General features: G+C 52.0%; 107 protein-coding genes, 1 tRNA gene and 1 other annotated feature (2 of these 109 only partly in view). Of the genes, 32 read left to right on the top strand and 76 right to left on the bottom strand.

Annotated elements, in window-relative coordinates:
- A protein-coding gene (nagZ, locus tag I2G61_RS01110) for a beta-N-acetylhexosaminidase (RefSeq protein WP_195547759.1) crosses the window boundary here: on the top strand, positions 1-14 show its 3' end. Its footprint begins 1,762 nt before the window's first position; only the last 14 of its 1,776 coding nucleotides appear in the window; its start codon lies off the left edge, out of view; its stop codon occupies positions 12-14.
- A 92-nt stretch (positions 15-106) separates the two neighbouring features.
- Here the strand turns inward: nagZ and I2G61_RS01105 are convergent, their stop codons facing one another.
- From I2G61_RS01105 to I2G61_RS01040, 14 genes are all read right to left on the bottom strand, one after another.
- Positions 107-337: a hypothetical protein gene (locus I2G61_RS01105; RefSeq protein WP_195396699.1), complete on the bottom strand. Its 231-nt coding sequence runs from the start codon at positions 335-337 to the stop codon at positions 107-109.
- A gap of 136 nt (positions 338-473) precedes the next feature.
- Positions 474-1,112, bottom strand: a complete 639-nt coding sequence (pyrE, locus tag I2G61_RS01100; RefSeq protein ID WP_195547758.1) for an orotate phosphoribosyltransferase — start codon at positions 1,110-1,112, stop codon at positions 474-476.
- A 2-nt stretch (positions 1,113-1,114) separates the two neighbouring features.
- Positions 1,115-1,822: an orotidine-5'-phosphate decarboxylase gene (gene pyrF / locus I2G61_RS01095; RefSeq protein WP_229056844.1), complete on the bottom strand. Its 708-nt coding sequence runs from the start codon at positions 1,820-1,822 to the stop codon at positions 1,115-1,117.
- Entirely contained in the window at positions 1,819-2,736 is a 918-nt protein-coding gene (locus I2G61_RS01090; RefSeq protein ID WP_072684106.1) for a dihydroorotate dehydrogenase, read from the bottom strand. Before I2G61_RS01090 ends, pyrF begins: the two co-directional genes overlap by 4 nt.
- Positions 2,721-3,476, bottom strand: coding sequence for a dihydroorotate dehydrogenase electron transfer subunit (locus I2G61_RS01085; protein ID WP_072684105.1), 756 nt, complete (start codon positions 3,474-3,476; stop codon positions 2,721-2,723). The genes I2G61_RS01090 and I2G61_RS01085 overlap by 16 nt, the downstream gene beginning before the upstream one ends.
- A gap of 9 nt (positions 3,477-3,485) precedes the next feature.
- Positions 3,486-6,665, bottom strand: coding sequence for a carbamoyl-phosphate synthase large subunit (gene carB, locus I2G61_RS01080; protein ID WP_072684104.1), 3,180 nt, complete (start codon positions 6,663-6,665; stop codon positions 3,486-3,488).
- A gap of 1 nt (position 6,666) precedes the next feature.
- A complete protein-coding gene (gene carA / locus I2G61_RS01075) occupies positions 6,667-7,752 on the bottom strand; it encodes a glutamine-hydrolyzing carbamoyl-phosphate synthase small subunit (protein ID WP_195547757.1) in 1,086 nt (361 codons plus the stop codon).
- Positions 7,753-7,755: 3 nt separating this feature from the next.
- Positions 7,756-9,042, bottom strand: coding sequence for a dihydroorotase (locus I2G61_RS01070; protein ID WP_195547756.1), 1,287 nt, complete (start codon positions 9,040-9,042; stop codon positions 7,756-7,758).
- The gene (locus I2G61_RS01065; protein ID WP_195547755.1) at positions 9,043-9,918 is read right to left on the bottom strand and encodes an aspartate carbamoyltransferase catalytic subunit; all 876 of its coding nucleotides are present in this window, start codon (positions 9,916-9,918) and stop codon (positions 9,043-9,045) included. It lies immediately after the preceding gene.
- Positions 9,919-10,305: 387 nt separating this feature from the next.
- A complete protein-coding gene (locus I2G61_RS01060; protein ID WP_195547754.1) occupies positions 10,306-11,691 on the bottom strand; it encodes a PTS transporter subunit EIIC in 1,386 nt (461 codons plus the stop codon).
- A 125-nt stretch (positions 11,692-11,816) separates the two neighbouring features.
- Complete coding sequence (locus I2G61_RS01055; protein WP_072684100.1) at positions 11,817-12,305, bottom strand: PTS glucose transporter subunit IIA; 489 nt, start codon at positions 12,303-12,305, stop codon at positions 11,817-11,819.
- Positions 12,306-12,309: 4 nt separating this feature from the next.
- Positions 12,310-13,197 carry a ferredoxin family protein gene (locus I2G61_RS01050; RefSeq protein WP_072684099.1) on the bottom strand — a complete coding sequence of 296 codons (888 nt, stop codon included), beginning with the start codon at positions 13,195-13,197 and terminating at the stop codon, positions 12,310-12,312.
- Positions 13,178-14,059 carry a PRD domain-containing protein gene (locus tag I2G61_RS01045; protein ID WP_195547753.1) on the bottom strand — a complete coding sequence of 294 codons (882 nt, stop codon included), beginning with the start codon at positions 14,057-14,059 and terminating at the stop codon, positions 13,178-13,180. The genes I2G61_RS01050 and I2G61_RS01045 overlap by 20 nt, the downstream gene beginning before the upstream one ends.
- Before the next feature lie 643 nt (positions 14,060-14,702).
- Positions 14,703-15,827 (bottom strand): helix-turn-helix domain-containing protein, encoded by a 1,125-nt coding sequence (locus I2G61_RS01040; RefSeq protein ID WP_195547752.1) that lies wholly within the window; start codon positions 15,825-15,827, stop codon positions 14,703-14,705.
- Positions 15,828-16,125: 298 nt separating this feature from the next.
- On the opposite strand from I2G61_RS01040, the gene I2G61_RS01035 reads away from it, so the two are divergent.
- Genes I2G61_RS01035 through I2G61_RS01010 form a run of 6 tightly spaced genes read left to right on the top strand, consistent with a single transcriptional unit; the run spans position 16,126 to position 29,282 of the window.
- Positions 16,126-23,406 (top strand): non-ribosomal peptide synthetase, encoded by a 7,281-nt coding sequence (locus I2G61_RS01035; RefSeq protein ID WP_195547751.1) that lies wholly within the window; start codon positions 16,126-16,128, stop codon positions 23,404-23,406.
- Positions 23,403-25,280: a histidine kinase N-terminal 7TM domain-containing protein gene (locus I2G61_RS01030; RefSeq protein ID WP_072684094.1), complete on the top strand. Its 1,878-nt coding sequence runs from the start codon at positions 23,403-23,405 to the stop codon at positions 25,278-25,280. The genes I2G61_RS01035 and I2G61_RS01030 overlap by 4 nt, the downstream gene beginning before the upstream one ends.
- Positions 25,280-26,815: an HD domain-containing response regulator gene (locus I2G61_RS01025; protein ID WP_072684093.1), complete on the top strand. Its 1,536-nt coding sequence runs from the start codon at positions 25,280-25,282 to the stop codon at positions 26,813-26,815. The genes I2G61_RS01030 and I2G61_RS01025 overlap by 1 nt, the downstream gene beginning before the upstream one ends.
- Positions 26,816-26,830: 15 nt before the next feature.
- On the top strand, positions 26,831-28,492 hold the full coding sequence (locus I2G61_RS01020) for an AMP-binding protein (RefSeq protein ID WP_195547750.1): 1,662 nt from the start codon (positions 26,831-26,833) through the stop codon (positions 28,490-28,492).
- A 9-nt stretch (positions 28,493-28,501) separates the two neighbouring features.
- Entirely contained in the window at positions 28,502-28,729 is a 228-nt protein-coding gene (locus tag I2G61_RS01015) for an acyl carrier protein (protein ID WP_072684091.1), read from the top strand.
- Positions 28,722-29,282 (top strand): 4'-phosphopantetheinyl transferase superfamily protein, encoded by a 561-nt coding sequence (locus I2G61_RS01010; protein WP_072684090.1) that lies wholly within the window; start codon positions 28,722-28,724, stop codon positions 29,280-29,282. The genes I2G61_RS01015 and I2G61_RS01010 overlap by 8 nt, the downstream gene beginning before the upstream one ends.
- Here the strand turns inward: I2G61_RS01010 and I2G61_RS01005 are convergent.
- The 5 genes from I2G61_RS01005 to I2G61_RS00985 form a co-directional block, all read right to left on the bottom strand.
- Complete coding sequence (locus I2G61_RS01005; RefSeq protein ID WP_195396727.1) at positions 29,267-29,929, bottom strand: amino acid ABC transporter ATP-binding protein; 663 nt, start codon at positions 29,927-29,929, stop codon at positions 29,267-29,269. The genes I2G61_RS01010 and I2G61_RS01005 overlap by 16 nt on opposite strands.
- Positions 29,930-29,940: 11 nt before the next feature.
- Entirely contained in the window at positions 29,941-30,573 is a 633-nt protein-coding gene (locus tag I2G61_RS01000) for an amino acid ABC transporter permease (RefSeq protein ID WP_072684088.1), read from the bottom strand.
- Between the two features lie 2 nt (positions 30,574-30,575).
- Positions 30,576-31,373, bottom strand: coding sequence for an amino acid ABC transporter substrate-binding protein (locus I2G61_RS00995; protein WP_195396729.1), 798 nt, complete (start codon positions 31,371-31,373; stop codon positions 30,576-30,578).
- A gap of 107 nt (positions 31,374-31,480) precedes the next feature.
- Positions 31,481-31,739, bottom strand: a binding site (T-box leader).
- An 80-nt stretch (positions 31,740-31,819) separates the two neighbouring features.
- Positions 31,820-32,707, bottom strand: a complete 888-nt coding sequence (locus I2G61_RS00990; protein WP_195396731.1) for an SDR family oxidoreductase — start codon at positions 32,705-32,707, stop codon at positions 31,820-31,822.
- A 186-nt stretch (positions 32,708-32,893) separates the two neighbouring features.
- Positions 32,894-33,994: a M20 family metallopeptidase gene (locus I2G61_RS00985; protein ID WP_195396733.1), complete on the bottom strand. Its 1,101-nt coding sequence runs from the start codon at positions 33,992-33,994 to the stop codon at positions 32,894-32,896.
- A gap of 119 nt (positions 33,995-34,113) precedes the next feature.
- On the opposite strand from I2G61_RS00985, the gene I2G61_RS00980 reads away from it, so the two are divergent.
- From I2G61_RS00980 to I2G61_RS00960, 5 genes are all read left to right on the top strand, one after another.
- The gene (locus tag I2G61_RS00980) at positions 34,114-35,706 is read left to right on the top strand and encodes an NAD(P)/FAD-dependent oxidoreductase (RefSeq protein ID WP_072684085.1); all 1,593 of its coding nucleotides are present in this window, start codon (positions 34,114-34,116) and stop codon (positions 35,704-35,706) included.
- Positions 35,703-36,473 carry a threonine/serine exporter family protein gene (locus tag I2G61_RS00975; protein ID WP_195396735.1) on the top strand — a complete coding sequence of 257 codons (771 nt, stop codon included), beginning with the start codon at positions 35,703-35,705 and terminating at the stop codon, positions 36,471-36,473. Before I2G61_RS00980 ends, I2G61_RS00975 begins: the two co-directional genes overlap by 4 nt.
- The gene (locus I2G61_RS00970) at positions 36,467-36,889 is read left to right on the top strand and encodes a threonine/serine exporter family protein (protein WP_072684083.1); all 423 of its coding nucleotides are present in this window, start codon (positions 36,467-36,469) and stop codon (positions 36,887-36,889) included. Before I2G61_RS00975 ends, I2G61_RS00970 begins: the two co-directional genes overlap by 7 nt.
- Before the next feature lie 267 nt (positions 36,890-37,156).
- Positions 37,157-38,419, top strand: a complete 1,263-nt coding sequence (locus I2G61_RS00965) for a glycosyltransferase family 2 protein (RefSeq protein ID WP_229056845.1) — start codon at positions 37,157-37,159, stop codon at positions 38,417-38,419.
- Between the two features lie 343 nt (positions 38,420-38,762).
- On the top strand, positions 38,763-39,908 hold the full coding sequence (locus I2G61_RS00960) for a S1C family serine protease (protein ID WP_195547749.1): 1,146 nt from the start codon (positions 38,763-38,765) through the stop codon (positions 39,906-39,908).
- Between the two features lie 167 nt (positions 39,909-40,075).
- On the opposite strand, the gene I2G61_RS00955 is transcribed toward I2G61_RS00960, so the two are convergent.
- Both I2G61_RS00955 and I2G61_RS00950 read right to left on the bottom strand, forming a co-directional pair.
- Positions 40,076-42,148 (bottom strand): elongation factor G, encoded by a 2,073-nt coding sequence (locus tag I2G61_RS00955; protein ID WP_072684080.1) that lies wholly within the window; start codon positions 42,146-42,148, stop codon positions 40,076-40,078.
- 11 nt (positions 42,149-42,159) lie between these two features.
- The gene (locus I2G61_RS00950) at positions 42,160-42,828 is read right to left on the bottom strand and encodes an ankyrin repeat domain-containing protein (RefSeq protein ID WP_072684079.1); all 669 of its coding nucleotides are present in this window, start codon (positions 42,826-42,828) and stop codon (positions 42,160-42,162) included.
- 597 nt (positions 42,829-43,425) lie between these two features.
- Here I2G61_RS00950 and I2G61_RS00945 point away from each other — a divergent pair.
- Positions 43,426-44,175 carry a sugar isomerase domain-containing protein gene (locus I2G61_RS00945; RefSeq protein ID WP_072684078.1) on the top strand — a complete coding sequence of 250 codons (750 nt, stop codon included), beginning with the start codon at positions 43,426-43,428 and terminating at the stop codon, positions 44,173-44,175.
- A gap of 85 nt (positions 44,176-44,260) precedes the next feature.
- Here the strand turns inward: I2G61_RS00945 and I2G61_RS00940 are convergent, their stop codons facing one another.
- The gene (locus tag I2G61_RS00940) at positions 44,261-45,409 is read right to left on the bottom strand and encodes a MalY/PatB family protein (RefSeq protein ID WP_072684077.1); all 1,149 of its coding nucleotides are present in this window, start codon (positions 45,407-45,409) and stop codon (positions 44,261-44,263) included.
- 108 nt (positions 45,410-45,517) lie between these two features.
- Positions 45,518-46,198 (bottom strand): peptidoglycan-binding protein, encoded by a 681-nt coding sequence (locus I2G61_RS00935; RefSeq protein ID WP_072684076.1) that lies wholly within the window; start codon positions 46,196-46,198, stop codon positions 45,518-45,520.
- 138 nt (positions 46,199-46,336) lie between these two features.
- Between I2G61_RS00935 and I2G61_RS00930 the strand changes: the two genes are divergently transcribed.
- Entirely contained in the window at positions 46,337-46,831 is a 495-nt protein-coding gene (locus tag I2G61_RS00930) for a peptidoglycan-binding protein (protein WP_195547748.1), read from the top strand.
- A 73-nt stretch (positions 46,832-46,904) separates the two neighbouring features.
- Here the strand turns inward: I2G61_RS00930 and I2G61_RS00925 are convergent, their stop codons facing one another.
- The 6 genes from I2G61_RS00925 to I2G61_RS00900 all read right to left on the bottom strand — a co-directional run bounded on the left by I2G61_RS00925 (position 46,905) and on the right by I2G61_RS00900 (position 52,373).
- A complete protein-coding gene (locus I2G61_RS00925) occupies positions 46,905-47,408 on the bottom strand; it encodes a hypothetical protein (protein WP_072684074.1) in 504 nt (167 codons plus the stop codon).
- Positions 47,409-47,492: 84 nt separating this feature from the next.
- Positions 47,493-49,427 carry a sensor histidine kinase KdpD gene (locus I2G61_RS00920; protein ID WP_072684073.1) on the bottom strand — a complete coding sequence of 645 codons (1,935 nt, stop codon included), beginning with the start codon at positions 49,425-49,427 and terminating at the stop codon, positions 47,493-47,495.
- Positions 49,402-50,097, bottom strand: a complete 696-nt coding sequence (locus tag I2G61_RS00915) for a response regulator transcription factor (RefSeq protein ID WP_072684072.1) — start codon at positions 50,095-50,097, stop codon at positions 49,402-49,404. Before I2G61_RS00915 ends, I2G61_RS00920 begins: the two co-directional genes overlap by 26 nt.
- A gap of 82 nt (positions 50,098-50,179) precedes the next feature.
- Positions 50,180-50,869: a M48 family metallopeptidase gene (locus I2G61_RS00910; RefSeq protein ID WP_072684071.1), complete on the bottom strand. Its 690-nt coding sequence runs from the start codon at positions 50,867-50,869 to the stop codon at positions 50,180-50,182.
- A 164-nt stretch (positions 50,870-51,033) separates the two neighbouring features.
- The gene (locus tag I2G61_RS00905; protein ID WP_072684070.1) at positions 51,034-52,059 is read right to left on the bottom strand and encodes a DUF4097 family beta strand repeat-containing protein; all 1,026 of its coding nucleotides are present in this window, start codon (positions 52,057-52,059) and stop codon (positions 51,034-51,036) included.
- Entirely contained in the window at positions 52,056-52,373 is a 318-nt protein-coding gene (locus tag I2G61_RS00900) for a PadR family transcriptional regulator (protein WP_072684069.1), read from the bottom strand. The genes I2G61_RS00905 and I2G61_RS00900 overlap by 4 nt, the downstream gene beginning before the upstream one ends.
- 130 nt (positions 52,374-52,503) lie before the next feature.
- On the opposite strand from I2G61_RS00900, the gene I2G61_RS00895 reads away from it, so the two are divergent.
- The 3 genes from I2G61_RS00895 to I2G61_RS00885 all read left to right on the top strand — a co-directional run bounded on the left by I2G61_RS00895 (position 52,504) and on the right by I2G61_RS00885 (position 54,403).
- Positions 52,504-53,220, top strand: coding sequence for an RcpC/CpaB family pilus assembly protein (locus tag I2G61_RS00895; protein WP_072684068.1), 717 nt, complete (start codon positions 52,504-52,506; stop codon positions 53,218-53,220).
- Between the two features lie 83 nt (positions 53,221-53,303).
- Positions 53,304-53,380: transfer RNA gene (locus I2G61_RS00890), tRNA-His, on the top strand.
- A gap of 183 nt (positions 53,381-53,563) precedes the next feature.
- Positions 53,564-54,403, top strand: a complete 840-nt coding sequence (locus I2G61_RS00885; RefSeq protein ID WP_072684001.1) for a DegV family protein — start codon at positions 53,564-53,566, stop codon at positions 54,401-54,403.
- Positions 54,404-55,014: 611 nt separating this feature from the next.
- Here I2G61_RS00885 and I2G61_RS00880 read toward each other — a convergent pair.
- From I2G61_RS00880 to I2G61_RS00850, 7 genes are read right to left on the bottom strand one after another with little or no spacing between them, the layout of a single operon-like run.
- On the bottom strand, positions 55,015-55,323 hold the full coding sequence (locus I2G61_RS00880; protein WP_072684000.1) for an RnfABCDGE type electron transport complex subunit B: 309 nt from the start codon (positions 55,321-55,323) through the stop codon (positions 55,015-55,017).
- Positions 55,320-55,505, bottom strand: a complete 186-nt coding sequence (locus I2G61_RS00875; RefSeq protein ID WP_072683999.1) for a hypothetical protein — start codon at positions 55,503-55,505, stop codon at positions 55,320-55,322. The genes I2G61_RS00880 and I2G61_RS00875 overlap by 4 nt, the downstream gene beginning before the upstream one ends.
- Before the next feature lie 3 nt (positions 55,506-55,508).
- Positions 55,509-56,090, bottom strand: coding sequence for an electron transport complex protein RnfA (locus I2G61_RS00870; protein ID WP_139248583.1), 582 nt, complete (start codon positions 56,088-56,090; stop codon positions 55,509-55,511).
- Positions 56,087-56,737 (bottom strand): electron transport complex subunit RsxE, encoded by a 651-nt coding sequence (gene rsxE / locus I2G61_RS00865; protein ID WP_072683998.1) that lies wholly within the window; start codon positions 56,735-56,737, stop codon positions 56,087-56,089. Before rsxE ends, I2G61_RS00870 begins: the two co-directional genes overlap by 4 nt.
- A 12-nt stretch (positions 56,738-56,749) precedes the next feature.
- A complete protein-coding gene (locus I2G61_RS00860; RefSeq protein ID WP_072683997.1) occupies positions 56,750-57,997 on the bottom strand; it encodes an FMN-binding protein in 1,248 nt (415 codons plus the stop codon).
- Between the two features lie 11 nt (positions 57,998-58,008).
- Positions 58,009-59,388: an RnfABCDGE type electron transport complex subunit D gene (locus I2G61_RS00855; RefSeq protein ID WP_072683996.1), complete on the bottom strand. Its 1,380-nt coding sequence runs from the start codon at positions 59,386-59,388 to the stop codon at positions 58,009-58,011.
- A 14-nt stretch (positions 59,389-59,402) separates the two neighbouring features.
- On the bottom strand, positions 59,403-60,698 hold the full coding sequence (locus I2G61_RS00850) for an RnfABCDGE type electron transport complex subunit C (RefSeq protein WP_072683995.1): 1,296 nt from the start codon (positions 60,696-60,698) through the stop codon (positions 59,403-59,405).
- Between the two features lie 251 nt (positions 60,699-60,949).
- Here I2G61_RS00850 and I2G61_RS00845 point away from each other — a divergent pair, with 251 nt between their 5' ends.
- Both I2G61_RS00845 and I2G61_RS00840 read left to right on the top strand, forming a co-directional pair.
- Positions 60,950-62,068 carry an FAD:protein FMN transferase gene (locus I2G61_RS00845; RefSeq protein WP_229100625.1) on the top strand — a complete coding sequence of 373 codons (1,119 nt, stop codon included), beginning with the start codon at positions 60,950-60,952 and terminating at the stop codon, positions 62,066-62,068.
- A gap of 168 nt (positions 62,069-62,236) precedes the next feature.
- Positions 62,237-64,102, top strand: a complete 1,866-nt coding sequence (locus I2G61_RS00840) for an LTA synthase family protein (protein WP_072683993.1) — start codon at positions 62,237-62,239, stop codon at positions 64,100-64,102.
- 208 nt (positions 64,103-64,310) lie between these two features.
- Here the strand turns inward: I2G61_RS00840 and I2G61_RS00835 are convergent, their stop codons facing one another.
- Complete coding sequence (locus I2G61_RS00835) at positions 64,311-65,585, bottom strand: glucose-6-phosphate isomerase (protein WP_072683992.1); 1,275 nt, start codon at positions 65,583-65,585, stop codon at positions 64,311-64,313.
- Positions 65,582-65,947, bottom strand: coding sequence for a CvfD/Ygs/GSP13 family RNA-binding post-transcriptional regulator (locus I2G61_RS00830; protein ID WP_020223945.1), 366 nt, complete (start codon positions 65,945-65,947; stop codon positions 65,582-65,584). Before I2G61_RS00830 ends, I2G61_RS00835 begins: the two co-directional genes overlap by 4 nt.
- A 74-nt stretch (positions 65,948-66,021) precedes the next feature.
- Here I2G61_RS00830 and I2G61_RS00825 point away from each other — a divergent pair, with 74 nt between their 5' ends.
- Together I2G61_RS00825 and I2G61_RS00820 are read left to right on the top strand one after the other, a co-directional pair.
- Positions 66,022-66,477 (top strand): divergent PAP2 family protein, encoded by a 456-nt coding sequence (locus tag I2G61_RS00825; RefSeq protein ID WP_006058768.1) that lies wholly within the window; start codon positions 66,022-66,024, stop codon positions 66,475-66,477.
- A gap of 11 nt (positions 66,478-66,488) precedes the next feature.
- Entirely contained in the window at positions 66,489-66,737 is a 249-nt protein-coding gene (locus tag I2G61_RS00820; RefSeq protein WP_072683991.1) for a NifU family protein, read from the top strand.
- Positions 66,738-66,819: 82 nt separating this feature from the next.
- Here I2G61_RS00820 and yunB read toward each other — a convergent pair whose 3' ends face one another.
- The 5 genes from yunB to I2G61_RS00795 form a co-directional block, all read right to left on the bottom strand.
- Positions 66,820-67,497, bottom strand: a complete 678-nt coding sequence (gene yunB, locus I2G61_RS00815) for a sporulation protein YunB (protein WP_072683990.1) — start codon at positions 67,495-67,497, stop codon at positions 66,820-66,822.
- On the bottom strand, positions 67,475-67,783 hold the full coding sequence (locus I2G61_RS00810) for a DUF1805 domain-containing protein (RefSeq protein WP_072683989.1): 309 nt from the start codon (positions 67,781-67,783) through the stop codon (positions 67,475-67,477). Before I2G61_RS00810 ends, yunB begins: the two co-directional genes overlap by 23 nt.
- A gap of 452 nt (positions 67,784-68,235) precedes the next feature.
- The gene (locus tag I2G61_RS00805) at positions 68,236-68,532 is read right to left on the bottom strand and encodes a helix-turn-helix domain-containing protein (RefSeq protein WP_072683988.1); all 297 of its coding nucleotides are present in this window, start codon (positions 68,530-68,532) and stop codon (positions 68,236-68,238) included.
- A 264-nt stretch (positions 68,533-68,796) separates the two neighbouring features.
- On the bottom strand, positions 68,797-69,336 hold the full coding sequence (gene rbr / locus I2G61_RS00800) for a rubrerythrin (RefSeq protein ID WP_072683987.1): 540 nt from the start codon (positions 69,334-69,336) through the stop codon (positions 68,797-68,799).
- A gap of 1 nt (position 69,337) precedes the next feature.
- Positions 69,338-69,667, bottom strand: a complete 330-nt coding sequence (locus tag I2G61_RS00795; protein WP_072683986.1) for a rubredoxin-like domain-containing protein — start codon at positions 69,665-69,667, stop codon at positions 69,338-69,340.
- A gap of 244 nt (positions 69,668-69,911) precedes the next feature.
- Between I2G61_RS00795 and I2G61_RS00790 the strand changes: the two genes are divergently transcribed.
- On the top strand, positions 69,912-72,005 hold the full coding sequence (locus I2G61_RS00790) for a glutamine synthetase III (protein WP_195547747.1): 2,094 nt from the start codon (positions 69,912-69,914) through the stop codon (positions 72,003-72,005).
- Between the two features lie 108 nt (positions 72,006-72,113).
- Here I2G61_RS00790 and I2G61_RS00785 read toward each other — a convergent pair whose 3' ends face one another.
- Complete coding sequence (locus I2G61_RS00785; protein ID WP_072683984.1) at positions 72,114-73,262, bottom strand: AI-2E family transporter; 1,149 nt, start codon at positions 73,260-73,262, stop codon at positions 72,114-72,116.
- A 117-nt stretch (positions 73,263-73,379) separates the two neighbouring features.
- Between I2G61_RS00785 and I2G61_RS00780 the strand changes: the two genes are divergently transcribed.
- The gene (locus I2G61_RS00780; RefSeq protein ID WP_006058758.1) at positions 73,380-73,784 is read left to right on the top strand and encodes a PTS sugar transporter subunit IIA; all 405 of its coding nucleotides are present in this window, start codon (positions 73,380-73,382) and stop codon (positions 73,782-73,784) included.
- 86 nt (positions 73,785-73,870) lie between these two features.
- On the opposite strand, the gene I2G61_RS00775 is transcribed toward I2G61_RS00780, so the two are convergent.
- From I2G61_RS00775 to I2G61_RS00755, 5 genes are all read right to left on the bottom strand, one after another.
- A complete protein-coding gene (locus tag I2G61_RS00775) occupies positions 73,871-75,496 on the bottom strand; it encodes a Na/Pi cotransporter family protein (RefSeq protein WP_072683983.1) in 1,626 nt (541 codons plus the stop codon).
- 192 nt (positions 75,497-75,688) lie between these two features.
- On the bottom strand, positions 75,689-76,528 hold the full coding sequence (locus tag I2G61_RS00770) for a PTS system mannose/fructose/sorbose family transporter subunit IID (protein ID WP_072683982.1): 840 nt from the start codon (positions 76,526-76,528) through the stop codon (positions 75,689-75,691).
- Complete coding sequence (locus tag I2G61_RS00765; RefSeq protein ID WP_195395373.1) at positions 76,518-77,306, bottom strand: PTS sugar transporter subunit IIC; 789 nt, start codon at positions 77,304-77,306, stop codon at positions 76,518-76,520. Before I2G61_RS00765 ends, I2G61_RS00770 begins: the two co-directional genes overlap by 11 nt.
- Before the next feature lie 472 nt (positions 77,307-77,778).
- The gene (locus tag I2G61_RS00760; protein ID WP_195547746.1) at positions 77,779-78,747 is read right to left on the bottom strand and encodes a hypothetical protein; all 969 of its coding nucleotides are present in this window, start codon (positions 78,745-78,747) and stop codon (positions 77,779-77,781) included.
- A gap of 40 nt (positions 78,748-78,787) precedes the next feature.
- A complete protein-coding gene (locus I2G61_RS00755; RefSeq protein WP_072685042.1) occupies positions 78,788-79,294 on the bottom strand; it encodes a hypothetical protein in 507 nt (168 codons plus the stop codon).
- A 924-nt stretch (positions 79,295-80,218) separates the two neighbouring features.
- Between I2G61_RS00755 and I2G61_RS00750 the strand changes: the two genes are divergently transcribed.
- A complete protein-coding gene (locus I2G61_RS00750; protein WP_072685041.1) occupies positions 80,219-80,698 on the top strand; it encodes a hypothetical protein in 480 nt (159 codons plus the stop codon).
- An 89-nt stretch (positions 80,699-80,787) separates the two neighbouring features.
- Here the strand turns inward: I2G61_RS00750 and I2G61_RS00745 are convergent, their stop codons facing one another.
- Positions 80,788-81,549 carry an HAD hydrolase family protein gene (locus I2G61_RS00745; protein WP_072685040.1) on the bottom strand — a complete coding sequence of 254 codons (762 nt, stop codon included), beginning with the start codon at positions 81,547-81,549 and terminating at the stop codon, positions 80,788-80,790.
- Between the two features lie 206 nt (positions 81,550-81,755).
- The gene (locus I2G61_RS00740) at positions 81,756-82,238 is read right to left on the bottom strand and encodes a PTS sugar transporter subunit IIB (RefSeq protein ID WP_072685039.1); all 483 of its coding nucleotides are present in this window, start codon (positions 82,236-82,238) and stop codon (positions 81,756-81,758) included.
- Positions 82,239-82,571: 333 nt separating this feature from the next.
- On the opposite strand from I2G61_RS00740, the gene I2G61_RS00735 reads away from it, so the two are divergent.
- From I2G61_RS00735 to I2G61_RS00725, 3 genes are read left to right on the top strand one after another with little or no spacing between them, the layout of a single operon-like run.
- Positions 82,572-83,381, top strand: a complete 810-nt coding sequence (locus tag I2G61_RS00735; protein WP_072685066.1) for an endonuclease/exonuclease/phosphatase family protein — start codon at positions 82,572-82,574, stop codon at positions 83,379-83,381.
- On the top strand, positions 83,378-83,920 hold the full coding sequence (locus tag I2G61_RS00730) for a chromate transporter (RefSeq protein ID WP_195395375.1): 543 nt from the start codon (positions 83,378-83,380) through the stop codon (positions 83,918-83,920). Before I2G61_RS00735 ends, I2G61_RS00730 begins: the two co-directional genes overlap by 4 nt.
- Positions 83,917-84,483, top strand: a complete 567-nt coding sequence (locus I2G61_RS00725; RefSeq protein ID WP_072685037.1) for a chromate transporter — start codon at positions 83,917-83,919, stop codon at positions 84,481-84,483. Before I2G61_RS00730 ends, I2G61_RS00725 begins: the two co-directional genes overlap by 4 nt.
- Positions 84,484-84,619: 136 nt before the next feature.
- On the opposite strand, the gene I2G61_RS00720 is transcribed toward I2G61_RS00725, so the two are convergent.
- From I2G61_RS00720 to I2G61_RS00700, 5 genes are all read right to left on the bottom strand, one after another.
- Positions 84,620-86,242: an NAD(P)H-dependent oxidoreductase gene (locus I2G61_RS00720; protein WP_195395376.1), complete on the bottom strand. Its 1,623-nt coding sequence runs from the start codon at positions 86,240-86,242 to the stop codon at positions 84,620-84,622.
- Positions 86,223-86,792, bottom strand: a complete 570-nt coding sequence (locus tag I2G61_RS00715) for a PadR family transcriptional regulator (protein WP_072685035.1) — start codon at positions 86,790-86,792, stop codon at positions 86,223-86,225. Before I2G61_RS00715 ends, I2G61_RS00720 begins: the two co-directional genes overlap by 20 nt.
- A gap of 464 nt (positions 86,793-87,256) precedes the next feature.
- Positions 87,257-88,999 (bottom strand): aspartate--tRNA ligase, encoded by a 1,743-nt coding sequence (gene aspS / locus I2G61_RS00710; protein ID WP_072685034.1) that lies wholly within the window; start codon positions 88,997-88,999, stop codon positions 87,257-87,259.
- Positions 88,996-90,288: a histidine--tRNA ligase gene (gene hisS / locus I2G61_RS00705; protein ID WP_072685033.1), complete on the bottom strand. Its 1,293-nt coding sequence runs from the start codon at positions 90,286-90,288 to the stop codon at positions 88,996-88,998. The genes aspS and hisS overlap by 4 nt, the downstream gene beginning before the upstream one ends.
- Before the next feature lie 384 nt (positions 90,289-90,672).
- Positions 90,673-91,167, bottom strand: a complete 495-nt coding sequence (locus I2G61_RS00700) for a hypothetical protein (RefSeq protein ID WP_072685032.1) — start codon at positions 91,165-91,167, stop codon at positions 90,673-90,675.
- A 176-nt stretch (positions 91,168-91,343) separates the two neighbouring features.
- On the opposite strand from I2G61_RS00700, the gene I2G61_RS00695 reads away from it, so the two are divergent.
- On the top strand, positions 91,344-91,814 hold the full coding sequence (locus tag I2G61_RS00695) for an LURP-one-related/scramblase family protein (protein ID WP_072685031.1): 471 nt from the start codon (positions 91,344-91,346) through the stop codon (positions 91,812-91,814).
- A 304-nt stretch (positions 91,815-92,118) separates the two neighbouring features.
- Here I2G61_RS00695 and I2G61_RS00690 read toward each other — a convergent pair whose 3' ends face one another.
- From I2G61_RS00690 to I2G61_RS00675, 4 genes are all read right to left on the bottom strand, one after another.
- A complete protein-coding gene (locus tag I2G61_RS00690) occupies positions 92,119-94,317 on the bottom strand; it encodes a DUF2207 domain-containing protein (protein ID WP_195547744.1) in 2,199 nt (732 codons plus the stop codon).
- Entirely contained in the window at positions 94,314-95,006 is a 693-nt protein-coding gene (locus I2G61_RS00685) for an MBL fold metallo-hydrolase (protein ID WP_072685029.1), read from the bottom strand. The genes I2G61_RS00690 and I2G61_RS00685 overlap by 4 nt, the downstream gene beginning before the upstream one ends.
- 82 nt (positions 95,007-95,088) lie before the next feature.
- Positions 95,089-95,601, bottom strand: a complete 513-nt coding sequence (locus tag I2G61_RS00680) for a Gx transporter family protein (protein WP_072685028.1) — start codon at positions 95,599-95,601, stop codon at positions 95,089-95,091.
- A 1-nt stretch (position 95,602) separates the two neighbouring features.
- Positions 95,603-95,944 (bottom strand): NusG domain II-containing protein, encoded by a 342-nt coding sequence (locus tag I2G61_RS00675; RefSeq protein ID WP_072685027.1) that lies wholly within the window; start codon positions 95,942-95,944, stop codon positions 95,603-95,605.
- Positions 95,945-96,117: 173 nt separating this feature from the next.
- Here I2G61_RS00675 and I2G61_RS00670 point away from each other — a divergent pair, with 173 nt between their 5' ends.
- Positions 96,118-96,729, top strand: coding sequence for a nitroreductase family protein (locus I2G61_RS00670; RefSeq protein ID WP_072685026.1), 612 nt, complete (start codon positions 96,118-96,120; stop codon positions 96,727-96,729).
- 181 nt (positions 96,730-96,910) lie between these two features.
- Here the strand turns inward: I2G61_RS00670 and I2G61_RS00665 are convergent, their stop codons facing one another.
- From I2G61_RS00665 to I2G61_RS00620, 10 genes are all read right to left on the bottom strand, one after another.
- Positions 96,911-97,552: a GyrI-like domain-containing protein gene (locus tag I2G61_RS00665; RefSeq protein WP_072685025.1), complete on the bottom strand. Its 642-nt coding sequence runs from the start codon at positions 97,550-97,552 to the stop codon at positions 96,911-96,913.
- 284 nt (positions 97,553-97,836) lie between these two features.
- Positions 97,837-98,295, bottom strand: coding sequence for a VOC family protein (locus tag I2G61_RS00660; protein WP_195395383.1), 459 nt, complete (start codon positions 98,293-98,295; stop codon positions 97,837-97,839).
- Between the two features lie 20 nt (positions 98,296-98,315).
- Positions 98,316-98,747: a VOC family protein gene (locus I2G61_RS00655; RefSeq protein WP_195395384.1), complete on the bottom strand. Its 432-nt coding sequence runs from the start codon at positions 98,745-98,747 to the stop codon at positions 98,316-98,318.
- The gene (locus I2G61_RS00650) at positions 98,744-99,703 is read right to left on the bottom strand and encodes a hypothetical protein (RefSeq protein ID WP_195395385.1); all 960 of its coding nucleotides are present in this window, start codon (positions 99,701-99,703) and stop codon (positions 98,744-98,746) included. The genes I2G61_RS00655 and I2G61_RS00650 overlap by 4 nt, the downstream gene beginning before the upstream one ends.
- Positions 99,704-99,857: 154 nt before the next feature.
- Positions 99,858-101,537 (bottom strand): recombinase family protein, encoded by a 1,680-nt coding sequence (locus I2G61_RS00645; RefSeq protein ID WP_229100624.1) that lies wholly within the window; start codon positions 101,535-101,537, stop codon positions 99,858-99,860.
- A 103-nt stretch (positions 101,538-101,640) separates the two neighbouring features.
- Positions 101,641-101,910, bottom strand: a complete 270-nt coding sequence (locus I2G61_RS00640) for a transposon-encoded TnpW family protein (RefSeq protein ID WP_195547743.1) — start codon at positions 101,908-101,910, stop codon at positions 101,641-101,643.
- Positions 101,907-103,268, bottom strand: a complete 1,362-nt coding sequence (locus I2G61_RS00635) for a relaxase/mobilization nuclease domain-containing protein (protein WP_195547742.1) — start codon at positions 103,266-103,268, stop codon at positions 101,907-101,909. Before I2G61_RS00635 ends, I2G61_RS00640 begins: the two co-directional genes overlap by 4 nt.
- Before the next feature lies 1 nt (position 103,269).
- Positions 103,270-103,560 (bottom strand): hypothetical protein, encoded by a 291-nt coding sequence (locus tag I2G61_RS00630; RefSeq protein WP_229100623.1) that lies wholly within the window; start codon positions 103,558-103,560, stop codon positions 103,270-103,272.
- A 222-nt stretch (positions 103,561-103,782) separates the two neighbouring features.
- Entirely contained in the window at positions 103,783-104,103 is a 321-nt protein-coding gene (locus I2G61_RS00625) for a hypothetical protein (RefSeq protein ID WP_195547741.1), read from the bottom strand.
- 222 nt (positions 104,104-104,325) lie between these two features.
- A complete protein-coding gene (locus tag I2G61_RS00620) occupies positions 104,326-104,700 on the bottom strand; it encodes a hypothetical protein (protein ID WP_195547740.1) in 375 nt (124 codons plus the stop codon).
- A 222-nt stretch (positions 104,701-104,922) separates the two neighbouring features.
- Here I2G61_RS00620 and I2G61_RS00615 point away from each other — a divergent pair, with 222 nt between their 5' ends.
- The 3 genes from I2G61_RS00615 to I2G61_RS00605 are packed head-to-tail and all read left to right on the top strand — an operon-like array spanning position 104,923 to position 106,470.
- Positions 104,923-105,576, top strand: coding sequence for a hypothetical protein (locus I2G61_RS00615; RefSeq protein ID WP_195547739.1), 654 nt, complete (start codon positions 104,923-104,925; stop codon positions 105,574-105,576).
- Between the two features lie 15 nt (positions 105,577-105,591).
- The gene (locus I2G61_RS00610; protein ID WP_195547738.1) at positions 105,592-106,272 is read left to right on the top strand and encodes a zinc ribbon domain-containing protein; all 681 of its coding nucleotides are present in this window, start codon (positions 105,592-105,594) and stop codon (positions 106,270-106,272) included.
- An 18-nt stretch (positions 106,273-106,290) separates the two neighbouring features.
- The gene (locus I2G61_RS00605) at positions 106,291-106,470 is read left to right on the top strand and encodes a hypothetical protein (protein ID WP_195547737.1); all 180 of its coding nucleotides are present in this window, start codon (positions 106,291-106,293) and stop codon (positions 106,468-106,470) included.
- A 45-nt stretch (positions 106,471-106,515) separates the two neighbouring features.
- On the opposite strand, the gene I2G61_RS00600 is transcribed toward I2G61_RS00605, so the two are convergent.
- The 6 genes from I2G61_RS00600 to I2G61_RS00575 form a co-directional block, all read right to left on the bottom strand.
- The gene (locus I2G61_RS00600) at positions 106,516-106,893 is read right to left on the bottom strand and encodes a TnpV protein (protein ID WP_195547736.1); all 378 of its coding nucleotides are present in this window, start codon (positions 106,891-106,893) and stop codon (positions 106,516-106,518) included.
- A gap of 75 nt (positions 106,894-106,968) precedes the next feature.
- Complete coding sequence (locus I2G61_RS00595; RefSeq protein ID WP_195547735.1) at positions 106,969-107,760, bottom strand: AraC family transcriptional regulator; 792 nt, start codon at positions 107,758-107,760, stop codon at positions 106,969-106,971.
- A 357-nt stretch (positions 107,761-108,117) separates the two neighbouring features.
- On the bottom strand, positions 108,118-108,957 hold the full coding sequence (locus I2G61_RS00590; RefSeq protein ID WP_195395387.1) for a PRD domain-containing protein: 840 nt from the start codon (positions 108,955-108,957) through the stop codon (positions 108,118-108,120).
- 39 nt (positions 108,958-108,996) lie between these two features.
- Positions 108,997-110,469, bottom strand: coding sequence for a glycoside hydrolase family 1 protein (locus tag I2G61_RS00585; protein ID WP_195395388.1), 1,473 nt, complete (start codon positions 110,467-110,469; stop codon positions 108,997-108,999).
- A gap of 1 nt (position 110,470) precedes the next feature.
- Positions 110,471-112,324: a beta-glucoside-specific PTS transporter subunit IIABC gene (locus I2G61_RS00580; protein ID WP_195547734.1), complete on the bottom strand. Its 1,854-nt coding sequence runs from the start codon at positions 112,322-112,324 to the stop codon at positions 110,471-110,473.
- A gap of 222 nt (positions 112,325-112,546) precedes the next feature.
- Positions 112,547-114,097: the 3' portion of a HAMP domain-containing sensor histidine kinase gene (locus I2G61_RS00575; protein ID WP_072685016.1), read on the bottom strand. 699 nt of this gene lie beyond the right edge of the window; only the last 1,551 of its 2,250 coding nucleotides appear in the window; the start codon falls outside the window, past its right edge; it ends in the stop codon at positions 112,547-112,549.

Raw genomic sequence — 114,097 nt, 5'->3', positions numbered from 1 at the left:
TCCCTGAGAACTAAAATAAGAAAAGCTGATGATTCACTCCAGAAAAGAAGCTTCATTCCTGTGTGAATCATCAGCTTTTTTATGTCTGTTCTTTAAAATATAATTTTTAAAATTCACGGCTCAACAGAAAATCCGCAATGGACATCGCCTTAATTTTCTCTACATTACCGCCTGAGAAAATATCGGTTCGTAATACATCGTTCGGGATAATTATCCCGAATATCCAATAATTTTCCAGCTTCACATTTTCTGTTTCTGCGGATCCAATCTCCTGGGCGAACTGGATATACAGCTTATTCTCCTGCTTCAGGAGAATCTCATTCCATTCTCTTTTCACAGAAAATTCTCTTAGTTTTATGGTTATAATTGATGAATAACATAAATTGATATAAATATCCGGTTATAATTGTATTTTTTTAATAAAAAAGAGCTGGATTTTACAATTCAGCCCTTTCTTTTTTCTGAAATTCAGATTACAGACTCATCCAGCTGGAATCCGACGGATTCGCCCGGAACGCCTGGAGCTTCTTGACGTCATCAGCGCTGATATAGCCGATTTCCACAGCGACCTCAATCAGCGCGTTATAGTTGGACGCCGATACGTTCTTCACGTCTGCGGCCGCCAGCCGGTCGATCCCCTTCTGCAGGCCATAGGTGAAGATCGACGCAATGCCCAGCACTTCCGCGCCCGCTTCCCGCAGCACGTTGACGACGTCGATGCAGCTGCCGCCGGTGGAAATCAGATCTTCGACGACGACGACCTTCGTTCCCGGCTCGCAGCGCCCCTCAATCTGATTGGTGCGGCCATGATCCTTGGCGCTGGAACGGACATAGCCCATCGGCAGGTTCAGAATCTGAGCGACCAGCGCGGCATGCGCGATGCCGGCGGTGCTGGTGCCCATGACCGCCTCGCATTGCGGATAGTGCGTTTTGATGATCTCAGCAATCGCGTGCTCCACATCATCGCGGACTTCCGGATAGGATAAGGTCAGGCGGTTATCGCAGTAGATCGGCGCTTTGATCCCGCTGGCCCAGGTAAACGGATCGTTCGGCTTTAAGAAAACCGCTTTGATGTCCAGTAAATGCTTGGCAATATTTTTCTCTGTGCTCATGGTTATTTCCCCTCCACAAATTCTCTGATGCAGCGGCGGTAGCTGGCTACCGGATCCTTGCTGGCAGTAATCGAACGGCCGACGACGATGTAATCGGCGCCGATCTCGCGAGCCTTGGCCGGCGTGGTGACGCGGACCTGATCGCCCTTGGCGTCATCCGCAAAGCGAATGCCCGGCGTGACGGTAAGGAAGTTTTCACCGCAGACCTGATGTACCAGACCGGCTTCCAGCGGGCTGCAGACAACCCCGGCCAGGCCGGCAATTTCCGCATTGTGCGCGTAATGCTGGACGGTATCCGCAATCGGATGATCGATCCACAGCTCATTGCGCATCCGATCTTCGCTGGTGCTGGTCAGCTGGGTGACGGCGATCAGCTTCGTATGCGCGCCGACCTCGTCGATCGCTTCCTGCGCGGCTTTCATCATTTCGATTGTGCCGGCGACGTGAACGTTGGTCATATCGACGTCCAGCAGCGCGATGTTGCGCATCGCTTTCTTCACGGTATTGGGAATATCGTGCAGCTTCAGATCGAGGAAAATTTTATGGCCGCGCGCCTTGATCTCGCGGACCATGTCCGGTCCTTCGGCATACAACAGCTCCATGCCGATTTTCACATACGGCTTTTCCTCGGTAAACAGGTCCAGAAACGCCATCGTTTCCGCTTTGGTTGAAAAGTCGCAGGCGATCATTACATCTCGTTCTTTCATCATTGGTGAGCCCTCCCTATTACGTCACTCAATTTTTCAATGTTCAGTTCATCCATCAAGGATGGCAGCCGTTCGATAATTTCCTTGCAGACATACGGATTGCGCAGGTTTTCCGCGCCGATCTCGACCGCGGTGGCCCCGGCGTACATCATTTCGATGACGTCCTCGGCGCTGGCGATGCCGCCGATCCCGATGATCGGCAGTTTGACAGCTTCATAAACCTGATACACCATCCGTAAGGCGACCGGTTTGATCGCCGGGCCGGAGAAGCCGCCCATGACGTTGGCGATGATCGGCCTGCCCGTGCGCAGGTCGAAGCGCGCGCCCAATAACGTGTTGATCATCGAGATCCCGTCCGCCCCGGCGTCTTCACAAGCTTTGGCAATCGCAACGATGTCGGTGACGTTCGGCGACAGCTTGATGTAGACCGGCTTGGTGGTCACCGCCTTGACCGCGCGGGTGATCTCGGCCGCGGCGTCCGGACTGACGCCGAAGCTCATGCCCCCGCCATGCACGTTCGGGCAGCTGATGTTGACCTCCAGAATGCCGACGATGTCCTGCGCGTCCATCTTTTTCGCGCATTCGACATATTCCTCTTTGGAGAAGCCGGATACGTTAGCGACGACTTTTTTCTGGTAGACCTGCTTCAACTTCGGAAATTCCTCGCTGATGACCTTGTCAATGCCCGGGTTCTGTAACCCGACGGCATTGATCATGCCCCGTTCGCACTCCGCAATCCGCGGCGTCGGGTTGCCGAAGCGCGCCTCGCGGGTCGTGCCCTTGGTCGCGATCGAGCCGAGGATGTTGATGTCGTAGAAATCCGCAAACTCATAGCCGAACCCGAAAGTTCCGCTGGCCGGAATGACCGGGTTGTCCAGCTCCCAGCCGGACAGCGTGACCTTTAATCTTTCGTCCATAAGACCTCCTGACTGGAAAGCACCGGGCCTTCCTTGCAGATGCGTTTCGGGCCGGAAATCGTTTCGCAGCTGCAGCCCATGCACGCGCCGAAGCCGCAGCCCATGCGTTCCTCAAAGGACAGCTGACCCTGAGCGTTTGAGGTTCTCCAGACTGCCTTGAGCATTGGCATCGGGCCGCAGGCGAAGTACGGCAGATTGGTCAGACCTTCCTGAATCATGACGTCGCTGACAAAGCCCTTGACGCCCTGACTGCCGTCATTGGTGCTGAGCTTGACGTCGCAGCCCAGATCCGCAAACTTCTTGATGTAGAAGATATCCTTCTCCGCCGTAAAGCCGAGAATCACAACCGGCTGCTTCCCCTGCTTCAAACACGTTTTCGCCAGTCCGTAGAGCGGCGGCACGCCGACGCCCCCGCCGACCAGCAGCACCTTTTTTTCATCGAAGGCTTCCGGTGTGAAGCCGTTGCCCAGGCCGACCAGACATTCCAGCAGCTCGCCCGGCTGTTTTTGAGACATCTGCTTCGTACCGAAGCCAACGACCTTGTAGATGATCGTCAGGCCGTTCTCATTCCAGTCGCAGATACTGATCGGCCGCTTGAGGTAGGCATTGTCGATCGTGACGTTGAGAAACTGCCCGGGATGGGTGATCCAGGAGGAATCCCCTTCCAGTTCCATTTCATAGACCTGGTCGGCGAGATTCCAGTTGGAGATGATCCGATATTGTTTTATGCGCTCTCCCATAACTCCTCCTTAATTCTGATCAATCGTCGAAACGCCCATTGTGATTTCTTCCAGCACATCCAATAAGACGTTGACGGTATCCAGCGAGGTAAAGACAGTCACGTTGTTTTCCACGGCGCACCGGCGGATCTGATAGCCGTCTTTAGAGGTGCGGGAATCGTTGGAGGACAAGGTGTTGAGGATATAAGTGACGTGGCCCTTGCGGATCGAATCGAGAATTTCCTCGGAGCCTTCGGAGATTTTTTTCTTTTCGCGGGTCTTGATGCCATGCGCCTTCAAGAGCTTGGCCGTGCCGGAGGTCGCTTCGATGTTGAAGCCCAGATCGTAGAACCGGCGGACCAGCGGAATCGCCCGGTCCTTGTCCTGATCGGCCAAGGTCACCAGCACCGTGCCGTAGTTGACGACGCGCATGTTGGAGGCCTGCAGCGACTTGTACAACGCGCGGTTGAGTGAATCGTCATAGCCAATCGCCTCACCGGTGGACTTCATTTCCGGGGACAGATAGGCGTCCAGCCCGTGCAGCTTGGAGAAGCTGAACGTCGGGCTCTTGACGTAAAACCGTTTCTTTTCCGCCATGACCTCGGTCGTATAACCCTGATCCTTTAAGCTTTGCCCAAGCATGACCTTGGTCGCGATGTTGGCCATCGGCACGCCGGTCGCCTTGGATAAGAACGGCACCGAGCGCGAGGAACGCGGATTGACCTCAATGACCGACACCTCGTCGTTCTCATCGACGATGAACTGAATGTTGAACAGCCCTTCAATGCCGATCGCCAGCCCCAGCTTCACCGTGTATTCCTGAATCGTCGCCTTGACCTTGTCGCTCAGGGAGTACGGCGGATAGACGCTCATCGAGTCGCCGGAGTGCACGCCGGTCGCTTCGACCAGCTGCATGATGCCCGGGATAAACACGTCTTGGCCGTCGCAGATCGCATCGACCTCGACCTCGCAGCCGTGGATGTACTTATCGACTAAGACCGGCTGATCCTGATCAATCTTAACCGCGCTGGTCAGGTATTCGATCAGTTCCTCATCCTGATGCACGATCTGCATCGCCCGGCCGCCCAGCACATAGCTTGGCCGCACTAAGACCGGATAGCCGATCCGGTTGGCAACCTTCAGACCGTCCTCAATGTTGGTGACGGCCTGACCGAGCGGCTGCGGGATGCCGCATTCCGTGACAACCTTTTCAAACAGATCGCGGTTTTCCGCCTTGTCAATCGCTTCGGTGCCGGTGCCGATGATCGGCACATTCAGCTTGTTCAGCCGGTCCGCCAGGTTGATCGCCGTCTGGCCGCCCAACGACACGATGACGCCCTGCGGCTTTTCCAGATCAATGACGTTCATGACGTCCTCGATGCACAACGGTTCAAAGTACAGCTTATCGCTGATCGAGTAGTCGGTCGAAACAGTTTCCGGATTGTTGTTGATGACGATCGCTTCATAGCCGGCCTGCTGGATCGCCCAGATCGCATGGACTGTAGAGTAATCAAATTCCACGCCCTGCCCGATGCGGATCGGGCCGGAGCCCAGCACGAGGATCGACGGCTTGTCAGTGACGATGCTTTCGTTTTCCTCCTCGTAGGTGGAATAGAAGTATGGGACATAGGCGCTGAACTCCCCAGCGCAGGTGTCGATCATCTTGTAGACCGGCCGCAGATTGTGCTCGCGGCGCCACTGCACCATTTCCAGCTCGCTCTTGCCCAGAATTTTGCCCAGATATTTATCGGAGAAGCCTAAGCGCTTCGCTTTGCGGATATTTTCCTCGCTTGGATCGGCCTTCACCCGTTCCTCCACGGAAATGATGTGGTGGATCTTATCAAGGAAGAACGCGTCGATCTTGGTCGCATCGTAGATCAGCATCATGTCAACCTTACGGCGGAACAGCTCGGCGATCGCATACAGCCGTTCATCGGTCGGGGTCTTGATGTTTTCCAGCAGTTCTTCGGTTGTCAGCGAATCGAACTTTTCAAGGTAGATGTGATCGACGCCGATTTCCAGTGAACGCACCGCTTTCAGCAGGCTTTCCTCCATCGTCCGGCCGATGCTCATGACTTCGCCGGTCGCCTTCATCTGCGTGCTCAGCGTGTGATCCGCCTTGGCGAACTTATCGAACGGGAAGCGCGCAATCTTGGTCACGACGTAGTCGATCGTCGGTTCAAAGGAAGCCGGAGTGTTGGCAATCGGAATTTCATCCAGCGTCAGGCCGACGGCGATCTTGCTGGAAACGCGGGCGATCGGGAAGCCGGCCGCCTTGGACGCCAGCGCCGAGGACCGGGATACACGCGGGTTGACCTCGATGACGTAGTAATCAAAGGAGAACGGATCGAGCGCGAACTGCACGTTGCAGCCGCCTTCGATCTTTAATTCGCGGATCAGCATCAGCGCGGCGTTGCGCAGCAGCTGATATTCCTTGTTGGACAGCGTCTGGCAGGGAGCGACGACCATCGAGTCGCCGGTATGCACGCCGACCGGATCAATATTTTCCATGCTGCAGATCACAATCGCGGTATCGTTGTGATCGCGCATGACTTCAAATTCAATTTCTTTATAGCCCTTGATCGACTTTTCAACTAAAACCTCGCTGACCGGAGACAGCTTGAGGGCGTTTTTGCCCAGCGCGATGACTTCATCGTCGTCGTAGGCAAAGCCGCCGCCGGTGCCGCCCAGCGTAAATGCCGGCCGCAGCACGACCGGATAGCCGATCTTGTTGGCATACTCTACGACTTCCTCAATCGTGCGGGCAACATAGGATTCCAGGCATGGCTGACCGATCCTGAGGCACAGGTCCTTGAAGCGCTGGCGGTCCTCCGCCTGATCGATGGATTCAAAGTCGGTGCCGAGAATCTCGCACCGGCATTCTTCCAGCACACCTTTTTTCGCCAGCTGCATCGCCATGTTTAAGCCGGTCTGGCCGCCCAGCGTCGGCAGAATCGCGTCCGGGCGTTCCTTGCGGATGATGCGGGACACATATTCCAGCGTCAGCGGTTCCATGTAGACCTTGTCGGCGATGTTGGTATCGGTCATGATCGTCGCCGGATTGGAGTTGATCAGGATGACCTCATAGCCCTCCTCGCGCAGGGCCAGGCAGGCCTGGGTGCCGGCGTAGTCAAATTCCGCGGCCTGACCGATGACGATCGGTCCTGAGCCAATGACTAAGATTTTATGAATATCCGTTCTTTTCGGCATCTTAACGGCCCTCCTTCATAGCTTCCATGTTGTGAATGAACAATCCGAATAAATATTTGGAATCCTCCGGTCCGGAAGCGGATTCCGGATGGTACTGGGTTGAGAAGATGCGGTCCTCGTCAATCCGCAGGCCCTCGACAGTCTGATCAAGCAGGTTGATGTGCGTAATCTCGACGCGGGTCTTTTCAATTCCGTCCGTGCTGACGGCGTAGCTGTGGTTCTGGGAGGTAATCTCGACCTTGCCGGTCAACAGATTTTTGACCGGATGATTGCCGCCGCGGTGGCCGAATTTCAGCTTGTAGGTATGCAAGCCATTGGCCAGCGCGATCATCTGATGGCCCAGACAGATGCCGAAGATCGGCTTTTTGCCCTGAAGCTGACGGATCAAATCAATGACCTCCGGCACGTTTTCCGGATCGCCCGGCCCGTTGGACAAGAAGATGCCGTCCGGATTGAGCGCCATGATCGTTTCATACGAAGTGTTGTACGGCACGATTGTGACGTTGCAGCCGTAGCGGTTCAGCTCACGGATGATGTTGTATTTGATGCCGCAGTCGATCGCAACGACATTGAAGCGCGGATTGGCGCAGCGGGAATACCATTTTTTCCTGCACGAGACGCGCGCGACCAGATCCTTTGGCGCGTTGTAGGCCGCCAGCTTCGCCATCGCTTCCTCATGGGTTACGTCTGAGTCGCAGATCAGACCGAGCATCGAACCTTCGTCGCGCAGAATCCGCGTCAATTTCCGGGTGTCCAGATGCGTCAGGCCCGGCACCTCGTTTTCTTCCAGCAGCTCGTTGAGCGTCTTGGTGTAGCGGAAGTTGCTTGGCTTGTCGTTGTATTCGCGGACGATGAAGCCCTTCGGTCCGATCAGCTTGGATTCATAGTCTTCGTCGATGATGCCATAGTTGCCGATCAGCGGATAGGTCATGACGACGATCTGTTCGGTGTAGGAGGGATCGCTGAGAATCTCCTGATAGCCGACCATCGACGTGTTGAATACCAGCTCGGCAATCACTTCCTTTTGGCTGCCGAAGCCCTTGGCTTCCAACTCCATGCCGTTTTGTAATACGAGTTTACGATCCATTGTTTATAGCCCCTCTCTATACACGATCTGTCCGTCCGCCACCGTCATCACGCAGCGGCCCATCGCCCACCAGCCTTCAAACGGTGTGCTTTTGCCTTGGGAGACAAAGGTTTTCGGATTGATTTTTTCGCGTTGATTCAAGTTGAAGACAGCCAGATTGGCCTTTTCAAAGTTGATGATTTCGCCGCCCTCGATGCCGAAGATGTCGGCGCAGTTGAAGCTCATCAGTTCAAAGCACTTTTCCAGCGTGATCTTGCCGGTGCGGACAAGATAGGTGTAGATCAGCTCAAACGCGGTTTCAAGGCCGACGATGCCCATCGCACTGCTCTGCAGGCCCTTCGCTTTTTCCTCGGCGCTGTGCGGCGCGTGGTCGGTTGCGATCATGTCGATCGTGCCGTCCTGAATGCCCGCGATCAGCGCTTCCTGATCGGCCTTAGTGCGCAGCGGCGGATTCATCTTGAAGCGGCCGTCGTCGGCGCTGATGTCGTCCTCGCACAATAACAGGTGATGCGGCGTGACCTCGCAGCTGACCTGAACGCCGCGCTGTTTCGCCTGACGGACCAGCTCGACGGATTCCTTACAGGAGATGTGGCAGATATGATATTGACAGCCGGTTTCCTCCGCCAGTCTGAGATCGCGTTCGATCTGTTGGTACTCACTGGCGCTGCTGATGCCGGTGAAGCCGAGTTCCTCCGCCTTGCGGCCCGCATGGATACAGGCGCCCTTGGCGATCAGGCTTTCATCCTCGCAATGCGCAACGATCAGGCAGTTGTTGCGCCTGGCCGCTAACATCGCTTCGCGCATCATCGCTTCTTCCTGCACGCCCTTGCCGTCGTCGGAGAAGGCGATCACCTCCGAGGCCAGCGCGTAGAAATCGACCAGCTCGCCGACGCCCTTCTGCCCCTGAGTGATGGCGGCATAGGGAATGACCTGGATTTTTGCGTTGTAGCGGATCCGGTCCTGCTGCACCTTTAAGTGTTCGAGCGAGTCCGGTACCGGATTGAGGTTGGGCATTGCCATGATCGTCGTGTAGCCGCCCTTGGCCGCAGCTGCGGTACCGGAAGCGATTGTTTCCTTGTATTCAAAGCCCGGCTCGCGCAGATGCACATGCGGATCGATCAGCCCCGGTGCGATCAGCAGGCTTGACGCGTCGATCACCTCGTCCACGTCCTCCGCCGTCAGATCGATCTGATCCGCAGCCGTGACCCGGCCCAGATCGTCAACCAGGACGTCCATTTTGCGGACCTTGCCGCGGTAAAGCACCTCGCCGTTCTGCATTAAAAAGCTCATTTATCGTCCCTCCATTGCGCGTTTCAGCACCGCCATGCGCACGAATACGCCGTTGTTGATCTGTTTGAAGATGCGGGATTTTTCGCATTCTACGACCTCATCGGCAATTTCCACGCCGCGGTTAAACGGCGCCGGGTGCATGATGATCGCGGTGTCCTTCATCGCTTTCACCCGCTCCAAGGTCAGACCGTAGCGCGCATGGTATTCTTGTTGAGTCAGGGACATCGCCTGTTCATGCCGTTCGTGCTGCACCCGCAGCAGCATGATCACGTCCATATCCTTGACCGCCTGATCGAAATCAATGTAGTCGTACTGCGGATCGCGGTATTCCTCCGGTCCGCTGATGAAGCATTGCATGCCTAAGCGCTGCATGACCTCGATGTTGGTATGGGCGACGCGGGAGTATTTTACGTCCCCGACAATCGCGATTTTCAAGCCGTCAAAGTGACCGAACTCCTGGCGGATCGTCATCAAATCGAGCAGCGACTGGGTCGGGTGGTCTTTCTTGCCGTCGCCGGCGTTGAGGATCGGAATGTTGATCCGGCCCTGCAGCTGCTTGTAGTATTCATCCTGCCGATCGCGGATGACCACGGCGTCCAGGCCGAAGCTCTCAAACGTTTTGACCGTATCGTAGAAGCTTTCGCCCTTCTGCATCGAAGAGGCCTGAGCGTTGAAGTTGATCACCTTCATCCCCAGTTTTTCCTCGGCGGTATTGAAGCTGTACTGGGTTCGGGTAGATGGTTCAAAAAACAGGTTGGCAACGATTTTTCCTTTCTCGCTGTCGATGAACTGGCCCTGGCGGCATTGTTCGGCAACATCGAGAATGTGCTGAATCTCATCGGTAGAAAGAGAGCTGAGTTGGTATAGATCGTTCATCAGGAATCCTCCGTTTCTGTAAAAAAAGCCTTCAAAAACAGGCTTTTGAAGGTTACACGAAAAGAACGCAGATTCATCTTAAAATTTGTGTATGCCTTCTTAGTGTCGCTGCACTAAATTAAAGCCATGAATATTATAACCCAGTTTGTTTTTCAGCACAAGCTTTCGTTCATAAAACCCTGGAAATTCAGTTCCGTTTCCTTCACTTTCCCCCTGTCTTTCCAAGATAAACCTAGCTGTTCGCTATCCTTATTTTATATCTGGGATCATTCTTTTCGATAGTCCCATAAAACTGTGGCTTCTGCCGCTGAAACGCAGAGACAAAAAAGGAAGTCCGTTTTTCCTCAGACTTCCCTTATTTCCCTTTTTGCTTATTCAGTCGGCGGGTTACTGGATCTCCTCCGGCTTGATCATCATCCATGCCGCGATGAAGGCCACCGCGAAGGCGATCAGCACTGTGATGCAGGCATTGATCAAATTCATCGGATTATCCAGACTGATGAAAACCGGCAAGGTTGGCAAACCCGGAGCGCCCTTGGCGAAGCGAACGACATGCGTGATGCCGGCATAGAAGCCGCCGACGCCTCCGCCGATGACCGTCGCGATCAACGACTTCTTATTTTTAGCGGTAAACCCGTACAGCGCCGGTTCCGTAATTCCGCACAACGCGGTCACGCCGGCGGTAAAGGCCAGCGGCTTTACCTTTTCATCCTTCGACTTCAATGACAGCACCAGTGTGGACGCTCCCTGCGCGATGTTGCTTGCCAACATGCCTGTGCCTAACAGCGAGCTAAAACCCATCTGAGCGATCTGCATCGTTTCCAGCGTACCGACTGCCCGGTGCATGCCGACAAAGACCAGAAACGGCGAAACGGCGCCGACGATCATCGGAACTAAGAATGGGACGGAAGCGTCGATCGCCGCGAAGATCTGCATTAAGACCTCGCCGAGAACCGCGCCGATCGGACCGAGGATTAACAGGCCCACCGGAAAGGTGATCAGCAGCGTCAGCATCGGCTCCATGATCGCTTTGACGACCTTGGGTGAAACCTTGCGTGCAAACCGTTCGACATACGCCATGAACCAGACGGTCAGAATCGTCGGAAAGACGGTCGAGGAATAATTATACAGAACGACCGGCATGCCGAAAAACGCAACGGCCTCGCCTGCAGAAACCAGACCGACATAGGCCGGATGCACAAACATGGCCGTGACGGCGGCCGCAATATATTTGTTGCAGCCAAAATAAGAAGCGGCGGTGACGCCTAAATAAATCGGCAGGAAGTAGAAAATCGTATCGGAAACATAATTGATAATGATGTATTCCTGCGAGGTTTTCGCCAGTCCGAAAACAGCTACGAGAATCGCCAGCACAGCCTTGATCATCCCGGCTGCCGTAAACGCCGGCACCAGCGGAGTAAACATGCTGCTGCAGGCATCGAAGAATTTCCCCGCAGCCGCCTTCTTTTTATTCTTCGCCACCGGCTGTTTTTCTGCCGCTTCCGCGGACTTGGCCGGGGCTTCACTCTGGGCCTGATCGACCAGCTGGCTGACCACGCCGTACAATTCCGGAGCGTCGCTGCCGATAATGATCTGCGTCTGCGCTCCGACCTGCATCACCTTGATGACTTCCGGCAAAGCAGTCAACGCCGCTTCATTCACCTGACTTTGATCCCGCAGCGTCAGCCGCAGCCGGGTCGCGCAATGGGAGACGGCTTGAATATTGGCAGCGCCGCCGACGTGTTCGATGCATTGTTTTGCAAGTTCTTTCATCTTCATTCTCCTTATTTTAATATGATTTAATAACGTTCACTCTAAGCCCGGATGGGAAAATGAATCGGATACTGATCTTGCCCGCGTGAGTAACAATTCTGGTTATCGGGATTCGTGGATGTGAATTACTTCGATACGGATAATAAATTTTCCTGGGCTTTGATCATCCCCTCCTTCAGTGTTTCAACCTGTTTGAACAAACGGGCGTTGGTAACGATCATCACAACGCCGTCCGGATAGCCGGCAGCCTGAATCTGTTCGCGTGAAAAGCGCATCAGCCGCTCCCCCGCCTGCACGTGCATCTTCGGCTGGACTTCCACCTGAAAGCCTTCGCCGTTGAGATTGACGGTGTCCAGACCGACGTGCAGCATCAGCTCGACGCCCTCATCGCTCATCAACCCGATCGCGTGCTTCGTCGCCGCCACCATGACAACCTCGCCCGCAAACGGCGCGGTCAGTTCGTCTTCACCCGGCTGGATAACGCAGCCCGGTCCCAGCAGCGCTTCTGAAAACACGCCGTCGTTCAGGCTGGCCAGCGGTTTCACTTCGCCGGAAACCGGCGCTTTGACGATCAAGCGGGCCGCCGTCCGCCGGCCCTGTTTAAATAATCCCATCGTTCTACTCCTTTCCTTCTTTGAGAATTTCTTCCGGATATTCCGGCTCAATTTTGCTTGCGAACCATTGACGCAGCGGTTCAATTTCCTGAGCGCTCATCCACCGCTGCGGGCGGCCTGCCAGACGGTAAAAGCAGGGAAAGACAATCTCTACAACCGCAAACGGCCGGTTTTGCCGCTGCAGCATCAACGCCTTACGTAAGCTTTGCGTCAGCCGTCCTATCGCTTCGGGCGAGCGCACGCTGCCGCGGGCCAGATAGGAAGCGTAACCTAAGTCGCGCAGCTGTTCAAGCATCCGCGATCCGCCGCCGATAAGCTGTCCCGCTTCATCGCGCTCAAACCAGTTTAAGGTATTGATGATTGTAACCGACTCGTCTCGCAGCGCGTTGAAGCGTTGTTGGTTCAGGGCGGTGGACGGCGCTTTGCTGCTGGAACAAATCAAAATGACCAGCTTTTCCGGATGCGCCCGTTTATAGGCCAGACCGTCCTGATAAAACTGTTCGTCCGCGTAATCGTGCAGTTCGCAATTCAGATTGACATCGGCGGCTTTCTTCTTAAAGATCACCACCTGCTCGCGCACACCCAACTGTTCGATCGCGTCAGCCAACGCTTTTGTCAGCGAACCAAGATAACAACCCGCATGCGGCGGGATTGCCTGCTTGTCAATCAGAGTATTGCTGACAGGCTGATTGTTTTCAAGAAAATCAATCGCTCCCGCCGTACACATCAGCTCGCATCGCCGGCAAGCGATGCAGCGCTGAGGATCGACATTTTCAACGAAGCACACGCCGCGGCGGTTATGCTGGGCCGACAGGCGAAGCAAATCCAGCGGACAGGCCGTCAGGCAGTTCCCGCAGCCGGTACACTGATCCTTATTTAAACGTTGTTCCATCAGAACTCTCCTCCATTTTCAAATTTTTAAGCAGATTGTGGATGTGCAGCGCCAGATATCCCTTTTCTTCCTCGCCCACCGGCATGTGAAACTCGTTTAAGATAATCCCGGCAATCAGTTCCGTACACGCTTCTAAGCGTGGATATTTCTGCACAAGCAGCGGGTACAGCGTACTCTGCGAAGCTTCCAATAACTGTCCGTCATGCAGGCGGGCAGCCAGAAAGCTCAGATGTGTCAGAAACCGGGAATAATAGACCGACAGATGATCCAGCTTCACGCCGTATTCCCGCTCGATTTCCTGAATCACGCGCTCCTGAAACAAAAGTCTGACCTTCGCGTCGCTGCGGAAATGCTGTCCCTGGGCATTGATATAATGCAGCACAATGTAGCCGGCTTCATCTTCCCCCAGTGTCGTCCGGGTTTCTTTCTCGATCAGATCCAGTCCCTCTTTCGCAATCAGAAATTCCCGCGGATACATCGTCTTGACTTCCTCAAGAATATCCAGCGGCACCTGGAAGCCCTCCTGCTTGTTCCGCACGGCATTGTGAATATGATCGGAGAGACTGATATTCATCATCACATTGACCTTGCAATGCAGCCGGGATTCAAATAAAGCGATGATTTTCGTGGCCATGTCGATATACACCGGGTCGATATCCTCAACCAGATTCATCAGGAAATTCTTTTCCTTCGTATCCGAAGGTTCAAAAACCTTGATGATTTTTGAATTGTCGATGCTATCCCCACGCTTCTTTCCAAATCCAACAGCCTTGCCGAACACAATGATTTCCCGGCCGCCGGCATCCGTGGAAAACACCACGTTGTTATTGATCAGTTTTGTTATCACATAGTGATCCTGCATAAGAAAACAGCCCCTTTCGTTTCTGACATAGAAAAAGATCAGTAACAGATGCAAAAAACGCATCAGATACTGATCTTGCCTGTTCCCAGTAACAATTCTGGATATCTGTGTCTCTACTATAAAATCTTCAAAATAATTTGTCAATCTTTTTCTAAAAAAATCCATTTTCCCTACACAGGTATAAATTAAGCGTCTTTTTATCCTTAATTCCTCATCGCGTCTGTTAATCTTGAACCCGTTCTCACTTTGATCGCGGATCGTCAATTTCCTTCCATCAGCGCTGCCATAAAACCGCATCGTCGCTTCCCACGTATTAAATCAATCATCTCTTGCCTATCCGAACCTCCCAACCCTATTTCTGAATCAACCATTCTCTTTGTCTTGTGTCAGCACGCTTTCATCAACATAATCTTTCACCGCATTCTCCAGCCGCTCGCTGCTGTCAAAGTAGAAATAAACATCTTCTTGCCGCCCGTATTTTTCCAATTTGCTGAGGCGCTGACGAATGGAAGAAGGAACCGGAAAGTCAATGACGAGCTGATCATTCGATTCCTTCTGACCTTTTCAGCCCCTTCGTTATGATCACCTTTCCTTATTCTCCACGATTCTGGAATTTCCAGAAAGCTGAACGCATCCCGCTCTGCTAAGCCCAGCTGATCAACAGGATCAATCCCAGCAGAATTCCATCCGCCACCGCCACGCCCAGCGTATTTTTGCCGAAGCGATAGATTTCACCACGCTCAATCAGCCGGTGCAGTTTATCCTGCTCAATCATCATCCAGACGACATTCAACAGGATATAGGGCAGAAAAAGAAGGACCTGAAATGCAGCTTTGGGGGAATTATGACCCACCCAGCCCAACATGCCGGAAAGAATCAGAATCATCACTCCCGCCATCAGTGTCGCGGCGAAGAAAATTGAAATGCGATTCCCGCTGCGGATCTTGTCGGGATAATCCGGATCCCGATAAATCCGGTCCTTATATTTCACATTAACGAGGAGAATGGACAGGACAAAGCCTGCCAGGTACATCACAAACAAGACCATCGACAGAGATTCAGAAAGCTGCCCTTCCAACAAACAGCTCAGAATTGAAAAGCTCAGCGTATCGGTCAGAATCATCGTTGCCATCGCCGCCGTCATGTCCGCCATCACATCCAGATCATACGGCGCATGCGGATCATAACCAGACAACAGCGAGAAATCGCGGCTGCGGATGCAATAGGTAAACGCCGCATAGATCGACAGCGCGATCAGCACGAAGACAAACCGAAAGCCATACCGGCTCAGCGCTTCCTTCATCGTGGACGTCGTGGCGCACAACCAGAGCAACGATCCCAAATGAGTCGCCAGAATTGCCAAAAAGAGTCGGGTTAACGGCCGTGTATCGACTTCCCTGCGTTTAAGATGGATATCGGTTAACAGCTCGTTCATATCGACGCCGAACACCTGTCCGATCTTCTTCAGCGCGGCGACATCTGGTTCCGTCTTATCCCGCTCCCAATTCGAGATTGCCTGACGGGTCACGCCCATGACGTCCGCGAACGCCTGCTGCGTCATGTTTTTCTCCTGCCGCAGCCCGGCGATTTTTTCACCCAGTGTTTTCATGCTCTTCACCTCAACCCGATTGTAAGGGACACCCTGCGGATTTGTCACGCAACGTTTTCTTGCCTGACGCTTAAACCGCAGTAAACCGATTATTTTAAGCCTTCCTGCCGGATCACCGGCGCGCAGCGCGGGCTTAAAAGATTCTAATGCTGCGTTCATTGAATTTTCCTCATTCCTGATTTTAAGTTTACCTGAAAATTCCGCAGCCGTCAAAAATCTGCGAAATGAATTCGTGTCCGCATCAAGAGGTTGGGTTTCAGAACGAAAAAAGCAGCGATTTCGCAAAAAGGAAAGCATTCGAAAAAGCAGGATGAAAATTGAATCAAAAAGTCATGAACCGCGTCTTGTTTTTTGATTATTGAACCGATATAATTCTCATAGTTAATGTTTACTTTGAGCTTCAAAGCCTGATGCCTCACCGCTTCCTGACACACTTTCAAATTTAAGGAGGACCGGGATGAAAACCTTTTCGCAGCCCCACACTGAAGACCTGTCATTCAGTCAACAGAATATCTGGAATCTGGAACAAGCGCTGCCGCACACGCCAATCAATCACATCAGTACCACTTTGTTTATCGACGAAGGCTTTGACGCCGAAGCTTTGCAGCGAACGCTGAATGCCATCGTCGAACATGATGAAACGCTGCGAACACGGCTGACGTTGATCGAAGGCCGGCCGCGCCAGTATTTTGTTCCGTTTGTTTCCCAATCCTTTCCCGTGCTGGATTTCTCAGCGGTAAGCGAAGCGGAATTCGCCGTTTGGCAAAAGGCAATGACACAGACGCCGATGCCATATCTGGATCAGCCTTTGATCCATTTTTATGGTTTTCAGACCGGGGAAACGTGCGGCGGCGTGCTGATTCTGGCGCATCATCTGATTTCCGACGGCTGGGCGCAGGTGCTGCTGCACAACCGCATCGCCGCGCTGTATTGCCGCGCATGCCGCGGTGAGAGTCTCAAGGAAGCTGAGCTGACGCCGTATCGGGAACACCTGCGTCAGGAACAAGCCTACCTGCGCAGTCCCCGCTACGAGCGCGACCAGCAATTCTGGCAGCGGGAAACCGCGGCATGGGAAGCGCCAAAACCATTGCGGACCGCGCCGGTCTATCCCCCAAGTCCAATATCAAAGCGGTTCAGCCGCCCGCTTTCAGAAAGCCTCAGCCGGCGGCTTCAAGCCTTCTGCAGCGAGCGTCAGATCTCTCCGTTTATCATGATTCTGTTGGGACTGACCGTTTATCTCAGCCGGGTTCACGCCCAGAAAGCGCCGGTGATCGGCGTACCGGTAATCAATCGTTCCCAATCCAAAGAAAAAAATGCCGGCGGGATGTTCGTCAGCACGCTGCCCTTTCGCTGCGAAACAGATCCCGCGCAGACAGCGGATCAGTGCTGCCAGACGCTCAACGATCAATGGTACCGCCTGTTAAAGCATCAGAAATATCCGTTTACCGAAATCATGAAACTGGCCCGCGCTCAGCAGCCGGAACTGGAAGCCTTGTTTTCGATCGCGCTTTCCTATGAAGACACACGCTTAACCCCACCTTCGGACACCACTGTCCATTTCAGCGGTGCCTGGCATTTCAGCGGCTGGCAGATGGAGGAATTATGCCTGCACGTCAGCCATCGCGAAACCGCCGCCCTGCAGATCGACTACGATTATCAGGTCCAGAGCTTCAGCGAAGCCCGGATCGCGCAGCTGCATCAAAGCCTGACCGTGATCCTCCAGGACGTGCTGACTCATCCGGATACGCCGTTGAGCCAACTGCGCGTGCTGGAAGAAGCCGGAGAAGACCGCGTTCTGTATGCTTTCAATCCACAAGCTGCAGCCGTCTGCTCTTCAACGCTGACCGCCCGCTGGCGTCAGATCGCAGAAAATCAGGGACAGACGATCGCGATTGTCGATCAGGACCGCAATCTGACCTTTGCCCAGCTCAATGCTCAGGCGGAAGCTTTAGCCGCGCAGATTTTAACTTTACCGCAGGAAAAACCGCTGCGGATCGCGCTGCTTCTGCCGCGGGGCGAAGCTCTGATCACCGGCATGCTTGCGGCGATGCTCAGCCACGCCGTGTGGATCAACCTTGATCCTGTCCAACCCGCAAACCGCTTGAAAACGCTGCTTGCACAAACGGGCGCAGACTTGATCATCAGTTCCTGCGCGCTGCGCGAACAGCTGGACCCGCAGCGGCGCTGGGCCTGGAAAACGATCGAAGATGATCAGTTTCATCCGGCCGCGCTTGCGGACGCCCCGCGTCCCTTCACGCCGCCGGAGACAGCGTATATCGTCACCACCTCGGGCACGACCGGAACCCCCAAGGGCGTCCTGGTCGGTTCCGCCAGTTTATGCAACTTTATCGACGCGATGGCCGGCGTCTATCCGCAAAATCCGGTGCTTTCGTTATGCAGCCCGGCGTTCGACGCGTTCCTGATCGAATCGATTTGCGCGTTATTGAATGGACGAAGCGTGGTTTTCGCTGATGCGGAAGCGGCGGAGAACCCGGCCCAGCTGGCCGATTACATCGGCCGCCATCACATCGGCATGCTTTCCCTGACGCCTTCGCGCTTGCAGGCATATCTCAGACATCCGGCATTTTGTCAGGCGGTCTCCCGGCTGGACTGTCTGGTCTGCGGTGGGGAAGCTTATCCTTCCGTCCTGCTGCGTCAGCTCAAGCGCTGGACATCGGCGCGGCTTTATAATCAATATGGTCCCAGCGAGGCGACGATCGGCGTCTGCATGAAAGAGCTGTCGCACGCCCGCCGGATTACCGCCGGCCAGCCCCTGCCCGGCTGCCGCCTGCTCGTGCTCGATCCCACAGGCCAGCCGTTGCCTTGCGAGAGTATTGGCGAACTGTGGATCAGCGGTCCCTGCCTGGCGCTGGGCTATGATCAGGATCGCGCCAAAACCGACGAAAGCTTCCAGCCGCTGACTTGTTTACAGGGAGAACGTGCCTATCGCACGGGCGATCTGGCTTATTGGACGCAGGATGGCGAGATCGTGATCGCCGGCCGTCAGGATCAGCAGCTCAAGGTGCGCGGGTACCGGATTGAAGCGCAGGAAATCACCGCTCAGCTGCGCCGGCTGCCGCACATTCAAAACGCCGCGGTCGTGCTTCAGAATGACCGCCGCACCCTGGCAGCCTACATCGTCAGCGATCAGCCGGTCGATCCGGCCGGTCTCAGGCGCGCCTTAATGGAACAGCTGCCCGCGCCGGTCGTCCCGTCCGTTTATCTTGCGGTCGACGAACTGCCGCTCACCGCTAACGGCAAACTGGATCCTAGCCGGCTGCCGCCGCTGCCCCAGTCCCCTCAGCCCCTCAGATCCGCCGCCACTTCCGCGGCTCAGCGCTGGCTGCTCGATCAGCTGCGTACGCTTCTAAAACGGCCGGACATGCAGCTGGACAGCGATTATTTCGCTTACGGCGGGGATTCGTTGATCGCGATGGAATTGTTAAGTTTAATCGAAGAAAAATTTCAGATCCGTTTAAAAACGGCGGATCTTTACCACCTGCGCACCGCCGCGGCGATCGGCGAAGTGCTGGACGGCGGGCAGTCTGCCCCGCAGCCAAAGCCGCAAGCGGCTCCAAAACAAAAAACCTATCCGCTGAGCTTTCAACAGAAAGCGATTCTGGCGGATCTGCTTGCCGACCCGGAAAACGACGCATACCACATGCCGGGCTTGTTCACGCTGCCCGACACACTCGATATCGACCGCTTACGTCAAGCGTTAGTCCAACTGGTGCAGGAAGAAGAACTGCTGCGCACCGGCTTTGTCCTGGATGATGGAGAAATCCGAATGCAGGTTCACGACAAGGTCGCCTTCAACGTCGAGATCATCGAAGCAGGACCGGATTGGGATCCGGCAACATTAATCCGGCCGATGGATCTGGCCAGACCGCCGCTGTTTTCCGCCGCCTTCATTCATCGTAAAGAAGGCTGGGCGCTGGGACTGGACATGCATCATCTGATCAGCGACGGGCTGACGACGCCGTTACTGCTTTCGCATCTCGATCAGCTCTATCAGGGACGTGTCTGCAGCTCGCCGGCGCTCACCTACAAAGACGCGGCCTGGGCGATGCAGGATGGCCCTGCGGAAGCTGATCTTGCGTATTGGAAAAAGACGCTGACACCGCTGCCAAAACCGCTGCTTCTGCCGCAGGACCGGCGGGAACAGCCGCATCAGGGAGGCAGTCAGCTCATCTATGATCTGAGTCTGGAAGGCTCGGAAAAGATCCGCACGTTCTGCGCTGCGAAGCAGCTGACGCCGGCCGCCCTGTTTGCCTGTGCGGCGCTGATTCAGCTGGCCCGCTGGAACCAGAGCGACCGGGTCGTTGTCGGAATGCCGGTCAGCGGCCGGACGCAGGCGGCGACGCAGGCGATGCCGGGGTTATTCATGCATACGCTGCCGTTGGCGCTTCAGCTTGACCCTCAGATGCGGATCAGCGCGCTGCTGGCGCGCGTGCAGAATCAGCTGGCGGCAATTCAGGATCATCAGGCGGTCAGTCTGGAAGATTTAATCCGGATGTTCAATCTGCCCCGCCAGGTGGGCGGCAACGCCGTCTTCGGCCTGTTGTTTTCGCTGCGGCCGATCGCGGCGGATCAACTGCGCTTAGCCGGGCAGCCACTGGGCTATCAGCCAGTGGCGACCGGGTTAAGCAAGCTGCCGTTAACCGAGGAAGTTTATTGGGAAGCCGGCCGCTGGCATTTCTGCTTTGAATTTGAGAACCAGCGCTACCGCGAAGAAACGATCCGCTTCTACCAGCGCAGTCTGGAACACATCGTCATGACTTTAACGAAGGAGGATCCGGTCTGGACTGTATTGGACGTGCTTGCGCCGCTGGATCGCTACCGCTGCCTGGACGCGCCCAACGCTCTGCGCGTGCCATATTGCGGACTGCCGCTGGACGTGCAGATTCGCCAGCGCGCCCGGCTGCATCCAGACCAGCCGGCCCTGCGCTTTCATCAAAAGACGACGACCTTTGCCGAGCTGATCGAACAGGCGGATCGTCTGGCCGGCGCACTGATGCAGAACGCTTCGGCCAAGCCGGCTGGAATTCTGTGTGAGCGGGGCGAGGGACTGTTTGTCGCAATGCTCGCACTGATGCATTGCGGCCGGGCATATGTTCCGCTGGATCCAGACTTCCCTTCAGCCCGGATCGCAACGATGCTGGATCAGGCCGGCGCCGATCTGATCGTTGGAACTCCGGCTTTATTAAAGAAATTGAATCTATCGCTTCCAACCTGTTCCGTGCTCGCTCAGGGTTCGGTGCCGTTTGAGGCGCCGGCCCGTCCGCTGGACGCCGTGCATTATTGCCTGTTTACCTCCGGCTCCACCGGTCTGCCCAAAGGAACGCAGATCACTTATCGCAACACCGCGGCATTTCTGGAATCAATGCGGCCGCTGATCGGTGGATGCCGGCGGGCTCTATGCGCGACCAATTCGGTTTTCGATGTCTTCCTGACGGAAAGTCTGATCGCTCTGGCGTTGGATATGACGGTAGTGATCGCCGATGAATCCCAGCTGCGCCTGCCGTGGGAGCTGGCCGCCTTAATCCAGAATGAGGGCTGTGATTTCGTGCAGTTTACGCCGACGCGAATGCAGATGAACATGGCCGACGCCGCATTCCGGGAAGCGTTGGCTTCGGTCAAAACAATCATCCATGTCGGGGAAGCGCTGCCTGCGCCGTTAGTGCGCCAGACCGCCTCCTGCACCTCAGCCCGGATCCTCAACTGTTATGGTCCGACGGAAACGACGGTGTATGCCACGTGGGATGAAGTTTCCAAAACCCCGGTCACCATCGGTATGCCGCTGGCCAATTACGAAACCTATGTCTTAAACAAAGCCCGTCAGCGCTGTCTGCCGATGCAGAGCGGCGAGCTGGTGATCGGCGGCGCCGGAGTCGGATTGGGCTATATCAACGCCCCCACTAAAAACACGGCGTTCGTTCAGGCTCCGCAGCAGCCTCAGCGGCGGTTTTACTTCACCGGCGATTTAGTCCGCGTCAATCCGCAAGGCAAGCTGGAATATCTTGGCCGGCGCGACAGTCAGATCAAGCTGAACGGCCACCGCATTGAGCTGCAGGAAATTGAGCAGCAGCTTTTGCGTCTTGCGGGCATCCGCGAATGCGCCGTGATCCCGCGGATTCAGGATCACGAGGTGCTCTCGCTGCACGCGTTTGTCTCGGGCAGCGAAGAAACGGACTGGCGGCCGGCGTTACAATCCATGCTGCCGGACTTCATGATCCCCTCCTCGCTGACGTGGCTGGATCATCTGCCGCTCACCGCCTCCGGCAAAACTGACCGGCGGGCGCTGGCGGCGTTGATTGAAACTGCCGCTGCCGACCGTCCTTGTACTTTCGAAGGAATTCAGCCCGAAATTGAAATGCCGCCGGTTGTGGAAGAAGCCGGCCCCGCCGATCTGGCGGCGATGTGGCGGAAGGTCTTGAAGCGTTCCGAACTGGACGAAAATCTGTCATTTTTCGATCAGGGCGGCACTTCGCTGGGCGCTTTGACGTTACTGACAGAATATTACAATCTCGGCCTGCATTTGACACTGGAAGAGTTCTACGCCCATCCGACGTTAGCTGAACAGCGTCAGAAAATACAGCCGGAATGGCAAGTCCAAAAGCCGGTCTCCCCCCGGTTAGACAAGTTCCCGCTGCAATCCGATGCACCGGTCAACTGGCGTAGCCCGCTGATCAGCGGCGGTTCCGGTTTCTTCGGCCTGCATCTGATCGACGTGCTGCTGACACAGAACCTGTCGTGTTCGATCGTTGTCCTGTCGCGTTCAGATAAAGCCACGCTGCTGGAAAAAGCGCAGGCGTTATTCGGCCCGGAATGGGTCGGCCGTTATCAGAACAAACTTGTCTGCCTGCATGGCGATCTGACCCGCTCTGATCTGGGATTGTCCGCCGCAGAGCGATCACGGCTGCAAGCCTCGCTGACGTGCGTCGTGCACAGCGCCGCCGAGGTCAGTCACTATGGCCGCCGCGATGCCTTTCTGGCCGCCAACGTCGAGAGCACCCGCAACATGCTTGCCCTCGCCCGGCAAATCAACGTCCCGCTGGTGCATGTCTCCACGCTCAGCGTCAGCGGGTCGTATCTGCCCGCCGATCCGCAGAAACCGGCAAGCTTTTGCGAAACCGATCTCGACATCGGGCAGAACTGGAACGAAAATCTGTACGTTGAAAGCAAATTTCTGGCCGAACAGGCCGTTCGTCAGGCAATCGCTGCCGGCCAGCCGGCGCGGATCCTGCGCTTAGGCCGGCTGTGCGGGCGGCATCGGGACGGTCAGTTCCAGCGCCATCCGCAAACCAACGCCTTCTGGCGGCTGTGTCAGGCCATCCTGCAGGTCGGCTGTCTGAATCCGGCGCTGGCACAGACCGCGGCGGAGGTCACAGCGGTTGACGAATGCGCCCTGGCGGCCGTCGCCGGCCTGCGTTCCCGCCTGACCGTTTTGCATCTGATGAATCCTCATTTGCTATCATTTAAGGAAATTTTCCCGCAGCTGCCCATCGTCGGCGACGAACAATTCGCCGCTGCGCTGCAGCGGGAAGCCGGTTCAGGCAGCGATGTGATCGGCAGTCTGATCGAACAGCTTAATCAGCTGGAAAAGCAGCCCGTTCAAATCCAGCCCGACGCCGCTGTGACGCTGCAGGCGCTGGAAGCGGAAGGCTACCGCTGGCCGCTTCCGCGTCCCGACCGCGAGCTGGCCCAGCTTTGTCAGAAACGAGGTGAATCCCGATGATAACCAACGGCGCCCTGATTACCTTCTACATCTCCATCATCGGTCTGGTGCTGATCGTCTCGCGCAACCTGCGCACCAACCGCAGCCACCTGATCAATAAAATCTATGTCGCGTTCTCGATGATTCTGATCGAATGGATGACCGCTCTGATCGGCATGCGCTTCACCGCGCCCGGCGATGAAATCATGCTTTACATCTGGGACGCATTGTCCAATTTCGGCACAAGCATGGCGCCGGTGCTGCTGCTTTTGATCGCGCTGGTCTTCACCCATCATTACGACAGTCTGCCGAAGAAAGTCCGCGGCCTGTTTATCGTCCCGGTGCTCACTAACATCATGATCTGGACCAATCCGCTGCATCATCTGCATTACAAGCATTTCAGCGTGATCGCCAGCGAGGTCGTGTTCGGCCCCTACATGTATATCAGCGGCGGCTACAGCTACCTGTGCATGATCGCCGCGATCTGCATCATCCTGCACTTTGCCTTTAAAAGCAACAACCGTCTGTATATGCAGCAGGCCGTCATGTTCTCCTTAGGTACGTTGATTCCGTTAGTCGTCAGTATGCTCGCAACGCTCAAAATTCTGAACCTGTCGATCGCTGCGACACCGATCAGCTTTGTGTTCACGGTCATCTTCCACGGCATCGCGATTGAGAAGCTGAATTTCCTCAACATCACGCCGATTGCGACGCAGCACATCCTCGACTGGATTTCCGACTGTTATCTGATCCTCAGCGAGACCGGGCTGGTGCTCAACTACAACCAGCCGTTCGCCCAGATCATCGGCAGCCGCTGCGGGATTGAGATCAACAAGCCGCTGATCAACATCCACCGCGATCACGATCCCAGCGCGATGACGGCCGTCTACAATCTGATCAGCTCCGTCGAATCGTCGCGCGAAAGCCGCAGTTCGATCGCCTATGAACAGTCGATCGTCGCCGACGGTCATCTGCATTACTACATGGTCGAGGTCACGCCGTTAATCATGAATAAGGTGATCGTCGGATTCAGCGTTATTTACAAGGACGTCACCAAGCTGAAGGAAAGCATGCAGAAATTACAGAATTCACAGAAGCGGATGATGGAACGGGAACGGCTGGCTTCGTTAGGTCAGATGGTCGGCGGCATTGCGCACAACTTGAAAACGCCGATCATGTCGATTGCCGGAGCGCTCAACGCGATGGACGATCTGGTCGACGAATGTCAGCGCAGCTTCGGCGATCCGGAGGTCACCCCGGCCGATTACAAGGAGATCGCTCAGGAAATGACGGACTGGATTCACCGCTGCAAGGATTCGTGTTCGTACATGTCCGACATCATCACGGCCGTCAAAGGCCAGGCCGCCAGTATGAACGCCTCCGATAAGGTCACCTTCACGCCCGAGGAACTGCTGCGGCGGACGACGCTGCTCATGCGCCATGAGCTGACCGTCCACAACTGCCAGCTCATCGCAGAAAACTGCGTGCCGCCTGCGGTTGTGCTGCATGGGGATATCAACAACCTCGTTCAGATCGTCAACAACTTCATCGCCAACGCGATCGACGCCCAGCTGCCCCAATCCGACCACACCATTCGCTTAAAGATCTGGCAGGAAGACGACCAGCTCTCGCTCTCGGTCAGCGATCACGGCAGCGGCATTTCCGATTCCGTGCGCCGTCATTTATTAAAGGAAATGATCACATCCAAGGGCACCGCCGGAGCCGGTTTGGGATTGTATATGTCCAAAGCGCTGATCCAGGGAAAGTTTGACGGTGAACTGTGGTTTAACGATAACCCGGGCGGCGGCGCGGTGTTCGGGTTCACGATTCCGCTCAACAGCGAAGTCCTGCAGGAAGAAAACCTGCCAAAATCTGAAGAAAGGAGTCCCTTTTGATGCGTAAAAATCGCAAAGGTCAGATCCATAACGAGTTCCGCCTGCTGGTGTTGGACGACGATGAAATGATCACGCTGGCGCTGCGCTCTTATTTTGAGGGCTGCGGCTACACCGTCGACATTGAAAGCAATCCGCGGCGGGCTATCGAAAAAATCCGTCTGGATCACTACGACATCCTGCTGCTGGACTTTCTGATGAATCCAATCTGCGGCGACAAGGTCGTCGAGGAGATCCGCAAGTTCAACACCGATCTGTTTATCATCCTGCTAACCGGCCACAAGGATCTGGCGCCGCCGGTCAAGACGATCCGTGAGCTGGACATCCAGGGCTACTATGAAAAAAGCGATAAATTCGATCAGCTGGAACTGCTGGTTGAATCGTGCGTCAAGTCGATCCGCCAGATGCAGACAATCCGCCGCTACCGCGACGGACTTAACGAAATTCTCGGCAACGTCACGACGTTGTATCAGGATCAGAATCCGCAGCAGCTGATCGCGGCGATCGTGGAACAGGTGCGTTCTCTGTGTCATGAAGACGACGTCTTCGTGATGCTCAACCCGCAGAACATCCCCTCCTTCAGCGAAAAAGTGTCGCTGGTTTCCTCGCTGTTATTAAGCGGCAGCGGCGATTATGAGCTGGACGCGGGACAGTTTATGCGGCTGTACTATCCGAATTTTCTCGACGCGATCCAGCGGATAAAAAGCTCCCGTCAGCCGGATCTGTGCGAACAGCGCCTGGCCCTGCCGCTGCATGATGAAAGCGGGCATTTTCTCGGCATGATCGGAATTCATTTCAGGCAGGCCCCGGCCGAAACACTGATTCAGTTATTGACGCTCTACAGCCGTCAGGCGGGTTCGGCGATCGCGCGGATGGTTCTGCATACGGTCTTGCAAAGCCGCAACCATCAGCTGAAAGAAACGAACAAGCAGCTCAAAGACAGCTATATGGAAACGATTACGGCGGTCCGGCTGATGGTCGAAGCGAAAGATATTTACACCCGCGGCCATTCCGATCGGGTCAGCTATTACACGACGTTATTGGCTAAAAAACGAATTCAGGATCCGCAGCGGCTGGAGCTGATCCGCCTGGCCGGCCTGTTTCACGACGTCGGCAAGATCGGCGTACCGGATTCCATTCTGACCAAGCTGGGACCGTTAAGCGAGGAAGAATTTGCGCAGATCCGCCGCCACAGCGAGCTGGGCTGTCAGATTCTTTCCACGATGAGCTTCTTTCAGGATATCGCCGGCATCATCCGCGGTCATCACGAACGCTGGGACGGCAAGGGTTATCCCGATGGTCTGGCTGGTACCCAGATTCCGCTGGAATCGCGGATGATCGCCGTGGCCGACGCATTCGACGCGATGACCTCGTTTAGGGCCTACCGCCAGTCGCTCTCGCTCGATCAGGCGCGGGCCGAACTGATCCGCAACAAGGGCACGCAGTTTGATCCGCAACTGGTCGACGAGTTCCTGGAGCTCTTAAATGATTACGACAAGATCCATGCGCAGTTGGAATGGACATTCCACGAACTTTAGGAAAGGGACCTCACAATGAAAAATTATGCCTATTACCCGGCCGACGACTACGCTACCTTCCGCCAGTTCATCGACGGCACAAGCCGCCGTTTTGCCGAAAAAGAAGCGCTGGTCAGTTACGCCGCGAAGGGGGAACGCCGCAGTCTGACCTTCATCCAGCTGAAGCAAAACGTTCAGGCGTTAAGCGAAGCCTTCCGGCTGGCGCTGCCTGAAGGCAACGTCGGAATCATCAGCGAAAACAGTATCGAATGGCTGCTTGTTTACTTCGCGCTGATCATCAGCGGCCGCACCGCCGTGTGCATTGACATCGAACAATCCGACGACGTGCTGCGAAGCATGGTCATGCAGGCGGACTGCACAGCCTGTTTCCTTTCCCCGGCCTTCCAGCCTGTCGGCAGCCTGTTATGCCAGGAAAATCCGACGCTGAAGCAGTTGATCTTGATGGAAGGCGAAGGTGAATTCACGCTGAAGACGCTGCTGGAGCAGGGGCAGGCCCTCGTCAAACGCCGTCAGGGCGTCTGGTCGTTTCCCGATCATTCGCAAAATTTTACCGCTTCGATCGTTTACACCTCCGGTACGACCAGCACCTCCAAGCCGGTGATGTTGTCGGAGGTTGGCATTCTTACCAATGCCGCTGACTCGATGCGCCTGGTCGGGGTCGGTGCGACGGTCTTCACCTCGCTGCCCTTCTATCACACCTATGGCCTGACCTGTTCCGTCATCAACATGCTTCTGCATGGCAGCACGGTCGGGGTCAACGGCTCATTAAAAACGATGATGCGCGATTTGAAAGCCTTCGCGCCGGAAACAATGATGGCCGTGCCGCTGATCGTCGAGACCCTTCATCAGAATATCTGGCGCACGCTGCGCAAACAAGGCAAAGAAGAAGCCCTGCGCAAATATATGAAGCTGTTTCAGTTCTGCCGCAAATTCGGGATCACGCTGCACCCCGCGTTTCTGCAGCCGATCCGCGACGCTTTCGGCGGACATTTGTCGCTGATCATCTGCGGCGGCGCGCACCTGTCGGCCTCAATCGGCGAGGAAATGGAGGCCTTCGGCTTTCAGATCATCCAGGGCTATGGGATCACGGAATGTTCCCCATTACTGGCGGTCAACCGCAATAAGGACCGCCGCGTCGACACTGTCGGTCATGTTTTGCCCAGCTACAAGCTGAAGCTTAAGGACGGCGAAATTCTCGTTCAGGGCGTGTCCCTGATGCAGGGGTATTATAAAAATGAAGAACTGACGGCCGCAGCGTTTGACGAGGGCTGGTTTATGACCGGCGATCTGGGCAGTCTGGATAAAAACGGACATCTGACGATTACCGGCCGCAAGAAAAATCTGATCGTGTTTAAGAATGGTAAGAAAGTCTCCCCGGAAGAGATTGAAGGTTATGTCAGTTCGCTGCCGCTGATCAAGGAGGTCATGGCCTTCGGGCTGAACTCCTCCGCCCATGCCGACGACGTGCGGCTGGCTTTGATGGTCTATCCGGATCCCGAGCTGACCGCCGGAATGTCGCCGTATGAAATATTAGAACAGCTGCAGGCGCAGATCGATCAGGTCAACGAAACGCTGCCGGCATACAAACAAATCCAGATGATTAAGCTGCGCGATTCTGAATTTGAGAAAACGGCGACCAAAAAAATCAAACGCAGCACCGTTTTAGAAAAGAGGTAACGGCCGACTATGCTTGAAAAAATTATCGCGATCATCATCGCTGAAACGGGTCAGCCGGGCGTCAGCGTACAAACCGATCTGGTCCGCGATCTCCAGCTGAATTCCTTCGATATCGTTAATATTGTCGCAGCGCTGGAAGAAACGTTTGACGTTGAGATCAATGTCCGCAGCATCCGCAAAATCCGCAATGTAAAAGATATTCTGGCTACCTTGACCGAACTGGGCGCGCATGAATGAGCCGCTGCGGGGACTGTGGCGCTTCAGCGCTGATTTCAGCGGAAGCGACAGCGCGCAGCGGCTGAATCAGGCACTGTCCTGGCTGGCAGATCAGCACCTGCTGCCTTTTGTCCCGGTACAAAAGGTTGTTTCCGCCCGGGGCAAGCCAGCCTTCGCCGATCTGCCGGGGCTGCATTTCAGCATCTCCCATTGCCGGCAGGAGTGGATCTGCCTGATCGCCGGCGCGCCGGTGGGCATCGACATCGAACAGCCCCATCCCTGCCGTCAGGAAGCGATTACCCGCCGGTTCTTTCACCCCCGGGAACAGGCCTGGCTAACCCAGTATCCGGAAGCCTTTTTTTCACTGTGGACGGCGAAGGAAAGCGTCGTCAAATGGTCGGGAAAAGGCATCGGGGAAGATTTTTCCCGCTTCAGCGTCATTGATGAAGCAGGCCAGCTGCACGATACCCCAAACTACCGATTGATCCCCTTTGTCACAAAAAAAGGAACGCCCGGCACGATGTGCCTGAGCGCTTCCCTGAGGGATACGGTTCATGATTATTTTTTAGACTGAAGTTCGCTAAGCCGGACGAAACGCGTGCCGGTGCGGTGCGCGAATTGTTCGTCATGGGTGACGACCAGAATCCCCAAACCATCCTGTTTCGCCAGCGACTGAATGATGTTGGACACTTCCAGCGCCGATTGTTCGTCCAGCGCGCTGGTCGGTTCATCAAAGCACAGGATTTCCGGCGCCAGCATGCAGGCCCGCGCGATCGCGGCCCGCTGCTTCTGCCCGCCGGAAAGTGAATTGGGATAGGCGTCCGCCTTCTCCGCCAAATTCAGCTGTTGTAAAAGCCTGCGGGCTTTTTTTTCAGCTTCCGCCCGATTCATCCGTTTCTGATGAACCGGCGCCTTGATCAGATTTTGCATGACGGTCCAATGCGGAAACAGATTCCAGTTCTGAAATACCAGTCCGATCTTCTGCCGGTATTCCATGGGCGACTGCCAGCGGCCATCCTGACACAGCACCGTGCCGGAAAGTGAAATCGTGCCCTTTTCCGGCAGCTCCAGCCCGCACAGACAGCGCAGCAGCGTGGTTTTTCCAGCGCCGGAGGGTCCCATCAGACACACGATCTCACCCGGATCCACGCGCAATGACACATTTTCAAAGACCGGCGTCCTGCCGAAGGTCTTGGCGCAATTTTCTGCGATGCAGCTCATGACTTGCCCTCCTAATAATAACTGATGCGTTTCTCAATCCGTCCCAAAAGCCAGCTGAACCCGCCGCACATCGCCAGATAGAGAATCCCGACGACGACAAACGGCAGTGCGGTCGCATACGTGTTGACGGCGGAACGGCCGGCTTTCAGCAGCTCTGAAGCCCCCAAAACGTAGATCAACGACGTGTCCTTGACCAAATTCAGGACTTCGTTGCCAATCGAAGGCATCGCCGTGCGCAGCGCCTGCGGCAGCTGAATCCGAAAGTAGATATAGCGGCGGGAGAATCCGAGCATCTTCCCGGCTTCCGCCTGTCCAGGATCGACTGCGCTTAACGCGCCGCGCAGAATCTCGATAAAATAAGCGGTATAATTCAAGGTGAAAGCGATAAAAATCGACAGTTCCCGGCTCAGCGTCAGGCCGAGATACGGCATGCCGAAGAAGATGAACATCAGCTGCAATAACAGCGGCGTCCCCCGCATCAGCGTGATGTAGCCGCGAAACAGCGGCTTTAAGGCGCGGCCGGAAAACTGCTGGAGCGCCTGAAGCAGACAAGCCAGCGGCAGCGACAGGATCAGCGTTATAAAGAATACCTGCAGCGTGACCCCGGCGCCAGCCAGTAATGACGGCAGAATCTGACGGATCATGCTTATTCCCCGAACCACTTGGCGTTCAGCGCCGCCGTTGTGCCGTCTTCATTGCAGGCCTTCATCGCTTCGTTGATCTTCTCCAGCAACGTCGTATCCTGCTTGCGCATTCCGACTGCGTATTGTTCCGTTCCAAAATTCTCGTCCAGCACCTTGTATTTTTCCTGACCTCTTTGCTTCATCACATACCGCGCCAGCACTTCGTCGACGACGATCGCCTGCGAACGGCCGGCTTCCAGATCCATAAAGCAGTCGATGTTCGTATCGAATTCCTCCGGCGCGCCGTTTTTTAACGCAGACGTGAACGCAGCATCGGCGCTGACCGCTTCCAAGGCGCTCGATTCCTTCTGCACCGCGATCGTTTTCCCTGCCAGATCCGCTTTGGAATTGACCTCGGAATCCGCCAGCGTGATGATCAGCTGGCGGTTTTCCAGATAAGGCTCGGAGAACGCCACCTGCTGCTTCCGCGTGTCCGTAATTGAATAACCATTCCAGATTAAGTCGATGTTGCCGGCATTCAATTCGGATTCCTTCATCGACCAGTCGATCGTCTGAAATTCAAAGGCAATTCCCAGCTTTTCTGAAACGGCCTTGGCCATCTCGATATCATAACCGGCCAGCTCGTTGTTTTCATCGCGGAAGCCCATCGGTGCAAACGTATCGTCAATCCCGACGACCAGCTTCCCCCTGTCTTCGATTGCGCTCCAGCTGTCCCCCTGCGGCTTGGCGGCGCTCTGACATCCCGTCATCGCCACCAGCGCCAATCCGATCAAACCCATTCCCAATTTTCCGATTTTCATTTTCATTTCTCCTTTTTTCTTTTTTGATATAGCATGAAATGAAATTGAATCCCGAACAGGATGCGTTTCAGCCCGCGCCGCTAAAACAAAAACCCTCCCGTCCTGCAGCTAAGGACGAGAGGGTCGTTTTTCCCTTCGTGGTTCCACCTTAATTTACCAGATTCCTCGCGGAGTCCAGCCTCTTCGAGTACAAAACTTCTATACTCTAGTACGATAACGGGTACAGGTTCCGATCCAGCCTACTTGATTCCTCGTTCGGTGAATTGCTCCAAGATGTGTTCAACCTGCTTCTCATATTCCCTTGCACCAACCGGGAACTCTCTGGATAAGCAGTTCAGGTTTACTTTTTCTTTTCATCGCTGTTATATCAATGACTGTATGATAAATCTGAAGCGGAAACTTGTCAAGCAGGAAATGAAATTTTTCTGAAAATGAATGACAATCTTTCACCGCGGCATACCGGCATGACTGGCCTGAATTGAAGTTTCCAGCAGTTTCAACATTTCGTAATGTGTTTCTGCCTCCCCGGGCTTAGAGGTGTGCGGACAATGCCAGACATGCATGCCGTTAAGTCCCTGCTGCATCAGCCACACGGCCATTGTGATTCCGGTTGGAAGCAGCTTCGCCCCCAAAATAGCGAGCCGCGTCAGCGTTCCATAAACGGAGCGGCGTCTGCCTTTCTGACTGTCAGAAATTGCCGCCCGGGCGACCGGGGCCGGATCCGTGATCGGAAACATCCGCACAACGTCGGGTCTGGCCGTGGTTTGCGCCTTATTGAGCAGCGGGGTTCTCATCCAGCAGGGACAGACCGAGGTCACCGTGATCCCCCGCGGCTTCAGCTCGACGGCTAACGCCAGTGAAAACCGGTCGATAAACGCCTTGCTTGCCGCATAGACACTGAAATACGGCAGCGGCTGAAAGGCGGCTTGGGAAGCCGTGTTGACAATCCGGCTGCCCGGGGGCATATAGGGCAGGCAGTTCCATGTCATTTCCACGACCGCGCGGCAGTTGAGATCGACGATCCGCGCCGCTTCCAACGCTTCCAGCTTTTCAAACGGACCGAACTTGCCGATCCCCGCGTTGTTGATCAGCCAGCGGATCTCTGGTTTTTCCAGACTTAAACGACGATGAAAATCCACCAAAGCGTCCAGCTGCATCAGATCAATTTCGACCGGAACGATCCGGGCGCCGAAATCCTGAACCAGCCGCTGCAGCCGGGCCGGTGTTTTGGCCAGCGCCCAGATTTCATCCACATTTGATTCTTCCAGGATCAGCCGCGTATATTCCCGACCCAAACCGCTGTCTGCACCGGTGATCACCGCAATTTTTTTCATAACACCCCTCTTTTCCGATTCATTATTCTTCCTCTTTAGTATGGCTGCTTCTTCCCGTTTACCCGGAAAGTCCGCTGCCTTTTTTAACCTTTATGCCGGTCTTTTGAGATGGCGGAAAACATTTCAATGCCCGCCATACCTAAAAAAGGCTGAGTCACACCCCAGCCTTCCTAGCGTTTCCTATGTTTACAGATCAATGTTCATCAGCGCCAGGTCGGTCTTAATCCCTTCCTGCAGCACCTGTTCGTCAAAATTGAAATGGCAGTTATGCAGCGCGATGCCCGTGCCTGTGCCCAAGAAGAAGAACACGCCCGGGATTTTCCGCTGATAGAACGCGAAATCCTCCGCGATCATTTCCGGCTTGTCCATCACCTGCAGCTGCGGCAGAAGCGCCTGCGCCTTCGCAAACAGCGGGGTGTCGTTGATCACGGCCGGATAGCCTTCCGTATAATCAAACACGATCTGGCAGCCAGTTTCCTGTTCCAGCTGTTGCATGATCGCCTTCGTCTGATCGATCATCCAGTCGAACGTGGCGTCCTGAAACGACCGGTAGGAGCCTTCCAGCACCGCGGTTTCCGGCAGGATGTTGCGCACCGTGCCGGCGTGGAAATTTCCGAACTTTAAAATCCGGTATTGGTTCGGAGCAATTTTCTTTTCCATCGCGTACAGGCGGCATAACAGCTCCGCGCCGATCGCCAGCGCGTCGATGCCCTCATCCGGTTTGGCGCAATGGGTGCTCTTGCCCTTGACCGTCACCGTGACCTCGCTGGCGTGCGCCATCATCTCCTCCGGCCGGCTGGCTACGGTCCCGGCAGGGATAAACGGCCACAAATGCGTGCCGAAGATCGCCTTGACGTTGTACTTTTCAAAAATCCCGGTATCGCAGATCGGCTTGGCGCCCCCGACCGTTTCCTCCGAGGGCTGGAAGATTAACAGAATGTTGTTTTTCCAACCGCTGCGGTCAAGCTGATCCAGCTCCTGGGCAAATCCCAGCAGCATCGCCATGTGGCCGTCGTGGCCGCAGGCGTGCATTTTCCCCGGATGGCGCGAGGCGAATTCCAGCCCCGTTTCTTCCTGGATCGGCAGCGCGTCCATATCGGCGCGATACGCCAGCGTTGCCGGCCGGCCGGCGTCAAAGTAGGCGGCTACGCCCGTTTCCAACAGCTCGATGAGCTCGCAATGCAGTGTTTTTAAGACGGAAACAACATACTCCCTGGTTTTAAATTCTGTGAAGCTGGTTTCCGGAATCTGATGCAGATCCCGGCGGAATTGTGTCGCTTGATTCATACGGAAGACTCCTTTCGTGATTCTCTCTCATTCATTGTAACGATCTTGTAAAATTCGTCAAGCAAAGAGCGCACACTGTCATAAGATTTGTTATAATGGAGGACAGGAGTTGATCAACCATGCTGCAAATATCCAATTTACAGCTTTCGCTGGATGAAAATCCGCAAAGCCTGGAATCCCTGATTATGAAGAAACTGCGGCTGCGTCCGGGCCGTCTGACATCCTGGAAAATCGTGAAGGAATCGCTGGACGCGCGCAAGAAACCGCTGCGGTTTGTCTATACCGTCCTGGTTGAAACGCCGGGCGAAGCTCAGATCCTCAAAAAGAAACTGACCCATGTCAGCGCGGCTGAACCTTATCGCTATCAGCCGCCCAAGCCGGTTTCCTTTGACGGCCCGCGGCCGGTTGTCGTCGGCTTCGGCCCGTGCGGCATGTTCGCGGCGCTGTTGTTAGCCGAGGCGGGACTGCGGCCGATTGTGCTGGAGCGCGGCGCAGACGTCGATCAGCGTGTGAAGGACGTCGAAACCTATTGGCAAGGCGGGCCGCTGAATCCGCAAAGCAATGTGCAGTTCGGCGAAGGCGGCGCGGGTACTTTTTCCGACGGCAAGCTGACGACGCGCGTCAAAGATGTGCGGATTGTCAAAGTGATGGACGAGCTGATTGAAGCGGGCGCGGATCCGGAGATCGGCTATCAGGCGCATCCGCATATCGGCACCGACCGGCTGCGGCAGATCGTCAAAAACATCCGGCTGAAAATCCAGCGGCTGGGCGGCGAGGTCCGCTTCAACACACCGATGACCGCGCTGTTCACGGATGAAAACGGAGTCTGCGCGATTGCGGCCGGGGATCAGCGGATCGCCTGCCGCCAGCTGGTGCTGGCGCTGGGCCACAGTGCGCGCGATACGTTTACGATGCTGCACGAAGCCGGGATCGCGATGGAAGCCAAGGACTTTGCGGTCGGCGTGCGTGTCGAGCATCCGCAAAAACTGATCGATCAGAATCAATATAAGGAAGCCTCCGGCCATCCGCGTTTAAAAAGCGCGGAATACCGGCTGACCTGTCAGACGCGGGAAGGCCGCGGCGTTTATTCGTTCTGCATGTGTCCCGGCGGCATGGTCGTCGCCAGCGCCAGCGAGGACGAAGCGATCGTGACCAACGGAATGAGCGAATACGCCCGCGATCAGGCCAATGCCAACAGTGCTCTGTTAGTCCAGGTGCGCCGCAGCGATTTCGGCGAGGGCGTGCTGGATGGCATGCATTATCAGCAGGAACTTGAACACCGGGCGTGGATTTTGGGCGGCCGCTGCGGCAAAGCGCCGTGCCAGCGGATCGCGGACTACCTGGCCGCCCAGCCTTCCCACGATTACGGGATTGTGATTCCCAGCTACAGCCGCGGGGTGACGATGACGGATCTGCATCCGCTGTTTTCCCCCTCCATCAATAGAGCATTGACGGAAGCGCTGCGTTATTTTGATCAGAAAATTCCCGGGTTTATCGAAACCGACGCGCTGATGACAGGTGTCGAAACCCGGTCTTCCTCGCCGGTACGGATCCTAAGGAACGAACAATTTCAGAGCTTAACCACCCCGGGTCTGTACCCGGCGGGCGAAGGCGCGGGCTATGCCGGCGGAATCGTGTCGGCCGCGATCGACGGGCTGCGTGTTGGTGAACAGATCCTTCGCGATGGAGAAAGCGTGGGATTCAGAAAATGACCCACGATTTTGATCAGCTGCTGCAAAGTGCAGCCTACGCCGGCCAGCTGTTGTTGGAAAGCGGCGCAGAGATTTACCGCGTCGAGGACACGATCTGCCGGATCTGCCTGAATTACGGCGCTCAGGAGGCCAGCAGCATCGTGCTGCCGACCGGCATCTTCGTCACGATCGTCGCCGGCGGGCGTTCCGTCAGCAAGATCGTCCGGATCAAGTCGCGCGGTCTGGATATCGACCGGATCGACCGGATCAACACGCTCTCCCGCCAAAGCAGGACGCTGACGCTGGACGAATTTCTAACACAGCTGCGCGCGATCGCCCGGCTTCACCCGTACTCACTTTCGCGCCGGATTGCGGCTGGGGCGTTAGGCGCGGGTGGATTCACCTTATTCTTCGGCGGGCAATTTCCCGATCTGTGCTGCGCGCTGGTCATCGGCGGCCTGATTGAAGGATGCAGTTCGATTTTGGAACAACGCCAGTTTCCGTCCTTCTTCGCAATCAGCCTGTGCTCGGCTCTCACCGCACTGTTGGCGATCGTCTTCAATCAAACCGGACTGGCGCCGTCGTTAGACGCGTTAATCATCGGCTGTCTGATGCTTCTGGTCCCCGGTCTGGCGATTACCAACGCGATCCGCGACAGCCTGTCCGGCGATCTGATCTCCGGGATGACCCGCGGTGTCGAGGCTTTCCTGATCGCGATTGCCGTGGCGTTAGGACCCGGCCTGGTCATGAGTCTGTGGATGATGCTGGGAGGAAACCCGCTATGGTGATCAAACTGATCGGCGCCTTCCTCGCTGAAATCGGCTTTGGCATTTTGTTTAATATCCATGATCGGAAACTGTTGGCGGCGGCGCTCACCGGAACCCTGGGCAGTCTGATCTATGAACTGGTGATGCAGGTTCACGGAGGCGAAGTGCTGGCAATGTTTCTGGCAGCCTGCGGACTGTGTCTGGTCAGCGAGCTGCTTGCCCGGCGCATGAAAACCCCGGTCACGACGTTTCTGATCTGCGCCCTGATCCCCCTGGTTCCCGGAGGCGGCATGTATTATACAATGCTGGCCATCATCCAGGGCAACACGATGAACGCTTTGGAAATCGGAATTCACACGTTGGGCTGCGCCGGCGCACTGGCGCTGGGAATTGCCCTGACCAGTGCTTTCTTCTCCTTTTCGATGAAAAAATCATGAAAAATCATGCGAAACCTGAATTTTTTCAGGTTTTTTATGTATAATTAACGTCATTCTGATGACATACTAAGGTCTGAGCTCATCTCTTAAGAAGTCTGAAAGTTTCTTACATTTTTCTTAAAATAAACAAAAACTTTCATGACTAATGTGAATTTTTCTTCACAGAGATTGCATTTCTTCTTCAGCCGTTTAAAATAGAATCCAGCATCCGGATTTTGGGGGGTGCTGCTTTTTACAGGGTGAAAATCCGAAGAAAGGACCATGTATATGCTAGAAAGTTTAAACGCATTTAATTTTACAATTTTTCTCTTATTCCTGCTTCTCTATCTCTATCAGATCATTTATGCCGGGATCGTCCTGTTTGGCAAAAAGAAGCCGGCGCCTGAAGCGAAGCAGATGCACCGCTATGGCGTCATCATCGCCGCGCGCAACGAAGCGACCGTCATCCGCGAACTGCTTCAGAGCATTAAGGCGCAGAATTATCCGGACGGGCTTGTCACGGCATTTGTGGTCGCTGATAACTGCACTGACAACACGGCCGAGCTGGCGCAGATGGAAGGTGCAGTCGTATATGAACGTTTCAATCAGCTCAAGGTCGGCAAAGGCTACGCGCTGGATTACGCGTTCAAGCACATCATGAAGGAATATCCCAAAGATTGGTTTGAGGCTTATTTTGTCTTTGACGCCGACAATCTGCTCGATCCGAACTATATTCGGGAAATGAACAAAGTCTTCGATTCCGGCTATGAAATCATCACCAGCTACCGCAACTCCAAGAATTACGATTCCAACTGGATTTCCGCCGGGTATTCGCTGTGGTTTTTACGCGAATCAAAATATCTGAACCAGGCGCGGATGATGTGCGGCTCCAGCTGTGCGATCTCCGGCACCGGCTTCATGATTTCCAATCAGATCGTTAAAGCGAACAACGGCTGGAAGCATCACTTACTGACCGAAGATATCGAATTCTCCGTCGACAGCGTCCTGCACGGATTAAAGATCGGCTATTGCGGCGACGCGGTGCTGTATGACGAACAGCCCTGCACGTTTGAACAATCGTGGAAACAGCGGCTGCGCTGGTCCAAGGGTTTCTATCAGGTTTTCGGTAAGTACGGCACTTCCCTGGTCAAACGGATTCTCAAGGAGCACGATTTCAGCAGCTACGATATGACGATGACGATTGCGCCGGCGCTGTTCGTTTCCCTGTTCAGCGTGTTGATCAACTCGCTGGCTCTGGTATGGACATTGTTTGTTCAGCGTGACCCGGAAGTCTTATCCGTAACATTGGGCGCCATCACCGCTTCCGTCACGAATTACTATTTGATCCTGTACGCATTCGGCATCCTGACCACCGTTACGGAATGGAACAATATCCATTGCAGCGCTATGAAAAAAATCCTGTATACTTTCTCCTTTCCGATCTTTATTTTCACCTATGTTCCGATTGCGATCGAAGCGTTGTTCAAGAAGATCGAATGGAGTCCAATCACGCATACCATCGCCAAATCAATTCAGGAAATACGCGATTAACCGCGTATTTTTTTATCAGCTTCCTTAACGGAAACTGAATTTCGCACTGTCACAAACTACAAGCAAAACAGAGCGCAGGCAAGAAGAAACTTTTGACATAACCGGAAACGTTATGAGACAAAGGGATTGGGGTCCGGCATGGGAAGCCGCCTTATGCTCTCACTGCGCAAAGTTTATAATTCAAACGTTTTCAGCCTGATTTCAGATTTTTGACGCGGGAATTGCTCAGTTTTAGACATTTTGTCTAAAAAGTCGTCGCCCGTCAAGGCAAGTTTACAATTTCTTCACACAAACTTCACGGATTCTTCCTATAATAAAAACGATAAGAAAGAAGGAAATAAAAATGTTCGATTCTGAATTTTTGGATTCCGATACCGCGGCGATTCAAAAAGAACTGCGGTCAATGAAAAGAACCTTCCGCCTCGGATTAGCCGCTTGCGCGCTGTTATCCGGAGTGATCGGCTTTTCTGCCGGGACGCTGGCCGCTAAAAGTCAGAAAGGCAGCGTCGTTGTCCAGAGCGTAGAGCGCCTGCCTCAGAATCTTGAGAATGTGCCTGTGACCTCGATCAATATTCCGACCGTCGCCGCCCGGACGCAGAACAGCGTCGTGGAGATCCGCACGGAATCGGTGACCAACAGCTTGTTCCTGCGCCAGTTTGTCACGGAAGGCGCCGGCAGCGGGGTGATCATTTCCGAGGATGGCTACATCGTCACCAACAACCATGTGATTCAGGACGCCCGTTCGATCACCGTTGCGCTGCATGATGGTACGACATACCAGGCGCAGCTGGTCGCAACGGATTCCAAAATGGATATCGGCGTTATCAAGATTGACGCTTCCGGTCTGACCCCGGCAATTCTGGGCGATTCCGATTCGCTGTCGGTCGGCGAGCCGGTCGTGGCCGTCGGCAATCCGTTAGGCCAGCTGGGCGGGACGGTTACCAACGGTATCGTCAGCGCGCTCGACCGGGAAATCATTCTGAACAATGAGCGCCGGAACCTGCTTCAGACCAACGCCGCCATTAATCCGGGCAACTCCGGAGGCGGTCTGTTCAATGCCAATGGCGAACTGGTCGGCATCGTCGTCGCCAAATCTTCCGGTGAAGACGTCGAGGGCCTGGGCTTCGCGATTCCAGTCAACGATGCAAAACCGATTATTGAGGATCTGATATCGCAGGGTTATGTCGGCGGCCGCGTATCGTTGGGCATCACTGCGCTGGATCTGACGACAGCGCAGCTGGCCGCTCAGTACGGCTATAAAACGCCGGGCGTCTACGTTCAATCTGTCGTCGAAAACTCCAGCGCCGCCAACGGCGGGCTGCAGCCGGGCGACTGCTTCGTTTCGATCAACGATACGGCGATTGAAGCCATCTCTGACGTCACCACGATTCTCAACAACAGCTCAGTCGGCGATCAGATTGAAATCACCGTCAAGCGGGATGGCAGGATCGTCGAACTCACCGTCACCCTGCAGGAGAAAAAAGGATAGTCTTGAAAAGCTGGCTGCGGCCAGCTTTTTATAATGCACTAAGAAACGAAAGGAATTTTCATCTTTCCAATTTTAAAGACGCTGTCCGACGGTATTTCATTGATCAAAGCGAAAGCGAAAAAAAGGAAAGGATCTGATTTTATCCAGTCCTTTCCGCTTTAATTCTATCAATCTTCGTCGTTCGCAACATTCGCAGCTTTGATCACCTTATCGGCAATCGGCTGCGGCGCCGGTTCGTAACGATCGAATTCGATGATAAAGGATCCGCGGCCCTGCGTCATTGAACGCAGTTCGGTCGAATATTTCATCATTTCCGCCATCGGCACTTCAGCGGTAATCTTCTGTTCTTTTTCATCGACCAGATCCATACCGAGGATAATACCGCGGCGTTTGTTGAAATCACCGATGATCGTGCCGGTATATTCTTCAGGAATCAGAACCTCAACCTTGCCGATCGGTTCCAACAGAATCGGCTTGGCTTTCGGCATGCCGGCCTTATAGGCCAGACGGGCCGCGGCCTTAAACGCGATTTCCTTGGAGTCAACCTCGTGATAAGAGCCGTCGGTCAGCGTCGCCTTGACGCCGACAACCTTGTATCCGGCCAGTACGCCTTTTTCCATGCATTCCCGCAGACCTGCTTCAACCGCCGGGAAATACTGCTTTGGAACCGCGCCGCCGAAGACGGATTCCGCAAACACCATTTCATCGCCGTCGCATGGTTCAAATTTAACGAAGACATGACCATACTGCCCCGCCCCGCCGGACTGCTTTTTATGCTTGCCTTCCGCCGTGACCGTACCGCGGATTGTTTCACGGTACTGAACCTTCGGTTCCGTCGTATCGACTTCCACTTTATATTTTGATTTCAGCTTGCTTAAAATGACGTCGATATGCTGCACACCCATGCCGTACAGCACCGTTTCCTTGGTTTCTTTATTCTTATCCAGACGAATTGACGGATCTTCCTCGCACATCCGCTGCAGACCCATGCTCATCTTGTCTTCATCCGCTTTGGTCTTCGGCCAGATCGCAACGCCCAGCATCGGCTTCGGGAATTCAATCGGCGCATACGTCACCGGCTTGGACCGGGTTGCCAGCGTATCGTTGGTATCCGTAAACTGCAGCTTGACCACCGCGCCGATATCACCGGTAAACAGCTTGCCGACCGCGATCTGATGCTTGCCCTTGACGATGTAAATCTGATTCAGTTTTTCAATTTTATCCTTCTGAACGTTTAAGACCTGCGCATCCGTGCTCATAACGCCGGTCATGACCTTCAATAATGAAATCTTGCCGACAAATGGATCAATAATCGTTTTGAAGACCTGCGCTGTGAACGCTTCCTGTTCGTTGGTTTCCATCAGAATCGGAATTCCATCCGGATCCAGCGCTTCAATCATGCCTTTTTCCGCATAGCTCGGGAAGTATTCGCGAATCAGATCCAACAACCGTTCAATGCCGGTAACCTGCGTCGCACTGCCGCAGTAAACCGGTCGGATATCGCCGTTGCGCACGCCGATCCGCAAGCCCTTGGCCACTTCATGTTCGTCAAAGCTCTCGCCGCTGAAGAATTTTTCCATCAGCTCGTCGTCGGCCATTGCGATCGCCTCCGCGATCTGGCTGTAATATTCCTCAACGATGTCTTTCAGCTCGTCCGGGACTTCCTTCGGCGTCGTTCGATCGTCATAATACCATGCTTTTTTACGCAGAATGTTGACCGAACCGACAACCTTGCCTTCGCGCTGAATCGGAACTTCAAACGGAATGACCGTCTTGCCGAAATGTTCGCGCAGCTGATTGTAGGTCTGATCAAACGAAGCATTTTCCTCGTCGATCTTGTTGATGAAGAAAATTGTCGGCAGTTTCTTACGGGTAACGATTTTCCACGCTTTTTCCGTTCCCGATTCCACGCCGTCTTTAGCGCCGACGACGATCAGCGCGTTATCGCCGACCGCGATGCCGCACTGCGCTTCGCCCTCATAATCCAGATAACCCGGCGTATCAATAAAATTGATTTTACATTCTTTCCATTCCACCGGAGCGATGGAGGTATAGACGGACAGCCCGCGTTTCACTTCTTCCGCGTCGTTATCCATCACGCTGGTTCCGTCGATCGTTTTGCCCAGCCGGTCCGTTGCCTTGGTAAAATATAATGCAGCTTCCACGACGCTGGACTTGCCCGCGCCGCTGTGTCCCATCAGAACGATGTTGCGGACTTCATTCGCTAAATAATCTCTCATGCTGCTTCCCCCTACTTCAAATGCTCTTTCAGCTCAGCGAAGCAGTGCTCGCGGACATAATGAATTGCAAGATTGCCCTGGAAATCTTTGATGCTCTTATCCGCGCCCTGGTCCAGAAGGTACAGAACCAAATCGACATAACCGCTATAACTCGCTCTCATCAACGCCGTGCAGCCCGCATTATCCTGCATGTTGATATCCGCGCCATGTTCGATCAGATATTTGATGACGTCAACTTTGCACGCCAGAACCGCTTCCATTAACGCGGTCCGCCCCTTGCTGTCGCGGGCGTTGACATTCGCTCCATTTTCCACCAGATATTCCACAACTTCACTCTGACCCAAGAACGAAGCCCGCATCAGAGAAGTCCGGCCGTTGTCGTCATGCGAATTCACATCGGATCCAGCTTCGACCAACATCTTGACGATGCCCAGATGACCTTTTTTCGCCGCACCCATCAACGCCGTCTTATTGTTGACGTCGCGAGCCCGGACATTGGCTCCGTTATCCAGCAGAAACCGCACGATATCTTCATAGCCGCGCTTGGCGCTGCGCATCAAAGCGGTCCGTCCGTCGCCGTTGGAAACGTTAACGTTCGCCCCTTTGGAAACACAGGCGCAGACTTTCGCGAAATCGCCGGCTGCCGCCGCATCCCAGAACTCTTTGTTTGTTTGATCCATAATGAATTCCTCCTTTTATTTATTCATCAAACAATGTACCTTCCATACCTCATTCCGAATCTCGGAACCCCTTGCGGCATAGCCCGCAAAAGTATTCCTGAACTTCTGATCCCTGCCGCCGTATTGTATGCTTCCTGCCGCCGGCTTTTTCAAGGATCCTCATTCAGGCGTAGGTGGATTTACACCGCTGCCTCTCTTGTCTGACCGCTGTGACGCATCCTTTTCTTATTGCGTCGTTCCATTGAGTAGACAAAAAAGATGGACAGTCTAAATCCATCTTAAAAACAACTGATTTTTTCCAAAAGAACCCCGCCGAAAACACCTTCAGCTCTAACATCTCCATTTTGAGGGGCGCCAAAAACTAAGCCTTTCTTCTGGTTCATGATGTTTCACTCCATTCCGGTCTTGGTTCTTTATAGCTTTATTGTAACCGATTTCATTTTTTGTTCAAGACCTTTCTTCGCGAATTTCCATGAAAATAAGTTTCAATTTGTTACATTTTGTAAATTCTTTCATTTTGTTTTTTTCTTCCGTTTTGGACTTCTTTTTTACAAACGAAGTTGTTACAATGAAAGCAATGAGGAAAAGGAGATTCTTATGGAAGCCTGGAAAAATTACTTCAACGTCATGAACGAAATCATCGCCAAGGTTATGGACAGTCAGGGCGAAAACATCATGAAAGCTGCCACTTTGTGCGCCGACGTGTCGCAGCGGGGAGGTCTGATCTATGGATTGGGCGCGGGCCATTCCCATTTGGTCATTGAAGACGCCTTCTGGCGCGCCGCCACCGTCGCCAATTATGCCGCGCTGCTGGAACCCAGCGTCACCGGCACTTTTGACATCACCAAAAGCTACCTGATGGAAAACACCTACGAGATCGGCCGCCATATCGTCGATTATCACCGTGTCACGCCCAATGACTGCATGATCATCATTTCCAATTCCGGCAACAATATCGTACCGGTGGACGCCGCCTTGCGCGCCAAAGAAAAAGGCATTCCGACGATCGCGATCACGGCCGTCGAATACAGCGATTATCTGACGACCAAGCATAAAAGCGGCAGGAAATTAAAAGACGTCTGCGATATTGTCTTAGATAATTGTTCGCTGATCGGCGACGCGGCGGTCCAGATCGAAGGCTTCCCGATGAAGATCGGCTCGACCTCGACGATCCCGGCCGTTTATCTGCAAAACGCCGTGCTGACCCAGACGGTGGAGCTGCTTGTCCAGCGCGGATTGGATCCGGATGTCTACTTCAACGGCCACATCGCCTTTATGGACGCCTCGGCAGCGGAGCATAACGACAAACTCGTCGATAAATACTTCTATCGCATCCGCAACTTGTAGGCCAGCGCTTCCCGACTTAGCCTTGCCAAAGAACACCGCCGACCGGCGGTGTTCTTATTTTTATGCTCTGGCGTCTTTCTTTCCTTCAGCACGACTGCGAAAGCGCGCGGATCAGCCGCTCCGCCGCCCTCACAATCACGCTGCGGGGCGCGGCGATATTCAAGCGGATAAACGGTTTGCCGGATTGATAATGCGAACCGGTGCTGCCATAGATATGACAGCGGTTTTCAAACAGATCGACGACTTCCGCGTCGGTTTTACAACAGCCGCTGCAGTCTACCCACAACAGAAACGTCGATTCCAGCCGCATCGGCTTCAGCGACACACCGGCCGTTTTCAGCATCGCGCAAAAAACCCGCGTGTTTTCCTGCACATACGCCTTCGCCTGGTCCAGCCACGCCGCGCCTTCCTCACTGTAAGCGGCCAGCGCGGCTGCGTGCGAGAAAGTCTGATTATTCATATACGCCAGCGCATCACGCTCGCGTTGGACCGCCTGCGCCTGATCAGCATCGGGGATAAACATAAACGAACATTGCATCCCCTGCAGGTTAAACGTCTTGCTTGGCGATAAAAGGGTAATTACATTCTGATCAAGAGCGCTGGCCGCCGTCATTGTCCCATATACCCAATCCGCATGGATCTCATCGGCGATCACGGCGATGTGATATCGACGGCACAACGATAACATCGCGTCCAGCTCCTGCGGACTGAATACCCGGGAGGTTGGATTGTGCGGCGAACATAGAATAAACATCCTTACCTCGCTGAGCTTCGCTTCAAAATCAGCCAGATCCAGTTCATAATGATCGTCCTTCTGAATCAGTTCGTTGATCACGCAGCGCCGCTGATTCAGCTCAGCGACTTTGCGGAATGGACTATACGAAGGATTCTGGATCAGTATTCCGTCCCCCGGCTGCGTCAGCGCCCTCACGCACAGTGCAATCGCAGTGTTGACGCTGGGCGCGATCTGAATTGTCTGCGGATCCAGAATTGCTCCGCTGTGTTCCTTTGCCCACGCGCACACCCGTTTTGGCAAGACCTCGTCAAATTGCTGATAGCCGTAAAACGGATGCGCCGCCCGCTCGACGATGGCCTGTGTGATCGCTTTGCAGCAAGGCAGATCCATGTCCGCCAGCGTCATCACCAGCGCATCCTGAGGCCGCTGTGCGGTTTTAGCCTGACTGTACTTGACGCAGTGCGTATTTCTGCGGTCGATGTATTCATCAAAATTCATGGTTGGTCTTCTCCCTCTTTTTTTCATTATAACACCTTTTCCCACGATCCACGCAAACGAAAATGGCCCTGAAATCAGGCCATTTCATTCTTTTCTTTCCGTTGAAGTTCAGTCTGCGATGTCATCATCAATACCGGGAACCGGCCGCAGCTGGGACATCAACGCTTCCCAGGTCAGTCTTCCGATAATTCCATCCGCAACCAGCCCCTGATCCCGCTGAAACGCCCGTACGACTCGATCAAGTTCCGCGTCAAACACGCCGCTGATCTTCGTGACTGGATAGCCCAGCGCCCACAGCGCATCCTGCGCCACACAGACCTCGGTCTTCTGATCGCCTTTCTGAATCTGCGCGAACGGAACAAAGTCGCTGGCCGCTTCATTTTGATGATGCATGTGGGCTTCAATCCGGGTATGCTGCAGGTCGGTGATCACATCTAACAACTCCTGATCTTCCGCCAGCGTGACCAGCTGCTGCAGCCCCGACAGCGACAGGTTTCGTCCCAGATCAACTCCCGTCCCCAGCATGTGCGTCAAAATCATCGGTTCCTCAGCGCTCCACGCCCGCCGAAACGCCCGGCTGATGCGCGGCTTCATGCCAAACCGCCGGATCAGTTCATCGGTTGACCGCAGAAACCGCCGGGTCGACCAGCCAATCGTTCGGCTGTGGGAATTACGCATGAACTCGCCGACTGTAAACCGGCAGCAAGCCGTATAAGGCATGTTATCGCAGCAGCGCAGCGAATACGTTTCCATCTTATCGGTTTGATCGTTGTAAATCAAAATTCTCATGGTTTTCACCTCCAGTATACCGTATGCAGCTCACGCGGAAGAGAAAAGGCCAATAACCAAATGAATTCCCGTTAGGCACGTTCCCTTTCGGTCCTCTCCCTTAGACATACCTTGTTAATGAAAGGAGGATTTACTCACATGGCTTATGTTATTCGCAGAGGGTATACCGGGCTGGCGGTCAAGAAAATGCAGCAGTATCTGAACGTCCTGCGCTCTTCGTACCCTGACCTTCCTGTTTTAAAAGAAGACGGCTCCTTCGGACCCGCCACAGAAAACGCTGTCATGATTTTCCAAAGACACACCGGTTTAACGGCCGACGGAATCATCGGTACCCTGACCTGGGATAAAATTATCGCTAAATACAAGGCGAATCCCGGCCCCGGTCCGAATCCCGACCCGGATCCCGGCAGCGGGCAGCCGCCGCTGGAATACGGCGACACGGGACTGGAAGTCCAGAAAATGCAGAACTATCTGAATCGGCTTACGCTGCCGTCGACCCCGATTACAGCCGACGGCGTTTTCGGTGCCAAAACCGAAGCCAAGGTCATTGCGTTTCAAAATGCCCACAGTCTGACGCCGGATGGCAAAATTGTCGAAAAGACCTGGGATAAGATCATCGCCTTAATCGACTAGACAAAAATAAAACCGGAATCCCCACTTCGGAAGTTCCGGTTTTTTTCATGCTTCAGATCGTTGCCCGGCCGCGTTATTTCTGCACAGGTTCAGGATGTTCAGCCTGACTGACCGCTTTTTCTACCGTCTGCAAATAGTTCTGAATCGTGATCGTGCACTGCGTCCGCAGATCTTCGTTCGCCGCTTTGCCTTCCTCATCGACGTCCACAGCGTCCAGACCATGCGCGACGATGTAGTCTTCCAGCGCTTTGATCTGCTCGCTCCAGCCGGCGATCGCCTGTTCACCCAGCTTATACTGATCGCCCAGCGCTTTCTTCGTCGTATCTTCGGTGATCTCGTCGATCGAAACCCAGCTGATTTTGCCGTCCTTCATCTGAACGGACACGATCGGCGTTCCAAACGCCGTTGTTTCCCCGACGATATCGCTGGCTTCCGTGATGGCCGGATCAATCGTCGGCAGAGCGGATGGCGACGGACTGGGCGAAGCGGAAGGCGCGGGCTGCGAATTGTTTTTATTCCAGGAACAGCCGGCCAGCACCGCCAGACAGATTCCGGCGCACAGAATGATTTTCTTCATGAAACTGCCTCCTTTTCATTCTGTCCTTAGTCTGCCCCGCGCCGGCCTGTTTTATCAGATCAGAATCCAGGAAAGCCGCTGAGCTTACATTTCAGCGTGGTCCTGCGGCAATTCCGCAAATCGAATTTCAATTTTAAACAGATCACCGTCGGCGCTGACCTCAATCTGCCCCTTCATCAAAGTCACGAAAGTTTCCGCAATCGCCAGTCCCAGTCCGGAGCCCTCGGTGGAGCGGGATACATCGCCGCGGACAAACCGTTCGGTCAGAGAACCGGGATCAAATTTCAGCTCGTAATTCGCAATATTTTTAAAACTGATGCAAATCTGATCATCCATGCGTTCAATCTGGATGTAAACGCGGGTATTTTCCATCGAATATTTGATCGCGTTGGTAATCAGATTGTCAAAAACATTATACAATCGTCCGCCGTCGGCCAGAATATAGCCCGGCGTGTCCAGATACTGAATCTTGAACTCCAAGGAACTGGCCTCGATCTTTTCGTCCAGCTCAGCCAGCGTCTGCATCAGCAGTCCGTTGATTTCCAGCCTGCGCAGATCCATCTGCAGGTTGCCGCTGGCGGCTTTGGAGATCTCAAACAGATCCTGGATCAGATTCTTCAGCCGCACGCTTTTCTGCGTGATGATCCGCACGTAATCCCGCGCGTATTCCGGCTGGATTTCCGCTTTCGTCAACAGATCGGAGTAGTTGATCAGCGAGGTGATCGGCGTCTTTAAATCATGCGATACATTCGTGATCAATTCAATTTTCAGCTTTTCGCTCTTAAGCTGCTCCTCCACCTGATGACTGACGCCTTCGCGGATCTTTTCAAGATTATCGCTGACCGGCTGCAGCAGACTGCCTTCGCTCAATTCAAAGCTTTCGTTGAGCCGGCCGCGGCGAATATTTTCCACCTGCTGCGCCAGCGTCGCAGAGTCCTGCATGAATGTCATCATCCGCCGGATATAGAGAAACAAAACAAGAAATGCCGCCGCAAAGATCAAGACGAACACCAGAATGCCGATAAAGCCTAAGAAGGAAGAAAACATCATCGTCCATAAAATAAACGCGCAGACGACCTCGAACACCACTAAAAGCAGAAATTCTGTCAGCCATTTTTTCTGATAGCCATAGGGGCCGCTGATCAGCCTGACAGTCTTCATCGCAGAATTCAGGATATTATGATGGAAAGGTTTCAGGCCATGGAAATGCAGCTCGTTGACTAAAACATAGAATTCCCAGAACGTCACCGTAGCCGATAACGGCAGCGGCAGCCACAAAGAAAGCATCATCACTGTCAGCACCAGCACCAGGCCCAGCTTTACTTCAATCCAGAAATTCGCGGTAAACTGCGCCAGCCCCTCGTTAAAGGCTGTAATTGCCGTCCGCTTGAACACGCCGTAGGCCAGCGTGATAAAAAACAGGCACAAGGAAGAATAGAAGCAGATCTTGAGATTATTCATGGATTCCTGAAAATAAGTATAGCTGTAATACATCGGCGTGTTGTAAGCAAGCTGATCGGGAATCACCAACGCCAGCCGCTCGACTTTTTCCTGCGAATACAGCTTGAGCAGACTGACCGCTGTTTCCGCGGTTTCCCGCGTAATCGTCTTCTGATCGATCAGAAAGTAGCCGCCGCGGTAGGTGATCTGCGGCGTTTCGCCCTGCTGCCAGGTCAGCGTCAGCATGCCTTTGCCGCCATACTGTTGTAAAAACTGATCGTAAGTCAGCTTCAGATCATCTTCGCTGTTGAAATAAATCTCTTTCTGCTCGACAACATAATGCAGATTGTAGTACAGGTCTTCCTGCACTTCCATGGCCAGCGGCGTTTCATCATAAAGCAGCTGCGCCAGATCCTGCAGGCTCTGCTGGATCATCTGTTTGGGATACAGGGCCTGCTTGCCCTGCGCGGAATACAGCGTTTCCACCGTCAGCGACGAGGTGAACAACAGCCCCGTCAGCAGCACGAAAAAAAGCAGGAACGCCAGAAACCCGCTAGTTTTTCTCGATCTTGTATCCAATCCCCCACACCACCTTTATATACCGGGGATTCTTCGGATCGATCTCAATTTTTTCCCGAATCCGCCGGATGTGCACCGCGACCGTGTTCTCACTCTGGAAGCTGGTTTCATTCCACACTCGTTCATAGATCTCGTCGATCGAGAACACCCGGTTGAGATTCGTCAAGAACAGCTCCAGGATTCGATATTCGATCGGCGTCACCTTGACCGGTTCGCCTTCCAGCGTGACCGTCTTGGCTTCCAGATCAATGCTCAGACCGCCGACCTCGATCACCGTTCCGGTTTCCGCCGTCGCCCCCAACTGCATGTAGCGGCGCAGCTGCGATTTGACGCGGGCGATCATTTCCAGCGGATTAAATGGTTTTGTGATATAATCGTCAGCCCCGATGTTCAAGCCCAGCACCTTATCCATGTCCTCTGACTTGGCAGACAGGATAATGATCGGAATGTTGGAGGTTTCCCGAATATGCATGATCGCCTGAATGCCATCCATCTTCGGCATCATCACGTCCATCAGAATGCAGTGGATCTTCTGTTGATTCAGGATTTCCAGGGCTTCCATGCCATTATAGGCTTTAAAAATTTCATAGCCTTCGCTCTTCAGATAAATTTCAATCGCGTCGGCAATTTCATGATCATCGTCCACAACTAAGATTTTATAGTTTTCCATCAGTCCTATCCTCCCCGCTTTTCTCTTTTATAACCTTACCAGACAAATCTTAAGCGTTTCCATTGTTTTCCTTACAGTTTTCTTACAAATCCCCATTTAACAGGGCTTTGCGCACTTCATAGTCCGGCATGTGATGCAAAATAACCGCGTAAAACCGCTGCGAATGGTTCGGCACGATCAAATGCGCGTATTCATGCCACAGCACGGCATCAACGCAGGCCAGCGGATAATGAATCAGCTTCAGATTCAGCGTAATCTTGGATTTAGCCGGAATGCAGCTGCCCCAACGGCTTGTCATGCGCCGGTAGTGGATCGAAGGCTGCGCGAGATGATAATCGGCGATCACCTGATCCCAGCGCGGCCGCAGCTGTCCAATTTCGGCCTCCAGACTGGTTTTGGCAAACTGATCGAAGGCCCGCCGCTTTGTTTCCGGCTGCGAATCCGGACCATAGAGAACCAGCCGCTCCGATTGCAGGCGGGGTTTGCCTTTGCCGATCACCCACTGCAGCTGTACCGGCCGGCCATATACCGCCAGACTCCCGTCAGCCGAGGATTCCGCCTGTCTGGCCTGCCGCTGGGCAAGCTTTTCGGCATGCGCCGCAATCCAGCTGCGCTTCGTTTCGATAAACCGCAGGATTTCCGCCGTCGAACAGGCGTAAGGCGCGCTGACAAGCAATTCGTCCGGCGTTTTCAAGCGCAGGATTAAATTGCGGATCGGTTTGCGCTGAATCGTCAGCCGCAGCGTTTTCCCATTGATATTCAAGCTTTCCATGAGCCGCACTCCTTTAGAGGTTTTATTATAGCATAAAACCGGAAACAACGAAACGGCGCCCTGCCGGACGCCGTCGTCTTTTTGTCTGCCTAATTCTCCCCAAAGCCCGCGCGATGCGTTATTCAAACATCTCCGGGCCATTTTATCAGGTGATAGAACAGTTGTCAGTCGCTGATTTTAAAATCGCCGCTGATCGTCTTCACGGCGATTTGCGCATGCCCGTCGCCGGCTCTCAGCTGGCGGCCCTGCCGCTGCAGCGGTAAGCCGATATGCTGGCCAAGATCGCCGGAGATCGTTGAGAAGCTGCATAGAAAACCGGTTGTGCGCGGCAGCTTTAAATGAATGTCGCCGCTGATCGTATCGAGCTTCAGACTCTCGGCTTCTTCAATCGACAAGTCCAGATCGCCGCTTTTGCTTTCCGCCAGCATCGCCTGGAAGCAGCCCTGAACCTTTAGATCGCCGGAAGTCGTGCGGAACTTGCCCAGCTTCCCTTCCGCCTGAGCGATGTCAAGATCGCCGCTGACAGATGCCACCTGGACTAATTCGCCGCGCACTGCCGCCTGGATATCACCGGAGGTCGACGTAAGCTGAACCGCTTCGGCGTCCAAGGCGCGGATTTCAATATCCCCGCTCTGTGTGACGACCGCAAGCTTACCGCAGCTTATCGCTTCCCTCAGGCGGATATCGCCGCTCATCCCGGTGATTTTAATGTCCAGGCACGCAGCCGGCAGCGTGACGTCCAGCCGCAGATGCTCGCCCGCCCCGGCCCGCAGCCAGCTGTTCTGCAAGCGATGCACATGAATATGATAAATATCGCCTTCCTGAAAGGTATCCAAACGATAATTATGCACCCGCAGTGGATTGCGGCTGTCATAGAACTCGACCAGCACCTCACTGCCATTTCCCTGTCTGAGCGTAATATCGGCGCTGTCCGCCTCAATGACAACCGCAGACAATGAGCTGGCGTCCGGCTGAGCTTCCGTCTGCGACTGATGATGCGGCCGGGTGTTCAATTCGCTGATCAGTTCCGCAGGATCACCCAGTTCCGCGCTGATTTCCTCTTCACTCCGTCCCTCGCTCAGCCCCTGATCAAAATGATCGGCAAAATCCTGAAGAATTTCCTTCGCCGTCGTTTCGTCAACAGCCTCCAGATCCATCTGCAGCCGTTCCATGTATTCTTTTCTGTTCATGCTTCTCCTTTCCGGATGAGTTCATCCACTAAACGTACAAATTCACGCCATTCGCCTTGTAACTGTTGTTCGTGGGACCGGCCTTTTTCCGTCAGCCGGTAATACTTGCGGGCTGGACCTTCTGCAGATTCCACCAGATAGGTCTCCACATCGCCGTCGTCTTTCAGCCGCTTTAGAATTAAATACAACGTTCCGGCCGCGACCGTCATTTTCTGCGAGATTGCTTCTGTCAGCTCATAGCCATATTGATCATCCTGCGCTAACAAGGACAACACACACATTTCCAGCACGCCTTTCTTAAACTGAGCGTTCATCCAATCCCTCCTTCTAACAAGATCATATCACTAGCTATTCTATATTGCAATATACTATTCATTAAAATTTTAAAAAATTGTAAGGCAATTTGCGATTTTCCGCAATATTTATAGTAGGAGGATTTTATCTATGAAGAAAAAAATCGCAACGACCCTCGCAGTTTCTGCCGCAGCTCTTATCCTCATTCTCAGCGGGATTTTATTATTCCGGCAGGAGCTGGCCCGACGTCTGTCTTTGGTTTCTGTTCCCGTCAGCGTCTCAACCCTGCCGCCTCGTCATTTGATCGCGGCGGACGATCTGATCTGGATTGACGTGCCTTCCGCTTACCTGCAAGCTGACGTTTTATGCCGGGAAGAAGAGCTTGTCGGTTCCTGGACACGGCTTGAGGGCACAATTCCGGCCGGTTCTTTGTTCTATCGGGAAATGGTTGAAACGCCGGCAGCGATGGCAGATTTCAGCGTAACTTTATTGAACGAAGGTCAGGCGGTCTTCCCTTTGACCATAGCGGTCAGCGAGATCAGCGGCCAGTTGATGCAGCCGGGACAGAAGGTCGATCTATACGTCTATGGACAATGGCCAGAAGGTCAGGAAATGATGGACTGCCTGCTGCGTGGGGTACGCGTTCTGGAGCTGCAGAACCGCAATGGCGAACGAATCACTCAGGCAGACGACACGCTGCCTTCAACGGTGTTGTTAGCTGTTGATCAAGCTTATCTCACTGCCTTGTCCATCGCGGAGAAAAAAGGACGAATCGAGTTATATTTAACCGCCGGCAGTTATGCGGAATCTGAATGTCAGTTAGTTGAGGACAGCGAGGTGCTTCGCTGGCTAAAAAACGAGCGTTAAACTTTTGATCGCGCTCTTCTTCTTTTTTTGAAATTTATGCTTTACAAATTCCGCCATCTAGGGTAAAATAGTATTCGCTGATGGCGGTCGTGGTGAAGTTGGTTAACACTCTGGATTGTGGCTCCAGCATTCGCGAGTTCGAGTCTCGTCGATCGCCCCATTAATAGTTCGCACAGGACATCTGGATTCAGGTGTCCTTTTTCTTAAAATGATGAATTTATCCAGAGGCCAGGCAATTTTAAAGATTTGTCTAATAAATCCAAAAGAACCGGGGAAACTTAGAAAAGTCTTTCCCAGTCGGGGAATGTCTTATGGTATAATTGTAAAGCACGAGGTGAAAAAGATGCCAAAAATAGCAGTGATGACGGATTCGTCCGCCGATATTAATACCCAACAAGCAGAACAGATGAAATTGACCGTCATGCGGTTTCCTTTAATGATTGATGGTCAGGAATACATTGAAGAAATGGAAATTAAAACGCCGGAATTCATTCGCCGGATGGAACAGGGGGCGATCGTCAAGACCTCCCAGGCGCATTTGGGAAAATTAATTCAACAGTGGAGTGACTTATTAAAAGAATATGATGAAATTCTCTACATTCCGCTTTCCTCGGGTTTAAGTGGTTCCTTTCAATCCGCCCTAACCGCTTCGGCCGCTTTTGATGGACGGGTAACCGTCGTTGACGCCCGTTTTGCCTGTTATCCTCTCGCCTGGCTTTGTCAATGGGCGCTGGAACAGGTTGAAGCCGGCCGCAGCTGCGATGAAATCAAAAACAAAATCGAAGAAGAAGCTGATCTGTGGGCAGCACTGATTCCGGAAAAGCTGGAGTATCTGAAACGGGGCGGACGAATTTCCGCAGCCGCCGCGGCGTTGGGCAATCTTCTGAAAATTGTTCCAATCCTCAAGGTGGAACACGGCAGTATCGACGTACTTGGCAAAGTTCGTACAGTAAAGAAAGCCTATCAAGTCGGATTGGACGCAATCGCAGAAGTCGCGGATCCCACTGAGTATGAATGGATGATCGTTGAAGCTGATATGAAAGAAGAAGCTGAGGAATTGAAACGGCAGATGGAAGAGCGAATTGGACAGCCAGTCACTATTCACGCGATGGGTCCCATCATCATGGCTCATACCGGGCCGCGGACATTAGGTTACGGACGCGTTAAAAAATTGAAATTCTAAGCCGGAGCGATCCGGTTTTTTTATTTTCTTACCAGATATAAAAAATCAGGACTATCGTACTCCGTGAACCCCGTCTATTCACTCCCTAAAAACGCCCATTCTCTCCCAAACGCCTGACAACATTGGAGCTGTTGGATTGAAACAAAAACAAGAGCCTAGCTTTTGATCTTACTTCAATGTCTATTCGCTCCCTAAAAACGCCCATTCGCTCCAAAACACTTGACAACACTAAAGCTGTTGGATTGAAACAAAAACAAGAGCCAAGCTTTTGATCTTACTTCAATGTCTATTCGCTCCCTAAAAACACCCATTCGCTCCAAAACACTTGACAACACTGAAGCTGTTTGATTGAAATAAATACAAGAGTCGAGCTTTTGATCTTACTTCAATGTCTATTCGCTCCCTAAAAACACCCATTCGCTCCAAAACACTTGACAACACTAAAGCTGTTGGATTGAAATAAATACAAGAGTCGAGCTTTTGATCTTACTTCAAAGTCTATTCGCTCCCTAAAAACACCCATTCGCTCCCAAATCAGTCCAATTATCCAGAAAATCAAAAAAACAGCTGTCCGTTGTTCTTGAATTGCGAACAAACAGACAGCTGTTTCATTATGCCTTAATGTTAATCGTGTTGCCGTCCGGTCCCGGCGTTGTCGTCAAATACTCAACGATCTTTGCGCGGGCATCCGGTTTGCTTGGCTTACAAGCCGAAGCCGTAGCGACCTCGCCGGCCACCATCGCTTCCGCCATGCCGGAGCATCCGGCAAAGCCGCAGCTTCCGCAGTTATAGCCTGGAAGCATTGCCGTTACTTTTTCAACGCGTTCGTCGACTTCCACTTTGAACACGTTGGAGGCAATCCCCAGAATCAAACCGAGAACGGCGCCGACCACAAACATCATGATAATTGCTGTAATCATTCTTTATTCTCTCCTTTTGATTGTTTCAGTACGGGGTTATGAGCGCAGGAAGTAATCTTGCAGCCCTCACACTCCGCCGTCAGATCCTCGCATCCTTCAGGTACTGGCGTTTTACTATTCAGATAGTAGAACAAGCCGAACAACGCTCCCAGTCCGATTAAGACCAGGATTGCGATGACCATGGATTAAACCAGTCCGGCAAAGCCGCTGAACGCCAGCGCCATCAGCGCCGCAACGATCAGAGCGATCGGATTGCCCTTGAAGGAAACCGGGGTGTCCGCCGCGTCCAGGCGTTCCCGGATCGTGGAGAAGATGTAGAGAACCAACGTGAAGCCGATTGGGATGCCCAGAGAATACACCAGCATTTCAGGGAATGTAAAGCCCTGCTTGATGTTATCCAGCGCAACGCCCAGAACGGCGCAGTTCGTTGTGATCAGCGGCAGATAGATCCCCAGCGACTTATATAAAGCCGGAGAGAACTTCTTGATGAACATTTCAACAAACTGAACAAAAGAAGCGATGATCAGAATGAATGACAACAGATCCATATATTCCAGAGAATTCGGTTCCAGAACCAGCTTATACAGACCATAGGTCAGGATTGAAGCGCCGAAGATAACAAACGTAACCGCCGCACCCATGCCGATCGCTGAACTTTTATTCTTGGAAACGCCTAAGAATGGGCAGACACCCAGAAACTGCGACAGGATGACGTTGTTAATCAGCACTGCCGAAATAAACAAAGTAAATAAGTTAGCCATCGTTATTTAGCCTCCTTTTTCGCAGCCTTCGCCGCCTGTGCGTTTTTATACGCTGTCAATGCCGCCGCTAAGACCGCAAAGGTCAGGAATGCGCCGGTCGGCGAACCGAACATCGAAATCGTGAAGCTTTCCGGAATCAGACGAACTTCAAAAATCAACTGGTTCGTAAACGGATTGGTAAAGTTGATTAATCCCGTCGCAATAATCTGACGGATTAAGGACATGACGACCAACGCGCAGGTATAGCCTAAGCCCATGCCTAAACCATCCAATGCGGAATCCAGAACGCCGTTCTTGCTCGCAAAGGCTTCCGCCCGGCCTAAGATAATGCAGTTAACGACGATCAGCGGCAAAAACAGTCCTAACGCCGCGTCGATCGAAGACGCATACGCTTTGATCAACAGTTCAATACTCTTAACCAGCGCCGCAATAACGACGATGTAGACCGGAATCCGGATCTCATCCGGAATAATCTTGCGCATCATCGAAATGATGACGTTGGATAAAATCAAAACGATAATAACGGAAACGCCCATGCCGATGGCATTGTTGAGCGATGTGGTGATGGCCAGCGTGGAGCAGCATCCCAGATACAGCCCGAATACTGGATTTTCGCGGATGAAACCCGCTGTAAAATTCTCTTTACGATTCATTGTTCATCCACCTCATTTCTGGCTGGCCGCGAACGCTGCGCGGACCGCTTCAATCGCGGAATTGCTCGTGAAGGTGGCGCCCGACTTGACGTCAACCTTGGCAATTTCATCCTCCGACTTCAAACCGGCAAATCCCGCCAGATATTCGTCGTTGACCGCGTCGCCAATTCCGGTCGTATCGTTAAAGCTTGTCATTTTAACGCTGACGACTTCCTGCTTGTCAGTATCAATGACGATTTCATATTCGTTATCGCCCTGGAAGCCTTTCGCCGTCGCAGTATAAGTCTTTAATGCGCCGTCTTCCGATGTCAGAACCGCGGCATCATCGCTGTCATCGCCAGCGACCGGCTGATCCGCCGCATCCTGATTGTCCGCTGCGAAAACCGCGTTCCAGGCAGCCTTGACGGCATCAATAGCCGAATTGCTCGTATACGTTGCGCCCGACTTTACGTCGATGCCGCCGATCGCGTCTTCGCTGTTCAGTCCGGCAAACCCGGTCAGATACTCATCGTTGACCGCATCGCCGACGCCCGGCGTATCGTTGAACGCCGTCATCGCAACGCTGACGATTTCCTGCTTTTCGGAATCAAGCACAACAGTATAGGTATTGTTGCCCTGGAAGCCCTTGGCTTCAACGGTAACCGTAACCTGGCTGCCGTCGGCCTTCTGATCCAGAACTGTCGCTGTGGAAGCCGGTGTTTCCGGTTCCTTAGATGCTTCTGGCGTTGCCGGGGTGCTTGGCGCAGGAGCTGCGTTGCCGGTTAATGAAGCATAGACAGCCTTGGCGGCATCTAAGCCCTTGACAACCGCCGTGGAGGAAATCGTCGCGCCGGACAGCGTGTCGATCTGATCACCGGTGGTCTTGCCAATGACGGTATTTCTGAAATCATCTTCCGCAACGCGGCTGCCGATGCCGGAAGTTTCCGCAATCGCAATCACATCGTAGCCGACGATCTTGGAATCGTTGTCAATGCCCAGTACAAATTTAATCGTGTCTTTAAAGCCGGAAGTTTCGACCTGGAACATATAGCCCTGGCCTTCCGCCTGATAGACGCCGGTGACTAATCCGGAGTCATCCGTGTAATCTGTTACTTCCGTATAGGTTGTGCCCGGGAATACTTTTTCCAGGCTGCCCATCACTTCAGCCAAAGCATTGGCATTGATTTTCGCCGCGGTGACTTCGTTGACTGCCGCCAGCAGGCCGCCGGCCAATGCGCTGACAATGGCTAAGAAACAGGCCAGATACAAAGCTTTTTTCATTTCTGACCTCCTTAATTACCGGCGTTCAATGCCTGAATAATGGCATTTTTCGCCGATTTGCTGGTATAGCTCGCGCCGGAAACATTATCCACCGCGTTGACGTCGTCTTCGCTCTTCGCGCCGACAAACTGGCTCAGGTAATCGTCATTGACGCCGTCGCCGATACCCGGAGTATCGTTGAACTCCGTCATCTTGACGCTGACAACCTCGCCCTTGGCCGTGTCGATGACGACCTCAAACTGATTGTCGCCCTGGAATCCATGCTGCGTGACGTTGTACGTCGTTTCCGTACCGTTGGTCGCGCCTGCTTCCGCAGAACCCGCGGCAACTGGTTTGATCGTGCTGCCGACCAACAGCGTAATCGCCAGACCCGCAACAAACAGGATCGCCAGGTTGCGGATGTTCTTAGATTTCATTTTGATCTGCTGGCCGTCGGTCAGACTTTCGATCAGCGGTGTCAGCATATTCATGATCAGGATCGAGTACATGACACCTTCCGGCAGATTGGAACGCAGCCGCAGAACGATCGTGATGACCGCACAGCCGACCGCAAACATAATCCGGCCTGCAGCGCTGGTCGGGTTGGTGACCGGATCGGTCATCATGAAGACCGCGCCGAACATGGCGCCGCCGGTTAACAGATGGAACAGAGCATAGCTGATCGGCGCACCGTGCATCAGGCCGACGCCGGCTGCCAGAACAAACAACGTAATCAGGTAAGTAGCCGGAACGCGCCAGTCAATGACCTTGCGGATCGCCAGGATCACGCCGACAACCAGGATCACCAGTGCGCTTGTCTCGCCGATAGCGCCCGGATACAGACCGACAAACATGTTTCCCAAACCGCCAAACGGCTTCAGGAAGCTGCTCATGCCTTCCGCGGAATTGATAATCCAGTTCTGCGCCGCCATCGAAGACGTCGGTGTCGCGCCGGTCACAATATCGGCCGCCGCCGCGCCCGCAAAGGAGGCGAAAATCGTCGCACGGCCTACGGCCGCCGGGTTGAAGATATTCTGTCCGAAGCCGCCGAAGACCAGCTTGCCGAAGAAGATCGCGATCACTGTCGCGACCGCTAAGGCATAGTATTCAATCGACAGCGGGCACATCATCGTCAAGATGATCGCCGTCACCCACGGATAAGAATTTTTCAGACTGTTCAGGATGTCCTTCTTCGTAAAGACACACCACAGGATCTCCGTGCCGCAGGCGCTGACGATCGCCGTGATCATCAACAGAATTGCCCGCAAGCCGTAAGACGCTGAAAAATTGGTAAAATAATAATACAGTGAAAATGCAAATACCGCCAACAGCCCCAAGGTCAGCTCGCCCATGATCCGGCCGGTGCTCTGACCATCACGATAGTTCGGGGACGGTTTAAAATTAAATTTCATACAAACTCCCCTCCTTATTTCTTAGCGCGCAGAGCCATGTAGCGCTTCGCTCTCCGGACGCCTTCAGTGACGTCGATTTTCGACGGGCACACAAAGCTGCACATGCCGCATTCGATACATTCCATGATGCTCAGCTTTTCCAGCATCGCAACGTTCTTGGACTTTTCCGCCTGGTTGATCCGGACCGGCTGCAATCCCGCCGGGCAGTGATCCGAGCAGCGTCCGCAGCGCAGACAGGCCACCTGATTGACCGGTTTGTTCTTCAGTACAGTTAACGCGTTGCTGTACGGCGTGATGACGAACTGATCGGTCGTGATCGTTTTGCCCATCATCGGACCGCCCGCGATCAGCAGCACATCTTCCCCGCTGTAACCGCCGCAGGCCGCGATCACATCCGCCGCCTTGACGCCGACCGGCACCAGAACATTGGCCGGCGTGTTGATGCCGTCGCCGCTGACCGTCACATATTTGTGCGTGATCGGCATGCCCTTGGTCAGCGCCTGACCGAATGCAATCGCCGTCGTCGCGTTGTTGACGATGACGCCGACTTCGCCCGGCAGCTTTTCATAACGCTTCTTGGTGATTTCATAGACCAGCGTGCGTTCCCAGCCCATCGGATAAACGTCCGGAACTTCCTTGACGTTGATGTTGCTGTAATCCTTGAACGCTTCGACAACTGTCGGGATAAAGTCCTTCTTCGTCGTCTTGATCGCAATCGCCGCTTCCTTAGCGCCCGACATTTTCAGCATCGCCGCCACGCCGGTGACCAGATCCTGCATGTTCATGCTGGAATTCTTGTAATCCGCCGTGATGTACGGTTCGCATTCGACGGCGTTGATGATCAGCAGATCAATGCCCTTGCAGCCTCTGTACTTGACATAGCTTGGAAAACCCGCGCCGCCGCAGCCGACGATGCCGGCGTTCATCATGAAGGAAACCAGTTCCTCCTGCGTTGCCGTTTGATAGTTCAATGTGCCGAATGGCTGTTCTGTTTCGTTTTTGCCATCATTTTCAATGACAAGATGATCGACCGGACGCAAGCCAGCATGCATCATTTTCTGGATGCCTTTGACTGTGCCGGATACAGATGAAAAGTAAGGAACTGTAAAATGATCATTCCGCTTGGCGATCATCGTTCCGACTTTTACTCTGTCACCTTCCTTAACCAACACTTCAACTGCCGTTGAATTACCGTTAATTAAAGGAATGTATACAAGGCTGCCCGCTTCAACCTTGACAAGCTCGGTATGACTTGTAAGCTCTTTGTGACCGTCCAGATGCTTGCGCATCGGTCCCGTTAATAGTGACATTCCGTCCACCTCTTCCTTTCCTCAAATACCGAAAGCCTCTGGCAAACACAAAAAATCGACGGTGATCGATTTTTTCATTATCCGCCTTTCGCTTCGGAGCTATTATAGCATTATCGCTATTAATTTTAAACGTTTTTTCCACATCTATTTAGATAAATTTCAAGTTTTTTCACCCTGGATTCGTTTTGAAAATGTTTCCTTTGGGTAGTATCGCCCGACGATTTATGCTAGAATCTTCACGGGTGATTCAAATGAATAAAAAAGCAATGTCGCTGGCGCTGGCCGGCCTGCTGATGCTGGGCGGCTGTCAAAGCAAGCCGAAGGAGCCGGAGCTGACGCGTTATTCCAATATGGCGCTGGACGCCGGCTTCGACACGGTGATGACGTTAACCGGATTTACTGAAAACGAAGAACAGTTCAATCAGTATTTCGCTGAAATGAAGCAGCTGTTTCTCCACTACAACGCATTGTTTGACGTCTATAACGATTACGACGGATTAAACAACATCAAGACGATCAACGACAACGCCGGGATCGAACCGGTCAGCGTCGATCCGGAAATTATCGAGCTGCTCAAGACGGCAAAAGAATTTTATGATTTATCCAACGGCGAGTTTGACGTCACGATGGGCGCGGTACTCAAGATCTGGCATACTTATCGCGAGGAAGGCATCGCGTTAAACAACGAAGGCCAGCTGGGCAAAGTGCCGCCGCTTGCCGAATTGGAGAGCGCAAAAGCGTGCACCGGCTGGGATAAAGTGGAAATCGACGAGATCGCCGGCACGGTCTATCTGAATCAGAGCTGCGCTTCCTTAGACGTCGGCGGAATCGCCAAGGGCTTCGCGGCCGGCAAGGTCCAGCAGAAGCTGATCGAAGCGGGGCTGGTTCACGGCACGGTCGACGCCGGCGGCAACATCTGCACGATCAACGACAAGCCCGGCGGTCAGCAATGGCGCGTCGGCATCCGCAATCCATCCGGCAACGGCTCGCTGGCGGTCGTCACGCTGCCCGGCTCCGCGGCGTTTGTCTCCAGCGGCGACTACGAACGTTTCTACGGTGCCGAGGACGGCAAGCTCTATCATCACATCATCGACCCGCAGACGCTGTTTCCGGCGACCTATTACCATCAGGTCACGATCGTCACGGAAAATTCCGGCTACGCCGACGCGCTGTCGACGGCGCTGTTCACAATGAGCTATGACGACGGTCTGGCTCTGATCGACCGCTTCCGCCAGACCTATCCCGATCAGCCAATCGAGGTCATGTGGGTCATGGATCCCGACCAGGTTCCTTCGGGCGTCAACAGCGTCATGTCGGGCGAATATGCCGTTGTCATGACGGATTCGATGAAAGATTATCTCGCGCAATAAACATTTTTGTCCTTACGATAGGATCCGGTCTTCCTGAGGAAGCCGGATTTTTATTTTCTTCCGCGCTGGAATTTTAGTCATTCCCGTTGATTTGTCCGTTTTTTTCCCGGCTCTTTTTGTGTAAACTAAAACTCTGGAAAATCTGAACTGAAGGAAAGAGGGAACACCATGAAAACGAAGAAATCGAAGCCGGCGGTTTCCCCGCTGGCCTACAAGCTGATTCTCAGCGCGGGAATCGCCCTGCTTCTCATCAGCATTCATTATTCTTATTTTTCACCGGCCGGTTATGGCGACTGGATGCTGGGCGCGCTGGCGGCGTTAATCAACAGTCTGATCTGGGGACTGCGGGCGCCCTGGGACAAGCTTGCCGGTCAACTGTGCACGCTGCTGTACTTCCTGTATATTGCCGGCCAGAGCTTATATTACCGCTTATTCGGTCAGTACATTTTCTTATCGACCGCCATCGGCCTGCGCAGCGAGGCCACGCAAAATCTCGGGGCCGGTTTCAGCGCCGTGCTGCCGCAGGACTGGCAGTTTCTGATCGCCCTGATCCTGATCTTTCTGCTTTTAACAACGCTGAAGCCGCAGCCAGCACCGGACGGAAAGCGACGGATGAAATTTTTTTTGGGCGCTTTCATCTGGCTGGGTTTGAGCATGGCATGCAGCCTTGTGTTTTACGGCAAGCTCAACGCTGAGGAAGCCGACAAATTTTACTACACTTATTCTGATCAATACCTATACGAACACGTCAGTTCTCCCCGCCAATTTGTTGAGCTGTTCGGCCCTGAAGCATTCTTCCTGCGTGATCTGAAGCTCAACCAGCTCGAGCCGCTGCGCTTCCGTTCGCAAAAGCGTCAGGCACAGGAAGAAATTGCGGCTTATCTCCAATCCGCTCCGGCCCAGCCCAACGCGCAAACGGGCTTGTTCAAAGGCAAAAATCTGATTTTCTTTGAAGCGGAGTCGCTGACTCAGGCGGTCATTGATCCCCTTCTGACGCCGACGCTCTATCAGCTCCAGCAAAAGGGCTATAACTTTGTGAATTACACTGCGCCCCTGCTTCAAGGCTCAACCAGCGACGCGGACTTCATGCTGAACCTCAGTTTGATGCCCAACAACGAAGGCGTGATCGCGATGCAGCAATACGCGGACAACACCTATCCGGTTTCCCTGGCGAAAGGATTGGCCAGCCAGGGCTATTCCGCCATCGCCGCGCATAACGGAACGAAGGAATTTTACAACCGCGATCAATTCTATGCGCAGATCGGCTATGAAGATTTCTGGGATCTGGGCGTTTTGGGGCCGGAATATGGCACCTCCGACGCCGTATGCATGGAAATTATCGAGTGGATGATCGACGATTCGCAGCCGTTTTTCCTCTACGACATCACTTACAGCGGCCATCAGGGCTATGAACAATCCGATTTAACGGATCACAATGCCGAAACTGCCCGGGAATACGCCGCCAGCTATGCAAAGGTCAGCCAGCGCTATCCGCAGCTGGACGAACAGGTCAAAGTTTATCTCGCCAAAAGCATGAGTCTGGATCTGGCCGTCGCCTCCGTGATCGATCATTTTCAGCAGAAAGGCACGCTTGATCAGCTCGTCATCGCGGTTGCCGGCGATCACCGGGCCAAAGGTTTTTCCGAAACGGTCATCGAACAGACCGCAAAACAGCTGGCTACTCACGGCTCGCTGGAAGAGGTGCCGTTCTTCGTGTGGTCACCTTTGATAGAAGGTCAGACGATTGAAAAACCCGGCACCGATATCGACGTCCTGCCAACCTTATTTAATCTCTTTGCGATTGACGTTCAGCCGGAACTGATCATGGGACATGATTTCTTTGATCCCCGCTATCCGGGATATGCCGACGACGACCGCCAGATTCTGACCAACAATTACCGTTATGACAAGCAAACCCGAGAATTCAGCGATCTGAACATTCCGCTGCAGCAGGCGATGGAAGAAAACGAACATTGGCTGCGAATTCACGAAATCGCCAATTTGATTTTAAAATATGATTATTTCGCAGAATAGCTTGGGCTTCAGCCCAGCGGCGATGATCGGTCTGCGCTGTTTCAGACCGTTTGTCAATGGAAAAAAATCCGTTCTGTTCTATGCAGCCTGAAAATCATGCCTGCGCATAAAAAAAAGTGAAACCTTTCGGCATTCACTTTTTTATTCTTTATTTGTGCTGCTTTGCTGATTTCTTTCATCAAACTGAGAAATCGAGAAAGTCCCAGACTTAGTTCTTGCCCAGCAGGCGGAACATGTTTTTCTTATAGACTTCGACGCCCGGCTGATTGAACGGATTGACGTTGAGAAGATAAACGCTGACGGCGCAGGCTTTGAAGAAGAAGTAGCACATATAGCCGAAGGTTTCTTCCTTCATGTCCGGCATCGTGATGATCAGATTCGGCACATTGCCGGTGACTTCATGCGCTTCCAGCGTGCCCTGGCATGCCATCTTATTGACCCAGTCCAGGCTTTTGCCGGCCAGATAGTTCATGTTATCCAGATTTTCCCCGTCGCTTGGGAACGTGCCGTCCAGCGTCGGAGTCTCCACTAACAGCAGCGTTTCATAAAGCATTTTCTTGCCTTCCTGAATAAACTGGCCTAACGAATGCAGGTCGGTCGAGAACGTCGCGCTGCATGGCAGAATGCCCTTGCCTTCCTTGCCTTCGGATTCGCCGAACAGCTGCTTCCACCACTCGGCGATCATCGCCATCTGCGGTTCATAGGTGACCAACATTTCCGCATCCTTGCCCTGATTCTCCAGAATCCGGCGGGCAACGGCGTACTGATACGCCGGATTGACATGCAGATCCGGGTTCTTCAGATCTTCATACGCCTGGGCAAAGCCCTTCATGACCGCGTCGATATCAATCCCCGCCAGCGCCATCGGCAGTAAGCCGACCGCTGTCAAAACGGAATAGCGGCCGCCGATATCGTCCGGAATGACAAACGTTTCGTAGCCTTCCTTATCCGCCAGTTCTTTCAGAGTGCCGCGCGCCTTGTCGGTCGTCGCCAGAATCCGCTTCCGGCATTCTTCCTTGGAATATTTCTTTTCCATCAACTGCTTCAGCATTCTGAACGCCATCGCCGTTTCGGTCGTCGTGCCGGATTTGGAAATGACGTTAAGAACGATTTCCTTATCCTGAATATACGCTTCCACCTGCTTGAAATACGTGCTGGAGAACGTATTGCCGATGAAGATGACTTCCGGTCTGGCCTGACAATACAGCCCGCGCATCATCTCAATCGCTGCCCGCGCGCCCAGATATGAGCCGCCGATGCCGCATACCAGCAGCACGTCGCACTGGCCTTCCAGCCGTTTGGCCGCCGCCTTGATTCTTTCAAATTCTTCATGGTCATAGCTGTTCGGCCATTCGACCCAGCCGACGAAATCGTTGCCCGCGCCGCTCTTTTCATGCAGCTGGGTATGTGCCAGCGTTACCGCTTGTTGATAATCGAAAATGTTTTCCTGCAGATGCGCATGCGAAGTGTCAAATTTGATCATACTGTTTCTCCTTTATTTGCTTCCTCGATCCAGCGGTCCAGGTTTTCGGCCAGCGACCGGAATCCAATTTTCATGACTGGCAGACGACTGGCCTTCCCCCGCCCGCGTTCCTTGCGGAATGCCGTGGGATGCAGCGCTTTTAAGGACAGCCGCGCCTGATGCGTAGACTTGTCAAAATCAATAATTTTAACCTTCACGCGATCATGGACATGAACGAAATGATTAACGTCCTTAACGAAGCCCTCCGAGATTTCCGAGATGTGAATCAGTCCTGACGTTTCCTCATCCAGACTGACAAACGCCCCATAAGGCTGAATCCCGGTGATCGTTCCCTCCACGATTTGTCCGATTCGATACTGCATAGACGCCTCCAATCTTTTTTTATTATATCACCTCCTTGCGTTTTTGTGATATACTAATTCTCGAGGTGAGCACCATGCTTCAACAGATGTATCCGTTCTGGGCTGCGATTGTAGCCAATTTAACAGCGCAGCTGCTTAAGCCCGTTATCCGCTACATACGAACCCGGGATTGGGACTGGCATCTCGCCTTGGAAAGCGGCGGTTTTCCCAGCTCGCATACCTCGACGGTAGCGGCGCTGACGCTGGCCGTCGGGATCACGGATAATTTTTCGTCGACGTTATTTGCCGTCACGCTGATGTTTTCGCTGATCGTCGCTTACGACGCCGCCAACGTCCGTTATTATGCCGGACAGAACATCCGGATTACGCAGCAGCTGATCAAGGATATCCAGATTCTGACGCAGACCCGTCTGGACGATCCGATTTATCTGACCAAGGTCAAGGAAGTGCTGGGACACAAATGGATTGAAGTCTTCGGCGGGATTATCCTCGGCTTAATCATCGCCGGGCTGATGTATTTTATAAGATAAGGTGATAAATTATGGAAACCATGGAAACTCAAGTTAAAAATGTTATTGAAAAGATCCGTCCGTATATTCAGCGCGACGGCGGCGACGTGGAATTCGTCAGTCTGGAAGACGGCATTGTCACCGTTAAAATGCTGGGCGCCTGTTCCGAATGTCTGTCGTTAGACGCGACGCTGAAGGATGGGATCGAAGCGATTCTTCTCGATGAAGTTCCCGGCGTAACGGAAGTCCACATGGCGCCTTCCGAGCCGTTGTTCTTCTAATTGCAGCGATACAGGCAAAAAACCGCAGATGCGGTTTTTTTATTGGCTTCTCCCCTTCAAGATATCCCTGACGTTTAACGAATCAGGCAAGCTGGCCGACCATCAGCTGCGGAATCTGCCCCTGCACAATTTGCATAACCAGCGGAATCTTAACTTCAATCTGTTGGGGATCGAGCAGAAACGGGCTGATCACCAACATCTCCACGCTGATCTTCAAGTCGATTTCCAACAGGGTGCTGTTGATGCCATAGGCCGTGGACACGGCGTCGATCTGCCCAACCAGACTGTTGACGGCACGCATCCGGATGTCAATCGAAGGTCCGACGTTTGCCAGCAGCACCGATCCGGTCAGCATCCCGACCGGCAGAGAATAAATGATGCCCTTATCGTAATAAACAAGATGGGTGTGCGGGTCCGTTTCCCCTTCTTCCGCAGCATTCAGCGATTCCTGAGCGGCGTCCAGCGACAGGCTCATCAATTCATTCATCCGCTGCGTATCATAAACGATATCCGTAATGTTGCCCTGCCCATCCCGCTGTACCCGGATCAGATCTTCCGTTTTCAAATTCAGCGAATCGACCGCCCGCTTAATCACGGACGAGGCTGCATTGCGGACTTCACTGGCAGCGACTTTCTCAACATGCGGCTTAAGCAGCGCGTTGATCTGACTGAGCGTCCGGTTGCCCAGCCAAACCAGCGCCGCGGCGATCACGACGAGCGCCAGCCAGCGCCGGTTCCTATCCCGTTTCCGTTTTTTCATGCATCACCTTCAGCAGCGCTTCCTTCCCGCTCATTCCTATATATATTCCCAAGCGGGCGGCGGTTGACGTCATCGCTGTAATTTTTCCGTTTAACAGTCCGTCTTTTCCCGGTTTCAGCACCTGAAAGGCTGCGATTTGTTTTGTTTCCAGAACGTTCAGGTCCCAGCTTTCATCAACCAGCACCGCCTTTGTACAGACGATCATCCGACAGGTCCAGCGCGGCAGAAACAGCGTGATATCCATGAACCGATACGCCTCGATTTCCAATGTTTTTAACTCGATCATAGCCCAGCCTCCTCCCCTATCAGTATAGAGAAAGATTGAAATTTGGTGCGTTCCTTTTTTCGAAGCGGCAGAGGAAAAGCGAGGTGCTTCAGCCTGGCCATTCCCGATCGAATTTCGAAAAGAAAAACGACGAAACCAGGGCCACCCCGCCCCCCTCACTGTGAAAAATCAGGCATCCAGCCGCGAATTCAGGACTTTAACAAATTCCCGCCGCCTTTATCGCTGATAATCGTCTTGACTCATCCCCTCACTTTCAGACTCGCAATGATGCGTACATCCAAATAACGCTGATTGGGAAAACAGAAAATCTGCGGATCAATGTTTTTTGGAAGCGCTGAACTTGGAATTTTAAAACACAGTGTTGAAGATTGAATCTCTGTTCAAAGGGAATTTTTTATTTTTTCCGACTTCCCTGCGCTCTTGCCGCACAACGGATAGGTTTCCGTAAAAATTCAGCTGATGATTTCACAATCGTTCAGTCCGTTTTCGCCATTTTCTTCTTCACTGAATTCGTAATCGTTGATCGACGAACAATCAAGAAATTCTGAAATGGTCATACTCAAACCGTTAGCCAGCCGATGCATCGTCTGCAATCCCGGACTTTTTGTGTGGCAATGCACAATGTTCTGAATCGTGGACATACTGACCCCGGAGATTTTGGATAATTCATACAATGAAACATCCCCGCGTTTGTGACATACGTCAAAAATCCGCTGTGAAATGAACTCCGCATATTTATCCTCGCTCATGTTTTTCACCTTCTTTTTGTCATAATAACAGGATGAGTTTCCAATTACTGCCATATTCGGTTATAACTCGTTGATTCTGAATTCAGGTTTTTCAGGCATTTTCGCTCCTTTTGCCCCGTGATTCAGCGTCGCTGAAACCTTGCTTTTTTCATCTATTTGTACCGGGCATAAAAAAAGTGAACTGGCTTCGGGATTTCCCGTATTCATGTTCACTTTGATTTCCGGTTATAAACGGATTCCGATTTTTGTCAGATTTGAACGATGTTAATAATTCTTAACTTCCTGTTCAAAATAAGCCTGCGGATGAAAGCAGACCGGACAGACCTTCGGCGCCTGCTGAGTGGTGACCGTATATCCGCAGTTGCGGCATTTCCAGACGATCGGTTCCGCTTTTGCAAAGACTGTTTTGTTTTCCACGTTGCCCAATAACGCCAGATACCGCTCCTCATGTCCTTTTTCAATTTTGGCGATCTCGCTCATCAGCCGGGCGATTTCGGTAAACCCTTCCTGTTTCGCGGTTTCAGCGAATTCCCTGTACATTTCCGTCCATTCGTAGTTTTCTCCATTGGCCGCATCCTTCAGATTGATCGGCGTCTCCTGGATCTTGCCGCCATGCAAAAACTTATACCACAGCTTGGCATGGGCGTTTTCATTCGCTGAGGTTTCCTCAAAAATGCCCGCGATCTGACCATAGCCATCCTTGCGTGCCTGATCGGCGTAATACGCGTACTTTACCCGCGCCTGACTTTCTCCGGCAAACGCCGTCCATAAATTTTGTTCTGTTTTTGATCCTTTTAATTCCATGTTACCATTTCTCCTTTCCGGCATGGATCGCAATTTCCGCACGAATCATCTGCCGCAGCAGCACCGCTTGTCTTAACGCCAGATCGAATGTCTGAATACAGCCGGGATCCAGCTGATCGGCGATGCCTTTTTCTGCTAAGCGCACCTGATGCTCAGCGACGGCCGCCAATTCCGTAAGCAGACTGTTGGTCAAATGGCTGCGGGTGATCTTTTCCGTTTCCTCATGAGGCAGCGTGCGGAAGCGCGAAGCGTCCGCATGACATTTCGGACAATCGTCCCGAATGAATTCCGAGTCCAGAATCAAGCCGCAGACCTCGCATTTTTTTAACATAAGCTTCCTCCTTATCCTATTTCTATTGTCCAGTATGCCCATGTCCGGCTGGGTCAATCAGACCTCCGCTTTAAAATCGAGCTTTTTCTATGTGACTGCGTTTTTTTCTCAATTTCCCCCTTTTTTTTCAATCATGTCCGACATTCTTTGATTTTTTTCTTCATTTTTATGATTTTTTTAACATTTTTATTGACTCCGATCAAATTTGGAATAAAATTAAACCATGTTTTCAGGAGGATGAGTTATGAAAATCACAGATCCGTTTGACGAATTTGGCTGCCTGCTGTTTGATGAAACGCTGATGCAGGAGCGGCTTCCGTATCCGATCTACAAGCGTTGGAAAGAAACCGTCGCCAAAGAAGATTCCCTGGACCGCAATACCGCCGACGCGATTGCGCATGCGATGAAGCGCTGGGCACAGGAAAACGGCGCCACGCACTTTACGCATTGGTTCCAGCCGATGACCGGCTCTACCGCAGAAAAACACGATTCCTTTATCGAACCGGATGAAAATGGTCAGCCGTTAGTTCGTTTTTCGGGCAAGTCGCTGATCAAAGGCGAACCGGACGCATCCAGCTTTCCCAGCGGTGGTCTGCGCGCGACCTTTGAAGCCCGCGGCTACACGTATTGGGACTGCACCTCGCCAGCCTTTATCCGTGACAACGTGCTGTGTATTCCAACCGTCTTTGTTTCCTATAACGGCGAATCGCTTGATAAAAAAGCGCCGTTATTGAAATCCATTGAGGCGATCAGCGCCGCGGCCACCCGGATTGTCAATATCTTCGGGGATAAAGATGTAAAACGTGTCATTCCGATGGTTGGTCTGGAACAGGAATACTTTTTGATTGACAAACGTTATTTTGAGCGGCGCCAGGATCTGGTGCTGACCGGACGGACGCTGTTTGGTGCAATGCCGGCCAAAGGACAGGAGCTGGAAGATCATTACTTCGGAAGTATTCCGTTCCGCGTCGCCGCTTTTATGAAAGAGGTCAATCAGGAACTGTGGAAATTGGGGATTTACGCCAAAACTGAACACAACGAAGTCGCGCCATGCCAGTTTGAAATTGCACCGATCTTCAGCAACGTCAACATTGCGGTGGATCAGAATCAGCTGACAATGGACGTATTGCGCAAAACCGCAGATAAGCATGGCTTCGCCTGCCTGCTTCATGAAAAACCGTTTGCCGGGATCAACGGCTCGGGCAAGCACAACAACTGGTCATTAGTCACCGACGATCGCCAGAACTTATTTGAACCGGGGGATAAGCCGGCTGAAAACATCCGCTTCCTGGTGTTTGTCTGCGCATTTATCAAAGCTGTCGATCAACATGCCGAGCTGCTTCGGATGTCATCCTCCGGCGCCGGCAACGACCACCGTTTAGGCGCCAATGAAGCTCCGCCGGCAATCATTTCAATCTATTTGGGCAGTTACATCGAAAACGTCCTAAACTCCCTGAAGGGTGCGGGGCAAACGATCGAGGATCAACAGGACAGTTCATTTACGCCGATCAGCGGTCTTTCATATATTCCCAAGGACAACACGGACCGCAACCGGACTTCGCCGCTGGCCTTCACCGGCAATAAATTTGAGTTCCGGATGCTGGGTTCATCCCTGTCTGCCTCGTTTGCCAACGTCGTGCTCAATACAATCACTGCCGATGTGCTCAACGAAATCGCCGGGCAGCTTTCGGATTTAAAATACAAGCAGGACATCCGCGCCCGCGCCCTGGAAATTTGTACGCAGATTTTAAAAGATCACGAACGGATTCTGTTCTCCGGCGACGGTTATTCCCAAGAGTGGGTCGCCGAAGCCAAACGCCGCGGATTGCCAAATATTCCATCGTTTATCGAATCGGTCAGCGCCCTGACCTCACCGAAAACTGTCGAGCTGTTTACGCGCAATCACATCTTTACGGAAAAGGAACTGAGCGCCCGCAGCGAGATTATGAACGAGCAGTATGTGAAGATTTCCGAGATTGAAGCCAAGGTTCTGATTGACATGACGCGTACGGAAATCCTGCCGCTTGTCACCCGGGAAATCCAGTCGCTGGCTTCGACACTGCGGGCGCTGGATCAGCCGGCTTCCTATTTCAGAAAGCAGCTGGCCCACTTAAATGAACTGATGGACCGAATGGATAAAGGCGCTGAACGTCTCGAAAGCAAACTGAAAGAGATCGACGGCGTCGGCGACTATCATGAGCGCGGCATTCGCTTCTATTATGAAGCTGCTCCGCTGATGCAGCAGCTTCGCAGCGCGATTGACGAGCATGAAACAGTTTTTGATAAAAAACAATACACATTGCCAACCTACGAAGATATCTTATTTCACAGCAATTAACTCGTTCCAGGGATCCGGATTGGATCCCTTTTCTTTATATAGTCCTTATATAGTTCTTGCCGCACCAGATGCTGCGTCGTTCCTCAAAAAAAACGGGCGAAACGCCCGTTAAAGCATATCGTCCGATCGGATATTCTTTTCTTTCAGCCGGCTGCTGACAAATCCGCGGACGACGACATAGAGAACCGCAAACACCGGCACGCCCAGAAACATGCCGAGAATGCCGAACATCCCGCCGCCGACGATAATCGAAAACATGACCCACAAGCTTGGCAGGCCCAGCTGATCGCCCAGAATCATCGGGCCGAGGATATTGCCGTCAAACTGCTGCAGAAGCAGGACGAAGACCGCGAAGATCAGCGAGTAAATCGGATCGACGATAAACAGGATAAAGATGCCCGGCACCGCGCCGATAAACGGGCCAAACACCGGAATCATGTTCGTCAGACCAACGATAAAGCTGATCAGCACCGCAAACGGCAGCCGCATGATCAACATGCCGATGAAGCAGATCAAGCCGATGATCAGCGAATCAATCATTTTCCCAATGATGAAGCTGTTGAACATCCGCGACGTCAGCCGGCTCAGCTGAATCAGCGACTCCACCCGGTTTTTTGGCAGAATCGCATAAGCCAGCTTTTTAAACTGTTCTGTAAATCGTTCTTTTTCCAACAGGATATAGACTGCGATAATCACCGCGATAAAGAAATTGAACGTCTGGCGGACAAACAGCCAGGAATAATTCAAGATCTTCGGCACGTAATCCTTAGCCATTCCCAGCATGGATTCCAGCAGCGCTTCGCTGGAATTAAATAGGATTTCCAGCCAGCCGGTTTTAAAGCCCAAACCTTCCGTAATTTCGTTCAGCAGCGTATTGGCTTTGCCCAGATAATCACTGAGTTGCGTCGACAAGGTCATAACGCTTTCCAACAGCTGCGGAATTAAAATCGCCATAAAGCTGATGAGTACGATGAACAGGAAAATGATCGCCGCCGCAACGCCGATTTTACGCTTGCTTGCCGGTTTCATTTTTGATTTTGCCAGCCATTTCTTTTCCACTCGGGCCGTTACCGGCGCCAATAAAAACGCCAACGCAAAGCCGAGGATAAACGGAAGCAGAATGCCGAGGATATTGCCCAGAAATTCCTTAAGCTGCGGAAATTTTGTGATCAGAAAATAAAAACCCAATAGTAAAATGCCCGAACAAGTCAGGGCCAGGATATTCTCTTTGGTTTGTTCTTTAAATTTAAATTTCATGGTGTGATCTCCCTTACTGTTATTTTAACATACTCGACCCTTTTCTATATTTAAAATTCTATTAAATTAACGTAGTTTATGATAAAATAAAAATGTAACTTAAGGAGGAAATTATTCATGAGAGGTATTTTATTAATTAGCCATGGTCAGTATGCAGAAGCTTTCAAAGGTTCTCTGAAAATGATCGCGGGCGAAGTTACAAATCTGTATTCCTGCTGCCTGCTGCCAACGGATGGCCCGGAACAGTTCAAGGAAAAACTGAACGCGCTGAAGCCGGAGTTGGACAAGTACGACGAAGTTCTGGTCTTTGCGGATCTGTTCGGCGGTTCCCCATGCAACACAACATTTGTTGAATTCGCGACGAATCCAAAATTCCATTTCATCGCCGGCATGAACTTCCCGATGGTTCTGACAGCGATTCTGTCGGAAGGCGAAGCGGTTGACAGCCTGATCGCCCAGGGACGCGAAGGCATCGTTGACGTCAAAGCGTTCATGGCCAGCATGAGCTCGGACGAAGACTAATTTACCCTTTATCCTTAAACAAAGAAGGCGGAAAATTTCCGCCTTTTCTTATGCTTCAGATTTCTGATATCCTCCGGAAAAGATCATCAGGAAACGGCCAGTTCCTCATGATAGAGCTGTTGCGCGAGGTTGTGATAATGGTCGTGAATTCGTTCCAGATCGGTCAGCACTTCGCTGAAGACGACGCACAGCGAACCGTCGATCTGTTGGCTGCGCAGCCTTTTAATCTGATCCTGACGGCTTTTCTCACAATACTGGTCCATCTGTTCCTCCAGCTGATCAATATGCTGCAGCGTCTCTGTCCGATGATATTCCTCAATCGCCGGCAGCAGCGCCGCCGTCTGATCCAGAATCAGCCGCAAATCCGCCAGCTCCTGATGTGCTTCCGGGGTCATCTTCTGTTTCTCTTTCAGAATTTGGGAGGCATGTTCCGATAAATTGACAACATGATCGCCCATCCGCTCCAAATCGCTGTTGATTTTAAACAAAACGTTTAACCGTCGGGAGTCCTCAACGTTCATCCGGGCTGTCGCCACATAGGGAATAGCGTCAATAATCTTACGGTGCATTGCGTCGATCTCGCTTTCCTGCGCCAGAATCTTCTCTTTATCCCATTCCAGTGTCGTCAAACCGCGAAAGGCTTCATCCAAGCTGGACTGCACTAGAGTATACATCCGGTTCAGCAGTTCGCTGATCTCATGCAGCGAAATCGTCACATTGCCCAGGCGCTGCTCCGGGATGCGCGTGATTTCAATCGCCGGCGCCGGCGTTTCTTTCTCCTGCGGCAAAAGCTTCATCGACAAAGCGGCCAAACCATTCCCCAGCGGAAGCAGAACCAGGGTAGTTACAACGTTGAACAGCGTGTGAAAGTTTGCGATCTGCGCCGCCGGATTGGCCGGCGTCCACTGCCCGATCCATGCGGTCAGCGGCAGCGCCAGCACCGCAACGGAGAACAACAGCGCCCCGCCGATGTTGAATAACAGATGAACCAAGGCAACCCGCTTCGCGTTCCGGCTGGAGCTTAACGACGAGAGCACCGCCGTGATGCATGTTCCAATGTTCATCCCGAACAGAATAAAGACGGAGTGCTGCAGCGTAATCAGGCCATTGTTGGCCAGTGTCTGTAAGATGCCGATGGAAGCGCTGGAGCTTTGGATGATCGCCGTAAAAAGCGCGCCGGTCAGAACCGCAATGATCGGATTATTAAACGCGGTAATTAACGACAGGAACGTCGGATCGTTCCGCAGCGGCGCCATGGCATCGCTCATCATCCCCATGCCAATAAACAGGATACCGAGACCGCCGACAATCATCCCGACCGCGTTGGTCTTTTCTTTTTTCAGGAAGACAACCATAACCACCCCGACCAGGGCAATCGCCGGAGCCGCCGCTCCGATATCCAGAGCGATCAGCTGTCCGGTGATCGTCGTTCCAATATTTGCCCCCATGATCACGCCGACTGCCTGCGGCAGCGTCATTAACCCTGCGTTGACAAAACCAACCGTCATCACCGTCGTTGCACTGGAGCTTTGAATTAAAGCCGTGATCAACGCCCCGACAACGACCCCCATCAACCGGTTTGAAGTCAGGCGTTCCAAAATTGACTGCAGCCGGTCCCCGGCGCACAGTTCCAAGCCGTCGCTCATCATCTTCATCCCGTAAAGAAATAATGCCAAACCGCCCATCAAGGCGATTACAAAACTAAGTTCCATACTTATGCAATAACCCTTTCCTCATATAAGCAAGCCTATTATAAAGGAAAAATCGGAACCCTGCTCAACAGAATTGTTAAGATTCCGTTAACAGGGATTCCTTTTATCATTTTAACTGGAATGGATTAAAGTTCCCGTACCCGGCCAAAATAAAAGTGATGTCCGAAGACACCACTTTTGAGAGTTTTGATATTAAGCCAGAACTCCGAAGAAAGCCAGAACGATAGCGAATAAGACAACAACCAGAATCAACTTGTTGGAGTTCATCCACTTCTTGCCCAGCATCCAGTAGCACAGAGCTGCGAATAATGCAGGGAACAATGCAGGCATGATGCTGTCAGCATATTTCTGCAGGTTGAATTCGTTAAACATTTCTTCGCCTGTTTCAGGGTCAATGCCTAAGCTCATTTTCAGAGTAGCCAGAGGGAACTTAACGTTCAGCGCGATCATGCCGCCGACAACCGTCAGGCCCAGGACAGAAGCAGCTTCCGTCAGAGCATTCATTGTGCCGGACAGGGAAGTAACCAGCTTAACGCCTTGTTCGTAGCCCATGTCAAACATCTTTGTACGGAATAACAGGACGGCAACCATCCAGATTTCCCAAATTGCGATACCTAAAGCATTGCCTTCCAGAGCCATTGTCGCTGCGATAGATCCGAAAACCGCACCAGCGATCATACCGAAGATTGTATCACCGATACCAGCGAATGGTCCCATCAACGCTGTCTTAATCGAAGCGGCGACGTCCAGACCAGAACCAGTTTCAGCTGTCTGTTCTTCGATAGCGATATTCATACCAACAATGATATCACCCATTGCAGGCTGTGTGTTGAAGAATACGGAATGTGTTCTCAACGCCTTCTGCTTCAGCTCAGGACGATCGCCATACAGCTTGTCGATAACCGGCAGCATAGTGGTCAGGTAGCCCAAGCCCTGCATACGTTCATAGTTCCAGCCGATCTGAGAGTTCCAGATCCAGCGCAGATTCAGACTTCTTAATTCCTTCTTAGTGAACTTCTTACTATTCGTCATAATCGTCGTCGCCTCCCTGTGCAGCGCCTGCAGCTAACTTAGCAGTAGCATTCTGATAAGTGATCAAAGCTGCGGCTGTACCGATCAAGGCAATACCCAGAATCGGCATATTGATATAAGCGGCTAATACGAAGCCCAGGATAATGAACTGCGGCTTCTTCAGAACTGGCAGGTAACGCATCAAGATTGCGAAACCAACGACTGGCAGCAATCCACCAGCGAACTTGAAGCCGTTCATGATGAATGCCGGAATGATCTTGATCAGAGTGTCAACGACGCCCTGGCCAGCAACCAGCAGTAACAGAACAGGCAATCCGCGGGACAGGCCCCAAGGAATGATGCCTAATGTGTTCATCAGCGCGATACCCTTTGTGTTGTCTTCTTCAACATACTTGTCAGCGATGTGCTGGAATGCAGTGTTGGAGAAACGAGCCAGGATGTCCAACTGTGTGAATAATGCAGCTAATGCGATACCGATTGAAGAAGCCATTGCAATCGGGTCAGCGCCGGAAGCAGCGCCTAACGCTGTCGCGATCATACCGGAAGAAGTGATGTTCGGAATCGAAGCACCTCCGTATGTGCCAGCGCCTAACTGAGTCATCTGTAACGTACCACCAACGATCAGGCCATATTTCATATCGCCTACAACAACGCCGGTGAATAAGCATGCAAGAATACAGTTGTTGAAACCGATGTTCCAAGACAAACTATCGACGATGCTCCAAAATGCCCATGCTGTGATCAGCAGGATTTGGATAATACTCAACCCTCCAGACATAAATAGTCCTCCCTTTCTAACCTTTTGTGTCTTTGGTTTTTTCCGGTTGCCCGGATCCTCGAAAACCATTTCAGCCGGGCTGAGATCCGCGTGGCTTCTTACGCGATTTCACAGACCAGATGTAACCGTTTTCTCGATGATTAAATGATACACTAGAAAATGGGATTTGTAAACCCTCAACACATATTTTTCACATAATTCAAAGAAATTTTCACAAAATTTGATGGTTCATTTTCTGTATTAAACACGTGTTAAAATTCATGAAAAAGCCCTGTATACAAGCTTTATTAGCAATTAATTTCGCTAATTTTTCGAACGGTTAATCCCGTTTTTTTTCTTTGCAAACTTTCACATTTTCTCCCCATGTTTCATAAAATGATTTGTTTTCCAAAGAAAGTTAAGCATTATTTCAGTCTATTCCGCAGCCTTTGGTTTTAGAACTTGAATATAAAAAAAAACAGGATTGCTCCTGTTATGAAATCTGTTTGGCCAGCTCCGTCAAATCCGCCGCCAGCGCTTCAATTTTTTCCCGTTCGACCTCGTCGTCATGATTGGTCGCGGTGTTCTCAACGATCAGCGAGCCGTTGAGGTTTTTGCCGCGGCAGACGATCATGCCCTTTTCATAGAAGGACAACGACGTATACTTTACATGATCCTCATCGACCAGGCTCGTGTGCAGCTTCGCTTCCGGATCTTTCGCCTTGACGATCGCTTCCAGCTTTTCAGCGTTGGTCTTGCTGGCTTCAAAATAGCCGATACCCAAGCGCGGGCCTTTGCCGACGCAGTCCAGAATGATCACATTGCGGTCCTTAATCGTATTGGGCAGCGCGTCGCGCAGCATATAATCTCCGACATGCGTGCCGTTGCCGCCGTCGGTCAGCACAAAAGCCACTTTATCCCGCAGCTTTTCCGGCAGCCGCTGAGCGATCAGATACGCGGCAATGACTCCGGAAGTATTCCGATTCAGATTGACTTTATTGCCGATCCGAAACGTCATCATAAACGAAACGACGACCAGCGCGATTAAAACGCCGAGAATTAACACGGACATCGCCAGATTATCCTGAAAATTGATCTTCCGTCCCAATCCCAGAAGCAGGATCAGCCCCAGCACCATGCTTAAGATCGCCGGCGTGTTCATCGGCAGAAACGAGGAAGAAAAACTGGCGTTGCCATCCAGCGGAAAATAGCGGATCGGATTGCCGAAATCGTGATTGAGCGTGTCGTAATGCGCGACGAAGATCGTCTTCGCCTTGCCGACGTTGCCGATCATCAAATTCATCCCCCTGGTTCTTTTTTTCTTTCCGATCGCCCCGCGCACGGAATAGCCCAGCGCCTGGAAATCCTTGCCGATCTCGTTGCAGAAGAAATTCTTCTCCTTGCGGGTAAACCGGCGGCCGATCGTCAGACCATATTTAATAATCAAATCATCAATATTCATAATAACCTCCAGCGAACGCGCTTGCACGAACGTCCGTTTATTACTTTCTGCCCCACTTCTTTGGCCACTTGAATGGCGAGTTCTTCATCTTCGCCTGCTGCTGCCGATGCGCTTCCTTATCCGGAATAAACTTATTAAAGCAATGCACCAATTTCGTACTGCTGTACGCGTTGATGAATACAAATTCTTCTTCACTGACGCGAATCACCAGCATATCCATACCGGCCTTGCCCTGGCGGAACACCCATTCCTGTACCTCATCCCAGCGCACCATCTGACAAAACTCCTCGTCGCCCCGGGTATAAACCACAAAATAATCAGGATAGGCTTCCAGCACGGTGTAATCCGGCGTTTTCCATAAAACCAGCAGTGCCACAATGATCAGAATGGCGCCTACAATCCAGACAAACTGCGCGGCGATCATCAAAATTCCGACCAGAATGCAGACGATGATCGAAACATACGGCTTGATATTAATCGAAACGACCGGCTTCCCCGACTGCGGCAAATCGGCGATCCGACACAGCTTCGCTCTCATTTCTTCCATGTTCTTCACCTCTTGCGTTTCATTATAACAAAATTCCCTGTATTCGTCATTCAAAATTCGACCAGAATCCAAAAGCGCTGCTGAAACCACATGCCCCTTCGTAAAAAAACAATGGGATTGTTCAAGACACTTGAACTTGGAAAAGCCGCTGCGGAATCGGGTTCTAAGCAGCGTCACCAATCAGAAACAGCGAGATCAGGCTCTCTGTCAATTCTGATTCAACGTTGCCATTTGTTTATTTTATACGGTTCAGAAACGGAAAAATTCCGGCTCTAACCACAGCTGAACAAGCCGAACTTAATTCATCTGTCCTTTCCTTTTCATTTTGCATTATGGAACCCGGCCATGTCCTTCTCCATTATTGAAATCTGTGATGTCCGACCTTTTTCAACATTCAAAAAGAGTACAAGCAAAATTGAAGCTTATTTCGAAAGAGAACGTCAAGCATCCCATGAACGTTCTTTTCACTTTGCGGATAATGGTTCATCATTTTCCCATGGGGGAGTTATTTCCCCTTTTATACAATATCAATCGTGCAGGATTTTGTTGAGCCGCGGATATCCGCTGGGGTAGAATGACTTTTATTTTTTCCAAGTCAGTTCAAGCGGAAATAGAATCAAAGCGATGCGGGTTTTAAGCGTGAAGCGGAAACCGAGGGAAAACCTGAGAAACTGTTGCTCAACGAATTTCAAGCGGTGACGACACCCAGAACAGCACGTCTTGAAAACCCTCGAGACTATCTCAAATTCATGACAGCCTTCAAATCAGCGGTCAGCCTTCAACTGATCCGGTTTTCTTTCCCTCCCTCTTCCCACGAATCATAACCGATGCGTGGCAATTCTGCATTTTTCCTCGTTTTTTCCTGGATTTTTGTTATAATGGAAAGGAAAAACAGAAAGCAATAAATTGAGGAGTGAGAAAAGCATGTGGATTGTAGCGTTTATAACCGTGGTGGCGGTGTTGATCTTCGCCTCGCGAATGAAAGAATTAAAGGACGCGCGCGAAGCGATTGCCGCGGCGGGGGGAATCAGTTCCAAATATCAGTGCATGGATTTTTCCAAAGGGCCGAAAATCGCCTATATCGTCCTGTCGATTCTGGGTGTACTTTCCGGAATTTACGGATATACCATTCAGGATTACACGACCGTCGCGCTGGGCGTTCTGATCTTCTTTTTGTTTCTGGCGGAATTCTTCATGGCCAACATCCAGTACAAGTTCTATTACAGCAACAGCGCCTTTATCAACCGCGGCAAAGTCGTGCGGTATAAAAGCATCAAGGACTTTGAAAAGAAAAAGATGCCGATGGCCTTCGTTACCGTCATCACCTACAGCGGCGATAAGCATTTAGTTCCGCCCAAGGCTTTGACCATCATCAAAGAACAAATGCAGAAAAAAGAGAAATAAACAGAAAATCCGCAGATCCGCGGATTTTTTTATTTGACAGCCTTTCTCTTCCGACGCTTTCTTCCCGGATGATGCGCTGAAATGAGAATTTATTGGCGCATCAAAATCGCAACCGCCTCAGCCAGCGAATTCACTACGATCTGCGCTTCCTGTTTCACTGCGGCGGGGGAGGAATGAAACGTAAAGCTTGGCGACGTCGTCCGCAATAGCGGAATATCATTATAGGAATCGCCGATGCCGGCTATCGTATCCAACGCCAAATGGGACTTCAGGATTTCAATGCCTTTCCCCTTGGAACAACCGCGCGGGGCGACGTCGATCCATTCCTCATTTTGAAATGCAGCAAGCGAGGGAAACTGCGTATTGATCTTCATCGCGATCTGCCGGGCGTAATCGTCGGTTTTGGCATACAAGGATAATCCGTAAATATCACTGGGCAACTCACTTATGCGGGTAAAGATCCGGTAAGGAATCGCGGTTAAAATCGACGCTGACGCCGGAATCTGACCGTCCGGCAGCCGTTGGCAATACGTGCCTTCGCAGGTCTGATAGTAAAAATCCAGCTTTGAGTCAAACATCCGCCCAACCTGAACAGCGGTATCATGATCAATACAGGCTTTATAAATTGTTCTTCCTTTATCGTCCAGAATCAGCGCTCCGCTGCTCAGAATCATGAAATCACAGCGCAAAACGCCGCGAATCGGCTCGGTTACCCCGGGCAGCGGCCGGCCGGTGCACAAACCAAAGCGGTGTCCCTGCCCTTGGAACGCCCGAATCTGCCGCAGATCCTCAGGCTTGAACGTCCCTTTGAAGAATAATGTCCCGTCAAAATCACTCGCCAAAACTTTCATTTCTTCCCACTCCTCTATCCGCCTGAGCGATGCTCAGACGTCCTCTGTTTACATTATACAGATCCAGCCCTGACTGTCAAAGTCCTGCGTTGTATCCTGGAGCCTTCTGAAAATGTCCGAAAAAACAAAAAAAGAACAGCCGCCCCGGCGATCGCTCGCCCGAAACGCGACTGTTCTTCCTGATTTTAATTTACAGTTTCACCTGATTAAAGGTCTTTGATCAGCGGCATGAAGTCGATTTTTTCTTCTGTCGGAACCATCTGCGCTGTAAATTTGACGCCTCTGTCATTCAGCTCTCTGAATGCAGCGACATCTTCCGGCGTAACGCTGACCGAACGCTTGATCTGCGTCGAACCGTGCTTGTTGGACATGTTGCCGACGTTGACAACCGGGAACATATAACCGGCGTCCGCAACCTGCTTAATCGTTTTCGGGCCTTTCAGAACGATGAAGATCCGATCCGTCGGGTAAGCTTCGCTCTTCAGTCTTTCCGCTGCTTTTTCAGCCGGCAGAATCGACAGCTTAACCGTTGACGGGCAAGCCATCTTCAGGGCGATTTTCTGAATTTCATCCTTCGCTGCCATATCATCGATAACCATGATACGCGTAGCGTTTAACGTATTCGTCCAGACAGCTGCAACCTGACCGTGGATCAATCTTTCGTCAATACGAACATTTACAATTTCCATAAGTGTAATTCCTCCCTTTGTAAGCGTTTAATTTGACTATTCACATTTTAGCGTAATTCCAGAGTCGTGTCAATATTTCCATTTGGACACTCCCCGCGCTTTGTCTAAATGTTATTTCGGTTAAAACCTGAAAAACGCGCTCAACGGAGGTGATAGAAGACATTTTGCGCAGGATTAAGCGCTTACAATTCGATCAGAAATTTTCTTCAGCTATAAATTTTTTTGGTTAGCGCCTGTGAACTTTTTGTGAAACTCTTTCAGAAACAATCTTTCATCCCTTTTGCTTTGTAAATCACGGCAAACTTGAGTATAATGAAAAACGGCGGTGATGAAATGACCTGTTTAAAGGTAATGACCTTCAATTTAAAAAATGACATGTTCTTTACACGGAAGAATCTGCGCTGGGATACCCGCCGGCAGTATGTCCGCAATCTGATCGCTTCCACCTCGCCGGATATCATCGGCGTCCAGGAATTAAGCGACGTGATGCGCGAACAGCTGCAGGCGCTTTTACCGCAATACCAGTTCGTCGGTCAGGCGCGCAATCGCCGGCGGCAGTTCATGAACGAACATTCCGATATTTTGTTTCTGAAAGATCGCTTTGAACTGCTTGGGGAAAAAACGTTCTGGCTGTCAAAGCAGCCGGATCAAGCCGGCAGCCGGACCTGGACGAGCGTTTTCCCGCGGATCTGCACGATGGCGCAGCTGAAAGATTTGGAAACTGAACAAGTCTTCCGCGTTTTCAACACCCATCTGGATCATTTGCTGGCCTACACCCGGACCTTTGAAATCCGCACGATTATTGATGAAATGCAGCGGCTTCAAGAGGAAACAGCCTGTCCGTTAATCCTGATGGGCGATCTGAACACCACGATGTCCAGCCGCTCGCTGCAGCTTCTGATCATGCCGGAAAATCGGCTGCGGCTCAAACCGGTCTATGATTCCTCGGCAGCGTTCAACACGCTGCATTATGGCAAGGGCCGGTTAAAGGAAGATCGCCTGCCGATCGACTATATTTATGTCAGCGAGGATTTCGACGTTCGCTCAACACGGATCATTACCACCTGTTTCAACGGATTATATCCATCCGATCACTATCCGGTCATTTGTCACCTGGTTAAGAAAGGAAATGCAGAATCATGAGGGATTATTTGGAATTATTCGCAACCTTCAGCAAGCTGGGGCTGTTCACCTTCGGCGGCGGCTATGCGATGCTTCCGCTTTTGGAATCGGAAATCGTCGAGAAGAAAAAATGGGCGACCTACGATGAAATCACCAATTACTACGCGGTCGGTCAATGCACGCCGGGCATCATTGCGGTTAACGTTTCGACCTTTATCGGCTATTATCAAAAAGGCGTGCTGGGAGCGCTGGTCTCGACCTTCGGCTTCGTCTTCCCGTCGCTGGTCATCATTATCATCATCGCGGCGTTCATCCAGAACTTTGCGAGCCTGGCGATTGTCCAGCATGCTTTGGCGGGTTTGCGCGTTGGCGTGTGCGTCCTGGTACTGACTTCCGTCTACAAGCTGATCAAAAACGGCGTCAAGGACGGCTTCGGCATTGCGATGTTTATCTTCGCGTTTGTGCTGTCGCTGTTTACCAACATTTCAGTCGTCTTCATCACGCTGGGGGCCGGCTTATTTGGATTCTTAAAATATAAGCTGGGAGGGAAAAAGGCATGAGTTTACTGATTCAGTTATTCCTTGAATTTTTCAAGATCGGTCTGTTCGCTGTCGGCGGCGGTTTAGCCACCATCCCGTTTTTACACCAGCTGGCGGAAAAATACACATGGTTTACCGTAGAGACGTTGGTCGACATGATTGCGATCTCGGAATCAACGCCGGGTGCGATGGGCGTCAACATGGCGACCTACACCGGCTTTACCACCGCCGGCATTCCCGGCTCGCTGGTTGCGACGCTGGGACTGGTGCTGCCGAGCATCGTCATTATCATCATCATTGCCCATTTCCTGAAGCAGTTCAGCGACAGTCCGGTTGTCAAGGCGATCTTCACCGGATTGAAGCCGGCGGTCGCCGCGCTGATCCTGTGCGCCGCGCTGAATCTGGTCAACGTTTCCGTGATCAACCTGAGCGCCTTTCAGGCATCCGGCAGTCTGATTGATCTGTTTCCGTTAAAAAATATTATTCTGTTCGCCGTGCTGTTATTCTTAACGACGAAAATCAAAAAGCATCCGATCGTCTGGATTGCCCTGTCGGCAGCGGTCGGCGTCCTGCTTCAGTTCTGATCTGTACGCTCCCCGCTTTGGGGAGTTTTTTTATTGGCTGCAGCCACGCCCGGAAGACAAACTTCATATTCATTTTCCCAGCGCAATTTCAGATCCTTTTGCGATGCGCAAAAGCGCTCAATCAAAAACCCGCAGTCTAACCGCGGGCAATTTTAGCTGGATAGGCTTTCTCAAACCAGAGCGTAAACAAGCCCAGAATAAGCGGACAGAGCGTGTTGATCAGCGCCGCCAGCTCAGGAACCGCGCTGCGCAGGATCGCGTATGTTCCTCCCGCGCTCACGGCGTAAAGCAAGCCCCAGGCCAGCGTCAGGATCAGATTGGTCCGCATGAATAAAGGATTCTGATAGGCCGCGTCACCATGATACTTTTCTTTAGAATAGTGCGCGCTTAACGGTATCGGCGTCAGGCAGGAAAGCAGCCATAATAAGCTGAACGCCAGATAAGAAAGCGGGATAAGCCAACGCAGATCAGCGCCCTGCAGCGCTATCAGAGCGAAGGCCGCGACCAACAGGCCGGTAAATCCGTCATAGATCGTCAGCGTCCATTTTTTGCCAGAGAGCGCCAGTCCCGCCGCCATCACAATCGCGGCGCTGGCGCCCAGCGAAGCGGAAAATGGCAGAAGCATCCACAAACAGCACCAGGGCAGGATCAACAGAAGCATGTTGGTCCTTTTCTTCCCTTTTTCCAAATCTGAGGGAATGGAATTCCCCGGGCCGCTGAAATAGCGGTCCCAGTCCATCAAAAGAGTCAAATCGCCCCACGTTTTGTAACGGCCTTCCATCATTGCCTGCTCGCCCCGCAGTTCACCGCGGGCAATCGCCTGCCAGACCTCTAACGGCGTTTCCACGCGCGTCGTATAGGGCTTCGTTCCCAATGGACAGAGTTCGCAGGTCTTGCCCAGCGTCAGCTGATAGCCGGTCTGCACGTCCGTATAGAAAATCTCAAATACCCGTTCTTTTCCATCAAACGCCGCCGGATTATACAGCGCCGCCATCTGGCGGGTAAACTGCTCAGCCTGGCGGACTTTTGTCTTCTGCGGATCGTTCTGTTCCTTTAGATTCTGGATATTCCAGCTGGCATTCGCCAGACTGATAAACGTTTCTTCCGGCAGCAGCGGCTCGCTTAAGCGCCGCAGCGTGCTGTCAGACAGCGTTTTGGTCCGGGCGTATTCCTGCCCGGCCTGCGTAACCTGAGCCAGATACGCCAAGGTCTGCCGGCGCAGCTCGGGATGAGCGAACAGCTCACCTTGAGGACATAATATTTTGAGACTGTCGCCGAAGGCCAGGTCAAACTGCCGGATCAGCGCTTCGTAATTGTTCTCAACCGTCGTAAAGCCGCAGGTAGAGATCAGGATCGATTTCATCGGGGCATTCTGATCGCGCCGGGGATGAACCGGACGCCCGTACGCGTCCCTTTCCATCCAGGGCAGATTCAGCGGCAGACAGCGGTCAAGCAGTGTTTTCACCGGTCCCGGCATGCCGAAATAGTATAATGGGAAGCTCCACAGGATCAGATCGGCTGACCGCATTTCGTCCAGCACCTCCGCCATCGCATCCGGGATAACGCACACACCCGGCGTCGCGGTCCAGCAGCGGAAGCATCCCTGACACGGGCTTAAGTTCAGCTCATTGATCATCCTTGTTTTAACGATCAGCGGACTTTCCAGCTCCTGCCGCAGCCCCTCAAGAAACGCCTGCGTCAGCTGAAACGTATTGCTGGCAGCGCCGCGGGGACTGCCGTTAAGCGTCAGAATTTTCATTTTCAATCTCCTTCAGCCGCGCGATGCAGCGGTCAATCCAGTCTTGGCACATCTGCGTATAGGCCCGGCCGAAATCAGCGGTCATTTCCCAAACCACCGCGTCCGAAGGCGACTGGGTCAGCACCTGATACTGTTCGATCAAACCGGCGACAGATTCCATCTCTCTCTGGCGAACTTCGTAGACCTGCGCTAACCGCTCAAGCATTTCCCGGTTTTCGTGGGGCGAACGGCGGCCGGAAAAGAAGATCCGCAGCAGTACCTCGCTGCGTGTCGGCATCATTTCCGTACTCAGATCGCTCGCTAACCAGCGGTCCAGTTCAGCTTTGCCCTGAGCCGTGATCGCATACACCCGTTTGTCCGGTTTGCCCGTCTGGACTTCAATCCGGGAATGAAGCAATCCTTCCGCTTCCAGCTGGTTCAGCTCACGGTAGATCTGACTGGTTTGCGCCTGCCAGAAAAACGACAGGGAATCGTTGAACGCTTTCGCCAGCTCATAGCCGGTCATCTCGCCATAATTCAATAATCCAAGCAAGCCTTGTTTCAGCGCCATCCGGTAACCCTCCTCCGTTCATATTCCACAAGTAGAATATCATCCTTTACCTGAAATGTAAAGGAGGAGAACTCCGATCGGCGCAGGCAGAATTCTCTAGGCTTGGAAAGGACAGGCAGCTCTTGAAATCACCCGGCTTCCAAGCGGATGTCCGCCCTCTGAATCCTTCTTATCAGCCACTCCTGCTCTGGCCGGACTCCCAATCAGCACGCAAAAAAAGCCTTCGTCGGAAGGCTTTCTTTGTGACCTAAAGGGTTGATATGATTCCCGGTTATAAGCCAGGTGGGTACCCTGTTCAGATTTTTAGGATCCCCTGATAAATCAGAGTTTTCGACACCAAACTGAAACGTCCGGATTCCCATATATCAAGTGTTGGAAATATATGTGTTCCCTTTAGGCATTAGTATTATAGCACGCATTTTTTTAATTATGAATGCTTGACATTTGGAAACTTATAGAAAGTTTTATTTTTCGAGCGCGATGTGCAGTTCTTTCAGCTGTTTTTCATCCACGGTGTTCGGCGCCTCGCTCATCAGATCCGACGCGCTGGCTGTTTTCGGGAACGCCACGACGTCGCGGATGTTGTCGGTACCGGCCAGAATCATAACCAGACGTTCCAGACCGATGCCTACGCCGCCGTGCGGCGGCGTGCCGTAACGGAAGGCGTCAATGAAGAAACCGAATTTTTCGCGGGCTTCCTCCATCGACATGCCGATCGCCTCGAAGACCTTCTCCTGGACATGTTGATCATGAATCCGGATCGAGCCGCTCAGCAGCTCGTAGCCGTTGAGCACCAGGTCATACGCCCGGGAATAACAGTTTTCCGGATCGCTCATCAGCTTGTCGACATCTTCCAGATTCGGGCTGGTAAACGGATGATGCGCGGCGACATAGCGCTGTTCTTCCTCGCTGTATTCAAACATCGGGAAGTTGGTGACCCACAGGAAATTGTAACGGCTCTCGTCGATCAGATTCAGCTGCCGTCCCAGTTTCACACGCAGCGCACCCAGCGCCGTCTGAGCCACCTTCGCTTTATCCGCGATCATAAAGATCAGATCGTTGTCCTTTAAGCCCAGCGTTTCGATCAAAGCGTTCTTTTCTTCCGGCTTGAGCACCTTGGCGACGGATCCGCTCAATTCACCTTGGCTCATTTTCAGCCAGGCCAGCGCCTTTGCCCCGTAAATTTTGACAAATTCCTGAAGCTTGTCGATATCCTTGCGGGAGAACTGATCCGCGGCCTGAGCAGCGACGATTGCACCGACCATCCCCTTCGGCTGTTCCAGGACATTTTTAAAGACCGTGAACTCCGTATCCTTAAATACCACGTTTAAGTTCTGAATTTCCATGTCAAAGCGGGTGTCCGGTTTATCCGAGCCATACCGCGCCATGCATTCGTTATACGTTAAGCGCGGGAATGCGTCCAGTTCGACGTTTTTCAGATTGCGGAAGATTTCCTTCATCAAACCTTCGACAACCGTCCAGACCTGTTCCTCGTCGACAAAACTCATCTCGATGTCGATCTGCGTGAATTCCGGCTGGCGGTCGGCGCGCAGATCCTCGTCGCGGAAGCAGCGGGCGATCTGGAAATACTTTTCAATTCCTCCGACCATCAGCAGCTGCTTGTAAATCTGCGGCGATTGGGGCAGGGCGAAAAACTTGCCCTTAAAAATCCGCGACGGCACGAGATAATCGCGGGCGCCTTCCGGCGTCGATTTGCACAGGATCGGCGTTTCAACTTCAATAAAACCCTGATCGGACAAATAATTACGCGTCAGCATCGTGACCTTGTGACGCAGGATCAGATTGTTCTGGATCGGCGCACGGCGCAGATCGAGATAACGGTATTTCAGGCGCGTGTCTTCCAGCGCGTCGGTTTCCTCGGCAATGATCATCGGGGTGGTTTCCGCCGTGTTGACGATGTTCACGTTTTCGGCATAGATTTCAATCTCTCCGGTCGCCATCTTCGGATTTTTATCCTGGCGTTCGACAACCTTGCCCTCGACCTGCAGGATATATTCGTTGCGGACGTCCTTAACCTGCTCGGCCAGTTTTTCATCCACGGTAATCTGAACGATACCGCTGCGGTCGCGCAGGTCGATAAAGACCAGCGCGCCCAGATTACGCCGGCGGGCAACCCAGCCGACGACCGTAACGTGTTCTCCGGCGTTGGCTAAGCGCAGTTCGCCGTTATTGTGAGTCCGTTTCATGCTTCTTCTTCTCCTTCTGCCTGAAAATAAGCGTCCAGCGTCGCGATCAGCTCATCCTGATCAATCGTAATCTGACGCTGTTGTTCAATAAATTTAACATTGACCTGATGGTTGGCGGCTTCGCTTTCACCGGCGATGACCGCAACCCGGGCCTTGCGCCGGTCCACCGATTTGAATTGAGCTTTCAGCGACCGGGGCTGGATGTTGAATTCCGTGTGATAGCCCGCGGCGCGACATTCGGTTGCCAGCGCCAGCGGCAGCGTTCCGACGTTGCCCAGCGCCATGACGTAGACGTCCAGACTGGCTTCTTCGCCCAGCTCAACCTGTTCCGCCTCCGCCAGGATCATTAAGCGTTCCAGACCCATCGCAAAGCCGACGCCCGACATTTCCGGACCGCCGAAATACTCGACCAGTCCATCGTAGCGGCCGCCCGCGAAGACGGTTGCCTGCGAGCCGGATTCCGGATGCGTGGAAACGACCTCAAACACCGTGTGGGTGTAGTAGTCCAGGCCGCGCACCAGCTTGTCGTCAATTTCATAAGGGATTTCCAACGCGTCCAGCGCGGCGAGCACCTGATCGAAGTATGCCTTCGACTCCGGCGTCAGATACTGCTGCAGCGACGGCACGTTCTGCATGCTTGGATGTTCGTTATCGACCTTGCAGTCCAGAAGCCGCAGCGGATTTTGTTCATAGCGGCGCTGGCAGTCTGCGCACAGCTCACCGACGCTGTCCTTGAAGTGCTCGCGCAGCGCGCCCCGGTAGGCTGCCCGGCTTTCATCGTCGCCCAGCGTGTTGATCAACACCTTGACCTGACTTAAGCCCAGCGCTTTGACGATGCTGTAACCCAACGCGATCACCTCGGCGTCGATCAGCGGGCTTTTCATGCCGATGTTTTCGATGCCGAACTGGTTGAACTGGCGGTAACGGCCCTTCTGCGGCCGTTCATAACGGAACATTTCGCCCATGTAGTAGAGCTTGGCCGGCATTTCCAGCCGCCCGTACATCTTGTGCTGCACGAAGCTGCGGACAACCCCGGCCGTGCCTTCCGGTCTGAGCGTCAGCGAATCCTCGCCATGCACAGAGAACGTATACATTTCCTTATTGACCATGTCGGAGCTGTCGTTTTCCCGTTTGAAAACCCGCGTGTCCTCGAAGACCGGCGTGCGGATTTCCTCATACCCGTAAACGTCGCAGAGGTTGCGGATCAAATCTTCAACCTTCTGCCACTTGCGCGTCGCTTCCGGAAGTAAATCCTGCGTGCCGCGCGGAGTCTGGTAATTCTCCATCATCAATTCCTCCTTTTTCTATTTTCAAGTTCCTTGCCTTGGGATGCCGATCCACAAAAAAAGCGCCCTGTCTAAGGACGCTTTGACTGCGTGGTACCACCTTAGTTCACGGATTGCTCCATGCCCTCTTTCCGATAACGCCGGAAATTCGTCGGCAGCTACTGCTGGTTCCCTGCCGCTTCTTGCAAGTGTCAGTCGCCGGGGGGTGATAAAGGAAGCTTTCAGCCACTGTCTTCCCTCTCTGACTTATCCCGTTCCAGGTTCCTCTTGGTCCTTGAATTTATCCCTAGTTTAGCACGATTTCACGCTTTGCACAAGGGTAAAATCCGCTTTCCCGCGGCTTTGTGGAATCGTATTCTTTTCATTCTGAATGCGGCGTTTTGGCGATCAGTCCTGATGCGTTGATTCGCTGTCCTTCTGGCGGCTATCGTTTGTTTCCTTTTGAATGTAAGTTGTTTTTTCCTTGCCTTCTTTTTTACCAAAATATGCGATAACACAAGCGCCGATCAACATACAAATACCATATTTCGTCAACAGATCAAGCTGAAAAAAATAATGATGCATTAAAACAAGACAACTCAAGCTGAGCAAAGACTCAAAACCGGCAATCCAGCAGCATTCATGGATAACTGCTTCCTCGGAGTATTTAGCACTGAAATATATTTCTTCAACAAAACAAATAACGAACATCGGGACGGAAAACGTCAGCGCGTACAACAGAACGCGGATCGGATCCAAAAGCAGAAACAGCTCCCTTTCATTGATACACAGTTGAAGCAGCCCCGGCAGAAATAAACCCAAAATTAATGCCATCAAACTTAAAATACTTTCAGGATTTTTCAAGACCAAATTTTTAATATCCTGATAAATTCCAAACAACATGATCACCCCTTTGTTTCATTGTATCTTATTCCTTATCTAAAACGCAATCATGAATTCATGATCAACGCTGCGCGCTCTACTTACTTCTTTCCTTTTTCTTACAATTTCTTTTCATCTCTGGCGTTTTATTTCAGCCTTTTGTATTATAGGCTTACGAATTGAAGGAGGATCAGTTCATGCGTTTATTTATTCGCCAGCGGTTCTTTTCCTGGACCGACAGCTTTGATATTACTGATGAAGAAGGCTATGCCGTTTACAGTGTGCGCGCAGATTTATTAGCGTTGTCGCATGTCCTGCGGGTGTTTGACGTTGAAGAACAGGAAATCGGTTTAGTCCGTGAAAAACTATTTCACTTCCTGCCGACCTTTGAAGTCGAGCTGGACGGCGATCAAGTCGCGGTCATCCGCAAGGAATTCTCGTTTCTGCATCCAAGCTACCGCATCGACTGCGAAGGCTGGAGCGTGGAAGGCGACTTGTTCGGCTGGGATTATCAGATCTTCCGCGACGGCGAGCTGTGCGGAACAATCAGTAAGGAGGTCATCTCGCTGACCGACACCTACGTCATTGATTTCGACGATCCGCGGGATGAGCTGATGATCGTCATGCTTGTTCTGGCAATCGACGCCGCAAATTGCAGCGAGCATTAAGGAATCCGGCAATGAAAATTGTACTGGGCGCGGGAACAACGCAGTTTGACGGCTGAATCAGCACCCGGCTGATCCAGCCGAACTTATTGAAACCGGAAACGTTTGAAGCCTTTTTCCAAGGTGAACAGGCGGGTCCAGCCCTAAACGTTATTTCTCGGGAAATACAGTCTGACAATGACTGAATCGACAGTATCAGTTGCGTTTCCATAAACAAAATCCCAGTAAAAAAGGTCTGAACAGAAACAGACCGGCATCAGCTTGTGCGGAGAACATCCGAATCAAGTTTTGTCGGTCCGTTTTTAATTTATTCAGTGAAACTGCTTGTCAGCTGTTCAAACAGCCTGTCGAGCACTTCGATCCGCTGCGGCTGTCCTGTCATATCGGTCACCGTGGATAAAGAAGGCAGAATTCGATTGCCGAAACGTTTTTTCCATAGTCCGCCAACCCCCAGCGTCCGCGCATAGCCATAACATTTCAACGCGTAGTCCGGATCACGGTCCAGCCAGTCGTCCAGTTTTGAATCCGGCATCTGCTTCAGATCACTGCGCCATTGCCTGACCTGCTGGAGCAGCCGCGCTCCTTCCGGATTCAGCGGCTTCATCGGCCACAAGATCAGCTGCCCGAGCAGCAGGCTGCTGAAGCTGATTACCGCCGGAAGATCCTGCGGATCAAAATAAGCCAGGACGCGGATTAAAAGAATCAGCCAGCCGAAGCCCAATCCTGCCAACGCCCAGCGTGTCTTTTTCAATCCCTGCCCCAACGCCGCACTCAAGCAGCCTATCGCGATCGTTACCGCAATCAATCCCAGACTGAACAGATATACGACGCTGTCAGATGCTGCCCATGGAAACAGGATATGCGTGATCATTACCGGCGGCAGGACGCTCAGTCCAATCAACAGCCAGCGCAGACCCGCCAGCCCTTTATGCCGCCATTGCGCCTTTTCCTGCCGGGCCTGCCTGCAGGCTTCCTGAATACAGGCGGATGAGCGCAAACCGTTCTTATCCAACGTCACCGTATTTCCATCTTCCAGATTCAACAGCGAACGCATGAATTGCTTTTCCCAGTCCGGCTGATGGATCAGCGAGCGTTTGCGCGTCAGCTGAATACGATGACCCTGCATTTCCACCTGGATATAATCCCGGGCCGCCCAGTTGATCACCACGGCCGCCAGCGTTTCTGCGCCGATCGGTTTATCCGTTAACAACGCAGCCTGCAGCGGGTTAACGCCGTTAGGCAGCTCGCCGAGGGTCCTCCGCTTTGTACTGCGGCTCAAAAAGCGGAACAACCCCGACGCCAGCACCATCCCGACGCCAAACATCGACCAGAACCCGATCAGATCGCTGCCCAGCATTCGCCGTACATGGCGCGGAATATCAATTTCAACGCTCACCCGATCATCCCCGCTCAAACCCTCCGTCGAGTAGAGATGCAGCAGGCGGCCGTCCTCGCTGACGTCCAGCGTCACCTTTTCCAGATCCTCATATGTCCGGGAATTATAGAAATCGGTTCTGAATTTGAGCTCTTGCGGCAGCTGAATCACGACGTCCAGCTCGTCGATCTGCGCGTCGTTCATCGCGTCGTCGAAATTCAGGTGCCATTGGTCCTCTGACGAGGCCAATTCAATCCGGTAATCCAGTGTCAAGGCCACCGGCTTATCCTTTGGCAGCCGGATGAAGCCGTATTCCGAGGCTTTTAGCGAGGGATCGCTGATCACGACGTCTTTCAACAGGGCGTCGGGATAGCTCGGCCAGCCTAAAAACAAATCAAGCATCGGATCCAGTTCGGAACTCTGGCTCGTCCATTCCAGCTCCTGATACACCTGAAGATCCATCTGTGGCAGCACTTCGACCTCCACATGCCAGCGCGAATATCGTGAAGGCCAGCGATAGGACTGCGCTTTGGCGAAGGTTCCTTCGTCGAAATGAACGATCAAATTCAACGTCGGATAATCCAGGACATCCGTGGAATCAAAAACAAACGTCTGATCCTGCCACTTGCCTGTTCCATAGCGGCACTGACCGCCGCTTTGGCCGCAGTCGAGAAGCCAGTTGTCGCGGATAAGCCCGGAATCAAACTGGATTTCGGCATGCATCTGCTCGACGGGCAAATCCAGCGGCGAACGGCCTAAATCCAGTGAAAAGGTATCGCGATCTGCTTCGTCATCCTGAAAACAGCGCAGCGTATAATTCAGCTGCAGCTGAACGTCTTGATCCCGATTGACTTTGACCTGATTCCATTGCGGATCCAGCACGGCTTGCCTGCTGAGCAAGCTGACATCCTCAGCCCGAGCTACGGCATCGTCCGGCAGTTCCAGAAAGAGATCATAAGTCTCGTGCTCCGGCAGCCGCAGTCTGATTGTTTCCGACACGGTGATCGTCTTATCCGCATGGACGACTGCTTCCACGAGCCGGGATGTGATCGCGGCGGATTCTTCCGCGTGAATGGGCAGAAACGAAAAGCACAATCCCAGCGCAATCAGTATTCCAAGACCTTTTCTCATCGCTGCGGATCCTCCAGTACCTGCGGTCCCTTCCGCAGATCAAGAATCCGGCTTCTCAATTCGGCACAGGCCGGATCCTGAAGCAGGCGGTCGATCACGTCGTTTTCTCCAAAGGTGTGCATCGGAGCGATCCAGCCTAACTGACAGACTTTCGCCCACCCCAACAGACCACGGTTATAGCCGTCCTTTAACCGCGGATCGGTCGGGATCATCGCCAAGTCGAAGGTTCTTCCGGCAACCCGTTCCAGTTCGCGGTCAAAGCGTCGTTTCAGCACTTCGTTTTCCCGTCGGTCCTGATCGTTTTCTTCCTCCCAATGCCAGTCGTTTAAATCGCCCGCGTGCAGAATCCGCCAGCCGTCGACTTCGATCATAAACGCCACGCCCTCGTCGTTGGATTTGAGCGTTTCAATGATCATCCCGTTCAGCTCATAGCGCTGATGCGGCTTCACCTTGATGTGATGTTCGTCCTGCGGGCCGAAAATATCCCGGCTCAGCACATACCAGATCTGATCCGTGCCGTGTTCCAGAATCGCTTTATCGTAATGATCGGCGTGATGATGGCTGGCCAGAAACGTAACCGGTTTGTTCGCCGGCAGCGGCAGCCGACTTTTCCCGAAATAATCCAGCACGAGCACGCGCTCAGGCAGCTCCAGCAGGAAACTGCTGTGTTCGATCCATGTGATTTTCATTCAAGTACCCCCTTCTGATTTCTATTTTACAGGAAATCACAGAAAAAAAACAGAATCCGCAGGACTCTGTTTCCAAATTTGTCTAACGCACGACTAAATTTTTATCAATCCGTTTTAACGCCTGGGTCGCGACGATCCCGGTAAAGATTCCAGTCGGAATCGAGGTCACCAGAAGCAGCGGCACGATCGTCATCATCGCCGCGGTTTTATACAGCACCATGACGATCACAACCTGCCCAACGCTGTGGCCGATCGCGCACAGCATCGAGGTCGAAATCATCGACATCTTCAACCCTTTTTTAATCACGATCAGCACGATCGAGCTGAGGATAACGCCGCCGGCAGAGATCCAGAACGTCGAGCCGAAGATCGTTCCCCGCAGCAGATTGCCGATCACGACGCGCATCGTATTGACGATGATCATTTCCTTAACGCCCAGAATTTCAATCGTGATCAGGGCGATGATGTTGGCCAGCCCCAGACGCATGCCAAACGGCAGCGATACCGTCAGCATCGTTTCCAGCAGATTGATCGCGATCGCCATCGCCGCCAGCATTGTGACATAAACGAAATGCTTTGTCTTACTCAGCTTCATGTCAGTTATCCTTCAGAGTGACAATCACTTCATTCGGGATACAGACGATTGGGAAATAGTCCTTAACGCTGACCCAGCCGATCGAGGAACAGATGTGATTCGGACATTCTTCTTCCGTAATCCGCCATTTGCCGTCCTTGACTTCCAGCTTCATCTTGCCATAGGATCCGTTAAAATAGTAGTCTTCGTCTTTGTTGACGTTGAACGTATGGATCACCTGATTTTTATACGTGACGATCCCATAGGTTTTGACGTTCAGCCGGTTATAGATCTGAACGCCGACATAAATGCCCAGCGCTACAAATAAAATAGCGACTATCAGTTTGATTTCTTTTTTGCTCATCGTTTCACATCCTAATTCAGCTTTTCTATTATAACATGGTTGTTTGTGATTGCAAGTGAAGGTTAGCTGAACATCGCCTCCCGCAGGCTGGAAACGGATGCCGCTTTCCCCGCGTGCATTTTCTCTGACTTTCGCCTATAATAGAAAACGTAATCTTACCAGGGAGAAAACTGATGACAATTTTGGACAATGCATTAACGCAGGCGCAGAAACGCCGTACGATCCGGCACTTTGACAGCACGCCGGTAAAGATGAATGATATTCGGACAGCCTTGAAAATCGCAGCGACCGCTCCCAGCGGCGCGGACATGCAGCCATGGCATTTCTGCGTCATCACCAACAAAGCAAAAAAACGTGCGCTGCGCGAAGCGTGTGAACAGGTGGAACGGGAATTTTATGAGAACCGGATCAGCGAGGTCTGGCGGCAGGATCTGGAAAAACTGAACCTGCAGGTTGAAAAGCCTTTCCTGAGCGAAGCGCCGTGTTTGATCGTGATCTTTAAGCAGATGAAACATGAGGACAGCGCAGGACACTGGGTTCCCAATTATTACGTGAACGAGTCCGTCGGGATCGCGACGGGGTTCCTGATCCAGGCGCTGCACCAGGCCGGCTATGCGATGCTGACGTACACGCCGGCGCCGATTCATTTTCTCACAGAGCTTTGCGGCCGTCCGGAAAATGAAGTCGCCGAAATGATTCTCGTGGTTGGCCACGCGCAAAAAGACGCGCCGCTGCCGCAGCTGAAAAAGAAGACCCTTGAGGAAATCGCCAGTTTTATCGACTGATCAGACAGCCATGACGCAAACCGCCTTGACCTTTCTTTTTCAGGTGAAATTCGCTTATTTAAATTTGTGATTCATTCATTTTCCAAATTTTATAGAAAAACAGCTAAAAAAAGCTGGAAGTTGCGTTTCCAGCTTCAGTTCCTTGATTTCAAAAATTTGTATTTCGTGTTGATCAGACGGTTTAACGACCGTCTTTTTTGCGGATCGGATGCCGGATTACCGTCTTCTGCTTCGCCGGATCGCATTTCCGCGGATCCGACAAATAGATTTCATGATGCCGGCGGACTTCGTTAATCTCATTTTCATATCCCTGCGCTTCGATGTACGCGTCCATCATCGCGACGCTGGCCGGTTCGTCGTCATAGGCACCGATGTGCATCATCTGCACGCACAGTCCCTCCTCGATCGTCAGAAACGCCGCGGATGAACAGTCGATCTGTTTCTTCCGCTGCGCCTCCTGCACGGCCCAGTCGAAATCTTCCTGCTTGATGAAATCGGGAACCCGGATCACGCTGAGCCAATGAAAACCGCACTTCTGCGAATAGTCCATGCCGGCGAGGCCCGGCTGCCACCAGAAGCCTTCCAGCGGCGGCACGACATATTCGTAAAACCCGGCGATCTGACGTGTCCCTTTATAGCTCATTTTGAGCGTATAAGCGAGCGCATACAAGACGCTGACGGCCCGTTGATAAGCGCCGCCTTCCTCGTTGGGATCGCCCTGACCAGACACTACGAGAAAATTCATGGGCGGAACCGTAACAATTTCCGGTTTGTTTTTCGGCATATAGAACATTTTTTCTTCTTTTTTAAAATCATAGGCCATGGTATAGCACCTTCCTTTTGATTTCATTGTACCGCGCCAAACCTGACATCAGGATGTCAGGTTGAAAACAAATACGATGCGGGGATTGAATTTTTTTCAAATATTCGGTCTTCGTTTCTACTTTGTCGCATCGTTTGCGTACGATGCGGGGATTGAATTTTTATTTAGTGAGTGAAGTTAAAAAGGAACAGTTCAATCATATCGTTTGTGTACTGAAGCGCATGACTTCTTTCCTCAGCTGGAAATGGGGAATACCGGCTTCCTGACGCTGCATCTGGCAGACTTCAGCGAAGGTAGGCGTTCACCGCTTTGACCGGCACATCCATCCTCTGGGCGATCGCTTCGATCGTCAACCCCTGGTCCAGAAACCGCTGGCAAACGGCTTTCATCGTCTCTCCGACTTCAATGACATGACCATCCGGATCCCAAAACCGCACGATCCGCTGACCCCAGCGCTGTTCCTCAGCAGGATTGATGACCCGCACCGAGGTGAGCGCCGCAAGCTTTGCGGCAAACGCGTCGAACTCCGCTTCTTCAAAATAAAGCTCGATCGCATTGGCTTGATAAGCGACGTCAAGACCGGTGAACTGCTTCCAGCTTTCTTCTGTCTGCAAGGCCAGACCGCCGCTGAGCACGGCATGAATCTCAAGATCCACCAACGTCCGCAGGCCCAGCACTTCCTTATAAAAGGCCTCCGATCGTTTCAGATCCCGGACGACGAGCATCGTATTTTTTAATTTCATCGCTGATCCTTCACTTTCACTTAAAATTTCAACAAGCCCTGCTCGTCATAGTGGAAATTCGGCCCCCAGGCTACTTCCCAGACATAACCGTCAGGATCGCTGAAATACGCATGATAACCACCCCAGAAAACCGGCTGCGGTTCTTTCAGGATCGTGGCTCCGGCTTCACGCGCCAGGGCGATCAACTGATCGACTTCCGCTTTCTTTTCGACATTATACGCCAGCGTGATGCCGGAAAATCCCGGGCTGATTGCCGGCGGATTGTGCAGATTGACGTCCTGCGCCAACTGCGCCAGCGGATAGAGTTCAAATTTGGTTCCCGGCGTATCAAAGAAACAAACAGCCGGATTGTCTTCCTGGCAATCGGTCTTGTAGCCTAAGCCGTCGCGGTAAAAATGGAGGGACTTCGCCATATCGCGGACGCCCAGGCAGATACAGGTAATTTTATTCATCTATGCGGTTTCCTTTCTGAACTAGCGGGTTCAATCCGGTCAAACGCCATCAGAAACGCGATATTCTCAATCGCCTTCCAACCTTTCCATTGTGTGCGTGCCACGCGGAAAGCCTCGGGATACAGCCCCGCCCAATTCCACGGAATTTCCCACACATCACCCTCAGGACAGGTGTCGATCAAATAATCCAGCTCCGCTTCCACCAGGTCTTTCAGCCGGGGATACGCTGCGTCGTTGCGCGAACGGACGAAGTAAGACGGACGTGGTTTATATTCCTGCCACTGGGCAGGATCGCGTTCCACCCGCTTTTCAATCAACGTCAGAATCCGTTCCTCGATTTGATCCTGCGTGTACGCCGTCGCCGGCAGGAAGTCCAGCTGCGGCAGCCACCCGCAGAAGGCATCCACGCCCATCTCACCAAAATCCTCCTGCGTAAACAGCAGCTCCAAGGCCTTTGCAACAATCGCTTCCGCCTTCGCTCTCAGCGTCTTGTCGTCGCAATCCCGCGTCAGGATCTGCCGCGCCAGACCCAGATTCAAACCAAAGCTCTCCGCGTCGTTGAGCTTTGGATCATAGCCCATCCACGGGGCATGCGGATAAGCGTCGTTGGATTGGATCGTAAACGGCCAGCCGTCCCGATACGTCGTGCTTTCCTGGCTCAAATACGCAAACGCTCCTCGATACAGCGGATCGTGCGCGTCCAGCTGCAGCGCTTCGGCCAGCGCCAGCGCGGAACCGGTCTGGTAAGGGGAAGATTGGGGATTCATGCAATCCGGCTCCAGCCCCCAGCCGAAACCACCGTCCGCGTTTTGATAACCGCTTAACACTTCCGCAGCCTGATTCCGGCTGCCGCCTTCAAACATCGCTTGCCAGCGCGCCCATTCCAGCGGCCGGCCATTGCGCAGAACCCAGCGGCGGATTTGCTGAAACTGAGCCTGCGTCATTCTCTTTTTCATCGGAAACACCTCCGGGGCTATTGTACCGGAATCAGCGTTTGGCTGTCTTGGAAAAAAACGACAACCGTTGGGGCACCCTCCATAAGGAAGGTGCCCCAAGGCGGCTCTGTATCTTAACTTAATATTATCGTTTTCATACGGCGTAGCCTTCGGGTTATGCCGTTTTTGTCATTCTTGCACCTTTTGTTTTCAGGTGCTCTTGGAAGTATTCTTCCATTTCTTCGGGAGAAGGTTCACGGATAATACCCACACCGTTGTAGTGGATTTCCACGCTCTGGTATCGTTTTCCGTCCTTGTATTCGGGTTTGCCGACCACAATCTTTTGGATAAATTCGTGTACCAGTTCCGGCGTCAGCTCCGTAAGCTGCGTTACCTTCTTTGCCTTTTCAATAAAACGCTGTAAGCCTTCGGTGGCGATTTTGGCGTTTTCAAGTTCGGTTTCCAGTTCGGGGACTTTGGTTTTCAGTTCCTCCTGCTCGGTTTCCAAAGACATCGACATCGTGGCAAATCGGTCATCACTTACCTTACCCGTTGCGTTATCCTCATAAAGCTTTTGAATAACGGTATCAATCTCTCGGATACGCCTTTTCGCTTTTTCAAGTTCTCTGCGCTTCTCGGTCAGTTCCTTTTTCTTCTGCTCTCCGAAGTTTTCAAGCTGCTTTTGTGCGAACAGCTTTTCGTATGACTGCACATACCACAATACCCTCTGCATACTTTCAAGCACAAGCTTTTCAATTACTTTTTCTCGGATATAGTGGGCAGAGCATATATCGGAGTTTTTACGATAGGAAGAACAGAAGAAATACGCTTGCTCCCTTTTGTAGTTGTTCGTCACGCTGTAATACAGTTTTTCTCCGCAATCGGCGCAGTAGAGAAGTCCCGAAAACATACTCACAATTCCGCTCTTAGTTGGTCTGCGGCGGTGCTTTCTTAACTCCTGCACAAGTGCAAAGGTTTCTCTGTCCACAATAGCGGGGTGGGTGTTTTCAAATATCTGCCACTCGTCCTGCGGTCTTTCCAATCGCTTTTTCAATTTGAAAGATTTGCTTGTGGTTCGGAAGTTTACCGTGTCTCCACAATACTCTTGCTTATCAAGAATATTGGATACCGTATCTGCTACCCATCCAAACGGAACGGCAGGCGGATTACTGCATTTTCTTCCGATACTGTTCCAGTATTCTGTGGGCGTCATAACCTTTTCGGCTTTGAGTTTCTTTGCAATCTGCGTCGGTCCGAGCCCCGAAATGCAAAGGTCGAATATTCTTTTTACAACCTCTGCGGCAGGCTCGTCGATTATCCATTGCTCCTTATCATCGGGTGATTTCATATACCCGAAAGGCGGGTTGGTCGTTAAATGCTTTCCCGACATTCCCTTGCTCTGCATTACCTTACGGACTTTATCGCTTGTGTTTTTTGCGTGCCATTCGTTGAATAAGTCCTGCATCGGAACAAGGTCGCTGATACCGTTTTTGGTGTCGATGTTATCCATAATTGCGATATAACGCACATTCAGGCGGATAAAATCTTCCTCCAAAAGCTGACCGACGATTAAGCGGTTACGCCCAAGTCTGGAATGGTCTTTTACCACAAGATTGGCAACCAAGCCCTGTTCGGCAAGCTCCATTATCTCCATAAACGCCGGTCTGTTGAACAGAACGCCTGAAAATCCATCATCATAGAAAAAGCGGGGATTCGGCAGCTTATTGTCCTTTGCATACTTTTCGAGTATGGCTCTTTGATTCTGAATACTGCCCGATATACCGTCCTTTTCGTCATCACGACTGAGGCGGGCATAGAGGGCGGTGATTCTGTCTGTTGGCTGTTTAATGCTCATATAGCTCCTTTCCACAGCCGGATATGATATAAATCGTAGGTACAATTATAATACCATATCCGCCGTTAAACTTCAACACTTTAAAGCGGTGTTCTGAAATTTGTTACATCTTTTTCAAAATAATTCGTTCTGCTTTTTCCAGCAGACTTTCATTTGCTGCATTGTTAAAATGAGCGCTGACCGAGTAAACCGTGCCGTTAATCTCGGTATCAAAGTTGATTGGGTGTGGGTGCTGCGTCCTGCGAAACCAATCAATTCGTTCCTCTTTGCTCATCTTCATCAGCCTTGCGGTTATATCGTCAATGACGGTATAAAGTTCATCGTTTTCACTGCAAGCATTGCCTTGCTCGTCAAGATAAATTACCTCGTTCATCGTGAATATCCCTCCTTCTTTTTCATCTGTTTTTCCTGCTGCCGCAATTCTTTATTGCGGATTTCATTTGCCGTAACCATATCCAAGGTGTCCTGTATGCCGATAGAACGCTCCTCAATGGCGTAATTGCATTTGAGTTCTTTTCTTAGAACGGTTATCTTTTCGGTCAGTTCCGCCTTGTCTTTACGCAGGGTTTCCTTATCCTCCGGCAACGCTCTGCGGATTTTGTTTTTCAGCTTTTCTCTCTGCTCGCACAAGGTCGCAAGCGCCTTTTCTGTCAGCTCCCGGTCGGTATAAAGCTCCTCAAGGGTGTTTATCTTTCGGGCGGACATATAGTTGACTTGATAGGAAATTTCGTCAAGTTTTCGCACCGCTTCTTTGAGATACGGACTTGTGGGTTTATAGTCCGTGCCTTTCGGCAGGTATCCCAACTGATAACAGTAATACAGATACAGACGGTAAATATGGCTTGTCCTTTTGAACGGTGTATAAGCGTCGTATAAATCTCTCGGCATCTGCGGCGGTATCGTAATCACCGTTGCAGGAATACTGCCGAAGCTGCGGTAGGTGCGCCTAATTTCCTGTTCTATAAACTCCGGCGTCCATTTCTCGTTGAGGGTATCCAATCGGGTAAAGCCTTTATACTGCGGCAATTTTACTTTCCAATGCTTGCCGCTGAAATCCACCTCGTAGCCTTTTCTTACAAGGAATTTTTCAAAAAGGCGGAGATTGTTACTGCAATACATAGCATTGGAAATATCTTCTCGGTACACATTGTATCGGGTAGGCTTGCCTGCCTTTTCGTCAAGCCATACAGGTCTGCTCGGCGCTTTGTGCGGATTGCTAATTACCGACAATCCGTATTCAATGCACAGTGCGTCCGAAGTGTCCCGTAGTCTTTGCCGTTCCGTATTGGAATAGTTGTATTTCTTTCCATCAAGAAAAGATACGGAGTTAAAGGCGAAATGATTGTGAATATGGTCTTTGTCAAGGTGTGTGGTTACAACGATTTGGTATTTATCTCCCCACATTTCCCGTGCCAGCTTCACACCGATTTCGTGCGCCGTTTCGGGCGAAACCTCACCAACCTGAAAGCTTTGATACTCGTGCCAAGCAATATATTTATCGTCTTTGCCGTATCGCATTTTTGTCAGTATCATCTGTTGAAGTGCAGTTTGCTTTAAGCAATTAAGGGCGGAAACATATTCGCCCTTTTCCGTTTTCGCAGGATTCTGCACATAAGAAAACACATTGAAAAAATCCGCCGTGCCTTTCGGAACGGTCTTGTCGGGATTCTCCACATAGTCGATTAAATCTTTCAGGTTTCCTTTAATATGCCATAATGAAGTTACCGCCATATCACACCGCCTCCTGCAAATCAAGGATAAGACGCTCGATTTCCCTGCACTCATCAGCCGCCTGCAGATAATACGGGATACATTTTTCAAAGGCGGCGTGCAGTTCATAAAGGGCGTTCATCATATCCCAGAACGCTTTCGGTGGCTCAGGCTTCGGCGTATTGCCATTGCAAAGCTGACGGATAAATTCCGTTTGTGACAGTCCGCACAAGGCAGAACACCTTTTCAGTTTTTCGTTTTCTTCTTCGGTCAGTCTTAAAGTTATGACCGTTTTATCTTTCTTATCTTTCAAAATTATCATCTCCTTTTCATAAATTTTGGTGGTTTTATCAGGGTTATAGGGCAGAATGCCCTGAGAACAGTCCGCCGCCCATTCGGGTGCGGATTGGGATTTTGGTATCAAAATCCGATGCTCGTTATCCCTGTGGACAGGGAAATACCGTTCTCCTGCAAATTACTCCTATCTCTTTAATTTAGGCCTTTGCAACTGTCACTAAAACTGTCACAATAACCGTCACTTCCGGTAGCCGTAGTTGGTTAAACGGATAATCCTTTTTCGGTTGGTGCGGCGAAACTGAATTACAATATCCCGTTTGTAGAAATATTCGTAATCAAAGCGGTGCAGTAATTTTGTGACGGTATTGGGCGGAGTGTAACTGTCACCGATTTCAGCAAGCAGTTCGGTTGCCGCGCCTTGCCATTCCCGTCGGTTTTCCATAAACCGTAATACTTTCCGAAGAAAAGGGTGGTTCTCAGTCAGTATAGGCTTGCTCTTATCCGGCATTTCTCCGAGGATTTCCGCCACAAGCCGTTCACCCTTTGTCATCTCTTTCAAAGCTGTCACTTCCTTTCTCCTTTGTGGTGGTAAAAGCGATGTCATTTTGGCTCAATAATCTTTCGTGACATCACTTTTGTGTCAATTTGGCTCAGCTTTTGCCGTTCTACCCGAATGTCGTTTTTGTATGCCTGCCCCTGCTTTTTCAGCGGCGTTGTTTCGCTCTCGTCATTTATGACGGTTATCGCAAAATCATATCCCATTCGGACGGTCATTCAGTTGTTAAGTAAAGCGGCTTTTCATACCCCTCCAATGAGTAGCCAGCGGGAAGGGCAAAAATATGCCTTTTTTGAAAATTTCTTCAAAAGTTTTTCTTCCTATATTTAATTGCTGACTTTTTTCGGAGTTTGGCAAAATTATTTTTGTAAACTTCCCACTAAGGCAATAATGGGCAAAACAAAAAGCCGCTACACAGACATCAAGAATCTGCGGGAGCATTGCTCTCGCTTCAAAATGATGTTCTATGTAACGGCTTTGAAATTCAAAGACGGGACTGTTTTGCACCCGTTCACTCGCTGACAGTACCAAAAAGCATAGAGTGGCGGTGACGATATTTTCTCTTAGCATACCGCTGGCATTGGGCGGCTTTTGCCGCATCTCTCAATCTTACATCAATATTCAGTTGTCCGTGACGGTTAAACTGTCACATCATCATTATACAGAACAAGCGTTCTATTGTCAATGTTAAAATCGCTTAATTTGTAAAATTAATTCGAAAATTGTTGAAAAATAGTTGACATGAGAATATAATGTATGTATACTAATATGATTTAGTTTCTGAATTCTAAATGGGTGGCTTGGGAAAGGAAGGAGAAAAATATGTTTCATTATTTTGAAGATAAGGAATTCATTTCCAAAATGAGATGTTTAGGTGGACACCTTTTGCAAGACACCTGTCATATTCTTAATATGAAATATGGTATCGGTGCAAAGTTTTATCTTGTTGGAAGTGGAAGACGTAAACTTATCACCCAAAATGAAGAATTACCTATCGACTTGGACTACAATCTTGAAATTGTTCGATGTGATGATTTTGAGGATTGTCGTTACTTAAAAGAAAGTACACGAAAAGCATATACTGAAGCGCTGAACAACGAAGGGCTTGATGCTTGTGAAGATTCGACCTCATCTTTAACATCAAAACAAATATACTTTACAACGGGAAATAAGACAAGGTTTTCATTTGATGTATGTATTGTAACAAAAGATACTAAAGGCAATTATCATAGACTTATTCACGAAAAAACGGGATTTACTTACACAGATAGGTACTACTGGAATATTGCACCAAATTCTAAAGAAATTAAAATGAAATCGGAATTTATAAAGCAAAAAGGAAAATGGAGATTGCTACAGAAGGATTATTTGAGAGTAAAAAACAAGTATCTATCTCGAAACGACCATAATCATCCATCTTTTATCTGTTACGTTGAGGCAATTAATAATGTTTATAATTCAAGGAATAATTGGTAAGAAAGGATAGTTAAGATGTATTGTAAAAATTGTGGTAGAATTGTAGATGATACTTCATCATATTGTAATAACTGCGGGGCTCGAATCGATAATAAGCCCAATGCAAATGTTTCTGAAGATTGTTCAAGTTTTGGGTTTGCTATCTTGGGATTTTTTGTTCCGATTGTTGGTTTAATCCTCTTTCTTATATACGAAGGAAAGAAACCCAAACGAGCTAAGTCGGCGGGTAAAGGTGCTTTGATTGGCTTTATAACCAAAATTGTTTTGTCGATTATTCTTGTAATTCTGTATGTCGTTTTTGCCGCTTCGCTTTTTAGTAACATATCAGATGATATTGAATCTAATATCCCTGCAATTGGTGATGTATTTAGAGAAGAAACGACAGATGAAATTTTAGAAAAATATGTTGAGGTTTCTTTCGGGGAATTCAAAATCACTAATAATGGCTACTTCTCCGAGACATCACTTGATATTACAGTAAAAAATAAAGCTGAAAAACAATGTACTTATTACATAACAATCGAAGCAGTAGATGCAAACGGTGCAAGAATTGAAACAGATATGATTTACGCTGATAGATTAGGTGCTGGTCAAGAGATATATTTGAAAGCCTTTGAATATGTAGAACAGGAAAAATTAAATCAATTCAAAAACGCAACTTTCAGAGTTTTAGAAATAAATAAATATGATTACTAATTTTAAGTGAGGTGCTATATGGGTAAGCATTTTTTTGATTTTGAAGATAGCGATTTTGCTCATTCTATCTCTGATAATATGGCAATAGATTCCGAAGGAGATTTGTTGATGAGAATGGGCGATAATATGGCAATGGATATGGATTCTGGAGAGCTGCATATTATTTCTGGTTGGTCTAATGATGAAGATGATGACTAAAATAGCGGCGATAGAGAGATTTTATTCTCCCTACCGCCGCTAATATTATGCGAATATCAATTCTGTATTTACGATTTCCTTTGCTCTGTTGCGGATATTATTCATCCGACCAACCCACTCCATTTGGTTATCCACCTTAAGTTGTTCGGTAACACCCTCACGCTCTGCCATCTGTTTTACGAGCTGAAAAAACATATCCTCAGCCTGTTTGTCGATTTCCGCAAGATGTGAATTTAGTTTACCACTCGTAAGCAAGTTCACATACAAAACCTTACGGTGTTGCTTCAAGTATCGTAGATGCCGCTGTCCCCATACACCGATAGACTGATTCTCTTTTTCGGGAAGTGTCAGACAAGGGATATAATAATCCCCCTGCTTTTCATACCATAAACCGTTCTGCTCATTATAAATTCTGTTTTCCATTATGTAATCCTCCAAAATAATTGATTTTCCTACAATTTCAATCAATCCGGCTGATTACAAAGCCAAAGGGAGAAGCTACTTCCCTATGTAGTCTCTCCCTTGGGAATTATGATATTTTTTAAAGAAATTCAACAGATGCGCCTGATCGTAAAAGCCATAGTCCGCAACCGTGTCCTGAACGTTGAAATCATGATCCTGCAGACAGGCCTGCCAGATCAGCTGATACCGGATCAAAAGCGAAAGACGCTTGCCGCTGACGCCGTAAAAATCCAGAAATTTCCGTTCCATCCAGCGTTTCTCAAGGCCAAGCTCCGCCGCCAGATCCGCGATCGCCAGCACGCCCTTGCGCCGAATGATCAGCTCCGCCGCCCGCATGATGAGCGGCGGTATCGGATCCGCATGCTGATGCGCAAGCAGAAAGGCTTCCCACTTCGGCCACAGCGCTTCCAGACTTTCCGCTGCGTCAAACGCCTGCTTCAGCCCTTCCGCCCAGCCGGGAAAATAGAAATCCATCTGATCCTTCGTATTCCGCACGGCCTTTAACGAACCTGTGCAGAAGCTGGCGACGGCCCAGAAATAAAAGCGGATGCCGATCAATCGCACGCCGGGCCGGGCGCTGTCGTTGAACGAGGTGAACGTAAAATCGTTGATCCCGCAGAAAAAAATCTCGCTTTTCCCGGTTTCATCGACGCACAGAATGATGTCCATGCACGTATCGGGAATCACGATCTGATCGCACTGATCGGTATATACCCAGAAACAGCGGATCCACGGCTTCAGCGCCAGACACGCTTCAATCTCCCGGTACCCCGCGCCCTGATTGGCGGTCAGCGGAAAATAAGCTTCCGCTAAAGTTTCGGCTGACATCGGTTTTCCCCCCCTCTCTGTTCGCTTGACAAACGTTTCGTCGTTCAATATGCCGTTATTATAGCATAGCCGGACCGGGTAGAAAAACAGCGAAACTTTGGGAATCTTCCAGCTGACATTCCCTTGCGATGATCTGACAGAGACTTTATAACAAACTGAAACCGGCGAAGATGGAGGGAAGATTTTTATTCCCCTGTCCGCCTGTTTTGCTATCCGTCTGTTTTGCTATCCGTTTGTTTAAATACCACAGGAAATCCGTCTGCGGCAACGAAAAAAACAGAGATTCCCGGTTGAATCTGTCCTGCCGGAATTCTCTGTTTTCTTTTTATTCGATTCAATTTTAATTTTAATCCATGCTCATTGCTGACTGCGGGCGATCCGCGCGATGTGCACGACAAGAAACGTCACTTCTTCATTCGGCAGGATCCGGCCATATTTATCATACAGGTAACTCTTGATTTTCAGCGCCACGCCCAGCTCTTTCGGATAGCGCGTCTTGATCTGCTCAAATAACAGATCGTCGTCGTTCTGAAGCAGCTTGTCGGTAAAGAAGCGGTCGACAAAGAATTTGATATGCGTGATAAACCGCGCCGTATGGATGCTTTGGGAATCGAGCTCACGGTTGAGCGAATAGCGGACCAGATTGATGAGTTCGCCGATCAGCTTGGCATTGCGGGCGGCGTCGTAATCCGGGTCGCTTCCCGCCTGGGCGTTGGCCAGATGAAATGCGATATTCGCCGCTTCCTGTTCCGGCAGCTCCACGCCTAAGCGCTGGCGCACCTGTTCGACCGCGTGCAGCCCGGCCTCAAATTCCTGGGGATAGAAGCTTTTGATTTCCCAGAAGACGCGGTTGGTAATCACCATCCCGGTGCGGATCCGTTCCAAGGCAAAGTTGAGATGATCCGCCAGCACAAACACCAGATTTTCCCCCAGCGGCGTTTTTAAGCGCTGCTGAGCGTCGATCACGATATCCTGCGCCAGCTCCAGAATCGCTACGGGCAGGCTGTTGACCAGCTCGACAATTTGCCGGGAACGGGCGTTGTCAACAGGCAGAAACACCTGGTTTTCCTGACGCTGGGCAATCACGTTGCCCGGCTTCTGTCCGTAACCGATGCCTTTCCCCAGCAGGATCGATTCCTGATGCGCATCGTCTTCAACCAGCACGACACTGGAGTTCAATACTTTTTTGATCCGCATCCCCGCTTCCCTGCCTTTCTGCTTCGTCCCTGCTGGACGTTATTGCTCTTCAAAATCCAGACTGTTGTTCTGAATGACTTTCTGATACCAGTAAAACGAATCTTTTCTGATTCTATTATACGTGCCGTTGCCCTGATCATCAAGATCGACATAAATGTAGCCGTAGCGCTTGGAGATCTGCTTGGTCGATTCGCTGATCAAATCAATGCACGCCCAAGACGTATAGCCCATCAGCTCGACGCCGTCCTCTTCGATTGCGTCCAGCATACACTTGAAATGCTTACGCAGATAGTCGATCCGATAGGGATCATGCACCTTCCCATCCCCGCTCAGCACGTCTTTCGCGCCCAATCCGTTCTCTACGACGAACAGCGGCTTGCGGTAACGATCATACAGATCGACTAAGGAAATCCGCAGTCCGATCGGGTCGATCTGCCAGCCCCATTCGCTGGTTTCCAGATGCGGATTCTTGACCGCCAGAATCGTGTTGCCCGGGGTGACGTCCAGTCCGGTTTCATCCGCCGCTACGCAGCTGGACATATAATAGCTGAACGAAACGAAGTCGACCGGGTACTGCTTCATCACTTCATCATCGCCCGGCTGCTTCACGATGTGGATGTTGTGATTCTTATAGTAGGACAGCAGCGTCGAGGGATATTCGCCGAACACCTGCGTGTCGCTGTACGCATAAATGCTGCGCATCCGCTTCTGCGTTTCCAGCACGTCCTCCGGCTTGCAAGAATACGGGTAGTAGGTCAGCTTGGTGATCATGCAGCCGACCTGGGAATCCGGGATGATCTCATGGCAAATCTTGGTTGCCAGCGCCGAGGCGACAAACTGATGGTGCATCGCCTGGTAACAGACCTCTTCAAAGTTCTTCCCCGGGAAACGGTCTTCGATCAGACCGCCGGTCGTGTACGGATGGCGGATGATACTGTCAACCTCATTGAAGGTCAGCCAGTATTTCACCTTGTGCTTGTAGCGTTCGCAGATCGTCCGGACATACTTTTCAAAGAAGCCGATGACTTCACGGGAATACCAGCCGTCGTAATTGAGCACCAGATTCAGCGGTGGTTCATAGTGCGACATCGTAACCAGCGGTTCGATGTTGTATTTCTTGAGTTCGTCGAACACCTCGTCGTAGAACTGCAGGCCGGCCTCGTTAGGCTGTTCGTCATCGCCGTTAGGATAAATGCGGCTCCAGGCGATCGACATGCGGTAGACCTTAAAGCCCATCTCGGCCATCAATGCGATGTCTTCTTTATAATGATGGTAGAAATCGCTGCCGTGCCGTTTCGGATAGTTGACCTCGTCCTCCGGATGGGCCAGCGCTTCCTCAATGTCCCGGGTTGTGATCTGGTTGTGGCGGTTATAATCCTTGACGTCGGCGTCGAAATGCGCGCGGGCCGCGTCGGAAACCGACCAGCCCTTGCCGCCTTCCCGCCATCCGCCTTCGATCTGATTGGCAGCGGTCGCCCCGCCCCATAAAAAGCCTTCAGGGAATTTTCGCATATTAGTCTTCCTTTCTCTGCGTCTGCAGAATAACGTCGGTGTTTTCGGCATGGCCCGTCTTCACGACGCTGACGTTCATGTCCTGGGAATTGGTGACAACTACCGGAGTGATCGGATCCAGCCCGGCGTCCTTGATCGCCTGAATATCAAATGTCAGAAGCAGATCGCCGGTTTTGACACTGTCGCCGGCCTTGACTCTCGGCGTAAACGGCTTGCCTTGCAGATTGACGGTATCCAGGCCGACATGGAACAGAATTTCCGTGCCGTTGGCAGTCGTCATGCCTAAGGAATGCTTCGTTTCAAAGACCATCTGGATCGTGCCGGCGGCCGGAGCGCGCAACTCGCCGACTTCCGGAATGATCGCGACACCGTCGCCCAGCGCTTTCTTGGAGAACATTTCATCGCCGACCTGATCCAGTGCGACAACCTGACCGACGATCGGGCACAGCACATTCAGAACGTCATGGCTGCCTTCCAGCGGTTTCACCGGGGCGGCCGGAGTTGAAGCCGCCGGGGTTTCTTCTTTCCACAGAATCAGCGTGAAGATAAACGAGGAAACCAACGCCAGCACGAAGCCCGCGATTGCCCAGACGATATTCATTTCGTTGGTGCTGTCGATGAACATCGACATACTGGCTGCGCCCGGACCGACGACCGCGAACGCCTTGACCGACAGTAAGCCTAAGAACGCGCCGGTGAGGCCGCCGCCCAGCATGACGCTGTAAAGGACTTTCTTATTCTGCAGCGTCACGCCGTAGAGCGCTGGTTCCGTAATGCCCATGAAGGCGGAGATTCCCGCGGAGAAGGCGGTTGATTTCAGCGTTTCATCTTTGGCTTTTAACGCGACCGCGAAGCAGGCGCCGGATTCCCCGATGTTGTGCGCCAGCGACGCCGGCAGATACAACATTTCATAGCCCAGCTCGCCATAAGTCGCCAGAGCGTACGGCAGCAGCGTCTTGTGCATGCCGGTCGCCACCATTAACGGCAGGATCGCCGACAGAACTGTCAACGCCACAAAGCCGAGCTTGTCATATAAGAACAGGATCGCCGCGGTGAAGATCTGGCCGACATTGTAGCCTAATGGACCTAAGAACAGCAACGTGACCGGCACGGTGACGGCCAGTGTGATCATCGGAACAAAGAAGATCCGGATCGGTTTCGGCGAGATTTTGTTCATGAGCCGTTCCATGAACGCCAGGAAGCTGACGCACAGAATCGCCGGGAACACCTGCGCATTATAGGCGATGCTCTGCAGCTGAATGCCGAACAGCGTCGTGCCTTCGGCGATCATCGTCGTCACCGCCGGCAGCAGCGTTACGCCGACCGCGGCAATCGCGACCAGCCGGTTGCTTTTCAGCTTGTTGGCGGTCGTCACAGCCACCATCATCGGTAAGAAGTAGAACGTTGCGTCAGAAATCGCGGCAAGAATCTTATACAGCGCGTTCGCGTCGTCCATGACATGCAGCGCGACCAACAGAATCAGGATCGATTTCAGCACGCCCGCGCCGGCGATTGCCGGAACTAACGGCTGGAAGATACCGATCAGAAAGTCCAGCGCCATTTTGCCGAGCTTCTGTTTCTCCGCCGGGGCTGCCGGGGTTGTCTGATCATTGAAATCAATCATTTTCAACAAGGCGTCGTACACCTCGACGACGTCGTTGCCGATGATGATCTGGAACTGATTGCTGCGGACGACGCCCATGACGCCCGGGACCGCTTTCAGTTTGTCCTCGTCGACTTTTTTCTGATCGTTGAGCGTGAAGCGCAGACGGGTCGAGCAGTGCTCAAGCTGAGCGACGTTTTTTTCTGTGCCGACATATTTCAGAATCTCGGCGGCAGTATGTTTATAATCCATAGATTTCTTCCTCCATAATCGCCAGATCGCCGGGCTGTTTCCTGTTCGCTTTCCTCCCTCTGGCCCCAAGGCAGGAAAACAAAAAGGCAGGATCCATCATAAAAGCCACGTCCTCCTTGCGGATTCCGTTTGTTTTATGAGATCCTGCCTGCATTACCAGTTACATGTCCCTTTGTCTTTTGCGAGCTTATTATAAGCTGGATGAAAGCGCTTTGTCAATCCCTAAATTTTATTTTCGTTATTTTTTAAAATGTCGATCAGCGGCGCCTGCGGCATATCCAGCTTCACGGTTTCCGCCGGTTTCGGTTTGAGATCTTCCAGCGCGCGGCGGTTAAAGATCACGATGACCTTGAAGAAATCGCCGTCCGTCTGAATCGTAAAGTGCGCGTGCTGGCTCTCCGCGAAGCCCTTGGCAATCGCCAGTCCCAGCCCGGAGCCTTCCGAGTTGCGCGATTTATCCCCGCGCACAAAGCGTTCGACTAAATCGTTCGGATCGAAGTCGATCTCCGTCTGGGAAATGTTGCGGATCGACAGCACCACTTCCTCGCCCCGCTCGATCAGCGTCAGATAGACGCGCGAGCCGCGGAGTGAATATTTCGTCACGTTGGAAACAAGATTTTCCACGATCCGGTACGTCTTCTGCGAATCGAGCGGCAGCACAATCTTATCGTGACTGTACGAGGTCTTAATCGTCAGTCCGGCATTCTCAATCGCCGGAGCCAGCTCGAACAACGTCTGCGAAATCAAAGAAACAAGATCGACATCCACGACGTTCAGCTTCAGATCGCCGCTGTTCGCCTTGCTGACTTCAAACAAATCCTCAATCAGATGCTTCAGACGCATGGAATTGCGTTCCAGCACCGCCAGATATTCCTGCCGCCTGGCTTCGTCCGGCTCCTGCTTCATTAAGTCGATATAGGAGATCAGCGAGGTCAGCGGGGTTTTCAAATCGTGGGAAACGTTGGAAATCAGTTCCGTCTTCATCTTCTGACTCTTGGTTTCTTCCGCGATCGCCGTGTTGAAGCCGTAGCGGATATCATCCAGCTCGCTGTGCAGCGGCTCGAAAATGCCTAAATCCTCATGCACTTCCGTTTCCAGATCGCCCCGCGCCATCCGCCGGGTACAGCCCAGCAGCGTCTCATAGTCGCTGCGCAGCCGCTTCAAAGCCCGCATGATGATGAAATACAGGAAGACCGTGTAGATAACCGCCGCAAAGAAATCGTCCAGAAGCAGACACAGAACACTGATCAGCGCGACGTTGACGACCATTAAACGGATCAGCCGCGAATGCGCTTTCTCTGAGAAATCAACGGTAAAGCATTCCTTGGTCCATTGCTTCAGCGTTGACCAGCCATGCCGCACGCCATGCCAGAGCCGCCGCCACAGCGTGATCGTCGCCATCTTGCTCCACGTTTGACGCCAGCCGTCCCGCAGCGCCGCGCGGATCCAGTAAATCGCGCAGTACAAGCCGAAGCATTCCAACAGGAACGTGAACTCATAACCGAGAATCTGAAAGACGCCATTCATGTCGTCAATCGACTGGGAATAAAGATCAAGCATGATGCCGCCCAGATTATAAGACATTTCCTCTATCATCAGCAGCGCGATCAGGGTAACCAGAATCTGCGCTTCCAGTGGAATCCGGTCGAGCAGCTTCCCAAGCCGGGTATCGCGCATCTTGCCGCGGGTAAAGTACAGCGCGCCTAAAAACAGGATGAAGTACAACACCATGTTGATCCGCGAGGCCAGCTGCCGATAGGAATAATATTCGGC

This window comes from Holdemania sp. 1001095H_141210_F2, from assembly GCF_015558105.1.
GTDB lineage: Bacteria > Bacillota_I > Bacilli_A > Erysipelotrichales > Erysipelotrichaceae > Holdemania.
The sequence above is the reverse complement of the archived record's forward strand: the minus strand, read 5'-3'. Positions and strand labels throughout refer to the sequence as shown.

What these genes read in the sequence shown, in the direction of transcription:
- I2G61_RS00875 (WP_072683999.1), bottom strand. Translation starts at nt 55,505, where the DNA reads ATGGTCATCGCAATCCTGGTCTTAATCGGACTGGGAGCGTTGTTCGGC.
- I2G61_RS00720 (WP_195395376.1), bottom strand. Translation starts at nt 86,242, where the DNA reads ATGAAAATTCTGACGCTTAACGGCAGTCCCCGCGGCGCTGCCAGCAAT.
- I2G61_RS00715 (WP_072685035.1), bottom strand. Translation starts at nt 86,792, where the DNA reads ATGGCGCTGAAACAAGGCTTGCTTGGATTATTGAATTATGGCGAGATG.
- I2G61_RS01020 (WP_195547750.1), top strand. Translation starts at nt 26,831, where the DNA reads ATGAAAAATTATGCCTATTACCCGGCCGACGACTACGCTACCTTCCGC.
- I2G61_RS00935 (WP_072684076.1), bottom strand. Translation starts at nt 46,198, where the DNA reads ATGAGAATTTTGATTTACAACGATCAAACCGATAAGATGGAAACGTAT.
- I2G61_RS00925 (WP_072684074.1), bottom strand. Translation starts at nt 47,408, where the DNA reads ATGAAGAAAATCATTCTGTGCGCCGGAATCTGTCTGGCGGTGCTGGCC.
- I2G61_RS00910 (WP_072684071.1), bottom strand. Translation starts at nt 50,869, where the DNA reads ATGGAAAGCTTGAATATCAATGGGAAAACGCTGCGGCTGACGATTCAG.
- I2G61_RS00960 (WP_195547749.1), top strand. Translation starts at nt 38,763, where the DNA reads ATGTTCGATTCTGAATTTTTGGATTCCGATACCGCGGCGATTCAAAAA.
- I2G61_RS00835 (WP_072683992.1), bottom strand. Translation starts at nt 65,585, where the DNA reads ATGATCAAATTTGACACTTCGCATGCGCATCTGCAGGAAAACATTTTC.
- I2G61_RS01045 (WP_195547753.1), bottom strand. Translation starts at nt 14,059, where the DNA reads ATGCAGGATCACTATGTGATAACAAAACTGATCAATAACAACGTGGTG.
- I2G61_RS01005 (WP_195396727.1), bottom strand. Translation starts at nt 29,929, where the DNA reads ATGAGCTGCATCGCAGAAAATTGCGCCAAGACCTTCGGCAGGACGCCG.
- I2G61_RS01090 (WP_072684106.1), bottom strand. Translation starts at nt 2,736, where the DNA reads ATGGACGAAAGATTAAAGGTCACGCTGTCCGGCTGGGAGCTGGACAAC.
- yunB (WP_072683990.1), bottom strand. Translation starts at nt 67,497, where the DNA reads ATGAAAAAACGGAAACGGGATAGGAACCGGCGCTGGCTGGCGCTCGTC.
- I2G61_RS00640 (WP_195547743.1), bottom strand. Translation starts at nt 101,910, where the DNA reads ATGAACGAGGTAATTTATCTTGACGAGCAAGGCAATGCTTGCAGTGAA.
- I2G61_RS00735 (WP_072685066.1), top strand. Translation starts at nt 82,572, where the DNA reads ATGACCTGTTTAAAGGTAATGACCTTCAATTTAAAAAATGACATGTTC.
- I2G61_RS00980 (WP_072684085.1), top strand. Translation starts at nt 34,114, where the DNA reads ATGCTGCAAATATCCAATTTACAGCTTTCGCTGGATGAAAATCCGCAA.
- I2G61_RS00700 (WP_072685032.1), bottom strand. Translation starts at nt 91,167, where the DNA reads ATGTTGTTTGGAATTTATCAGGATATTAAAAATTTGGTCTTGAAAAAT.
- I2G61_RS00975 (WP_195396735.1), top strand. Translation starts at nt 35,703, where the DNA reads ATGACCCACGATTTTGATCAGCTGCTGCAAAGTGCAGCCTACGCCGGC.
- I2G61_RS00605 (WP_195547737.1), top strand. Translation starts at nt 106,291, where the DNA reads ATGGGTAAGCATTTTTTTGATTTTGAAGATAGCGATTTTGCTCATTCT.
- I2G61_RS00810 (WP_072683989.1), bottom strand. Translation starts at nt 67,783, where the DNA reads ATGATCGAGTTAAAAACATTGGAAATCGAGGCGTATCGGTTCATGGAT.
- I2G61_RS01060 (WP_195547754.1), bottom strand. Translation starts at nt 11,691, where the DNA reads ATGAAAGAACTTGCAAAACAATGCATCGAACACGTCGGCGGCGCTGCC.
- I2G61_RS00820 (WP_072683991.1), top strand. Translation starts at nt 66,489, where the DNA reads ATGGAAACCATGGAAACTCAAGTTAAAAATGTTATTGAAAAGATCCGT.
- rbr (WP_072683987.1), bottom strand. Translation starts at nt 69,336, where the DNA reads ATGGAATTAAAAGGATCAAAAACAGAACAAAATTTATGGACGGCGTTT.
- I2G61_RS01065 (WP_195547755.1), bottom strand. Translation starts at nt 9,918, where the DNA reads ATGAACGATCTATACCAACTCAGCTCTCTTTCTACCGATGAGATTCAG.
- hisS (WP_072685033.1), bottom strand. Translation starts at nt 90,288, where the DNA reads ATGATGGAGAATTACCAGACTCCGCGCGGCACGCAGGATTTACTTCCG.
- I2G61_RS00690 (WP_195547744.1), bottom strand. Translation starts at nt 94,317, where the DNA reads ATGAGAAAAGGTCTTGGAATACTGATTGCGCTGGGATTGTGCTTTTCG.
- I2G61_RS00730 (WP_195395375.1), top strand. Translation starts at nt 83,378, where the DNA reads ATGAGGGATTATTTGGAATTATTCGCAACCTTCAGCAAGCTGGGGCTG.
- I2G61_RS00765 (WP_195395373.1), bottom strand. Translation starts at nt 77,306, where the DNA reads ATGTCTGGAGGGTTGAGTATTATCCAAATCCTGCTGATCACAGCATGG.
- I2G61_RS00840 (WP_072683993.1), top strand. Translation starts at nt 62,237, where the DNA reads ATGAAAACGAAGAAATCGAAGCCGGCGGTTTCCCCGCTGGCCTACAAG.
- I2G61_RS00755 (WP_072685042.1), bottom strand. Translation starts at nt 79,294, where the DNA reads ATGGAAGAAATGAGAGCGAAGCTGTGTCGGATCGCCGATTTGCCGCAG.
- I2G61_RS00790 (WP_195547747.1), top strand. Translation starts at nt 69,912, where the DNA reads ATGAAAATCACAGATCCGTTTGACGAATTTGGCTGCCTGCTGTTTGAT.
- I2G61_RS00805 (WP_072683988.1), bottom strand. Translation starts at nt 68,532, where the DNA reads ATGAGCGAGGATAAATATGCGGAGTTCATTTCACAGCGGATTTTTGAC.
- I2G61_RS00635 (WP_195547742.1), bottom strand. Translation starts at nt 103,268, where the DNA reads ATGGCGGTAACTTCATTATGGCATATTAAAGGAAACCTGAAAGATTTA.
- I2G61_RS00680 (WP_072685028.1), bottom strand. Translation starts at nt 95,601, where the DNA reads ATGAAGCTGAGTAAGACAAAGCATTTCGTTTATGTCACAATGCTGGCG.
- I2G61_RS01085 (WP_072684105.1), bottom strand. Translation starts at nt 3,476, where the DNA reads ATGGGAGAGCGCATAAAACAATATCGGATCATCTCCAACTGGAATCTC.
- pyrE (WP_195547758.1), bottom strand. Translation starts at nt 1,112, where the DNA reads ATGAGCACAGAGAAAAATATTGCCAAGCATTTACTGGACATCAAAGCG.
- I2G61_RS00760 (WP_195547746.1), bottom strand. Translation starts at nt 78,747, where the DNA reads ATGAATATTGATGATTTGATTATTAAATATGGTCTGACGATCGGCCGC.
- I2G61_RS00785 (WP_072683984.1), bottom strand. Translation starts at nt 73,262, where the DNA reads ATGAAATTTAAATTTAAAGAACAAACCAAAGAGAATATCCTGGCCCTG.
- I2G61_RS01055 (WP_072684100.1), bottom strand. Translation starts at nt 12,305, where the DNA reads ATGGGATTATTTAAACAGGGCCGGCGGACGGCGGCCCGCTTGATCGTC.
- I2G61_RS00615 (WP_195547739.1), top strand. Translation starts at nt 104,923, where the DNA reads ATGTTTCATTATTTTGAAGATAAGGAATTCATTTCCAAAATGAGATGT.
- I2G61_RS00580 (WP_195547734.1), bottom strand. Translation starts at nt 112,324, where the DNA reads ATGGATTATAAACATACTGCCGCCGAGATTCTGAAATATGTCGGCACA.
- I2G61_RS01000 (WP_072684088.1), bottom strand. Translation starts at nt 30,573, where the DNA reads ATGATCCGTCAGATTCTGCCGTCATTACTGGCTGGCGCCGGGGTCACG.
- I2G61_RS00775 (WP_072683983.1), bottom strand. Translation starts at nt 75,496, where the DNA reads ATGGAACTTAGTTTTGTAATCGCCTTGATGGGCGGTTTGGCATTATTT.
- I2G61_RS00675 (WP_072685027.1), bottom strand. Translation starts at nt 95,944, where the DNA reads ATGAGCAAAAAAGAAATCAAACTGATAGTCGCTATTTTATTTGTAGCG.
- I2G61_RS00770 (WP_072683982.1), bottom strand. Translation starts at nt 76,528, where the DNA reads ATGACGAATAGTAAGAAGTTCACTAAGAAGGAATTAAGAAGTCTGAAT.
- I2G61_RS01015 (WP_072684091.1), top strand. Translation starts at nt 28,502, where the DNA reads ATGCTTGAAAAAATTATCGCGATCATCATCGCTGAAACGGGTCAGCCG.
- I2G61_RS00685 (WP_072685029.1), bottom strand. Translation starts at nt 95,006, where the DNA reads ATGAAAATCACATGGATCGAACACAGCAGTTTCCTGCTGGAGCTGCCT.
- I2G61_RS00900 (WP_072684069.1), bottom strand. Translation starts at nt 52,373, where the DNA reads ATGAACGCTCAGTTTAAGAAAGGCGTGCTGGAAATGTGTGTGTTGTCC.
- carB (WP_072684104.1), bottom strand. Translation starts at nt 6,665, where the DNA reads ATGCCGAAAAGAACGGATATTCATAAAATCTTAGTCATTGGCTCAGGA.
- I2G61_RS00725 (WP_072685037.1), top strand. Translation starts at nt 83,917, where the DNA reads ATGAGTTTACTGATTCAGTTATTCCTTGAATTTTTCAAGATCGGTCTG.
- I2G61_RS00795 (WP_072683986.1), bottom strand. Translation starts at nt 69,667, where the DNA reads ATGTTAAAAAAATGCGAGGTCTGCGGCTTGATTCTGGACTCGGAATTC.
- I2G61_RS00740 (WP_072685039.1), bottom strand. Translation starts at nt 82,238, where the DNA reads ATGGAAATTGTAAATGTTCGTATTGACGAAAGATTGATCCACGGTCAG.
- I2G61_RS01025 (WP_072684093.1), top strand. Translation starts at nt 25,280, where the DNA reads ATGCGTAAAAATCGCAAAGGTCAGATCCATAACGAGTTCCGCCTGCTG.
- I2G61_RS00880 (WP_072684000.1), bottom strand. Translation starts at nt 55,323, where the DNA reads ATGATTACAGCAATTATCATGATGTTTGTGGTCGGCGCCGTTCTCGGT.
- I2G61_RS01035 (WP_195547751.1), top strand. Translation starts at nt 16,126, where the DNA reads ATGAAAACCTTTTCGCAGCCCCACACTGAAGACCTGTCATTCAGTCAA.
- I2G61_RS00970 (WP_072684083.1), top strand. Translation starts at nt 36,467, where the DNA reads ATGGTGATCAAACTGATCGGCGCCTTCCTCGCTGAAATCGGCTTTGGC.
- I2G61_RS00885 (WP_072684001.1), top strand. Translation starts at nt 53,564, where the DNA reads ATGCCAAAAATAGCAGTGATGACGGATTCGTCCGCCGATATTAATACC.
- I2G61_RS00955 (WP_072684080.1), bottom strand. Translation starts at nt 42,148, where the DNA reads ATGAGAGATTATTTAGCGAATGAAGTCCGCAACATCGTTCTGATGGGA.
- I2G61_RS00650 (WP_195395385.1), bottom strand. Translation starts at nt 99,703, where the DNA reads ATGAAAAAGAGAATGACGCAGGCTCAGTTTCAGCAAATCCGCCGCTGG.
- I2G61_RS01040 (WP_195547752.1), bottom strand. Translation starts at nt 15,827, where the DNA reads ATGAACGCAGCATTAGAATCTTTTAAGCCCGCGCTGCGCGCCGGTGAT.
- I2G61_RS00855 (WP_072683996.1), bottom strand. Translation starts at nt 59,388, where the DNA reads ATGAAATTTAATTTTAAACCGTCCCCGAACTATCGTGATGGTCAGAGC.
- I2G61_RS00845 (WP_229100625.1), top strand. Translation starts at nt 60,950, where the DNA reads ATGAATAAAAAAGCAATGTCGCTGGCGCTGGCCGGCCTGCTGATGCTG.
- I2G61_RS00660 (WP_195395383.1), bottom strand. Translation starts at nt 98,295, where the DNA reads ATGAAATTAAAAAATACGATGCTCGTCGTCCGGGATCTGAAACGATCG.
- I2G61_RS00750 (WP_072685041.1), top strand. Translation starts at nt 80,219, where the DNA reads ATGTGGATTGTAGCGTTTATAACCGTGGTGGCGGTGTTGATCTTCGCC.
- I2G61_RS00620 (WP_195547740.1), bottom strand. Translation starts at nt 104,700, where the DNA reads ATGCGGCAAAAGCCGCCCAATGCCAGCGGTATGCTAAGAGAAAATATC.
- aspS (WP_072685034.1), bottom strand. Translation starts at nt 88,999, where the DNA reads ATGAAACGGACTCACAATAACGGCGAACTGCGCTTAGCCAACGCCGGA.
- I2G61_RS00695 (WP_072685031.1), top strand. Translation starts at nt 91,344, where the DNA reads ATGCGTTTATTTATTCGCCAGCGGTTCTTTTCCTGGACCGACAGCTTT.
- pyrF (WP_229056844.1), bottom strand. Translation starts at nt 1,822, where the DNA reads ATGATGAAAGAACGAGATGTAATGATCGCCTGCGACTTTTCAACCAAA.
- I2G61_RS00665 (WP_072685025.1), bottom strand. Translation starts at nt 97,552, where the DNA reads ATGGCCTATGATTTTAAAAAAGAAGAAAAAATGTTCTATATGCCGAAA.
- I2G61_RS00945 (WP_072684078.1), top strand. Translation starts at nt 43,426, where the DNA reads ATGGAAGCCTGGAAAAATTACTTCAACGTCATGAACGAAATCATCGCC.
- I2G61_RS00595 (WP_195547735.1), bottom strand. Translation starts at nt 107,760, where the DNA reads ATGTCAGCCGAAACTTTAGCGGAAGCTTATTTTCCGCTGACCGCCAAT.
- I2G61_RS00990 (WP_195396731.1), bottom strand. Translation starts at nt 32,707, where the DNA reads ATGAAAAAAATTGCGGTGATCACCGGTGCAGACAGCGGTTTGGGTCGG.
- I2G61_RS00645 (WP_229100624.1), bottom strand. Translation starts at nt 101,537, where the DNA reads ATGAGCATTAAACAGCCAACAGACAGAATCACCGCCCTCTATGCCCGC.
- rsxE (WP_072683998.1), bottom strand. Translation starts at nt 56,737, where the DNA reads ATGAATCGTAAAGAGAATTTTACAGCGGGTTTCATCCGCGAAAATCCA.
- I2G61_RS00600 (WP_195547736.1), bottom strand. Translation starts at nt 106,893, where the DNA reads ATGGAAAACAGAATTTATAATGAGCAGAACGGTTTATGGTATGAAAAG.
- I2G61_RS01070 (WP_195547756.1), bottom strand. Translation starts at nt 9,042, where the DNA reads ATGAGCTTTTTAATGCAGAACGGCGAGGTGCTTTACCGCGGCAAGGTC.
- I2G61_RS00950 (WP_072684079.1), bottom strand. Translation starts at nt 42,828, where the DNA reads ATGGATCAAACAAACAAAGAGTTCTGGGATGCGGCGGCAGCCGGCGAT.
- I2G61_RS00585 (WP_195395388.1), bottom strand. Translation starts at nt 110,469, where the DNA reads ATGCGAAAATTCCCTGAAGGCTTTTTATGGGGCGGGGCGACCGCTGCC.
- I2G61_RS00655 (WP_195395384.1), bottom strand. Translation starts at nt 98,747, where the DNA reads ATGAATAAAATTACCTGTATCTGCCTGGGCGTCCGCGATATGGCGAAG.
- I2G61_RS01030 (WP_072684094.1), top strand. Translation starts at nt 23,403, where the DNA reads ATGATAACCAACGGCGCCCTGATTACCTTCTACATCTCCATCATCGGT.
- I2G61_RS01050 (WP_072684099.1), bottom strand. Translation starts at nt 13,197, where the DNA reads ATGGAACAACGTTTAAATAAGGATCAGTGTACCGGCTGCGGGAACTGC.
- I2G61_RS00940 (WP_072684077.1), bottom strand. Translation starts at nt 45,409, where the DNA reads ATGAATTTTGATGAATACATCGACCGCAGAAATACGCACTGCGTCAAG.
- I2G61_RS00930 (WP_195547748.1), top strand. Translation starts at nt 46,337, where the DNA reads ATGGCTTATGTTATTCGCAGAGGGTATACCGGGCTGGCGGTCAAGAAA.
- I2G61_RS00825 (WP_006058768.1), top strand. Translation starts at nt 66,022, where the DNA reads ATGCTTCAACAGATGTATCCGTTCTGGGCTGCGATTGTAGCCAATTTA.
- I2G61_RS00670 (WP_072685026.1), top strand. Translation starts at nt 96,118, where the DNA reads ATGACAATTTTGGACAATGCATTAACGCAGGCGCAGAAACGCCGTACG.
- I2G61_RS01010 (WP_072684090.1), top strand. Translation starts at nt 28,722, where the DNA reads ATGAATGAGCCGCTGCGGGGACTGTGGCGCTTCAGCGCTGATTTCAGC.
- I2G61_RS00895 (WP_072684068.1), top strand. Translation starts at nt 52,504, where the DNA reads ATGAAGAAAAAAATCGCAACGACCCTCGCAGTTTCTGCCGCAGCTCTT.
- I2G61_RS00905 (WP_072684070.1), bottom strand. Translation starts at nt 52,059, where the DNA reads ATGAACAGAAAAGAATACATGGAACGGCTGCAGATGGATCTGGAGGCT.
- I2G61_RS00860 (WP_072683997.1), bottom strand. Translation starts at nt 57,997, where the DNA reads ATGAAAAAAGCTTTGTATCTGGCCTGTTTCTTAGCCATTGTCAGCGCA.
- I2G61_RS00610 (WP_195547738.1), top strand. Translation starts at nt 105,592, where the DNA reads ATGTATTGTAAAAATTGTGGTAGAATTGTAGATGATACTTCATCATAT.
- carA (WP_195547757.1), bottom strand. Translation starts at nt 7,752, where the DNA reads ATGGATCGTAAACTCGTATTACAAAACGGCATGGAGTTGGAAGCCAAG.
- I2G61_RS00590 (WP_195395387.1), bottom strand. Translation starts at nt 108,957, where the DNA reads ATGCGGATCAAAAAAGTATTGAACTCCAGTGTCGTGCTGGTTGAAGAC.
- I2G61_RS00850 (WP_072683995.1), bottom strand. Translation starts at nt 60,698, where the DNA reads ATGTCACTATTAACGGGACCGATGCGCAAGCATCTGGACGGTCACAAA.
- I2G61_RS00965 (WP_229056845.1), top strand. Translation starts at nt 37,157, where the DNA reads ATGCTAGAAAGTTTAAACGCATTTAATTTTACAATTTTTCTCTTATTC.
- I2G61_RS00830 (WP_020223945.1), bottom strand. Translation starts at nt 65,947, where the DNA reads ATGCAGTATCGAATCGGACAAATCGTGGAGGGAACGATCACCGGGATT.
- I2G61_RS00915 (WP_072684072.1), bottom strand. Translation starts at nt 50,097, where the DNA reads ATGGAAAACTATAAAATCTTAGTTGTGGACGATGATCATGAAATTGCC.
- I2G61_RS00745 (WP_072685040.1), bottom strand. Translation starts at nt 81,549, where the DNA reads ATGAAAGTTTTGGCGAGTGATTTTGACGGGACATTATTCTTCAAAGGG.
- I2G61_RS00780 (WP_006058758.1), top strand. Translation starts at nt 73,380, where the DNA reads ATGAGAGGTATTTTATTAATTAGCCATGGTCAGTATGCAGAAGCTTTC.
- I2G61_RS00995 (WP_195396729.1), bottom strand. Translation starts at nt 31,373, where the DNA reads ATGAAAATCGGAAAATTGGGAATGGGTTTGATCGGATTGGCGCTGGTG.
- I2G61_RS00985 (WP_195396733.1), bottom strand. Translation starts at nt 33,994, where the DNA reads ATGAATCAAGCGACACAATTCCGCCGGGATCTGCATCAGATTCCGGAA.